The sequence below is a fragment of the Chlorogloeopsis sp. ULAP01 genome (assembly GCF_030381805.1).
GTDB lineage: Bacteria > Cyanobacteriota > Cyanobacteriia > Cyanobacteriales > Nostocaceae > Chlorogloeopsis.
This window is the reverse complement of the sequence record NZ_JAUDRH010000001.1, coordinates 172,644-287,986: the sequence shown is the minus strand read 5'-3', so window position 1 is coordinate 287,986 and position 115,343 is coordinate 172,644. Positions and strand designations below refer to the sequence as shown.

Annotated in this window: 106 protein-coding genes and 6 pseudogenes (1 of these 112 only partly in view); 50 read left to right on the top strand and 62 right to left on the bottom strand. The window is 41.1% G+C overall.

Features of this window, described 5'->3' with window-relative positions; genetic code table 11:
* Positions 1 to 385: 385 nt before the first annotated feature.
* From QUB80_RS01425 to QUB80_RS01415, 3 genes are all read right to left on the bottom strand, one after another.
* The gene (locus QUB80_RS01425; protein ID WP_289787709.1) at positions 386 to 1,033 is read right to left on the bottom strand and encodes a hypothetical protein; all 648 of its coding nucleotides are present in this window, start codon (positions 1,031 to 1,033) and stop codon (positions 386 to 388) included.
* A 185-nt stretch (positions 1,034 to 1,218) separates the two neighbouring features.
* Positions 1,219 to 2,355, bottom strand: coding sequence for a D-alanine--D-alanine ligase family protein (locus QUB80_RS01420; RefSeq protein WP_289787708.1), 1,137 nt, complete (start codon positions 2,353 to 2,355; stop codon positions 1,219 to 1,221).
* Positions 2,356 to 2,538: 183 nt separating this feature from the next.
* Positions 2,539 to 3,087 carry a pentapeptide repeat-containing protein gene (locus QUB80_RS01415; protein ID WP_289787707.1) on the bottom strand — a complete coding sequence of 183 codons (549 nt, stop codon included), beginning with the start codon at positions 3,085 to 3,087 and terminating at the stop codon, positions 2,539 to 2,541.
* 376 nt (positions 3,088 to 3,463) lie between these two features.
* On the opposite strand from QUB80_RS01415, the gene QUB80_RS01410 reads away from it, so the two are divergent.
* The 5 genes and pseudogenes from QUB80_RS01410 to QUB80_RS01395 form a co-directional block, all read left to right on the top strand.
* Entirely contained in the window at positions 3,464 to 4,411 is a 948-nt protein-coding gene (locus QUB80_RS01410) for a branched-chain amino acid ABC transporter permease (RefSeq protein WP_289787706.1), read from the top strand.
* A gap of 165 nt (positions 4,412 to 4,576) precedes the next feature.
* On the top strand, positions 4,577 to 5,368 hold the full coding sequence (locus QUB80_RS01405; RefSeq protein ID WP_289787705.1) for an ABC transporter ATP-binding protein: 792 nt from the start codon (positions 4,577 to 4,579) through the stop codon (positions 5,366 to 5,368).
* A gap of 72 nt (positions 5,369 to 5,440) precedes the next feature.
* On the top strand, positions 5,441 to 5,668 hold the full coding sequence (locus tag QUB80_RS35165; RefSeq protein WP_502875268.1) for a DUF6888 family protein: 228 nt from the start codon (positions 5,441 to 5,443) through the stop codon (positions 5,666 to 5,668).
* Positions 5,665 to 5,871, top strand: coding sequence for a DUF6887 family protein (locus tag QUB80_RS01400; RefSeq protein ID WP_502875267.1), 207 nt, complete (start codon positions 5,665 to 5,667; stop codon positions 5,869 to 5,871). Before QUB80_RS35165 ends, QUB80_RS01400 begins: the two co-directional genes overlap by 4 nt.
* 71 nt (positions 5,872 to 5,942) lie before the next feature.
* Positions 5,943 to 6,131, top strand: a pseudogene (locus QUB80_RS01395) (ABC transporter ATP-binding protein C-terminal domain-containing protein); the annotation flags it as partial.
* A 24-nt stretch (positions 6,132 to 6,155) separates the two neighbouring features.
* Here the strand turns inward: QUB80_RS01395 and QUB80_RS01390 are convergent.
* Together QUB80_RS01390 and QUB80_RS01385 are read right to left on the bottom strand one after the other, a co-directional pair.
* Entirely contained in the window at positions 6,156 to 6,533 is a 378-nt protein-coding gene (locus tag QUB80_RS01390) for a cupin domain-containing protein (RefSeq protein ID WP_289787703.1), read from the bottom strand.
* 1 nt (position 6,534) lies between these two features.
* Positions 6,535 to 6,774 carry a helix-hairpin-helix domain-containing protein gene (locus tag QUB80_RS01385; RefSeq protein WP_289787702.1) on the bottom strand — a complete coding sequence of 80 codons (240 nt, stop codon included), beginning with the start codon at positions 6,772 to 6,774 and terminating at the stop codon, positions 6,535 to 6,537.
* A gap of 90 nt (positions 6,775 to 6,864) precedes the next feature.
* On the opposite strand from QUB80_RS01385, the gene QUB80_RS01380 reads away from it, so the two are divergent.
* Entirely contained in the window at positions 6,865 to 7,260 is a 396-nt protein-coding gene (locus QUB80_RS01380; RefSeq protein ID WP_289787701.1) for a type II toxin-antitoxin system HicB family antitoxin, read from the top strand.
* A gap of 95 nt (positions 7,261 to 7,355) precedes the next feature.
* On the opposite strand, the gene QUB80_RS01375 is transcribed toward QUB80_RS01380, so the two are convergent.
* The 8 genes from QUB80_RS01375 to QUB80_RS01340 form a co-directional block, all read right to left on the bottom strand.
* Positions 7,356 to 7,640, bottom strand: coding sequence for a DUF433 domain-containing protein (locus QUB80_RS01375; RefSeq protein WP_336622301.1), 285 nt, complete (start codon positions 7,638 to 7,640; stop codon positions 7,356 to 7,358).
* A gap of 240 nt (positions 7,641 to 7,880) precedes the next feature.
* Complete coding sequence (locus QUB80_RS01370) at positions 7,881 to 8,930, bottom strand: formylglycine-generating enzyme family protein (protein WP_289787700.1); 1,050 nt, start codon at positions 8,928 to 8,930, stop codon at positions 7,881 to 7,883.
* A 108-nt stretch (positions 8,931 to 9,038) separates the two neighbouring features.
* On the bottom strand, positions 9,039 to 9,680 hold the full coding sequence (locus tag QUB80_RS01365) for a serine/threonine protein kinase (RefSeq protein WP_289787699.1): 642 nt from the start codon (positions 9,678 to 9,680) through the stop codon (positions 9,039 to 9,041).
* 76 nt (positions 9,681 to 9,756) lie between these two features.
* On the bottom strand, positions 9,757 to 9,906 hold the full coding sequence (locus QUB80_RS01360) for a hypothetical protein (protein ID WP_289787698.1): 150 nt from the start codon (positions 9,904 to 9,906) through the stop codon (positions 9,757 to 9,759).
* 122 nt (positions 9,907 to 10,028) lie between these two features.
* Complete coding sequence (locus QUB80_RS01355; protein WP_289787697.1) at positions 10,029 to 11,168, bottom strand: alpha/beta fold hydrolase; 1,140 nt, start codon at positions 11,166 to 11,168, stop codon at positions 10,029 to 10,031.
* The gene (locus QUB80_RS01350; RefSeq protein ID WP_289787696.1) at positions 11,165 to 11,377 is read right to left on the bottom strand and encodes a hypothetical protein; all 213 of its coding nucleotides are present in this window, start codon (positions 11,375 to 11,377) and stop codon (positions 11,165 to 11,167) included. The genes QUB80_RS01355 and QUB80_RS01350 overlap by 4 nt, the downstream gene beginning before the upstream one ends.
* A gap of 427 nt (positions 11,378 to 11,804) precedes the next feature.
* Complete coding sequence (locus tag QUB80_RS01345) at positions 11,805 to 11,933, bottom strand: hypothetical protein (protein ID WP_289787695.1); 129 nt, start codon at positions 11,931 to 11,933, stop codon at positions 11,805 to 11,807.
* 24 nt (positions 11,934 to 11,957) lie between these two features.
* Positions 11,958 to 12,611, bottom strand: coding sequence for a PAP/fibrillin family protein (locus QUB80_RS01340; protein WP_289787694.1), 654 nt, complete (start codon positions 12,609 to 12,611; stop codon positions 11,958 to 11,960).
* A 128-nt stretch (positions 12,612 to 12,739) separates the two neighbouring features.
* On the opposite strand from QUB80_RS01340, the gene QUB80_RS01335 reads away from it, so the two are divergent.
* Positions 12,740 to 12,961, top strand: coding sequence for a hypothetical protein (locus tag QUB80_RS01335; protein WP_289787693.1), 222 nt, complete (start codon positions 12,740 to 12,742; stop codon positions 12,959 to 12,961).
* A 643-nt stretch (positions 12,962 to 13,604) separates the two neighbouring features.
* On the opposite strand, the gene argJ is transcribed toward QUB80_RS01335, so the two are convergent.
* From argJ to QUB80_RS01320, 3 genes are all read right to left on the bottom strand, one after another.
* Positions 13,605 to 14,846 carry a bifunctional ornithine acetyltransferase/N-acetylglutamate synthase gene (gene argJ / locus QUB80_RS01330; RefSeq protein WP_289787692.1) on the bottom strand — a complete coding sequence of 414 codons (1,242 nt, stop codon included), beginning with the start codon at positions 14,844 to 14,846 and terminating at the stop codon, positions 13,605 to 13,607.
* A gap of 864 nt (positions 14,847 to 15,710) precedes the next feature.
* The gene (gatB, locus tag QUB80_RS01325) at positions 15,711 to 17,186 is read right to left on the bottom strand and encodes an Asp-tRNA(Asn)/Glu-tRNA(Gln) amidotransferase subunit GatB (RefSeq protein WP_289787691.1); all 1,476 of its coding nucleotides are present in this window, start codon (positions 17,184 to 17,186) and stop codon (positions 15,711 to 15,713) included.
* Positions 17,187 to 17,423: 237 nt separating this feature from the next.
* Positions 17,424 to 17,963: a WG repeat-containing protein gene (locus tag QUB80_RS01320; RefSeq protein ID WP_289787690.1), complete on the bottom strand. Its 540-nt coding sequence runs from the start codon at positions 17,961 to 17,963 to the stop codon at positions 17,424 to 17,426.
* A gap of 165 nt (positions 17,964 to 18,128) precedes the next feature.
* On the opposite strand from QUB80_RS01320, the gene QUB80_RS35160 reads away from it, so the two are divergent.
* Positions 18,129 to 18,419, top strand: coding sequence for a hypothetical protein (locus QUB80_RS35160; RefSeq protein ID WP_289787689.1), 291 nt, complete (start codon positions 18,129 to 18,131; stop codon positions 18,417 to 18,419).
* A 20-nt stretch (positions 18,420 to 18,439) separates the two neighbouring features.
* On the opposite strand, the pseudogene QUB80_RS35015 reads toward QUB80_RS35160, so the two are convergent.
* Positions 18,440 to 18,646 (bottom strand): annotated as a pseudogene (locus tag QUB80_RS35015) (hypothetical protein); the annotation flags it as partial.
* 248 nt (positions 18,647 to 18,894) lie between these two features.
* On the opposite strand from QUB80_RS35015, the gene hpsL reads away from it, so the two are divergent.
* From hpsL to QUB80_RS01295, 4 genes are all read left to right on the top strand, one after another.
* On the top strand, positions 18,895 to 20,571 hold the full coding sequence (gene hpsL / locus QUB80_RS01310; protein WP_289788118.1) for a hormogonium polysaccharide biosynthesis protein HpsL: 1,677 nt from the start codon (positions 18,895 to 18,897) through the stop codon (positions 20,569 to 20,571).
* A 75-nt stretch (positions 20,572 to 20,646) separates the two neighbouring features.
* Entirely contained in the window at positions 20,647 to 21,657 is a 1,011-nt protein-coding gene (gene hpsN / locus QUB80_RS01305) for a hormogonium polysaccharide biosynthesis glycosyltransferase HpsN (RefSeq protein WP_289788117.1), read from the top strand.
* 243 nt (positions 21,658 to 21,900) lie between these two features.
* Entirely contained in the window at positions 21,901 to 23,073 is a 1,173-nt protein-coding gene (gene hpsO / locus QUB80_RS01300) for a hormogonium polysaccharide biosynthesis glycosyltransferase HpsO (RefSeq protein ID WP_289787688.1), read from the top strand.
* Between the two features lie 475 nt (positions 23,074 to 23,548).
* Positions 23,549 to 25,114, top strand: coding sequence for a mechanosensitive ion channel family protein (locus QUB80_RS01295; protein WP_289787687.1), 1,566 nt, complete (start codon positions 23,549 to 23,551; stop codon positions 25,112 to 25,114).
* A gap of 60 nt (positions 25,115 to 25,174) precedes the next feature.
* Here QUB80_RS01295 and QUB80_RS01290 read toward each other — a convergent pair whose 3' ends face one another.
* The 6 genes and pseudogenes from QUB80_RS01290 to QUB80_RS01265 form a co-directional block, all read right to left on the bottom strand.
* Positions 25,175 to 26,572, bottom strand: a complete 1,398-nt coding sequence (locus QUB80_RS01290) for a hypothetical protein (protein WP_336622300.1) — start codon at positions 26,570 to 26,572, stop codon at positions 25,175 to 25,177.
* A 223-nt stretch (positions 26,573 to 26,795) separates the two neighbouring features.
* Positions 26,796 to 27,446, bottom strand: a complete 651-nt coding sequence (locus QUB80_RS01285; RefSeq protein WP_289787686.1) for a pyroglutamyl-peptidase I — start codon at positions 27,444 to 27,446, stop codon at positions 26,796 to 26,798.
* 177 nt (positions 27,447 to 27,623) lie between these two features.
* Positions 27,624 to 28,001 (bottom strand): helix-turn-helix domain-containing protein, encoded by a 378-nt coding sequence (locus QUB80_RS01280; protein ID WP_289787685.1) that lies wholly within the window; start codon positions 27,999 to 28,001, stop codon positions 27,624 to 27,626.
* A 14-nt stretch (positions 28,002 to 28,015) separates the two neighbouring features.
* Positions 28,016 to 28,308 (bottom strand): annotated as a pseudogene (locus QUB80_RS01275) (type II toxin-antitoxin system HigB family toxin).
* 119 nt (positions 28,309 to 28,427) lie between these two features.
* Complete coding sequence (locus QUB80_RS01270) at positions 28,428 to 28,802, bottom strand: nuclear transport factor 2 family protein (protein ID WP_289787684.1); 375 nt, start codon at positions 28,800 to 28,802, stop codon at positions 28,428 to 28,430.
* A 162-nt stretch (positions 28,803 to 28,964) separates the two neighbouring features.
* A complete protein-coding gene (locus tag QUB80_RS01265; protein ID WP_289787683.1) occupies positions 28,965 to 29,327 on the bottom strand; it encodes a pentapeptide repeat-containing protein in 363 nt (120 codons plus the stop codon).
* 517 nt (positions 29,328 to 29,844) lie between these two features.
* Between QUB80_RS01265 and QUB80_RS01260 the strand changes: the two genes are divergently transcribed.
* Both QUB80_RS01260 and hpsP read left to right on the top strand, forming a co-directional pair.
* Positions 29,845 to 30,807, top strand: a complete 963-nt coding sequence (locus tag QUB80_RS01260) for an integron integrase (protein ID WP_289787682.1) — start codon at positions 29,845 to 29,847, stop codon at positions 30,805 to 30,807.
* Positions 30,808 to 30,957: 150 nt separating this feature from the next.
* Positions 30,958 to 32,139: a hormogonium polysaccharide biosynthesis glycosyltransferase HpsP gene (hpsP, locus tag QUB80_RS01255; RefSeq protein WP_289787681.1), complete on the top strand. Its 1,182-nt coding sequence runs from the start codon at positions 30,958 to 30,960 to the stop codon at positions 32,137 to 32,139.
* Between the two features lie 97 nt (positions 32,140 to 32,236).
* Here the strand turns inward: hpsP and QUB80_RS01250 are convergent, their stop codons facing one another.
* Both QUB80_RS01250 and QUB80_RS01245 read right to left on the bottom strand, forming a co-directional pair.
* The gene (locus QUB80_RS01250; protein WP_289787680.1) at positions 32,237 to 32,575 is read right to left on the bottom strand and encodes a hypothetical protein; all 339 of its coding nucleotides are present in this window, start codon (positions 32,573 to 32,575) and stop codon (positions 32,237 to 32,239) included.
* Positions 32,576 to 32,597: 22 nt separating this feature from the next.
* Positions 32,598 to 32,786, bottom strand: a complete 189-nt coding sequence (locus QUB80_RS01245; RefSeq protein WP_289787679.1) for a hypothetical protein — start codon at positions 32,784 to 32,786, stop codon at positions 32,598 to 32,600.
* 83 nt (positions 32,787 to 32,869) lie between these two features.
* Between QUB80_RS01245 and QUB80_RS01240 the strand changes: the two genes are divergently transcribed.
* Positions 32,870 to 33,508, top strand: coding sequence for a peroxiredoxin (locus QUB80_RS01240; RefSeq protein ID WP_289787678.1), 639 nt, complete (start codon positions 32,870 to 32,872; stop codon positions 33,506 to 33,508).
* Positions 33,509 to 33,606: 98 nt separating this feature from the next.
* A complete protein-coding gene (locus tag QUB80_RS01235) occupies positions 33,607 to 34,191 on the top strand; it encodes a Uma2 family endonuclease (protein ID WP_289787677.1) in 585 nt (194 codons plus the stop codon).
* A gap of 114 nt (positions 34,192 to 34,305) precedes the next feature.
* Here the strand turns inward: QUB80_RS01235 and QUB80_RS01230 are convergent, their stop codons facing one another.
* The 3 genes from QUB80_RS01230 to QUB80_RS01220 all read right to left on the bottom strand — a co-directional run bounded on the left by QUB80_RS01230 (position 34,306) and on the right by QUB80_RS01220 (position 39,271).
* Positions 34,306 to 36,573 (bottom strand): dynamin family protein, encoded by a 2,268-nt coding sequence (locus QUB80_RS01230; RefSeq protein WP_289787676.1) that lies wholly within the window; start codon positions 36,571 to 36,573, stop codon positions 34,306 to 34,308.
* A 273-nt stretch (positions 36,574 to 36,846) separates the two neighbouring features.
* A complete protein-coding gene (locus tag QUB80_RS01225; protein ID WP_289787675.1) occupies positions 36,847 to 38,928 on the bottom strand; it encodes a dynamin family protein in 2,082 nt (693 codons plus the stop codon).
* A gap of 25 nt (positions 38,929 to 38,953) precedes the next feature.
* Positions 38,954 to 39,271, bottom strand: coding sequence for a hypothetical protein (locus QUB80_RS01220; protein ID WP_016875110.1), 318 nt, complete (start codon positions 39,269 to 39,271; stop codon positions 38,954 to 38,956).
* Between the two features lie 645 nt (positions 39,272 to 39,916).
* Here QUB80_RS01220 and QUB80_RS01215 point away from each other — a divergent pair.
* The 3 genes from QUB80_RS01215 to QUB80_RS01205 all read left to right on the top strand — a co-directional run bounded on the left by QUB80_RS01215 (position 39,917) and on the right by QUB80_RS01205 (position 42,141).
* Entirely contained in the window at positions 39,917 to 40,891 is a 975-nt protein-coding gene (locus QUB80_RS01215; RefSeq protein WP_289787674.1) for a cysteine synthase A, read from the top strand.
* Positions 40,892 to 41,002: 111 nt separating this feature from the next.
* Positions 41,003 to 41,329 carry a (2Fe-2S) ferredoxin domain-containing protein gene (locus tag QUB80_RS01210; RefSeq protein ID WP_289787673.1) on the top strand — a complete coding sequence of 109 codons (327 nt, stop codon included), beginning with the start codon at positions 41,003 to 41,005 and terminating at the stop codon, positions 41,327 to 41,329.
* Positions 41,330 to 41,385: 56 nt separating this feature from the next.
* Positions 41,386 to 42,141, top strand: coding sequence for a DUF5331 domain-containing protein (locus QUB80_RS01205; RefSeq protein ID WP_289787672.1), 756 nt, complete (start codon positions 41,386 to 41,388; stop codon positions 42,139 to 42,141).
* 134 nt (positions 42,142 to 42,275) lie between these two features.
* On the opposite strand, the gene ygfZ is transcribed toward QUB80_RS01205, so the two are convergent.
* Positions 42,276 to 43,259: a CAF17-like 4Fe-4S cluster assembly/insertion protein YgfZ gene (gene ygfZ / locus QUB80_RS01200; RefSeq protein ID WP_289787671.1), complete on the bottom strand. Its 984-nt coding sequence runs from the start codon at positions 43,257 to 43,259 to the stop codon at positions 42,276 to 42,278.
* A 73-nt stretch (positions 43,260 to 43,332) separates the two neighbouring features.
* Positions 43,333 to 45,717: an NHL repeat-containing protein gene (locus QUB80_RS01195; protein ID WP_502875273.1), complete on the bottom strand. Its 2,385-nt coding sequence runs from the start codon at positions 45,715 to 45,717 to the stop codon at positions 43,333 to 43,335.
* Positions 45,718 to 46,577: 860 nt separating this feature from the next.
* Between QUB80_RS01195 and QUB80_RS01190 the strand changes: the two genes are divergently transcribed.
* From QUB80_RS01190 to QUB80_RS01180, 3 genes are all read left to right on the top strand, one after another.
* The gene (locus tag QUB80_RS01190; protein WP_289787669.1) at positions 46,578 to 47,753 is read left to right on the top strand and encodes a glycosyltransferase family 4 protein; all 1,176 of its coding nucleotides are present in this window, start codon (positions 46,578 to 46,580) and stop codon (positions 47,751 to 47,753) included.
* A 278-nt stretch (positions 47,754 to 48,031) separates the two neighbouring features.
* Positions 48,032 to 48,892: a glycosyltransferase gene (locus tag QUB80_RS01185; RefSeq protein WP_289787668.1), complete on the top strand. Its 861-nt coding sequence runs from the start codon at positions 48,032 to 48,034 to the stop codon at positions 48,890 to 48,892.
* Between the two features lie 304 nt (positions 48,893 to 49,196).
* Positions 49,197 to 50,345, top strand: coding sequence for a glycosyltransferase family 4 protein (locus QUB80_RS01180; RefSeq protein ID WP_289787667.1), 1,149 nt, complete (start codon positions 49,197 to 49,199; stop codon positions 50,343 to 50,345).
* A gap of 47 nt (positions 50,346 to 50,392) precedes the next feature.
* On the opposite strand, the gene QUB80_RS01175 is transcribed toward QUB80_RS01180, so the two are convergent.
* Positions 50,393 to 51,253 (bottom strand): cyanophycinase, encoded by an 861-nt coding sequence (locus QUB80_RS01175; RefSeq protein ID WP_289787666.1) that lies wholly within the window; start codon positions 51,251 to 51,253, stop codon positions 50,393 to 50,395.
* Positions 51,254 to 52,000: 747 nt separating this feature from the next.
* The gene (locus QUB80_RS01170) at positions 52,001 to 52,204 is read right to left on the bottom strand and encodes a hypothetical protein (RefSeq protein WP_289787665.1); all 204 of its coding nucleotides are present in this window, start codon (positions 52,202 to 52,204) and stop codon (positions 52,001 to 52,003) included.
* 434 nt (positions 52,205 to 52,638) lie between these two features.
* Here QUB80_RS01170 and QUB80_RS01165 point away from each other — a divergent pair, with 434 nt between their 5' ends.
* From QUB80_RS01165 to QUB80_RS01150, 4 genes are all read left to right on the top strand, one after another.
* Positions 52,639 to 54,549, top strand: a complete 1,911-nt coding sequence (locus tag QUB80_RS01165) for an ATP-binding protein (protein WP_289787664.1) — start codon at positions 52,639 to 52,641, stop codon at positions 54,547 to 54,549.
* Between the two features lie 174 nt (positions 54,550 to 54,723).
* Positions 54,724 to 55,896, top strand: coding sequence for a homospermidine biosynthesis protein (locus QUB80_RS01160; protein WP_289787663.1), 1,173 nt, complete (start codon positions 54,724 to 54,726; stop codon positions 55,894 to 55,896).
* 609 nt (positions 55,897 to 56,505) lie between these two features.
* Positions 56,506 to 57,171 carry a phosphoribosyltransferase gene (locus QUB80_RS01155; protein WP_289787662.1) on the top strand — a complete coding sequence of 222 codons (666 nt, stop codon included), beginning with the start codon at positions 56,506 to 56,508 and terminating at the stop codon, positions 57,169 to 57,171.
* Positions 57,172 to 57,401: 230 nt separating this feature from the next.
* Positions 57,402 to 57,989, top strand: a complete 588-nt coding sequence (locus QUB80_RS01150; protein ID WP_289787661.1) for a Crp/Fnr family transcriptional regulator — start codon at positions 57,402 to 57,404, stop codon at positions 57,987 to 57,989.
* A 60-nt stretch (positions 57,990 to 58,049) separates the two neighbouring features.
* Here the strand turns inward: QUB80_RS01150 and QUB80_RS01145 are convergent, their stop codons facing one another.
* From QUB80_RS01145 to QUB80_RS01130, 4 genes are all read right to left on the bottom strand, one after another.
* Positions 58,050 to 58,346, bottom strand: a complete 297-nt coding sequence (locus tag QUB80_RS01145) for an NIL domain-containing protein (protein WP_289787660.1) — start codon at positions 58,344 to 58,346, stop codon at positions 58,050 to 58,052.
* 115 nt (positions 58,347 to 58,461) lie between these two features.
* Positions 58,462 to 59,064, bottom strand: coding sequence for an NIL domain-containing protein (locus QUB80_RS01140; RefSeq protein WP_289787659.1), 603 nt, complete (start codon positions 59,062 to 59,064; stop codon positions 58,462 to 58,464).
* Positions 59,065 to 59,190: 126 nt separating this feature from the next.
* Complete coding sequence (locus tag QUB80_RS01135; RefSeq protein WP_289788115.1) at positions 59,191 to 59,454, bottom strand: NIL domain-containing protein; 264 nt, start codon at positions 59,452 to 59,454, stop codon at positions 59,191 to 59,193.
* Positions 59,455 to 60,293: 839 nt separating this feature from the next.
* A complete protein-coding gene (locus QUB80_RS01130) occupies positions 60,294 to 60,554 on the bottom strand; it encodes a MoaD/ThiS family protein (protein ID WP_289787658.1) in 261 nt (86 codons plus the stop codon).
* Positions 60,555 to 61,094: 540 nt separating this feature from the next.
* Here QUB80_RS01130 and QUB80_RS01125 point away from each other — a divergent pair.
* Positions 61,095 to 61,367 carry a ferredoxin-thioredoxin reductase variable chain gene (locus tag QUB80_RS01125; RefSeq protein WP_289787657.1) on the top strand — a complete coding sequence of 91 codons (273 nt, stop codon included), beginning with the start codon at positions 61,095 to 61,097 and terminating at the stop codon, positions 61,365 to 61,367.
* 5 nt (positions 61,368 to 61,372) lie between these two features.
* Here QUB80_RS01125 and QUB80_RS01120 read toward each other — a convergent pair whose 3' ends face one another.
* From QUB80_RS01120 to QUB80_RS01100, 5 genes are all read right to left on the bottom strand, one after another.
* Entirely contained in the window at positions 61,373 to 61,597 is a 225-nt protein-coding gene (locus tag QUB80_RS01120; RefSeq protein WP_289787656.1) for a hypothetical protein, read from the bottom strand.
* Positions 61,598 to 61,671: 74 nt separating this feature from the next.
* On the bottom strand, positions 61,672 to 62,466 hold the full coding sequence (locus tag QUB80_RS01115; RefSeq protein ID WP_289787655.1) for a YdcF family protein: 795 nt from the start codon (positions 62,464 to 62,466) through the stop codon (positions 61,672 to 61,674).
* 674 nt (positions 62,467 to 63,140) lie between these two features.
* Positions 63,141 to 64,718, bottom strand: coding sequence for an SWIM zinc finger family protein (locus QUB80_RS01110; RefSeq protein ID WP_289787654.1), 1,578 nt, complete (start codon positions 64,716 to 64,718; stop codon positions 63,141 to 63,143).
* Between the two features lie 114 nt (positions 64,719 to 64,832).
* On the bottom strand, positions 64,833 to 65,051 hold the full coding sequence (locus tag QUB80_RS01105; protein ID WP_276753215.1) for a type II toxin-antitoxin system HicB family antitoxin: 219 nt from the start codon (positions 65,049 to 65,051) through the stop codon (positions 64,833 to 64,835).
* A gap of 282 nt (positions 65,052 to 65,333) precedes the next feature.
* Positions 65,334 to 68,534: a WGR domain-containing protein gene (locus tag QUB80_RS01100; RefSeq protein ID WP_502875266.1), complete on the bottom strand. Its 3,201-nt coding sequence runs from the start codon at positions 68,532 to 68,534 to the stop codon at positions 65,334 to 65,336.
* A gap of 393 nt (positions 68,535 to 68,927) precedes the next feature.
* On the opposite strand from QUB80_RS01100, the gene QUB80_RS01095 reads away from it, so the two are divergent.
* Complete coding sequence (locus tag QUB80_RS01095) at positions 68,928 to 69,518, top strand: ParA family protein (RefSeq protein ID WP_289787652.1); 591 nt, start codon at positions 68,928 to 68,930, stop codon at positions 69,516 to 69,518.
* On the top strand, positions 69,515 to 69,781 hold the full coding sequence (locus QUB80_RS01090; protein WP_289787651.1) for a CopG family transcriptional regulator: 267 nt from the start codon (positions 69,515 to 69,517) through the stop codon (positions 69,779 to 69,781). Before QUB80_RS01095 ends, QUB80_RS01090 begins: the two co-directional genes overlap by 4 nt.
* A gap of 172 nt (positions 69,782 to 69,953) precedes the next feature.
* Here QUB80_RS01090 and QUB80_RS01085 read toward each other — a convergent pair whose 3' ends face one another.
* Positions 69,954 to 70,625, bottom strand: a complete 672-nt coding sequence (locus tag QUB80_RS01085) for a GerMN domain-containing protein (protein ID WP_289787650.1) — start codon at positions 70,623 to 70,625, stop codon at positions 69,954 to 69,956.
* A 190-nt stretch (positions 70,626 to 70,815) separates the two neighbouring features.
* Between QUB80_RS01085 and QUB80_RS01080 the strand changes: the two genes are divergently transcribed.
* On the top strand, positions 70,816 to 72,285 hold the full coding sequence (locus tag QUB80_RS01080; RefSeq protein ID WP_289787649.1) for an integrase: 1,470 nt from the start codon (positions 70,816 to 70,818) through the stop codon (positions 72,283 to 72,285).
* Between the two features lie 368 nt (positions 72,286 to 72,653).
* On the opposite strand, the gene QUB80_RS01075 is transcribed toward QUB80_RS01080, so the two are convergent.
* Together QUB80_RS01075 and QUB80_RS01070 are read right to left on the bottom strand one after the other, a co-directional pair.
* The gene (locus tag QUB80_RS01075; RefSeq protein ID WP_289787648.1) at positions 72,654 to 72,836 is read right to left on the bottom strand and encodes a hypothetical protein; all 183 of its coding nucleotides are present in this window, start codon (positions 72,834 to 72,836) and stop codon (positions 72,654 to 72,656) included.
* 408 nt (positions 72,837 to 73,244) lie between these two features.
* Positions 73,245 to 73,602, bottom strand: a pseudogene (locus QUB80_RS01070) (protein kinase domain-containing protein); the annotation flags it as partial.
* A gap of 449 nt (positions 73,603 to 74,051) precedes the next feature.
* Between QUB80_RS01070 and rsmA the strand changes: the two are divergent.
* Genes rsmA through QUB80_RS01055 form a run of 3 tightly spaced genes read left to right on the top strand, consistent with a single transcriptional unit; the run spans position 74,052 to position 76,207 of the window.
* Entirely contained in the window at positions 74,052 to 74,885 is an 834-nt protein-coding gene (gene rsmA / locus QUB80_RS01065; protein WP_289787647.1) for a 16S rRNA (adenine(1518)-N(6)/adenine(1519)-N(6))-dimethyltransferase RsmA, read from the top strand.
* A 22-nt stretch (positions 74,886 to 74,907) separates the two neighbouring features.
* A complete protein-coding gene (gene ispE / locus QUB80_RS01060) occupies positions 74,908 to 75,861 on the top strand; it encodes a 4-(cytidine 5'-diphospho)-2-C-methyl-D-erythritol kinase (protein ID WP_289787646.1) in 954 nt (317 codons plus the stop codon).
* A gap of 25 nt (positions 75,862 to 75,886) precedes the next feature.
* Complete coding sequence (locus tag QUB80_RS01055; protein ID WP_289787645.1) at positions 75,887 to 76,207, top strand: DUF3082 domain-containing protein; 321 nt, start codon at positions 75,887 to 75,889, stop codon at positions 76,205 to 76,207.
* Positions 76,208 to 76,336: 129 nt separating this feature from the next.
* On the opposite strand, the gene QUB80_RS01050 is transcribed toward QUB80_RS01055, so the two are convergent.
* Positions 76,337 to 76,771: a pentapeptide repeat-containing protein gene (locus tag QUB80_RS01050; protein WP_289787644.1), complete on the bottom strand. Its 435-nt coding sequence runs from the start codon at positions 76,769 to 76,771 to the stop codon at positions 76,337 to 76,339.
* Between the two features lie 199 nt (positions 76,772 to 76,970).
* Between QUB80_RS01050 and QUB80_RS01045 the strand changes: the two genes are divergently transcribed.
* The gene (locus QUB80_RS01045; RefSeq protein ID WP_289787643.1) at positions 76,971 to 77,153 is read left to right on the top strand and encodes a DUF4278 domain-containing protein; all 183 of its coding nucleotides are present in this window, start codon (positions 76,971 to 76,973) and stop codon (positions 77,151 to 77,153) included.
* A 90-nt stretch (positions 77,154 to 77,243) separates the two neighbouring features.
* On the opposite strand, the gene QUB80_RS01040 is transcribed toward QUB80_RS01045, so the two are convergent.
* A complete protein-coding gene (locus tag QUB80_RS01040; protein ID WP_289788114.1) occupies positions 77,244 to 77,495 on the bottom strand; it encodes a Uma2 family endonuclease in 252 nt (83 codons plus the stop codon).
* Here QUB80_RS01040 and QUB80_RS01035 point away from each other — a divergent pair.
* Both QUB80_RS01035 and QUB80_RS01030 read left to right on the top strand, forming a co-directional pair.
* Positions 77,455 to 77,589, top strand: coding sequence for a hypothetical protein (locus tag QUB80_RS01035; RefSeq protein WP_289787642.1), 135 nt, complete (start codon positions 77,455 to 77,457; stop codon positions 77,587 to 77,589). The two genes, QUB80_RS01040 and QUB80_RS01035, sit on opposite strands and share 41 nt — an antisense overlap.
* Positions 77,590 to 77,709: 120 nt before the next feature.
* Entirely contained in the window at positions 77,710 to 78,933 is a 1,224-nt protein-coding gene (locus QUB80_RS01030) for a flavin monoamine oxidase family protein (protein WP_289787641.1), read from the top strand.
* 154 nt (positions 78,934 to 79,087) lie between these two features.
* Here QUB80_RS01030 and QUB80_RS01025 read toward each other — a convergent pair whose 3' ends face one another.
* The gene (locus QUB80_RS01025; RefSeq protein WP_289787640.1) at positions 79,088 to 81,166 is read right to left on the bottom strand and encodes a potassium channel family protein; all 2,079 of its coding nucleotides are present in this window, start codon (positions 81,164 to 81,166) and stop codon (positions 79,088 to 79,090) included.
* Positions 81,167 to 81,358: 192 nt separating this feature from the next.
* Here QUB80_RS01025 and QUB80_RS01020 point away from each other — a divergent pair, with 192 nt between their 5' ends.
* The 3 genes from QUB80_RS01020 (at position 81,359) to QUB80_RS01010 (ending at position 83,707) form a co-directional block, all read left to right on the top strand.
* Positions 81,359 to 81,757, top strand: a complete 399-nt coding sequence (locus QUB80_RS01020) for a nuclear transport factor 2 family protein (RefSeq protein WP_289787639.1) — start codon at positions 81,359 to 81,361, stop codon at positions 81,755 to 81,757.
* Between the two features lie 74 nt (positions 81,758 to 81,831).
* Positions 81,832 to 82,380 carry a TRAP transporter small permease subunit gene (locus QUB80_RS01015; protein ID WP_289787638.1) on the top strand — a complete coding sequence of 183 codons (549 nt, stop codon included), beginning with the start codon at positions 81,832 to 81,834 and terminating at the stop codon, positions 82,378 to 82,380.
* On the top strand, positions 82,370 to 83,707 hold the full coding sequence (locus QUB80_RS01010) for a TRAP transporter large permease (RefSeq protein WP_289787637.1): 1,338 nt from the start codon (positions 82,370 to 82,372) through the stop codon (positions 83,705 to 83,707). Before QUB80_RS01015 ends, QUB80_RS01010 begins: the two co-directional genes overlap by 11 nt.
* Here the strand turns inward: QUB80_RS01010 and QUB80_RS01005 are convergent.
* On the bottom strand, positions 83,704 to 84,411 hold the full coding sequence (locus QUB80_RS01005) for a DJ-1/PfpI family protein (protein WP_289787636.1): 708 nt from the start codon (positions 84,409 to 84,411) through the stop codon (positions 83,704 to 83,706). The genes QUB80_RS01010 and QUB80_RS01005 overlap by 4 nt on opposite strands.
* Before the next feature lie 88 nt (positions 84,412 to 84,499).
* Here QUB80_RS01005 and QUB80_RS01000 point away from each other — a divergent pair, with 88 nt between their 5' ends.
* The 4 genes from QUB80_RS01000 to QUB80_RS00985 all read left to right on the top strand — a co-directional run bounded on the left by QUB80_RS01000 (position 84,500) and on the right by QUB80_RS00985 (position 88,644).
* Positions 84,500 to 85,213: a LuxR C-terminal-related transcriptional regulator gene (locus QUB80_RS01000; RefSeq protein WP_289787635.1), complete on the top strand. Its 714-nt coding sequence runs from the start codon at positions 84,500 to 84,502 to the stop codon at positions 85,211 to 85,213.
* A 482-nt stretch (positions 85,214 to 85,695) separates the two neighbouring features.
* A complete protein-coding gene (locus QUB80_RS00995) occupies positions 85,696 to 86,211 on the top strand; it encodes a hypothetical protein (protein WP_289787634.1) in 516 nt (171 codons plus the stop codon).
* A 202-nt stretch (positions 86,212 to 86,413) separates the two neighbouring features.
* Positions 86,414 to 88,102, top strand: coding sequence for an NAD(P)H-quinone oxidoreductase subunit 4 (locus tag QUB80_RS00990; protein ID WP_289787633.1), 1,689 nt, complete (start codon positions 86,414 to 86,416; stop codon positions 88,100 to 88,102).
* Between the two features lie 128 nt (positions 88,103 to 88,230).
* Positions 88,231 to 88,644, top strand: coding sequence for a MerC domain-containing protein (locus tag QUB80_RS00985; RefSeq protein ID WP_289787632.1), 414 nt, complete (start codon positions 88,231 to 88,233; stop codon positions 88,642 to 88,644).
* A 434-nt stretch (positions 88,645 to 89,078) separates the two neighbouring features.
* Here QUB80_RS00985 and QUB80_RS00980 read toward each other — a convergent pair whose 3' ends face one another.
* Positions 89,079 to 90,182, bottom strand: a complete 1,104-nt coding sequence (locus tag QUB80_RS00980) for a TRAP transporter substrate-binding protein (RefSeq protein ID WP_289787631.1) — start codon at positions 90,180 to 90,182, stop codon at positions 89,079 to 89,081.
* A gap of 132 nt (positions 90,183 to 90,314) precedes the next feature.
* Here QUB80_RS00980 and ccmP point away from each other — a divergent pair, with 132 nt between their 5' ends.
* From ccmP to QUB80_RS00960, 4 genes are all read left to right on the top strand, one after another.
* Positions 90,315 to 90,956 (top strand): beta-carboxysome protein CcmP, encoded by a 642-nt coding sequence (ccmP, locus tag QUB80_RS00975; RefSeq protein WP_289787630.1) that lies wholly within the window; start codon positions 90,315 to 90,317, stop codon positions 90,954 to 90,956.
* A 10-nt stretch (positions 90,957 to 90,966) separates the two neighbouring features.
* Positions 90,967 to 91,758: a pentapeptide repeat-containing protein gene (locus QUB80_RS00970; protein WP_289787629.1), complete on the top strand. Its 792-nt coding sequence runs from the start codon at positions 90,967 to 90,969 to the stop codon at positions 91,756 to 91,758.
* A 252-nt stretch (positions 91,759 to 92,010) separates the two neighbouring features.
* Complete coding sequence (smc, locus tag QUB80_RS00965; protein ID WP_289787628.1) at positions 92,011 to 95,682, top strand: chromosome segregation protein SMC; 3,672 nt, start codon at positions 92,011 to 92,013, stop codon at positions 95,680 to 95,682.
* A gap of 58 nt (positions 95,683 to 95,740) precedes the next feature.
* The gene (locus QUB80_RS00960; protein WP_289787627.1) at positions 95,741 to 96,727 is read left to right on the top strand and encodes a PRC-barrel domain-containing protein; all 987 of its coding nucleotides are present in this window, start codon (positions 95,741 to 95,743) and stop codon (positions 96,725 to 96,727) included.
* Between the two features lie 69 nt (positions 96,728 to 96,796).
* Here QUB80_RS00960 and QUB80_RS00955 read toward each other — a convergent pair whose 3' ends face one another.
* From QUB80_RS00955 to QUB80_RS00925, 8 genes and pseudogenes are all read right to left on the bottom strand, one after another.
* Positions 96,797 to 101,026, bottom strand: a complete 4,230-nt coding sequence (locus QUB80_RS00955) for an ATP-binding protein (RefSeq protein WP_289787626.1) — start codon at positions 101,024 to 101,026, stop codon at positions 96,797 to 96,799.
* On the bottom strand, positions 101,016 to 101,261 hold the full coding sequence (locus tag QUB80_RS00950; protein WP_289787625.1) for a helix-turn-helix domain-containing protein: 246 nt from the start codon (positions 101,259 to 101,261) through the stop codon (positions 101,016 to 101,018). Before QUB80_RS00950 ends, QUB80_RS00955 begins: the two co-directional genes overlap by 11 nt.
* Positions 101,262 to 101,626: 365 nt before the next feature.
* Positions 101,627 to 102,775, bottom strand: a complete 1,149-nt coding sequence (locus QUB80_RS00945; protein WP_289787624.1) for a glycosyltransferase family 4 protein — start codon at positions 102,773 to 102,775, stop codon at positions 101,627 to 101,629.
* A gap of 374 nt (positions 102,776 to 103,149) precedes the next feature.
* On the bottom strand, positions 103,150 to 104,754 hold the full coding sequence (locus QUB80_RS00940; RefSeq protein ID WP_289788113.1) for an MFS transporter: 1,605 nt from the start codon (positions 104,752 to 104,754) through the stop codon (positions 103,150 to 103,152).
* Positions 104,741 to 104,977, bottom strand: a pseudogene (locus tag QUB80_RS35155) (DNA repair protein RecO); the annotation flags it as partial. The pseudogene QUB80_RS35155 and the gene QUB80_RS00940, both read right to left, overlap by 14 nt.
* Positions 104,978 to 105,133: 156 nt before the next feature.
* A pseudogene (recO, locus tag QUB80_RS35150) lies at positions 105,134 to 105,727 on the bottom strand (DNA repair protein RecO); the annotation flags it as partial.
* An 86-nt stretch (positions 105,728 to 105,813) separates the two neighbouring features.
* Entirely contained in the window at positions 105,814 to 106,494 is a 681-nt protein-coding gene (gene deoC / locus QUB80_RS00930) for a deoxyribose-phosphate aldolase (protein WP_016873819.1), read from the bottom strand.
* A gap of 203 nt (positions 106,495 to 106,697) precedes the next feature.
* On the bottom strand, positions 106,698 to 107,843 hold the full coding sequence (locus QUB80_RS00925) for a DNA cytosine methyltransferase (RefSeq protein WP_289788112.1): 1,146 nt from the start codon (positions 107,841 to 107,843) through the stop codon (positions 106,698 to 106,700).
* 82 nt (positions 107,844 to 107,925) lie between these two features.
* Between QUB80_RS00925 and QUB80_RS00920 the strand changes: the two genes are divergently transcribed.
* Positions 107,926 to 109,002: a PDDEXK nuclease domain-containing protein gene (locus QUB80_RS00920; RefSeq protein WP_289787622.1), complete on the top strand. Its 1,077-nt coding sequence runs from the start codon at positions 107,926 to 107,928 to the stop codon at positions 109,000 to 109,002.
* Positions 109,003 to 109,034: 32 nt separating this feature from the next.
* Here the strand turns inward: QUB80_RS00920 and QUB80_RS00915 are convergent, their stop codons facing one another.
* Together QUB80_RS00915 and QUB80_RS00910 are read right to left on the bottom strand one after the other, a co-directional pair.
* Entirely contained in the window at positions 109,035 to 109,694 is a 660-nt protein-coding gene (locus QUB80_RS00915) for an alpha-ketoglutarate-dependent dioxygenase AlkB family protein (protein ID WP_289787621.1), read from the bottom strand.
* Positions 109,695 to 109,813: 119 nt separating this feature from the next.
* Entirely contained in the window at positions 109,814 to 111,274 is a 1,461-nt protein-coding gene (locus tag QUB80_RS00910) for a YcjF family protein (protein ID WP_289787620.1), read from the bottom strand.
* A 459-nt stretch (positions 111,275 to 111,733) separates the two neighbouring features.
* On the opposite strand from QUB80_RS00910, the gene QUB80_RS00905 reads away from it, so the two are divergent.
* Together QUB80_RS00905 and QUB80_RS00900 are read left to right on the top strand one after the other, a co-directional pair.
* Entirely contained in the window at positions 111,734 to 112,057 is a 324-nt protein-coding gene (locus tag QUB80_RS00905) for a phasin family protein (protein WP_289787619.1), read from the top strand.
* A 155-nt stretch (positions 112,058 to 112,212) separates the two neighbouring features.
* Positions 112,213 to 112,743 (top strand): FKBP-type peptidyl-prolyl cis-trans isomerase, encoded by a 531-nt coding sequence (locus tag QUB80_RS00900; RefSeq protein WP_289787618.1) that lies wholly within the window; start codon positions 112,213 to 112,215, stop codon positions 112,741 to 112,743.
* Positions 112,744 to 113,011: 268 nt separating this feature from the next.
* On the opposite strand, the gene dnaB is transcribed toward QUB80_RS00900, so the two are convergent.
* From dnaB to rplI, 3 genes are all read right to left on the bottom strand, one after another.
* Positions 113,012 to 114,367 (bottom strand): replicative DNA helicase, encoded by a 1,356-nt coding sequence (gene dnaB, locus QUB80_RS00895; RefSeq protein WP_289787617.1) that lies wholly within the window; start codon positions 114,365 to 114,367, stop codon positions 113,012 to 113,014.
* 289 nt (positions 114,368 to 114,656) lie between these two features.
* A complete protein-coding gene (locus QUB80_RS00890) occupies positions 114,657 to 114,806 on the bottom strand; it encodes a hypothetical protein (RefSeq protein WP_289787616.1) in 150 nt (49 codons plus the stop codon).
* A gap of 144 nt (positions 114,807 to 114,950) precedes the next feature.
* Positions 114,951 to 115,343, bottom strand: the 3' portion of a protein-coding gene (gene rplI / locus QUB80_RS00885; RefSeq protein WP_289787615.1) for a 50S ribosomal protein L9. The gene runs 66 nt beyond the window's last position; 393 of the gene's 459 nt are visible here — the last part of the coding sequence; its start codon lies off the right edge, out of view — the gene reads right to left on this strand; the stop codon is at positions 114,951 to 114,953.

Genomic DNA, 115,343 nt, shown 5'->3' with positions numbered 1-115,343 from the left:
CCAGAACTGCCACAGCCATATAAACTAAACCAAACCTGCGGGCTAATTAAGCTCAGTAAGGTGCGATCGCGAACTTATTAACAATTTATAAAGAAAATCTTAAATAGTAATATACTGATTCTCGCTCTCTTAAACTCTCAATTTCTTACATAGTGACATAATGGTAGTAAACTGAGAATCCATCACTATTTTGTTACTTTCAGCAGAGAATAATCTCTAAACCTTTTTATTGGATAGTTTCTCAAAAAAATAAATAATTCTAATGCAAAATATAAGATAAAAAAATAATACGTGGAACAGCTAAATTAAATGTAGAATTTATACTAAAGTCCCCAAACTTCTTTAAGAAGTCGGGGATGTGTATTTTTTAGAGGATATCAAATTACTACTTGCGTAAAAGGGTAGATAAAGAAGTTTGTTTACGAATATCTAGGCTTCCGGCTAGAGATTCTTCGTGATTCTGGTTAAAATTTTCTTCTGGTGGTAGAACTGTTACCACTGGACTTTTTTCGTCTGGCATTGTAAATGTTTTACGTGCTGATCGCGGTACAAATACTGGTAAATTTTTAGTAGGAGGCGGTTCCAGTTTTGGGAAGGGGCGCTGTGTAGAGCGTGATTGAGAGCGCCTATTATTTCTGTGGATTTTTCGTTGTTTAATTGGATGATTTAGTAAGCGGAAAATTATCAAGCATCCGCTTGCACAACTCAGAGCGATCGCAGCTATCATCCATAAGGGTAGAGGATTATTAGATGCATTGGCAGTTTGAGCATATGCAGTGGCTGCTGATTCTAGCTCAAATTCTTGTAGCGCGGCTGTGTCTTCTGAAGTTTGCGGCTCTATATGTCCTACATAACCAAGACTGTACAGAGCTACAGCAGCACTAGACAAAAAAGTCACCAGTGTACCACCCAACAATAGCCAAGGATATTGCGTAAGTAGATTGATCAGAGAAATCTGTCTAGTGTTTCTTATTTTTTCGGGTGCAGGTGTTTGTACTGCCAGTGGCTCCTGTACACTCTGAGTGTTTTTCATGACTACTTGTGAGACTTCCCTCTTGTTTTTTGATTGTACCGAAGGGCAAGCTATCACGTATCCGTAACAAAACATCAAATTAAAGTAGCCTTTTTATAAGAATTAGACTAGATAATTTGATGTTTTTTGTCAGAAAATAGTATTTTTTGCTACTGTTTGCTCTTTGAATGGCAAAATCTGTACTTTTATTCTCTGTCCTTTGAAACAGAGTGTCTTTCTATAGCTAGTTGAATTAATCGATCAACTAATTCTGGAAAGGAAACACCACTGTGTTCCCACAGTAAGGGATACATACTTGTTGCTGTAAAGCCTGGTAAAGTATTTACTTCGTTAATGAGAACTTCGCCTGTGGCTTCTACGTAAAAAAAGTCAACTCTTGCCAATCCAGCAGCGTCAATGGCTACAAAGGCTTGCAAAGCCATTTCCTGAATTTGACGAGTCACTGCATCTGATACTTTAGCGGGTATTACTAAATCTGCCTTACCTTGTGTATATTTAGTTTCATAATCATAGAAGTCACTACTATAAGTAATTTCACCTACGACAGAAGCTTTAGGTTGATCGTTTCCTAAAACAGCACACTCTAATTCTCTGGCTATGACTCCAGCTTCGACAATAATCCGGCGATCATAACTGGCGGCATTATCCAATGCTGTCTCTAATTCTTGGCGCGATCGCACTTTAGCAATTCCCACTGATGAACCTAAATTTGCAGGCTTGACAAAGCAGGGATAACCCAAATCTAATTCGATTTGATCACACAGTTTGGGGAAAACACAAGGATTAGACCAAATTTGAGAACGATTAACCGCCAGATATTTTACTTGCGGTAATCCAGCTTGGGCAAAGGCCATTTTCATGACTATTTTATCCATGCCCATTGCCGATCCCAATACCCCAGAGCCAACAAAAGGCACTTGCATCAATGTGAGTAAACCTTGAATGGTGCCATCTTCGCCATTCGGCCCGTGTAGAATGGGAAACCAAACATCAACTTCTGCAACTTGAGAAGGAGATTGCCAACGACTCAAAGACAGGCGATCGGCGGTTGATAATTGCGAACTATCACTTTCTAATTGATTTTCTTGAGGCTCAGGCGTAGAGCCAGGCAGTTGTAATGGCTTTCCTGATTCTAAGACTTGATGCGATACATTTCCTGCCAACCAACGTCCATCTTTTTGAATGTAGAAAGGCAGAATTTCGTATTTACTGGCATTTTGCTCTGTACTCAAAGCTTTGGCGATCGCCCTTGCTGAATTAATTGATACCTCATGTTCGCCCGAACAACCGCCAAACAGCAATCCTACCCGCAGCTTAGTCATTTGAAATACCTTATATCACTCCGCAATTGCAGATAGCCTATCACAATTAGGATGGGGACTGGGGATTAGGGATTAGAGGAGGAAATAGGGAAGATGGAGAAGATAGGGGAGATGGGGGAGAATTTACTCTTATTACTTCCTCACCTCCCTCACCTCCTTATCCCCTTGTCTTCTTCCCGATCCTCAGCTACCACCAGCCCAAGTTACCCATTTGTGAGATAAGCCAGTATGCAAGATTGTTCCACTCATCTCTTTGTCAGTGAGGATTGCTCCTGTTAAATCTACACCATTAAGTTCAGCTTCAGCTAAGTGTGTTTCAATCAAATTTGTTTGACTGAGATTGGCTCCAGATAAATCAGCGCCACTCAATTCTGCTTCACTTAGGTTTGCCCTGATTAAATTTGCTCTAATTAGATTGGCACCCCGCAAATCTGCACGACTTAAGTTTGTTTCTTCTAAATTGACATTAATTAAATCTGCTCCGATGAAGTTAGTTTCGCTTAGGTTTGCACCATTCAGATTTGCCCCTGTTAAATCTGCATCAGTCAGATTTGCTCGACTGAAGTTGCATCTACTCAAATCCGCTCGACTCAAATCCGCTCCGCTCAAGTCAGCTCCACAGAAATTTGCACCACTTAAATCAGCTTCACCAAGATTTGCTTTATGCAGGTTTGCACCATTAAAATCTCTTTCTCCTGCTGCGTATCGATTTAGGAGTATATTAACGTCCATAATTATCTCCCTCGCAATTATTACAAATCAGCAAGTTTAGTAATGAGTTTTACTCTACTCAAACCACACCAAATATTGAGTTGTCAGCAATTGGTATTTCTTTTGCTAAAACTTTGTAATATTATTCTGCTAGAGTTTTGGAAATATGGAACGCTTACTTAATGGAAATATGCATAATTTAGGAAAGTCTTGACAAGTTTCCTGTTAATAATTCAAAAAACTATTTTATTTGAATTTTTATTAATATTTCTTATCGAATAGTTATAATTCCTAAACTAATGAAACTTTGTACAATTAGTGACGAAAACCAGACTTGGTGATTTGTTTAAACTATTTATTCACTAATATGGGACACTATACTATAACTTAGTCAAAAATGGCTGAATTTTTTGCTACTTACGGTTCTTTAATTGTCTCTATGGTGCTGGGGGCGCTGCTTGGGCTATCGCTGTATCTACCGCTCATGGCAGGACAGTTATCTTTGGCAAGTCCCGGCTTTTATGCTTTGGGTGGATACATAGCAGCAATTCTATCTACAAAAGCTTTTACCTCGACCAGTGATTTATTCCCAATTCCACTACTATTATTGGAAATGTTAATTGCTGGTGTAGTTTCTGGTTTGTTGGGAGTTTTGGTGGGAGTTCCGGCATTACGGTTGCGGGGAATTTATTTAGCGATCGCCACTATTGCTTTTGTAGAAGTATTGCGTGTAATTTCTCTCAATTTAGAGATTACGGGCGGTGCGGTGGGAATTTTTGCCATTCCTCAACCTTTCCAAACTCCAATCGAGTATTTGTGGATTGCCTTACCGTTACTAATAATTAGTATGGTGTTAATTTATCGTCTGGAACGCATCCGTGCCGGTAGAGCTTTCACCGCAATTCGTGAGGATGAGTTAGCAGCAAGTGCAATGGGAATCAACTCAACTTACTATAAAGTTTTAGCTTTCACATTAGGAGCTATTTTAGCTGGAGTAGTTGGTGCAATTAGCGCTCACTTTCTAAATACATGGAATGCCCGTCAAGGTACATTTGATGCCAGTATTATTTATCTAACTTTTGTCTTAATCGGTGGTTCCAGAACTTTTTTGGGAGCTGTGTTAGGAGGAATGCTATTTACAGCCCTGCCAGAAGTTTTAAGAAGTATAGCTGATACAGGTGGTTTACCAGATTGGTTAGCACAATTTTTACGAGATGGTAGATTAATTATTTTTGGTTTATTAATAGTGTTAGGAACAATATTTTTCCCTCAAGGGCTTGTCACTCCAGATATATTTAAAAAACGCAAGCCGAGAAATAAGCATAGTAGTAAATTATCAAGTTGAATGAATTTTTATTAGTTATCAATGAGAGATGATTTATAAGGGAAAAGAGCCAGAGGCTCTATTTCTCGTTACCAGGTTCAACCTGGTAACAAGGTTTTGTGGGCTGCTGCCTCCAGGCTGTTTAATAATATATTTAAAACCTATGAATTAATAACGCCAAAAACAATGTCATACGAAATTTTAGAATCGAATAATACTATTATCTTAGATGCAAAATCCCTCACTCGTAGGTTTGGGGGATTAGTAGCAGTGAATAATGTATCTTTTACAGTCAATAAGCATGAAATTTTTGGACTGATTGGCCCTAACGGCGCTGGTAAGACAACACTGTTTAATTTAATTACAGGCCTAATTCCACCTTCTAGCGGACAATTAATATATCAAAACAAAGAAATTTCTAAACGTCGTCCCCATGAAATTGCTAGTTTAGGTATTGCTCGAACCTTTCAGAATATTCGTCTTTTTGGTGAACTTTCAGCGCTAGAAAATGTAATTATTGCACGCCATTTGCATACTCATAGCAATATGCTCACAGGTGTTCTAGGAATACCGCCAGCACCTAAAGAAGAACGTAAAAATCAGCAGATGGCTCTAGAGTTATTAGAATTAGTTGGATTAAATAAACGCGCAGACGAAAAAGCCAAAAACTTTGCTTATGGCGATCAGCGTCGATTGGAAATTGCTCGCGCTTTAGCCCTAGAACCGCAAATCTTACTTCTTGATGAACCAGCAGCCGGAATGAACCCCAACGAGAAACAATTACTCAGTGAGTTTATTGGCAACTTACGCGATCGCTTCAACTTAACGATAATTCTAATTGAGCATCACGTCCCCTTAGTGATGGGATTGTGCGATCGCATTGCCGTTTTAGATTTTGGGCAATTAATTGCTTTGGGTGAACCAGCAGTAGTTAGAAATAATCCGGCTGTGATTGAGGCGTATTTAGGAAATGAATAAACTTTACTTAAATAGTGCATTAAACAATTATTTGTCAGTTTGAAACAATTGATATCCAAGATTGAATTAGGTATGCTGTGGTCTGGTTACTTTCCATGTACTATCGTATATTTTAGGGAGATAGTAATGCCTACCACAGCACAGGTGCTGAAATGTTTTCAAATATGTTGTGACCTTACCAGTAAGTATTGTTCTATCGACTTGATAACTTTGGATAAGCGTACTAGAAATGTGGTTATCCTTGCAAAAGAGGAGATTAATATTGAGATTGAACCTAGTGGAGAGTGGAGATTTGTATGAGTATAAAACCAAATTTTGATACTATGACCACAAGCGAACTGAGAGCTTATGTTTTAGAACATCGGGATGATGAAGAAGCCTTGTATGCCTATCTTGACAAGCTGCATGCTGAGAATCCAAATTCACGAGTATATAAACCGGAAGATAGTGTAACTGAAGCAGTAACAGAATATTTGCAGGATAAAAGACAAAAGGGAGTCTAGACAGATCTGCCAAAGCTTGCCTTGTACGCTTACTTCCACAGACACACAGCTAAAAGACTAATTATAACTGCGAGTTTATTGGCAACTTGCCCGATCGCTTCAACTTAACGATAATTATGATTGAGCATCACGTCCCCTTAGTAATGGGATTGTGCGATCGCATAGCAGTTTTAGATTTTGGGCAATTAATTGCTTTAGGTGAACCAGCGGTAGTTAGAAATAATCCGGCAGTAATAGAGGCGTATTTGGGAAATGATTGAAGAAAAAGCCAGAATTCAAGCTGCTTAAGGTGAAGTATCAAGCGACATAGTTTCAATCGCAACAAGTTCATATCCAGCATCGGCTGGTGACACAACTGAAATAAAAACCAATGGCTCGTCATCGTGATTGAACACTCCATGCACGCAACCATTATGAGCAACTACCACATCCCCTGCAAAAATCGGCTTTGTAGTGCCAGCTTGATCCAAATAATATTTTCCCTTCCCGCTCAGAATAGTCCAGGTATCTTGCCCATGAGGGTGAATGTGTGGGGCGATTTCCTGCCCCGGTTTGATGTACCAGGCTACAACAACAGCATCCTTGGATTCTGTAACAACCGAACGAATAGGTTCCCCATCTGTTGGCTGAAGAAATTTAGAACTGTTGAATATTCTAGTCATGTCAAGATTTCTGAGCATTAGCTAGGTTGATAATTGCTTGTATGGAAGCCCGCGCTTGTAGGCTGTTACGCCAACAAGTTGACTGAAGCATTTGAGAGATTTGCATCGTGACATCATCGACATTGGCTGATTGCAGCTCCTTTAAAGAGGAAAAACCAGCTTGTTCGAGTCGCTGAATAACTTTTTCTCCTACTCCTTTGAGTCTCAGCATCGATTGCTTTTCGCGATCGGGGAAAGGCATTGTGTTTAAACTCCGGCAAGAGAAGAATATGTCAAGACTATCTAGACAGTAAGGGAAGAGATTTCTAAAGTAAAGTAGCTACAAAGTAAAATGATGAAAAATAAACAAACACAGGCGGAACGTAAATCGTTGGATTATTACCTAAACTTGAATTATCCAATCACTTTGTATCCTGATACTGAAGAAGGTGGATACGTTGCCGAAATAAAAGATTTATCGGGATGCTTAACTCAAGGTGAAACATTGGAAGAAATAATTGATAATATCGCTGAAGCACGCGAATTGTGGATTGAAACTGTCTATGAAAATGGAGATGAAATTCCTTTACCTAGCACAGAAATCAATGATAGTTTTGATTTACAAATGCGGATACCCAAAGCATTGCACCATAGCTTATCAGTATTAGCCCAAAGGGAAGGAATGAGTTTGGACAAATATATTTTGTCTGTATTGGCTGAGGTGAATGATAAAATATTGGCAAGATAATGAAACTAAAATAATATTAGATGTTAAGTATTATTCTTGGTATTGTTCAACCTGTTTAGCAGCCTATTTTTGTGCTTTAAATTCAAGAAGTTTAGCTAAAAAAGGAGATGAATTTTTATCATACTCTGCTCTGCTTCGGCTTGCTTGCAGTAGTCTAACCAATTTTCTACATACTTACTTACAGTTTTCAGGTTTGCTAGATAGTACAAAATTGTGGCATAAACTTGTTCTAGGGTTAGTGTGTGGAATTTTTTGGCTATTTCTTCTGCTGTTTTAGCTTTATAAATGTACTCATAAAGGATATTTTCAATTCCTGCACGTGTGCCTTTTAATCGTATATCTTCTGGAGATAAAAACTCAAAATAATTTTCTAGTTGCATTGTGATTAATCCTTATAGTTATACTTTCATAGTACAAGGTAATACCAATTAAAAAAATTGTACGTTCTGTAAGATCCTCGACTTTTCCAAGAAGTGGGGAATCTGTGTTGTACGATTATTTATGTTGACTTACTTAAATTAATTTTATAAACTTAACTCTTGAAAAAAAATTCAGATCGCTTCGCTCGCAAAGGGTAAAGAAAAAAAGGTAGAGATTAAAAGAGAATAAAGTGTCAAAGGCTAAGAAGTCCTCGACGTAAGAATACCGCACACTACCCGAAATCCGACGTTTTTCTCGGCGTCGGTGATTTTAGCCCAACCGCGGTTAGCAGAACGGCAGAAATGAGGAGCGTAGGGCCATGAACCACCGCGCATCAGGCGAATAGAAGATGTATCAATCCACGCCCTACCATTAACAGGCGCTCCTTTATAGCTGTCATGCCAAGTATCTTGACACCACTCCCAAACATTGCCGTGCATATCGTATAAACCAAAAGCGTTGGGTGGAAAACTCCCTACATCTGTTGTTTGTTTTCTATATTGACCTTTTGGTGCAGAGGCGTAAGTGTAGTTTCCGTCGTAGTTTACTAAATCGGTGGTAATTGTTTCGCCAAAGTAAAAGGGTGTAGTTGTGCCAGCACGACAAGCATATTCCCATTCGGCTTCGCCAGGTAGTCTATAGGTGCGTCCCGTTTTCTGGCTTAGGCGTTTGCAGAATTCTACAGCATCATTCCAAGACACTTGTTCTACAGGTTGTTTTCTCCCTTTGAAATAGGAAGGGTTACTATCCATGATTGCCTGATACTGTGCTTGGGTGACTTCATACTTGCCCACGAAAAAACTAGGAACTGTAACTTGATGTTGTGGCCCTTCGTTCAGCTCTCTTTCTTTTTCCCCTGCTGGTGAACCCATGAGAAATGTACCACCTGGTATCTGTATCATCTCTAAAGTGACACCATTTCCTAAGTCTTCTACGAAGTATTTTGCTTGGCGGTTTTGACGGTTGGTGATATTCCCCCGCGCATCAATGGTGACAGTTTCAAATTTAAAAGTTTTTAGGGAAGATGAAAGATTTGGAAAAATTTTTGCAAATACATAAGCTAGAAATTTTACAAAAGGTTTAATACCCATCAACACAGCAACACCAGCAACAATTTTAATTAATTTACGGCGTGGCCATGGTGATTTAACAGTTGGTGGGAGGGAAGTATAATTCCGACTGGGAGGGTTTTTCAGCAACTCCAACCATTCTTTCATGGTTTGGGGGCGGTCTTGTGGTTCTAGTTCCATCCCCTTGAGAATTGCCTGATTTAAGTCATTACTGACACTAGGGATGTGTTGCTGTGGTGGAACTAAGGTGGCACTGTATAACTTGCGGTCAAGGGAAGTCGCAGGGCGTTAACCTGTGACGGAATAATATAAAGAAGCAGCCAAAGAGTAAACATCGACACGTGGCTCTCGACCGCCGCTCCTTTGCTCGTAAGGCATAAAAGCTTCATTACCAAAAAACTTTGAACTGACTGTGGTGGGTACAATTTCGCCAGCAATGCCAAAGTCAATCAGTACTGCTTTACCATCTTGCTGCACCATAATGTTACCAGGGTGAGCATCGCGATGTACTAACCCTGCTTGGTGTACTACCTTCAATGCTTCGCCGATTTGGCGTATATATTGAACAGCTTCGTCGGTAGGTAATGCTCCCCGTTGCTGCACTAGATTAAATAAATTCTCTCCTTGGAGAAAATCCATTACTAGACAGTATGTGTCGCCCTCACAAAAAAAATCCCTGACGCGTACAATATTGGGATGTTTGGTTTCTTCATAAAGCTTTTCTAGTCGCTGCCCTTCTTCAATGAATCGCTTGACGTATTTAGGATATTCTGGATCGTGTTGCAGGCTTTCGTTAGGCGTTTTAATCACCACAAGGTTATTCAGGAATTTGTGTCGTGCTTTATAAGTAATCCCGAATCCTCCTTGCCCCAGGACTTGTTCGATAATGTACTTATCGCCCTGCAACTTGTGTCCAGCTGCCCAAACCATTGGTTATGACTTTAATACTGTAAGGTTGATTATGCCACAACCAAATTTTGTAATCTAGCGATCGCACTTAGTTTTCTCACGCTCTTAACCGACAAAACACCCTACAACTTAACGATCGCTCGTGTATAGTTTTAGGATTTGTATCAATTCTTTCCCTTCTGCCATCTGCCTCTGGGCAGTCGCACTCGACGCGCTTAACCCGCAAGGGCGCACTGCTCTCTGCCATCTGACTTGAAAGTCACCGTACCCCGTCCTATCGGACACCCCTCTCCTTACAAAGGAGAGGGGCAAGGGGTGAGGTTTTTCATGCCTGGTGGTGAAACTTGTTTCATAGGGACTGCCTTCTACCTACAAAGCTTTCAATACCTCTGCTTGAATCCACAAAAGCAATTCCCGGTTTACTTGTTCGGGATGCTCGTCGTGGGCGCAATGCCCGGCATTTTCCACCTCTATTAATTGCAGTGCCGGGTTGTAATTTAAAAAGCGCTTCGAGAGAGTAGGGGGAATCATGCGATCGCCTTTACCCCATAACAACAACGAGGGAATTTGGAGATTACTCAAACTAGACTTAATGCAAGGATAAAATTGCGGACTGAGCATTGCTTTGATAATGGCACAAAATGCTCTCGCAGAATAGCGCTCGCGAGCAGGTGCGCTGAGAATTTCAATCAGTTCTTCGGTAATTGCTTCTTTGCGAGCATACGCCATTCCCAGCCAATGTCTGAGAATGCAAGGATAACGTAATAAGTAAAACAGTGGTTGCAGTAGCAAAGGTGAGGAGCAAACTCTCTTCAGGCGATTTATGAATGGGCGTATAGGTTTTGGGATTGATTCTTCCGTATGAGATGTATCCGGTAAACTAATCATGGCTACACCCCGCACCATTTCTGGATGCGCTGCTGCCGTTGCCAAGCAAGTTACAGAGCCAATAGAGTTACCTACTAGTACGGCGGGTTCTTTGACAAAGGTTTGCCAAAACTCATAAACTTGCTCTACCCACAGTCCTACGGAATAGGAAACATCTGGCTTAGTAGAAGCTCCAAAACCCAATAAGTCTAATGCATAAACATTGTAATACTTTGCTAGCTCTGGTATGTTCTGTCGCCAATGACCGATAGATGCACCAAAACCGTGCAGTAAAATCACTGATAACTGACTTTTAGGGTTAGATACGAAAGTGTAACGAACCTTCCAGCCTCGCCACTGCCAGTCTTTATGGTTACCACGCTGCTTTATTGCAGAAATACTACTTTTCTGTACAGTTTTTTTGACAGACTGTAATGCCGCATTTTCTCTATTTAAAGTTGCAATAAATGGTAAACCAACAATAATACAGGCTGTATAAACGTAGATATAGAAGCTAATGATATCTGATTGATTAATAGCAAAAGTGATCAGAAATATTGAGAAAGGGAATGCCGACAACAATACAATTAAATAGCTAGGTATACCAAATTCAGGATAATAGAACTGAGTAGAAGTATTCATGAACTCATTACACCATTAATTTCCGTTTCATACAATAGAATCGTTGTTTCAGCACCTAACCTACCGACTTCTGGGGGTTCTCCCATTTCTAATTCAATGGCGTAAGTCCATGTGCCAGAAGTGGGCTGTAAACATAAAACTTTGCCTACACCACCGATAAAGGAAACCTTCTGATTAGGACTATATCTGGGTGAACGTATAGTTATCATTTTTGTACTCCCAATCTGATTGTAATTGTTTAATTAAATTAATGGACTTATATTGCCGATTCTTAGTTTCAAGTCACAACTACTAATAACTATTAATTAACATTTTTTAACCATAAACCAATAATTAACTATCTTATTTGTTTATGTTTATTTACGCCCGTTTGTTTATAAACATGGCGTCGTATTTCGATAATATTTCCCGTCATTACTTAAAAGCCCTATCAATAGGCTTAAAGCTCACATACTCTAAAGGATGATATTGGTAGTAATTTAAATTGAATAGTGCTATACAAATAAAAACTATAGGGGCAGAGGTTTAGTAGATAAATTATTGGTTGCTAGTCACGCCCAGAACTTAAGTTCTGGACTAATTGCATAAGTCCACTTCAGTGGACTGAAATATGTAGCGAGTCTATTTAAGTAGACTTTAGCTATTAGGTATGAGAATTGATTCTCTGGCAGGATAGCAACAAAGTGGAGATTTATAAAGATTGTCTTCCACATGGGCGATCGCTCTTTTTAGGTGCGCCACAGTCAGAAAAACGTACTCTCGCACTGTCTAGTAGTGGGGCGATCGCCTTCAGATTGAGCTTATGTTGTCAGGTAAATCATTGGATTTAGTAAGAATGAATAAACTTCCATCCCCTCCACGTCCAATTCTTAAGGTTTCATCCAGGTAAGTAATGTCGAGGGTGGCAATTCTGCCAGTAGGATTATTAGCTGGAACAACTTTAAATGGGTTGAGTTGGGGGGTGTCAATGCCGATAATTTTCTCAATCGATAGGTAGCGTTTGTCAAAATAGACGTTGAGGCGTTTGTTTGGTAGAGACGATAAATCTTCTTTGGTAGGCTCAAAGCTAGCTGTCACTTTGACATACCCCGATAGTAACCCAAGAGAATGTTTAACTTTAGCCAAATTGAAAAACAATTTATTTGCAGTATCAATCACTTGATAGACTTTACCTACTTTTAATCCCAACGGGAGGGAAGCTAAAGAACGGATTTCTCTAGCAGTGGAATATTGCAGTTGCCAAGCTCCTTCCAGTAAAGAAGTAGCATACAATAGAGGACTAGGATTAGGATTAAAGCTTTCGAGTTCCGTAGTCAATTGCTCAATTTCTGTGGCGATAACTTTATCTAGCTTCAAATTAGTAACAGGAGAACCATCGCTGTTGGCTTGGAGCTCCTTAAGTTTCGCTTGTAATTTTTCCTTCAATAGGACTCGATTGTTCAAGGGTTGAATATTTTCCTTTCTATAGCGTATAGCTTTTATTAACCCCTATCTTGTTGCTTTTTAGGAGTTAACTTTATTTATTGTCACCCCTTTAAGCATCTGAGCTTTATGCTTGAAAACTTGGATCTATGTCAAACTCAATCGACGCTCAACCATTGCCACGTGAAACTATCTGTAATGAATGTGCCTTTCATGTGTTGGTGGAGGGCGTTGTGCAATGTATTCACCCTGATGAAACGGGTGTTAACTGTGCTAATGTAAATTTCTGCAATTCATTCCAACCGATGCAGGTAGTGGATAGTCCTTGTGTGACATATGGTGAAGATGAAGTTGGAACGGTTTCTGGTTAGATGTGTCATGAAGTGCGATCGCGTTCCTGTATGGATTTGAATAAACTGGGTAAATTCAATGTCTCGCTGGGGCAGTTGGCTTTGTGATAGATTATGATGCTCCCGTGCGATCGCTTAAATAAAACTGCTGACTTTTCATTCAGGGAAAATACGGTATTATTCGTTATCCCTCTTGTGTACAATTTCGTAACTTGGTACAGTCAGAGCGACAACAATTAGTCTAGCTCTGTTATGTTACCCAGATGATACAACTCCTGGTACAATTTCAAACGCATGCAACAATTCATACAGTGCCAGATTGGTTGAGAAACCTCTCTGGTTTTTTATTTATATTGTGATCAGATGATTAACCATACTCTCTACAAGGTCTTTTGTCCAGGAGGTGACAATGCTTTTTGGGCGTTATATCATGTCCAGTTAATCAAACCGAATACAAATGTTTGCTCGTAGTGAGGACTTTAGCCCTCAAGCCAAGACTGAAGTCTTTACTACAAAATGTTTATTATGGGTGATTTGGCGGACATCATATTACATAATTACTGGACTTTAAGACTATCACTATGTAGAGATGGTATATATCGCGTCTCTACATAGGTTTTGACATTACATAAAATTACTTCACACATGAAATCAGCAATGCCAATCAAGTAGTGTACTCAGCGTTAATCTTTACGTAATCGTAACTCAAGTCACAACCCCAAGCTGTACCTGTACCATGACCATTACCAATACTAACGGAGATTAACACTGTATCCTCTTTTAAATATGCACCTGATGCTGCTTGTTTCAAATATTCATTTGCTGCTTTGCGATCAAAAAGCAAAGGTTGCCCATTCTCCATCATTACAAAATCGCCTAGTTGAATTCTCAAATTTTCTTGCTCAAATGGTACACTAGCACGTCCAGCGGCAGCAGCGATACGCCCCCAGTTAGGATCGCGTCCAAAGATTGCAGATTTCACTAAAGAAGAACCTGCTATGGTTTTAGCAATTTGACGGGCTGCTTGTTCATCGTGAGCACCTGTAACTTGCACTTCAATCAAGCAGGTTGCACCTTCACCGTCACGAGCGATCGCTTTTGCTAAATGCTGGCAAACTGCTGTCAACATTGCTTCTAATTTTTCCGCTTCATGTCCCATTTCTATAATTGCAGGAGTGCGAGATTGACCATTAGCAAGGGCAATTAAGCTATCGTTGGTACTTGTATCGCCATCAACGGTAATCGAATTGAAGCTTCTATCGGCAGCCCGAATCAACATCTCTTGCCAAAGGTGCGGTGAAACCGCAGCATCGCAGGTGACAAATGCTAGCATCGTTGCCATATTCGGATGAATCATCCCAGAACCCTTAGCAATACCTCCCATCCGCACCGGGCGATCGCCTATTGTTGTCTCTAGGGCAATAGATTTTGTGACTAAATCTGTGGTGATAATTGCGCCTGCGGCAGCATCGGAACCAGTTTCTGAGAGTGATGCTACTAGTTGGGGAATTCCTGCTTTGAGCTTATCCATTGGCATTCGCTGCCCAATTACTCCTGTGGAAGCAAGTAGCACAGATTCACTAGGAATGTTTAATGCTTGGGCTACTGCCATAGCTGATTCTAAGGCATCTAACCAGCCTTGGCTGCCTGTTGCGGCGTTTGCTTGTCCGGCATTGCAAAGGATGGCACGAGCACCATGTTTAGCTTGCAAGCGTTGGCGACAATAATCGACACACGCTGCTCTCACGTGACTGGTGGTGAATACTCCGGCAGCGATCGCTTCTACATCCGATAAGATGAGTGCTAAATCTGGTAGCCCAGAAGGCTTCAATCCAGCTTTAATTCCACTTGCCCGATAACCTCTAGGCGCTGTTACACCACCAGTAATTTCCTGCCAATCTGCCATTACTCTAACCCCACAGCTATTGCTCGGCTGACTGGCGATTATATCAAGTATTAGTGCTGACTCGAAAATTGCTGAATTAAAAATCTATACTTTCGTTTGTTTGCCGATATATAAACGCAATGAATTACGTGCTAAAGAAGACAAGGGGACAAGGGGATAAGGAGACAAGGGGAGTAATAAACCTAACTACTAACCACTGTACGGGCGGGTTTAGAAGATAAATTCTCGGTTGAACAGCAAAATTATCAGCAAAACCCGCAGGCAGTTGCTACAACGCGCTTAACCCGACGCCAGGTGCTTTATGCCGGGGAACCCGTCCACCGCACTGGCTCCGCAAGGATGCGCTGCCTCCCCTACTAACTACCTTAATTAGTTAACTTTTATTTTTACCGATCTACATTAATGTTATGACTCTATTACTAAAAAGAAAAAAGAGAGCCACTTGGGCAGCTCTCCAGATCATCAGGGTGCATCTACGTAGCACATTATATCATTTTAGGGATGTGGGGCAATACCCCTTGCTTAGTTTTTTCTAAAAGTATTATTAAAGAATATCCGTAAAATCACGATGAGGAGTAATTGCACATTTGATTGTAACTTTAATTTCTAAAATATACCTAATTAATAATACTAGTAGCAATTAATTACAGAAAAAAACAGAGTTTTGAAAAAGACTCTCAATTATTAAGCTGAGGTGGATTACCAAATTATACTCATTTATGAGTGATGGGCAAGACTCCATATTAATTAAGTATTCATAACATAACAATCAAAACGCAGAATAGTCTATTCTGCGTTCTGTCTTTTACCTTTTCACTATTGCGTAGACGTATTTTTCTAAAACCCATCTGCACAATAGCAGCACTAGCTATTCAGCTTTTGATCTACGAGTTCGTTAGTTAGCTTTGGATCGGCACGCCCACCTGTTTTTTTCAGAACCTGTCCGACAAAGAAGCCTTTGACATTGGTTTTGCCACTGCGATACTTTTCTACTTCTTTGGGATTTGCGGCTATGACTTCATCAACAATCGGTTCAAGCACGCTTGGATCGGAAATTGGTTCTTCGCCTTTAAATAATTCGTCAGGAGAAGTTCCTGCCAATAAATCCGCCAACTTCTGTTTGGCTTTGGCGTTAGTGATTTTACCTTTTTCAATTCGTACAATCACATCAGCGAGATTAGCAGGAGTTAAGGCAAGTTCGGTGATGTTAAGTTTGTTTTTGTTAAGGTAGGCAGCAATATCCTGAGTAATCCAGTTAGCAGCTGCTTTGGGGTTGGCACCAGCTGCAATTGTTGCTTCAAAATATTCGGCAGTAGCTCGTTCCTCTGTCAACACTCGCGCATCATATGCTGAAAGCCCTAGTTCACCTTCATAGCGATGGCGTTTGGAGGCTGGCAGTTCTGGCAATTGAGTGCGCCACTCTTCTAGCTGTGCATCTGACACCTCAATCGGTGCTAAATCTGGTTCCGGGAAGTAGCGGTAATCGCTAGAGCCTTCCTTGCTGCGCATACTGATTGTACGTTGCGAACCTTCTTCCCAGAGACGAGTTTCTTGAAAAATACGTTCACCAGCTTCTACAGCTGCAATTTGCCGCTCGATTTCGTATTCAATCGCCTTTTGGATGGCGTTGAAAGAGTTCATATTTTTAATTTCTACCTTCGTGCCGAACTCTTTTTGTCCAACCGGGCGCACGGAAATATTAACATCACAGCGCAGGGAACCTTCTTGCATATTCCCATCACTAACACCGAGATAACGCATAATCCGGCGTAATTCTTGGACGTATTCAGCAGCTTCTTGCCCAGAACGCAAATCTGGTTCTGAAACAATTTCCACTAGCGGCACACCAGCTCGATTGTAGTCTACCAGAGAATAGGCAGAACCCGACAGGCGATCGCTACCTGCGTGTACCAGCTTGCCTGCATCCTCCTCCATGTGCAGACGAGTGATCCCAATCTTCTTGCGAATAGGATTGCCATCTTTATCGACTAACTCAATTTCCAAGAAGCCGTGTTCGGCTATGGGCAAATCGTACTGCGAAATTTGATAATTTTTAGGGAGATCGGGATAAAAATACTGCTTGCGATCAAACTTACTATATCTGGCGATTTGACAATTTAGGGCTAAACCGGCTTTCACGGCATATTCTAAAACCTTTTCGTTCAGTACGGGCAACACCCCAGGCAAACCCATACACACCGGATCGATGTTAGTATTGGGGTCAGCCCCGAACTCTGTAGAGCTAGTAGAGAAAATTTTAGTTTTAGTACTTAGCTGACAATGGGTTTCTAAACCAATAATTGCTTCGTACTCAGTTTTTACAGTCGTAGCAGAAGTCATAAAATCACAAGTTTTAGCTAATCCTCGATTAGGCTACTATTGTAGACTGCTATGGACTTTGGCTGAATACGGTTATTTGGGTGATTGAAGAGGACACGGAGACTGACTGATGAGATATGCGATCACACTAACTATAATTAGCTACCTCAGAGGAGCGATCGCATTTGCGCGAACAGCGAATGCAATTAATTCAAGTATAATTAGTTACTAATATTGGGTGGTAGATTTGCGATCGCACTAAAACTTAATTGCAGATAACCACACAATTTTTCCTGTTCGGTCAATATAACCAGATTTATTATTTAACATTACCTTTGCCAAACCGTTGATAAAAGAATAAGCCTCATCAAACTGTGGTTCGATAACCATCTTTCCCGATGTATTTATGTAGCCAAATTTACTATTTTCTTCTATTTTGACTGGTGCTAATTCTTCCGAGAAGTCACGTGCTTTATAGAACTTTGGTTCAATTAATATCTGACCATTTTTATCTATATATCCATACTTTTTATTTAATTGGACAAGAGCAACTCCATTAACAAAAGAGTTGATATAATTATACTTTAGTTCAATTACCATCTTTCCAGAGGTATTGATTACGCCAGTCTTACCTTTAATCCAAACAGTAGTTAAACATTCAGAAAAAGGTATAACACTATCATATTTCATTGGGATAGTTAGCTTGCCTCTTGTATCCATGAAACCCCATTTTTTAGGTTGTTCTCCAAAGAAAATCTCTCCAAGTAGCGAAAAATTATCGTCAATATATACAGGCACTAATCCATTTTTAAACCGCGCTCTTTCAAAGTCTATATTGACATTTTTTGTCTCAAGTATGAGTTGACCATTGAGGTCAATAAAGCCTTGCTCGTATTGGTCTTGGCTTTTGAAAATGACGGCTGCTAGTCCCTCAGAATAATTCTCAACATAATTGAACTCTTTTTGAGTGATAAACTTTCCATTCAGGTCAATAAACCGCCATTTATCAGCACGACTAACAGCGGCTCACCCCTCAAAAAATCGAGAAGCCTTTTCAAAATGAGGCTCAATTATGAAATTGCCATGAGTGTCAATAAAACCCCATTTGTCTTCAATCTGCACAGCCGATCGCTGTTCATAAAAACTATCAACCTTATCAAACTTTGGTTGAATAGCAACTTTGCCATTGGGGTCAATAAAGCCCCATTTGCCGTTACTAGCTTTGAAGGCTGCTCTTTCTTCAAAAAATCATGAGCATAATTAAATTGTGGTTTAATTACTATTTTTCCCCTTTGGTCGATAAAACTCCACTTACGATTTTTGACAATAACAAATAGCGATGGTTTCAAATATCTCCAAAAGGCTCGATTATTCGTAGATGTACAATTTTGAGTTATGATTTGCTTCTTTTCTTTTGTACAAGCAAAAAGACTATTACAAAATAATAAATATATTAAAATTAACTGAAAATAAAATTTCATAATGGCTCTCAAAGAGAATATACTACCATCCAGGTAAGTCTTACCAATTGAGGTTTAAGTAAATTAAATACTATGAAAGGTTGAATGACTATAGGATAGGTATAAATTGTTGAGTAAATTCTTCCATACTTGACTAAAGTCCCGTCAATCATGCTCCTTTGCTGCCTATCTGTAGACTTGTCTCGGAGAATTGGTATAAAAATGTGAAGTATAATGAGCTACTCAAACAGCTTGTTAACAGCGTTGCCATGCCGAAAACCAAATCGAAATCTCACAAAAGTAAAAAAACAAAAAAGCAACAGAGTCAGGAAACTCCTACCCTTAGCCTGAAAGAACGTCTAGCCCAGAAACGCAAATCTGCACAGGCACGTAAAGAATTTACCAGTCTCCTCACTACTGCCGTTGGTGGCAGTTTATTCCTTGGCTTTCTGATTTTTTTAGTAGCTGGAATTAAGGCAGCAGTTCCAGTAGTGATGGGAATTATCGTGATGTCTTTTTCCTACAAATATCCCCGACAAGCTCTGTTTGCTTTCATCATTTATGTACCAATTGGGGGAACAATCACTTACTACATCGGTAATAGTCCGATATTGCAATTAGCTAAAGACTCCTTCTACATTCCCGCACTAGTAAGTATTTGGCAGACTTGCTGCAAAAAGGGACAGCCGTTATTGATTCCCCAAAATATTAAAACCCCCCTATATATTTTATTAGGCTTATGTATGCTCACACTGCTGTTTGTGAATGGTTCGCAGCAGTTCAATCCGCCTCCTCCTGGGCTATTTAAAAATGCACCTAAAGAATTTCCGCTCGGCATGGGAATTCTGGGTTTAAAAGTATTTTTAGGCTATTTACCTTTAATTAGTTGTACTTACTATTTGATTCGTAATAAGCGTGATTTTTTATTAATTTCACGCTTGCAGGTAGTGCTGATACTTGTTTGCTGTATTCTAGGATTTATTCAATATCTGCTGTTGCTAACTGGGATCTGTCAAGGTACTAGAGATGCTGTCGGAGCAGATTTATTTAGAGCCTCAATCGAAGCGCGGTGCTTTTTTGGTGGTTCACTCGTTTATAGTCCTAGCCAGGGAATGATTCGGTTACCAGGAACTTTTGTTGCTCCTTGGCAATGGGCATGGTTCTTAATTTCCAGCACTTTTTTTACTTTTGCTACAGCTTTTAGTGACCCATCTATAATTTGGCGGATTGTCAGTTTAGTTTCAACAGCATTAGTATTTGTTAATGCAGTTATTTCTGGACAGAGAATAGCATTAGCTTTAGTACCGACTTGCTTTGTACTATTGCTATTATTGACAGGACAAATTCGCAATTTCAAACGATTTATTCCAATATTTGTCGGACTTGCTCTGATTCTGGGAATAGCGATTGTAACTAACCCCACTGTTGTTCAAGAAAGAACCGACAGTTTTATTGCTCGTTGGAATGCTTCGCCTCCTTACGACTTTATCCTCCAGCAATTTGAGGAAAATTGGAAAAACGTAGATGGAATTTTAGGAAGTGGGTTAGGACGTGCGACAAATTCTGCTCGTTCTATGGGTCAAACTAAGTTAGTGGAAACTTACTATCCTAAGGTTCTGTATGAAGTAGGAATATTTGGATTACTGGGATTTTTAGGTTTGGTAACTACCTTAACAGCTATTTGCTACCGCACATATCGTCCCATAAAAAACCGTAATTTCCGCAGTTACGGCGCTGCTATGTGGGTGTTTATACTTTTTATTAGTTACAACACTTACTACTATCCTCTCGATGTCGATCCGGTGGCTGTCTATTATTGGTTTGCTGCTGGAGTGCTTTTAAAGTTACCAGCCATAGACAAAATGGAAAGATTGCAACAGAAGGAGGAGGGGGAGAAGGAGACACGGAGACACGGAGACGCGGAGAGTGGGAGACAAGGGGAGTAATAAACATTATCCCCCAACCCTATTCCCTATTCCCTTTTAGTAATGACTAATGACAAATAACTAATGACAATTAATATGAATTTTCCTTTATTGTCGGTAATTATTCCGACTTATGGTCGTGAAGAAGCATTGCGAGATAGTCTGATAGATGTACTGAAGCAAGACTATCCAAATTTTGAAGTTTTAGTAGTAGATCAAACTCCAAAACATCAGCCAGAAATTGAAGTTTTTTTGCTAGAACAAACAACAGCAGGCAAAATAAAATGGTTCCGCCTCAATTGGGCAAGTTTACCAGGAGCGCGGAATTATGCGGTGCGACGGGCAAAGGGTGAGATAATTTTATTTCTTGACGATGATATTAAGTTAAATCCGGGGTTTTTAGCAGCTCATGCCAAAAATTATTTAGAAAAACCAGAGATAGGAGCGATCGCCGGACGAGTTTTTGACAGAATGAAAATGGCTGATGCTGCCCAGGGTAAAACGCAGTCAGATGTAGCCTCTAATACTATCGAATATCTGCCTCCCCAAGCAATGGATCCTGGAATTGCTTGGTACTACATTGATTTTGTACATACTGTAAAACCCCAGGAAGTTCTGACAGCAAGGGGTTGCAATATGTCGTTTCGCCGTGAAGTATTTACTAAGTACGGGCTGCGGTTTGATGAAAGATTTCGTGGTAGTGCAGTGCGAGAAGAGTCTGATTTTTGTTTGCGGCTGCGGCAAACCGGATATAAGATTTGGTACGATCCTGAGGCTTATTTGGTGCATTTAGGAGAAGAAACGGGGGGTTGCCATGATATTGATATGCGATCGCTCCAATATCAACTTACCTTCTACCACAATCATTTTTTAATGGGGTTGAAAAACCTTACTACTAGCCAAGTTTTACGCCTCTACGCCCGTTTATTTGATTGTCATGTTCTCGGACGCCCCCCTTGCCACAAAAGCGGTTCTCCAATCAAAATCTTTATGCGCGCTATTTTCTACATTTTGGGCTTTCTCAAAGCTTTAAGTACTGTCATCCAGTCACCCTGGAATGATGGACAAATATACACTCGCATTGATAAGCAAATTGAATCAGTTTAAACCAAACACAAACAGATAAGATTCATATTTGATTTTTGAAAAACTCTTTACATCTCAAAGAGCCTTCTTTTCTGTCTTTGTGTACTTTGAGTCCTACCCTGCGGGTAGACACGTAGACGGACGTAGTCCGGCTTCTCATAGAGTAGTGGCTTCTGTAGACGGGCTTTGCCCGGCTTCCCGTAGGGTAAATAGCCGCTTGCGCGTCTATGTGGTTCGTTTCAAAAAAAATTACAATCAATGCCGATGAAAATACTAGTAGCAAGTCATACTTATATTGTAGATTTAAACTGTGAAAAATTACGTGCTTTATCTCAATTAGAATCTGACATTGAAGTAACGGTTGTAGTACCAAAACGCTGGCAGCCAGGAGGCGTACAAAATAGAAAAATTGAAACACAGTATCGTGATGAAGGAGAATTTCGTATTGTACCCATTTCTAATTTCAGCCAAAATCACCAAGGATTATTATCATTCGGTTTTGAATTGATATCTTTAATGCGCCAGTTTCGTCCCCAAATTATTCAAGTCGAACAAGGTTCTAGAAGCATTGCCTATGCTCAAATGATTACTCTGAATAAATTATTAGGACTAAAAGCTAAAAATATATTTTTTACTTGGTGGAATCTTCCATACGAACTAAATTTTCCTATTGATTTACTAGAAAAATACAATCTACAAAATAGCCACGGTATTATTTCGGGTAATCAAGATGGCGCGGAAATATTAAGGCAAAGAGGATTTCAAGGTTCGATCACAGTAATGCCACAATTGGGAGTTGATGAAAGTGTATTTAAACCTCAATCGCGACCAGAGTTAGCGAAAGAATTAGGCATTCAATTAGATGAGTTTGTTGTAGGATTTGTCGGAAGATTTGTACAAGAAAAGGGATTATTAACACTTTTAGATGCTTTAGAACTTTTACCAGATAAACCTTGGAAATTACTACTGTTGGGACGTGGTGTATTAAAATCAGAATTAATCAATAAGGCTACAGAAAAAAAGATTAAAGACAAAATAATTTTCAGAGAAAGTGTTCCCCATGAGCAAGTTGCTCAATATATCAATGTTATGAACACCTTGATATTACCATCAGAAACAACATACCAATTTAAGACTATAAGTTCCGTTGGTTGGAAAGAACAATTTGGCCATGTTCTAATTGAGGCAATGGCTTGCCAAGTTCCTGTAATTGGATCTAATTCTGGTGAAATTCCCTATGTAATTGAAAATGCTGGTTTGGTATTTCCAGAAGGGGATGCTAAAGCGCTTGCAGATTGTATAGTTCAATTAATAGAAAAGCCTGATTTAGCTCAGAATTTAGGTCAAATGGGTTATCAAAAAGTCATGGCACAGTATACAAATAAAGCGTTGGCAAAACAGCAATTAGAGTTTTATCAAAAATTAGTTAATGGTTAGTAAAGACGCGAAATTTCGCGTCTCTACACCTAAATATTTTGAAAATTAGGGCTGAGGCGATCGCTGCTGTAGTTATAGGTTTCATAAATCACCTGAGTAAATAGCCAAACTTCATTTCAAATCAGTGGCGGCAGATAACCTTAACCTTGGCAATCCTACAAGCAATAGCTTTTTCAACGCCTCAGGTTTCATAAAATTCCCGCTCCTTAAGTGTTGCTTTCTGAACTGAGATAATCCGAATGATACAGTGGCAAGCAATTTCTGCGGCTCTTCTGGGTTTATGGTTGAACTGTATAGCAAGTCACAAAATACCCTTGCCAGACTGGGCATAAATCCTGCTGCTCACCCAATACTCAGAAGAGCCATTTCTGCCACTTGCAAGCAAATTAAAAAACTTCTTCTGCTAAAATTTGATGTCCCCTCTCGTTTTAGATCGAGGGAAAGCTGAGTTTTTGGAAATTGTGAATTTATTGCTGTGAACATAGTTTTTACCCTTGCGGGAATTGCCGGGATTATTGCCAGCTTTGTATTGCTGAACGGCTTGGTTCAGTTCAGCACCAAGGTTCTGGCAGCAACCTGGTTCCGGCATCACGCCTCGAAGATTACCAATGTTCGGCAAAATGCCACTGTGGTGTTGTTAGTCGCCTGCATTGCCCTGTGTGTGTTGGTGACTGGGGTGAACGGAGTACTGATTTTTCAGGGTAAAAGCGTCTCGGCTTTGTATTTGAATCTGCTAGGCAGCATTCCCCGCCAGTTTTGGATTCAGCTTGCAATCGCACTCTTCAAGTGCATTAGCTTACTGCTACTGGTCAAGTTCAGCCTGCCCTATCTGCTTAAAGCGCTAGATCGGGCCTGTGTACTGGCTCAAAATTCAGACCAAATCACCGCTAACGACGAAAGCGTTCAGGTATTTTTCAGCACCCTTAAGAAGGTTTCAGCAAATGGAATCTGGCTGCTGGCATTGCTTTTTTGCGTTGATTTTCTACAGTTACCCGATATTGTCATTAAATTTCTCAGAGTTGGCCTCAAAGCTTATCTGGCGGTTTCCCTGGGGCGGTTGATTATCAAACTGCTGTCGGTAATGATCGATACTCTAGATGCCTTAAGTCTACGATTTTCCAGTTCTGAAAATGTGTTGCGTCACTATGAGCGCTTTCGTCACTTAGTGCCAGCCTTAAAAAAGGCGCTGGAATATATTTTGTATGTTGCGATCGCCACCCTAGTAATTCAGGATATCGACTCTATCGCCTGGATTACGACCTACTCTGATGAAATTGTTCAAATTATTGGTCTGTATTTTTTATGTGGCGTGTTCATAGAAATCTCCAATATTATCCTTGAAGATTTAGTCCTTAAAACCGATCACCTTACAGATTTACAGCGACAGCGACGCCTGACCATCATTCCCCTCTTCAAAAGCGTCTTAAAATACGTGACCTATTTTACGGGTGGAATTATTGTACTCAATCTGGTCGGCATTAATCCGGCTCCCATTCTGGCTGGGGCTGGCATTGTTGGCCTGGCGGTAGGATTTGGGGCACAAAACTTGATTAACGACATTGTTTGCGGATTCTTTATTTTGTTTGAAAACTACTATCTGGTAGGAGATTACATCGAGGCCGGTAAAGAAGAAGAACGAGTTGTAGAAGGGGAAGTCGAGGCCATCGAACTCCGAACGACTCACATTCGTCATCCCGATGGACAATTGCAGATTATTCGCAATGGCGACATTGGCTCAATCGTGAACTACTCTAAACACTATACCTACGCCAAGGTCGATGTTCCAGTTCCTCCAGGACTTGAATTAGAGCAGGTTTATCAACTGATAACCAGGGTCGGCGAGCACCTTAATAATGAATGTTTAGATGTCTTGGAAGCGACTCAAATTGAGGGGCTTGAAAGCTTTGACGCGGAGAATTTAGTGATTCGCACCGTGACCCGAGTAAAACCCGGTAAGCACCTCCGTATTCAAAGGCTGTTGCGTAGCAAGCTCAAAACTGCCTTTGATCAACAGCTTGCCAAAAAAATCCGACCAGGTTAGAAACCGTGCCAGAGTGAATCCCAGTTAACGCAGGCCGAACACAGGGTTGCGACCAGAACGCTACTCTTGCATGCCAGCATAGAGTAGACGGGCAAACAATCGGGCTCCATCGTCTTGCTTGAGCTGCTGGTAGGAGGGCGGCTGGCGCTGACCAATGACCCGCAAGTCTGCCAGCAGTTCGGGATGAAACTGGCAGGTAAACGAGCGACGAATCTTTTTGCTTTCGAAGTCTTTGTAAATAATGCAGGTGGCGGAGCATTCGGTTACCACTTCGCCATTGTCCAGGGCAGTAGAACAGAGAATTTCTATCGCATAGGGTAACTGCATCAGCCAGGAGAGGGGACTGCTAGCCAGCACGACCCGATGGGGAATGATGGTGTCGTGGAGCAGCCGATAGGCCCAGTTAGCCAGCAAAATCGCCTCTTCGTTCACCTCGTCGGAGTGAAACATGGCGATGTTAAGTTCATGCTCGTACTCGATGGCGGTGTCAATGACTCCTTCAAACTCATCGGCGGTGACCTCATGGGCAGTTATCAACGCCTGGGGGATGGCGGAAGTCAGGTCATCGGGGGATTGGTAATGGAGCAATTGCCGGTGGCCTACTTCCTTGTACTCATTCGGCCCTACAGCAAACTCTGGATGGTGCCAGGTGTCGGCGATGCGGTGGCCGGTTTTCTTCTCCACTGGCAATGATTCGCCCACCTGCTGAATCTGACGACAGACAGTTTTGAGGGCACAGAGGGCTTTGCCGTTCTTGTCCCGTTCCAGGGTGTCCATCCCCAGTACCTGGTCAACGGCCTGCTGAATCAACCGGATGTGTGACTGGGCTGCCAGTTGATGCCCCAGGCAAATGAAAATCGCCGGAGCACTGGTGGGGGAGCGGGACAGCAGCAGTTCTTCGGTAAAACGGTGGAGATCTGCCAGGGATGCCTGACCAGCAGCAAACGTGGTGGCATCCCGCACAGAGGGATCTCCCCCTTCCACCACGACGGCGATACCGGAAGAAAGGATGGGGATTAGCTGATCTAAATTCAGCAGCCCGGAAGACCAGAGCGGGAACAGCAGGGAATCGCAGTCAGCTACTTTTTGGGCGATGTAGGCCACATTGCCGGAAGCGCGGACGTGTTCCCCCAGGGGGTTATAGCCGACATGTTCCCAGGGTTCAATGATGGCGATGGCTTCCCGGAAGAGGCGGGGTTGCAGCATCAGTTTTTCCAGGTCGGCCTGAGAGTTGATCACCTTCTCCAGGGGTCTGCCCTGCCCCCACTGAAACTGAGGATTCTCATCTAACAGAGACTGATCTGGTAGTGGATTGGGAGAATGTTGATCTGCTAGGAAGCGTCCTAACAGCACATGGACGGATTCAAAATTAGAGCCGCCTTCTGCGAGATAGCCGGGTTGCGATCGCCACTTTAGCGCATGGTCTACATATTTTGAGAGTTCAGCAGATGACATCATAACCCTCTTGATAGTTTTCCAAAAACTTTGCAATTCAGGGTGCCGTTGGCTGTCAGTATCCTATGCCATCTTTGCCGATAACACAAACATCCTACCTGCTGCTGAAAACTGTCAGGCATTGCTCTAGCCGATGGCTTACCTCTGCATAACGGCTAAGTTGAGCGGTTGCAGACAAACCTCGCTACGCCACAAGCGTAACCATCAATCCGCTGCAACAGCGTTGTTAGACAGCGTATGGACTTGAAGTAACAGACTGAATTTGCTGATCGATGATTAGCGATAGAGCTTTACGGGTCATCTCCATCGGCATAAATGCTGACTCCGCCCAGTACTTAATAACTTGCTCAGGCAATATTGGAATGTGAACAAAACCAACCTTCATATCAAGTTTATAAGTCTCCTTCCAGTGGAGAAAGTGATAAAAAACTTGATTGCACAAATGAGTTCCACAATCATTTGAAACTTTGGCTGGGATATTGTGGCTCTCCAGCAGTGTAACTAAATTATCTTGCTCTAGCAAAGAATGCCAGTAGGCTACAGGAGCATTGGAAACAATTGGTTCTCCCTTGGGTGCATTACCTGCCTTATCTAAGGTCACGAAGTATCTTAAATTCTTTGCCATTCGCTCAAGAGCAATTCTGTTATATCCTCGTGCTTGACCAACCCCAATGCAAATATCGGGTGCAACTGCTTTGAGGGTTTCATCTACTACCTGCCCAAGGATGTTGGTATTACCAGGCATAATTTTGAAGTCAATGTCATCAATGTACTGACTAAGCTCTTGAGTAGGATTATCACACAGCGAAAGGACAACCAATTCTGACGCATTCAAACCATCATCATTCGGCTCAAAGCCCGTTATTAACGCTCTCATCTCAAAGCACCATCTCAGCAGCAGTCTTAAAACTGACTCAATTTTAAACACTCACAGATAGCTTTTAGACAACTGTCATCACCGAGGTCTAGCGGTCTAACGTTGCCCATCACCCGCCGCAGATAACTTCAAACACTCAACAAATTGACTCTCGGTTGGTCGGGTGCATGGGCGTTGTTAGGCAGAGACCTGTACTGGCTCATAGGGCTGAATAAGAATTTCAGCCGGGATCCTTAATTCTTGATTCAACTTCCGAATCATTTCCAACGTCAAGGTACGTTTGCGAGACAAGATCTCAGACACTCTTGCTCGACTGCCCAGACATGTCTCCAAATCACGACGAGACCAACTACGAGCATCCATGTAGTACTGAATTGCCTCGATCGGATCAGGTAGTTCAATCGGAAAATGTGTTTTCTCGTAAGCTTCTGTGAGGGTACTAAGGATGTCTAGCCGATCGTACTCAGGCGTATTCTCAGCAGCATCAAACAGCGACTCAATCTCTCGAAGAGCTTCTTGATAGTCAGTTTGAGTTCTAATTGGGCGTATTTCCATACATCAACCTCAGTTCAAATCGTTTCTGCATCAACTTTGTCATACTCGGCATGAGTACCAATAAATCGAATAAACATGATGCCAATGTCATAACGAATTGCCCAATCAACCGATAGGTATTGCCTTTGATGTTGAAAACGACACGATTGTTCGCAATGATACTGGCATTGCCATGAGCGGACTTAACATCGACTGGACTCTGCCAATCGGCGTGAGACGCTTCGTGGTACCAAGTTTTCAATGCTTCTTCGGCATCTGGATGAGATTCCCAAAAATCTCGTAAGGTGCTCCGGGATAAGATACGCATGAGTTTATCATAACTTGCTCCCAAGATGGGAGCAAGAAGTATTGGAAGAGGCTCTAATTTTTTTCACAAAGCAGCGAATCCCTGCCCTGTCCATCTTCCTTGACTTCATGCTGCCTCTGTTATGGCTGGTATGGTGTGCCTTGATGAAAGCGCATGACCCAACCACTCTCCGTGCGTGACCAGATAGAGCTTCGTCTTGCGTACTCTATGATGCCATCGTATTCAACCTGACTGTTATAGGTAACATGCGCTGTATTCTTGTCAAGCAGGCGAATGGCAAGATTCGGCAGAGGAAGCACTGCGTGGATTGGCTGCGGGTCTAGGCGAATGATCTGATCGCGGGTGTAAACTCGTCCCGATCGACCGAACTCAAAAAAATCGGCAGCGAACCGTTGTTCCTGAAAGGTTTGATCAAAGCGTGTGACCTCCCGCCACATATCTTCTTCGAGGCGAGTCAGAATCGTGCGGTCTTCTTTAGAGAGTGTGAAAGACATGATTGGGAGGGAGTGTGATATGGCTGCCTAACGGTTGCGGTCAGCGGTTGCAGTAACTTCAACTAAGCACTAGCAGCTTCCTTCAATCCGCTGCACTGCAATTGTTATACAGCGATCGCCAACAATTATCTACCTAACGTGTGCTGATCTAAATAGCATTTATTATTCATACTCGTTTGGGTCAGTTATGAGTTCACCATCTGGCATGACAGTATTGCAAAAATAAGCTCCATATTTTTCTGCATTGCGCCAATCAGCGTCTATTAGATTAGCATTTTCAAAATTGGCTTCCTCCATACGAGTAACTCTTAGGTCTGCCCCCCTCAAATCTGCACCACTGAAATTTACCTCTCTTAAATCTGCACCATATAACTTCGCCTTACAAAGGATTGCAGCACTTAAGTCAGATCCACGTAGATTGATGCATGACAGGTCTACCTCGCTCAAAATTGCCCCACTTAGATCAATTTGCGAGAAATCAGTATCACCAGCCTCTAAGCGGCTTAAAAATTCTTCAGCATCCATATTCCACTTTGCAGGAAAGTACCAGTAGGAAGTATGCCCTAAAAATCTAAGTGGTGTAACTTCCAAATGCTAAAACAGGCTCAGGCAGCGAAAACAATCTCCAACTGTAGCTGTATAACGGCGGAGTTGAACCGCACCTCCGGCTAATCGCCTTCGGGCGATTAACGAGGTGTTGGTTCCAACGAAGTGTTGTTGTGACGACTCTTCGCAGATCTTAGCATATAATGTCAAGCTTTATACTGCGTCGGCAGAAAAAATATTTATTATACGGAAATTTTCCATATAATCTTTTTCTCAATCCTGATATATAAAGCATTATAACCAACTCCTGTCTGAATATACGGAAAACTTCTTTTTTACATCCCTATTCGGATACTATACCGAATTGTTCCGTATAACTATCCTTTACAGGAGGATTATATAGAATTTTTCCGTATATCTCTTGGTGTTATAAAGATTTTTTCCGCATAACATCCTTATTTAGAGTATTAAACGGAATTTTTCTGTATAAAACCCGATGGAACAACGTCCCAATAAACTGCTAGAACAAGTACAAGACGTTATCCGTCTTAAGCATTATTCTTACCAAACAGAGAAGACTTATATTTACTGGATTAGACGTTATATTCTTTTTCATGATAAGCGTCATCCTAAAGATATGGGAAGTGCAGAAATCGAAGCATTTTTAACGCATCTTGCGGTTAATGAAAATGTGGCTGCATCAACTCAAAATCAAGCGCTTCATGCTGTTCTATTTCTTTACAAAGAAGTATTAAAACAAGATTTAGATTTAAATATAGATGCGGTACGTGCAAAGAAACCTAAATATTTACCAACAGTTTTAACAAAAGATGAAGTTTTTTCGATTATTAAACAAATGTTTGGAGTACATCAACTTTTAATTAAGTTACTTTACGGTACAGGTTTACGTTTAAGTGAAGGCTTAAACTTGCGTGTTAAAGATGTTGATTTTGCTCAAGAACAAATTATTGTCCGTGATACAAAGGGAAATGAAAGTCGGGTGACTATGTTACCTGAAAGTATCGCTGAAGAATTAAAAATTCATTTACAAAGTGTAAAAATTCTCCATCAACAAGATTTACAAAAAGGTTATGGTTCGGTTTATTTACCTTTTGCATTAGAGAGAAAATATTCCAGAGCCAAGTATGAGTGGATTTGGCAATTTGTTTTTCCTTCTGGTAGCATTTCCAAAGATCCCCGCAGTGGAGAAGTTAGTCGCCATCACCTTCATGAAAGTAGTTTACAAAAAGCGTTAAAACAAGCGGTTCGTCAAGCTGGTATTCAAAAAAAGGTGGGTTGTCATACGTTTCGCCACACTTTTGCTACCCATTTATTACAAAACGGCTATGATATCCGCACGGTGCAGGAATTACTGGGACACAAGGATGTAAAAACAACGATGATTTATACCCGTGTTCTTAACCGGGGTGGTAAGGCTGTTCGCAGTCCGCTTGATTAATCAGGGTTTTGTATTTAATGGATGTATGAGCGAGCAAGTTATTTTTGACACTATCTCTTATAGTCATTTTCTTTGGTATGTCAAGTTTGCTGTATACCAAATTAGATGAGCTTACCCTGATACCTAACTATCCACTTCATATTAAAAAATATGCGAATTTTACAAATAGTTCCTTCTATTTCCTTAATCTATGGCGGCCCTAGTCAAATGATACTAGGATTAGCTCCTGCTTTAGCACAAGAGGGTGTAGAAATTACTATTCTTACAACTAATAGTAATGGCGATCGCGCTCAAAAACCTTTGGATGTTCCCCTAAATACTCCTATCAAACAAGATGGCTATGAAATAATATATTTTCGTTCCGCTCCATTTCGTCGTTATAAATTTTCTCTAGATTTACTTAAGTGGTTAAACTTTCATGCCCACAAGTTTGATTTAGCTCATATTCATGCTTTATTTTCCCCTATCAGTAGTGTTGCTGCCGCGATTTGTCGTCGTCAAAAGCTTCCTTACATTTTGCGTCCTTTGGGTACTCTAGATCCGGCTGATTTAAGCAAGAAAAGACAATTAAAACAGCTCTATGCCTTGATATTAGAAGGTAAAAATATAGCTGGTGCGGCGGCTATGCACTTTACCAGTGTTCAGGAAGCGAAAATTTCAGAAAGATTTGGAGTCACGACACGTGATTTGGTAATTCCCTTGGGTGTTATTCCGCCTCAAGAAGAGGGGGAGAGGGGAAATATGGTACGTAGTCAGTTCGCCATTCCTGCTAATGTACCGTTGGTTTTGTTTATGTCACGAATCGATCCAAAAAAGGGTTTAAATCTACTAATTCCAGCTTTGGAGAAGCTTGTAGCGGAAGGATTAAATTTTCACTTTGTCTTAGCTGGCACAAATCCCCAAGATCCAGGTTATGAAGAGAAAATCAAATCACAGATATATAATTCTTGTTTGCGATCGCACACTACCATAACTGGCTTTGTCACGGGAGAATTAAAATCTGCCCTCTTGCAAGCTGCCGATATTTTCGTCTTACCTTCGTACTATGAAAACTTTGGTATTGCTGTAGCTGAAGCAATGGCAGCAGGAACGCCTGTCATCATTTCCGATCAGGTACACATTTGTCAAGATGTGCAGCAGAGTGAGTCGGGGTGGGTGAGTAAACTAGAAATGCCAGCACTCACTGAGTTACTTCGCATTGCTTTGCAAAATCCTTGCGAATGTCAACGCCGGGGTTTACGCGCTCAAGAGTATGCATTGCAGCATTACAGTTGGGATGTGATCGCCCGTCAAATGATTGAAGCCTATAAAAATATACTTGTAAGTAGGTAGGCATAAATAAACCCAACTATGTAAAGAAAAATGAATCAGCTTAAAACCCTCTTCCCTTCTGCCTCCAGCATAGCTGCCTTCTACTTACTTATGAATTTTAATCATGAAATTTTTGGCGTTCTGTTTTAGTTACAATTCCTGCGCGATCAAAATATATTACAAATCTAAACCAGGCAAAATCTCCGAAAGGAGCCGCACCATCGTTACCATAAGCCCAAGAATCATCATTCGATAAATATTCAGGTGGCGGCAAAATTTTTAAAACTTCAGCTTGTGTCATTCCCGGTTTAATGCTTTCAAACTTAGTTTGGGTAAATCCCGAAGGTAACTGAGTATCTATTAAAGGGTTAAGAAGAAACTCACTTTCAGTAAAACACTGCAAGTATACAGCAATTGCAACCATACAAACAAAAGCAAGCAATCCACCTGTATTCATGTTTTCACAGCTATGAATTAATTTATTTACATAGACGTTGAACTTTATCTACAGTTTCGGTATTCGGAAGTGGTAAAGTGTGTAATGGCTGGACTGCAACACCGAACATATTCTTCCTGTAAGGACTACAAAAGCCGACAACTCTGATCACTGTAAATTCGGTTTTGGGCTGAATTTGAATTTCAGAACCTAAAATTTTGTTGCGAACCACAATAGTCCTATCGGAGAATCGGTGTTTTGTGTCATCATGCAAATTAGAACACCCATATCTTGACTTATTTACAGGGAAGTAACATGGCTCTCCATCTCGGTGATACAGTACCGAATTTTACTCAAGCCTCCACAGATGGCGATATCAACTTTTACGATTGGGCAGGCGACAGCTGGGTAGTGCTGTTCTCCCACCCCGCAGACTACACTCCAGTTTGCACCACTGAATTAGGCACCGTTGCTAAACTCAAGCCAGAATTTGACAAGCGCAATGTGAAAGTAATCGCCCTCAGCGTTGATGATGTTGAATCCCACACAGGATGGGTAGGCGATATTGAGGAAACCCAGAGTACCAAACTTAACTACCCGATTTTGGCAGATCCGGATCGTAAGGTTTCCGATCTTTACGACATGATTCACCCCAATGCCAACGCCAGTGTTACAGTGCGGACTGTGTTTATTATCGATCCCAGTAAGAAACTGCGTCTTACCTTAACTTATCCTCCCAGCACTGGACGCAACTTTGATGAAATTTTGCGCGTAATCGATTCGCTGCAACTAACTGATAACTACAGCGTGGCAACACCAGCCGACTGGAAAGATGGTGATGACTGCGTAATTGTTCCTTCACTCAAAGATCCAGAAGTATTGAAGGAGAAGTTCCCTAAAGGGTATCAGGAAGTCAAGCCCTACTTGCGGATGACTCCTCAACCCAACAAATAAATCTTGAAAATATTTCACGCCAAGCAGTAGGGTGGGCATTGCCCACCTTTTCGCATCTGTAGGTAAGAATAGAAAGAAAAGTCAGTTGTGTAGATATTATGCTTTCGTCTCCTATTGTTTTGCGAATTCCGCCATCAATGCAAATGACAGACGAAGAATTTTTTGAGTTCTGTCAGATTAACCGCGACTTACGCATTGAGAGGAATAAATATGGAGAAATATCAATTATGCCACCCACTGGTTCAGAAACAGGTAATCGTAACTTTAACGTTGCTTTACAGCTAGGAATTTGGGCAGAACAAGATGGCACAGGTATCTGTTTTGACTCCAGCACGGGATTTACACTATCAACGGGTGCAGAACGTTCTCCCGATGCTTCCTGGATTAGACTAGAACGGTGGAATGCTCTTTCACGAGAACAGCAGGAACGATTTGCCCCTATTTGTCCAGATTTTTTGATAGAACTGCGATCGCCTACTGATAACCTCAAGCCCTTACAAGAAAAAATGGACGAATATGTGAGGGAGCCAGGAATTCACTTAGGATGGTTGATTGATAGGAAAAATCGCCAAGTTTATATTTATCGTCCGGGAATGTCAGAGGAATGTTTAGATAATCCTGATAGTGTCAGTGGCGATCCAGTTTTGCCTGGTTTTGTTCTGAATATGGGTAAGATTTGGTAATTTAGTGAATATTTTTAAATATGCGATCGCAATTTTATTAATTTTATAATATTGTTTATCTTTTATTTTAGATAAGCTCTGTAAAATCCCCGACTTTTCTAAGAAGTCGGGGATCTATGTTTTTATTAGTATCGTGTAAGCTTCATTAATTAGTCGCATTTTTTCTTGTGCTTGTTGTAGCAGTTGGGGCTTATCCACAAATAAATCTGGATGCCATTTTTTCACCAAATTTTTATAAGCTTGTTTAATCTCAGCTAATGAAGCACCCGATTGCAAACCTAAGATAGTGTAGGCGTGAGCAATTTTGTCTTTTTCCGCTTGGGTTTTAGCTTGATTAGGTGCTTGCTGGCTTTGATTCGTATTTTGCTGCTTACCAGTTTGAAACTCAGGTGAACGCATTTGTGCTTTCATTTGCGCTATTTCTTCATCAAGTTCCCAAGCACGAAATTTTGCCTCTAAATCTTCTTTTCTAGGAGGAGGAGGTGAAGACGCGGAAATGCGGGGAGGTTGAGACGCAAAGAAATTACTTTTCTCTGCTTTTCTCTCCGTCTGCTTGTCCTCTTTTACTGTATCTCTTGTTGCTGTATTACTGTGTTCCTTCGCTGGTGCATCCTCTTGTCGGCGCATCCCCAAATCTTCTTTTACTCCTTTGCCTGAAAAACGATACACAGACTGAGGTGGTTCTTTTTCTATGTTCAATTCATCAGGAATAGAAATGCCTAAAGTTTTTTCTAACTCTCGATTTAATTGATTTAAAAGATTCTGCCACTGTTGTAATTCTTCACGTTTTTTAGTAACTTCTAGTGGTTCATTAATTACTGTAAATTTAATAACTTTTTCCGCCTTTTTCTCATATTCAGCTAATATTGATAATCCTTGACTACTAAAGATGTTTAAATAATCATCAATGGCATCTACACAAATTTTTGCTACTTGTTGATGATACAAATCTTGAGTTACTTTTTCATCTTGTTTTTGTAAATTATTGTTGACTAAATAAGCAATACTTCCAACAACAGCAGCCCCAACCGGGCCACCTAATAACCAACCAATACCACCACCAACTGCAATAGAACTAGGATCGCTTAAATCGTCAGAATCACTTGGTTTGGGTGGTAAGTTAACTTGTGGCTTTTTGGGAAAGGGAATTAATAAATCTTCTGGTCTTGCTTCTTGAAAAAAATTATATGCTTGTTCTAACCATTTTAAAATAGCAGCTTTTAATTCAGTAAAATCTTTGTTAAAAGTATTTATCTCCCAATTTTTAAAATTATTTGTTGCTAAGGCAATAGCAGCGTCAGCTTGATATTTATCTCGTAAATTTGTTATATTCAGCCAATCACGCAACTTGACAACACTAGTGTTAAATCCTTGTTTGATTAGCTCTACAGCACGTTGCTTAATTTCATTTTTGGCATGATTCTTTTCTTCAAACGTTTTAATTTCACTCCGCAAAGGAGCAATTTTTGCCTTTAATGATGTTTGTATTTGGGATGCGATCGCTTGCACTCTCGGCAAACGCAAATCTTTTCGATTTTGTTGGAGAATTTCGACGATATTCTGTAAAGCTGTTTCAAAAGCCACTAAACCGCTAGTACTCGCTGCTGCCACATCACCTTTAAGTCTAGCTCTTAGAGCAGGTAAAGCATCAACACGATATAAGTTACTAAAACCTGGTGGTAAGTCAGCTCGAAAACTTTCAGCAACAAACCGCAGACGATTTTGAACTTCTTTTTGCTCTTCTGGTTCAAGTAAATTCAAGAAATTAACAACAAAAATAACCGTTTTAATACCACGATCCAAAAGCCAATCTCGTAAGTTTTCCCGTTCACCTAAAGTCATTAACTTACGTGCATCCAACAACTGCACTACTAAGTCAGCACCTAACAGTTGTTCTCTGACTAAATTATCTTGTTCTTCTCTATCATTAGTTCCGGGTAAATCGAGAAATTCTACACCCCTATCTAAAAAAGGGTGGGGACAGAAAACTTCTACAGAAGCAACATCACTTCGCATCTTCCTGTCGCCATCTAAAATTGCAAATTCCTTTAAAATTTCTGTGCCACTGCGGTAAATTTCCGTATTATCTACTAAAGTAATTCTCGTGCGTAAATCAGTGCCATGCTTAACAGTAATAGCAGCACCTGTAGTAGGAATTAAATCAATTGGTAATGTGCGATTTCCCAAGATGGCGTTAAGTAAGGTTGACTTACCATGATTAAAGGGGCCAAATACTGCAATCCGAAAGTAGGGATTTGTGAGATAATTACAAATGGTAATAATATCTCTGTACAGCGCCGATTTTGAATCTATATTTAGTAATGCAGATACAGATTTAAGAGTATCTGCAAGCTGCTTGTAATTTTGATTCTCTTGCTGCATATTTTCTAGATTTATTTTCTTTCTCAGTAAAATATCTATAAGGTGGATACTGTCTAAAATGTAAAAATAAGGGTTTGAGGAAAGTTAGGCATACCCATCCTACAAAAATTGCTGTTGTTCGCCAAGAAATTTTATTTCTTGGCTTAAAGCTAAAGTCTGCTCAAGCAGACTAGGCTAGTTATCAGTTTTAACAAACTTGATCCATCTAAGAGCGAGATGCAAGATTTGAGTTCACTACCAAGACACCAAGTAAAATACTTTCAAAGTATAAAACTAACTGTAGTAAGCGAATAAATTGCTATATGCAGATTCAACTTTTTGTAATTTTGTCACAACATCTTCTTCGAGAATCTTCAATCGCTTTAATTCAGTATCGCGATTAATCTCGCGAGTTTCTTTTTGCTGGAGCAAATTATTTAATTCAGATTTGCGAGCAGCAATATCTTCGTTAATTCTCTTGCTAACTTCTCTTTCGTAAGAGTCAAAGCACTCTTTAACTGCATTATATACAGTATGCCATTGCTCGTTTGCTACTTGTGGTAAATATTTTACTAACTCTTTCTTTGCCTTTTTCACTAATTCTTTTCGCGCTTGATCTGCTTGTAAAAATCCTACACCTAAACCTAGTAGAGCAAATCCAATTGGCCCAAGAAAAACACCTGTGATTGCTGTAATTATTCCGCCGATACCAATGACAGTGAAGTAATTTAACAGAATATTTTTCCAATCGAATCCTACCCCAGCCATTGCAAAACCAGCTAAATTTCCTCCTGTGAATGATAACAAACCCATTGCCCATTTTGCCCACCCTGGAGAGTTATCTTCTTCTGTAGTAGTGGCGGGATTGACTTTGATTTTTTCTCCTGTTAATTTTTCTGTAATGCGGTCTGTTACTTGACTGTAAGAAGCACCATATTGTGCAGCACTTCTTGATAGTTGGACAAATGCTGCACTGATTTCTTTTTCGGCGGTTAAAGTCCAATCAGCTAATTTATCGGCAATATATTGTTCAAAAGCTTTTTGCAGGGCGGCGTTAAATGCTTCTCGTTTACCACTGCTGAGAAAATCAAATAAATTTAATTCCGGTTGATAGCGGAGAAAATCACTTTCAAAAGTATTGCCCAAGTTTAAAATATAAGTTTTGAATGAGTCAGCGATCGCTTTTGCTTGAGTATCCCTAGTGTTTCTGATTTCTTGTTGGAATTGCTCGTGGATACCTCTGAGTTTGGTAAATTCTGGCTCTACAGAATTAATACGTTCTCGCAATTGGTTAACATCTTCCTCAAGTAATGGTATCCGTCTTTGAATCGCTTCACGAGTGCGATCGCACGCTTGTCTTGCTAATGTTCGTACTTGTCGCAATTCGGCGATCGCTCTTTCTCTGGTAAGAAAGGTATTGAGTGCTTTCATAAATCCAGGAAAGCCAGTTCCCTCTAGGGAAGCTTGAGCATCTTTCAAGCGTCGCCGTAACGCTTGAATGGAAGAGATTTCAAACACGCGCTCATCGTAAATATCTTGTCCGTCTACAATACAATATTCAGCTAAGTTCGCTTGAAAAACTTGCCGCAGTCTTTCTTCCGCTTCTTTTAGCTCTTCTTCATCATCCGGATCGATTAAGGCTTCGCGTACCTGATCCCAAGCGTTGATTAAGAAGAAAACCGACAGCCCCCTACCTCTAATATAATTTTCCAGATAACGCCGCTCGCCCAATGTGCAAGGCTGAGAGGCTCTCAGCACAAATAGAATTGCGTGACAATTATTGATATAACCCAAGGATAATTCGTTACGCGCCTCTGTATCATTTAATCCAGGACTATCGACAATTTCAATTCCTTTTTCCAGTAACGGTAAAGGATATTCGACTACAGCATGACTGACATCAGGAAATGCCTGCTTATTCTGTTGCTCTAGTTTCTTTGCCTCTGCTGGATCAATTGTATATTTATGTTTAAATTCATCAAAATCTAAATTCTGCGGACTTTTGCCATCATTAAAATGTACTGTAACTTTTTTCTCAACACCGTAACGTAAAACTGTTAATACCGCAGTACAAGGATTAACATCACTCGGTAAGATTTTTTCACCGATTAAAGCATTGAGAAATGTACTTTTACCCCGTTTCATATCTCCTAAAACTAGTAGACGAAAGACGCCTTGGCGGAGATTTTTGCTGACTACCTTAATATCTTCAATATCACGCTCTAAACTTAATTTACCGGAAGCAAACTCTCCAGCTAATTCCGCTTGATCAATTGTTTGTGCAATTTCTTCTAGTGCGATCGCTACTTCTTGTCTTACTTTAACAACTCGTTCCAAGTCGTTAATAAAAACATCTGTTTTTGTTTGATAATCCATGTTAATTGCTTTTTTTCAAAAATTATTATTTTTTCTCGGTGAAAAAGAGTTTATAGGCAACAAAACCAATCGTGCCTACGATGATTACTCCTGCCAAAACTGACGCTATTTTCACCGCTGCTATTGTTACAATTGCAAACGCAAATAATTTAAGTCCCAGAATTACTTGCGTCTGTCTAAGTTTTCCTGAAGCTTCAGGTTTATCTTTAATAGGTTTATAGACATTTATATCTTTAGCATGAATTTCCGCTTCCAATTCCTGAAGTCGCTGTTCTGTCTCTTTTTGTCGCAGTTGATGCTCTATACGTTGGAGGTGTTTGTATTTATCTTCTTCAGATTCCACCCTAGTTCATCCCATCCAAGACAATGAAAGAATATCAGCACTAAGTAGTGCCTTATATGTAAATTAAATTACAGATACTTATACTGCCATCAGTGCAATTATCGTATCTATATAATATTAATTTGAAACAATAAATTTAAGTATATTCCCTGGATTGAACTAGATTTTTAGAGGCGCTCCAAGGGCAGCGCACTCAAGCTCGTACTGGCTTGCCTAGCCCGCCAAGAAATAACTTTCTTGGCTTATAGCCCAAGTCCACTTAAGTAGACTGTAACCACCAATAATACTAAATTTGCACGCGAGAGTTTTGTTTCAAGATTCTGGAGTAGCCTATTAATCAATGGTTTTCATCCAAAATCTAAAATCCAAAACTTGTACTGAGCTTATCGAAGTATCCATAATTGGTATAAATGGTTAGGCAAAATTAAAGTTACGGGTAGAGGCAAGGGAACAGGGAATAGGGCGATCAGATATATTAAACTTGAAAGGTAGAATGCTCTCTCTTTACAACAGCAGCAAAGGTTTGCCCTATTTGTCATGATTTTTTAATGGAACTGCGATCGCTAGGCAATAATCTCAAGCTTCATTCAATCCCAGTGCCACTATAAGTAAGAATTTTTATAGTAAAACATAGGTTAATTCAAAATGGATATTAAGAACGGCTTTGTAGGCACCGTTGGCAACACACCCCTGATTCGCTTAAATAGCTTCAGTGAAGAGACTGGTTGCGAAATTCTCGCTAAGGCAGAATTTCTCAATCCTGGAGGTTCTGTGAAAGATCGTGCTGCACTTTATATCATTGAAGATGCGGAAAAAAAAGGCTTAATTAAACCTGGTGGTACAGTAGTAGAAGGAACTGCGGGAAATACTGGCATTGGATTGGCTCATATCTGCAATGCCAAAGGCTATAAATGCTTGATTATTATTCCTAATACCCAGTCGCAAGAAAAGATGGATGCTTTAAGGGCATTAGGTGCAGAAGTTCGTCCGGTTCCTGCTGTGCCTTACAAAGATCCTAACAACTACGTTAAGCTATCTGGCAGAATTGCCGCTGAGATGGAAAACGCCATCTGGGCAAATCAGTTTGATAATTTAGCTAACCGTCACGCCCACTACGAAACTACAGGCCCCGAAATTTGGAAGCAAACAGATGGTACAGTAGACGCTTGGGTTGCATCCACCGGAACTGGCGGCACATATGCGGGTGTGTCCATGTTCTTGAAAGAAAAAAATCCGGAAATCAAATGCGTAGTTGCCGATCCAATGGGTAGCGGTCTTTATAGCTATATTAAAACTGGTGATATCCACATAGAAGGCAATTCAATTACTGAGGGCATCGGAAATAGCCGTATCACTGCGAACATGGAAGGCGCACCAGCAGATGATGCTATTCAGATTGATGATCAGGAAGCTATACGGGTAGTTTATCAACTGTTGCAGAAAGATGGCTTATTTATGGGTGGTTCTACTGGTATCAATGTTGCTGCCGCTGTTGCCCTTGCCAAGCAAATGGGGCCAGGACACACTATTGTTACCATCTTGTGTGATAGCGGTTCCCGTTACCAGTCACGCATCTTTAACCGTGAATGGTTACAATCAAAAGGGTTATTAACAGAATAGTCATTAGTCATTAGTTATTGGTCAATAGCAAGGAACTCTGGACTTTTGACTTTTGTACAGACGCGATTAATCGCGTCTCTAGTATTGACATCTACTCTTGCTTATTGACAAATGACTAGCACTCAACCATCAAACTCTCCTGCAACACCTCCTGTTTCTAATCGATGTGTACGTATCTGCCAAAATCGCACCTGCCGCAAACAAGGTGCTGCTAAAGTATTAGCAGCTTTTGAGGCTATGTCCATCCCTGAGGTAACGGTAATGGGTAGCAGCTGTTTAGGACAATGTGGTAATGGGCCTATGGTGCTGGTGTTACCAGATATGATCTGGTATAGTGGCGTCCGTCCAGATGAAGTGCCTTTGGTAGTCGAACAGCATTTGTTAGGCAATCAAAAAGTGACAAAGATGCTTTATTATCGGTTTCATTCCCAGGAATAAGGACTATTATTAGCCGATAGAAGTCTGCACTTTTGTTGACTGAATCGAGATATCTCATGAATATTGAGCAGCTACGTGAATCTTTAAAAATAAAATGGGTAAAGTACTATTATAAAAATCGTCCCTGGTTGATAAAAATGCGTATCTGGGGCACTTATAATGGTCACCGTCGTCCTTCCTCTGATTTTATTTTGGCGACTTTGTCAGTTTTGGAGCCACAGTTGGATGAAGTTCTGCCTTTTTTGTTGGAATTAAATAGGAATCCCGATCGCATCGTTGCAGCTTTAAATCTCAATTTTAATCCGGAAGAGCATTTGCATTTAATTGAAGAAGAAAATGCAGATGAACACCAAGATGCTGATGATTCTGCTGTGATGAGTATACTTCCTGAAAAGTCTAGCCATAGAAATTTAGGCGATCGCAAGCTATATCCTTTGCCTTCATTAACAATGATCGCAAAAGGTGACAACAACAAACCTGCTCCATTACTGAGATTAATTAGCAGGAGGGAAAGTCACGCTGAAGCCGTTTCATCGATAGTACTTACCAGCTACTTTGAGGAAAGTAACTGCACAGCCTTGCCATCAGTCGCCGTTGCTAACGAAGTAGAAAGCGAATTTGAATCTTTACCTGCAATTATTGTCAGCGAGGTGGAAAGTAAAGATAAGCTTGTGAAAATGCCACTGAGAGAATTTCAGGATAATGTTAACTCATTTTCGATTCAGAAAATTTTTAATTTTGCTGCTTGGATAGATGATTTTTGTCAGGGTGTGGGATGGGATAGAGAAGAAGCTATTTTTATTCCATTTTAAGAGGGACTAGGAAGAGGAGTGGGAAAGGAACAGATGAGGGAGATAGGGAAGATGGGAAAGATGGGGAAGAATTTACTCTTATCACTTCCCCAACTCCGTATCCTCGTGTCCCCTTGTCCTCTTCCCAATCCCCATCATTCCGGATACTCATGAGAAACAAAGGGAATTTCTACTATTTCACCCGCAACTTCTCCAACTTGCACTTGCAAACCCGCTCCACCTGCTTTGCTGCGAATGTATCCTAAACCACGATAACCTTCCGCAGTTTCCGTAATACTAGTTAGCTTGCCTACTTTTTCATCCCCGGCTGTAATTGTTGTTCCTGGTTCAACACCAGCATTTAAGTGTATACCCCAGAGGTGCTGTTTTACACCTTTATAAGTATTTAAACGAGCGATAGTTTCTTGTCCGATGTAGCAACCTTTATTAAACGAAATTGTCTGCCATAAACCCGCTTCTAAGGGATTATAATCATCAGTTAGTTCGTGTTCTGGCGCAGGGCGTCCTTGAGTAATTCGCAATTCTTCCCAAGCGCGCTCGCTCATTGGTACTGCACCCAACTCAACAATTTTGTTCCAAACTGTTTCTTTTAAAGCAACTGGCAAAATCAAAGTGTATCCAAAAGAAGCCAAGCCACTACCAACAGCTACACATATCCCATCGACACTTAGGTGATTTCCATAAGCTTGACCGATAATTGCCTCACCACCAAGCTTTTCTACAATTTCATCACTTTTCGGCCCCATCAAGCTAAAAGTAGCGGTTTCATCGGTAACATCGGTTAACTGTACTTTGTCAGCGAAGAAAATGTAGCGATCTAGCCATTGCATCAAAAAATCACGCCGATTTGGCGAAACCAATAGTAGCACAGCATCTTCTATTACATAGGCTGTTACTAAGTCAATTGTGCGGGCGGTGGATGTCACGAAAACTGTATCGCAACCTTGATTTGGTTTTAGTGTTTGAAAATCATTAGTGCTTTGATTGTGCAAAAAGCGGAGGCGATCGTCATCAGAAACTTTAATGCGCCCCCAATGAGAGCGATCGCATATAGCAACTCCTTTTTGTGCTGCTTGGATAGCCGCTGTGTCTTGACTGTTAGTGGCAGATGTGGACATGGCGATGAGGTTACAGGTTATAGATTATAGGTTACAGGAATATTTTACTGATCTGTCCCCTGTCCCCTATCGCCTAAGCCGATACCCGATACATCAGCACTTTCGCTTTAGAATTTTCTTCCACAAATACTAAGTACTCACCGTTTGAGCGACGAAAAGCGCGGATGCCATAAGGTATGTCAATCCAGCCACTTTCGCCAAAAACTTCCGGGCCGGGTTTTAATTGTATTACTGGCGCTCCTGTCTTCGCATCATAAACAAAAACTTCTGCGGTTTTACTACTAACGGCAAAAACTCTGTCGCCAGTTATATCAATCGCTTTCATGTGCAATTTCGGATCGCGATGGGGTTCATAAGGCAAAGGTATTCGCCAGCGCACATTTCTGTTTTTGCTCCAGTTGTCGTAGCGGATTATTTCTGTACCTGCCAATCCCCAATCACCATCTACGTTGGGGCGATCGCCTGTATAGCCCGACAAGTACATCACATCTTGTTCGGGAATATACTTGATCCTAGTTGGGGTTTTCAAAGGTGCTGGCATGGGAATTTTTTCTACCGCAGTGCGGCTGTAAACAGGGCAACCATGAGAATTCAATCCTTGTGAACGATAGTGTTTGATATAGCCAGCTTCTGCTGCTTGCCAAACATCTCCTTTGCTATCAATTTCCCAACCCCAAACAGAACTATCGTCCTCACCCAGGCTTTGATATTCATTAGCCTGCATCGAACCATCACCGTTCATATCCTGCCATAGCCAACTACCTTTAATTGACTGATTAGTCGGCCAATCACTGCTAATTTTAGAAAAAATACCGCACGGAACAGCTATTTCTCCATCAAAACGATAGGCTAACAACCGTTCTGCCATCATATCCGCAGACATATACAAAAGACGTTTTCCTTGAATGCGACGAACAAAAGCGGCTGAAGGCGTCATGTGTAGTCTTGGATCGTTCGGATAGCGGAATTTATCTAATGTGTATCCTTTGTAACGCCAGTCTTTACCGCTACCTTGACGGTAGTCCATCGTGAAATGTTCTTCTTTAGTATATACATCTACCGCATCAGTACCAGGATCGGCATCAGCACTATCTACAAATTCTAGACCAAGTAATTGCCACTTTAATTTTCCTGCTGGAGTAAATGCCCGCAAATCTGTACCTGAGCCATTGTAACCAAAAGCAACATTACTAATGTAGATATTTCCTGCTGCATCTGTACCGACTCCGCTAATACCGTAAAGTTTTAAATCTCCAATTTCACCGCGATTGCCTGCATAAATACCACCTTTAATACCAAAAGTGCCAACCTGTTTTGGCTTATTTGTAATGTCATAAAATAGGATTTGCTGACGCGGCCCGTTGTCTGCTACTAATAGTCTACCTTGATTATCAATGGCGATCGCTGATGGTTCAACTATATCTGCAATTCCTACAGGTAACTGCTTTCCTGTTGGAGAATAGTGGAGAAGTTTGACAGGGGTTTTGTCATTTTTGTGTTGAATTTTGTGTTGCAGAATCCACAAATTTCCTTTTTTATCAATCTTTATCTTGCCTGGATTTGGAACTGCAAAGTTACGTATTTCCTTCATCGTAGCCTTATTGTAAACGCGGACACGATTGGCTAATTTGTCGCTTGCGTACAAGAGATCATTTGCAATTGCCAACCCAGTCACTTCGCCTTTTTTGGCAGTACTGACGATTAACATACTTTTATCCCAGCCACGCCCACCCGGAAAAGGCGCAGGCTCTCCTGATAAGTTATAGCGTCGAATACAATGCCACTCAGTTCCTTTGGGAGGATAATCTTCTCCTGGTTTACCTTCAGGATACTGGTGCATCGCCACATACATATATTTTGTATCTACAGCGATCGCGACTCCGCCTATTCTTCCCCATCCATGAGTTTGATCGGCTTTGCCTATAACATCTCCATTTTTGTAAATTCCAACTTCTCGTCCTGCTTCATCCCACGTCGTATTAGTATAGACAGTACCATCAGGAGTAACATATATATCATGTACGTTTATTTGTACCCACTTTTGACCACCGCTAAAAGAATTACCAATCCAAGAAGTTTTGTAAGTGTTAGCAGCAGCTGCAATCTGCGTAGTTAAATTTTCAGCCATAACTTCCGCAGTTATACTTTCAGGTGTAGCTTCAGCAATCACACTTTCAGGCGTAACTTCAGTAGTCAAGTTTTCAGGTGTAGCTTCAGCAATCACACTTTCAGGCGTAACTTCAGTAGTCAAGTTTTCCGGTATAGCTTCGGCAGTCACCTTTGCAAGTGTTGTTTTTGCTGTTACATTTTTAGGTGTAACATCCGCAGTTACGTACATTGCAACTACAATTGCAGTTGTGATTCCAAGAATTAGACTAAGGAAAAACTTGAAATTTTGATGAGATCGGAAATTCCTAGCCCAAACCAAATTCTTGATTTGCCGAGAGATAAATTGCATTCTGCTGAGTTGCTTTCGGCTGAATTTGCTGAGAGAACGTAGCAATTTATTGTTCATATCTAGTTAATTACAAAACAATATCTGCAAATAAAAAATCATCACAACTAGAATTTAATAACTTTTCAATAGTATTTATTGATTTTATTTTATGATTCTTAGTTGCTGATTATACCTAATAAATCTATACTGAAATTATATTCTTGTCGTTACTAACAGTATTGATAATTAGCATCTTTAATCATATTCTTATACAAAATATCCAACATTCCGGAGCGTAAATGTTAGTTTACATAAACTTTATAAAAAATACATTATTTTTTTATTTTAAATTTATCTGATTTCAAAAAAAACATACTGAAGTCTTTTATTTTCTCGGTATATTTGTATAAGTAATTTGACGATCACATTCTCTTCATAATTAAGTTTTAAACTATGGATGACATAATAGTGGTAATTTTAAATTGGATATAATATAGATTATTCAATTAAACACAATTTATGTTTTTTCGAGTTTTTACTTTTATTCAGAGAGAATAGATTTGTATGTTGCTATAATTTAGGACGATGAAGAAAATATTCTGAAGCCAATCTTCGGAATTTTCATTCACTATTAATAGTAGAATATAGAAAAGATATAGATTCCAGTGTATTTTTAGGAAAAAATCATCTGTAATTAGATAGAAATTATTCTAAAAATCTATCTATGGTTTTACTGTTTTAATTACTGAGAATATCTACAATCAGAGAATATCAGTAGAGTCACCACCCAAGCCTTGCAATTTTCAAAAAAGGTGGTAAAAATCAGTAAAAACAAATATAAAGACAAGCAGTGGATCATTGGGATCATTGGAGAACAAGAGGTGAAAAGTAACCAAGAAAACGATGCTTTAGTCTCTGCATATATTCTTTGTGTGGGATCTGGTTGGTTTCCCAAAACACCCGGAGGGTTAGAAAGATATGTTTATGAGCTAACTCAGAAATTAGCTGCAAATCAAGATCGTGTTGAAGTGTGTGGAGTTGGTTTACCGGAAGCTGAACCAAATTCGCTGATTAAATTAACTAACCTGGCTTCACCAGATGCTCCTATTTTGCAAAGACTCTGGTCTATTCACAATAACTTCAAAAAAACAAGGATGAGCAAGCCAGATGCAATTAATTTACATTTTGCATTATATAGCTTTCCGATTTTAAATTTGTTGCCTCAAGGAGTACCAATTACCTATAATTTTCATGGCCCTTGGGCATATGAGAGCAAGCAAGAGGTTGTTCATCAACAAGCAAGTGTGTTGCTAAAACATTGGCTAATAGAAAAAAGAACTTATCATCGCTGCGATCGCTTTATCGTCCTTAGCAAAGCATTTGGGCAAATATTACACCAAAAATATCAAGTTCCCTGGCACAAAATTCAGATCATTCCTGGTGGTGTTGATATCAATCGATTTCAGATGAATTTATCACGACAAGATGCCCGTGCTAAATTAAACTGGCCACAAGATCGCCCGATTATTTTTACAACCCGTCGCTTGGTGTGCCGAGTCGGAATAGATAAATTACTGGAAGCTCTTGCCAAACTTAAGCCAAGAATTCCTGATTTTTGGTTGGCGATCGCCGGTCGCGGTCATATGCAACAATCACTACAGGAGCTAGCAACAGAACTAGGACTGAACAACCATGTCAAATTTTTAGGGTTTTTACCCGATGAGCAATTACCAATAGCTTATCAAGCGGCTGATCTAACTGTAATGCCCAGTCAGTCTTTTGAGGGTTTTGGATTGGCGATAGTAGAATCCCTGGCATGTGGTACTCCCGTCGTGTGTACTCCCGTGGGTGGAATGCCAGAAATTGTAGAGCCATTTTCACCTCAGTTAATTACATCTTCTACTGATGCCTCAGCTATTGCAGAAAGATTAGAACAAGTACTATTGACAAAAGTACCAATACCTTCAAGAGAAGATTGCTATCAATATGCAGTTGCTAATTTTGATTGGCATAAAATAGCTCAATCAGTCCGGAAAGTTATATTAGCATCACCATAAAATTGACACATAGTATTTTTTGATTACTCGTGATTTTTGATGCTTATTATACTTAAGTATAAACAAAAATGAGAAATGAGTGAATGTTAATTAACATTCAGAATTAATTTCTAATTAATTTTGTCCTGCCAATGAAAAATATTTGTGTATGGTAAAAGTGAATCGCAAATAATATTGTGAAAGTAAGGTTGTTATAAACAATATAGCTTTACTAATCAAGAAAATTAACGCGAAAATTTTGACCAAACTCAGAATTTTGGTTAGGAATGTAATTAGTTATGAAATTAAGCGTGATCGTACCTTGTTTCAATGCAGAGAAAACGCTTGCCGTACAACTTGAAGCGCTAGCAAAACAGGAATATTCTGAAGCTTGGGAAGTAATTATTGCCGATAATGGTTCTTGCGATCGCACGTTAGAAATCGCTCATGAGTATCTAGCAAAATTACCAAACCTGCAAATTGTCGATGCTTCTGATAAACCTGGAGCTGCACACGCTCGCAACATCAGTGCGCTTGTTGCCAAGGGAGAATATTTAGCATTTTGTGACGCTGATGACGAGGTTGCTCCTGGTTGGGTAGCAGCAATGGGTGAGGCTCTATCTAAGTATGACCTGGTTGGAGGTCGAGATGAACACTGGAAGTTAAATGAGCCTTGGATAGTGAAAGTTTTTGGATGCGAGGAAGGTAGTGGAATATATAATCATCCCTATTTGCCAATGCTGAGTGGTAATAATTTGGGTGTTAGACGTTCATTACACAAAGCGATCGGTGGCTTTGATGAAACTCTATTACAACTCCAAGATGTTGACTATTGCTGGAGACTGCAACAAGCTGGAGCAAAACCATATGAAGCCACAGACGCACTTGTTCATTTTCGCCTTCGTAGCGACACTATAAGTATATGCCGTCGTGCATGGAAGACGGGTTGTCAAGAGGCTTTGTTGTATAAAAAGCATCGCTCAATGGGAATGCCTCAGTTGATATCATGGAAAAGCCTACTTAAAACAGCAGTAATGTTACCGATGCGCCTGCTACTGCAAGTCCGTGACAAAGTTAGCTTAGTTCAATGTTTAATGGAGTTAGCATGGCGGGGTGGGCAGTTGCGGGGTTGTATTAAATATGGTTATCTACCGTTTTAGATTTATAGGTGTAAAACATTAAGTAGGTGGGCAAGAATAAAAGTAACTAGATTACAGGGATTGCCAAAAAATAAATTATTCAATAAATGTAGGGTGGTTTACGCTTCGCTAACCTACCATTTTTGGGAGGGTTGATGGTGCGTTACGAACTATCGTCCTAACACACTCTACTACAAATTGGAGTTTTTTTAATTGGAAGTCCCTAAGGAATGCAAAATGGTTTAAGTTCTTATTCAATGACAAATCACTAATAACGACCTTAACTAGTTAACTTTATTTTTACCAACTAACGCAATTAACCCCAATGAAAATTCTGTTTTTAGATCAAAGTGGTAAACCAGGTGGTGCAGAACTGTGCCTAATAGACATTGCCAAACCTTATCAAGATACTTGTTTAGTTGGTTTATTTGCTGATGGTTCGTTTAGAAGATTGCTAGAGGAAAATCATATTCCAGTTCAGGTTTTAACAACTCAAGTTATCCAAGTTCGTAAGGAAAGCTCCTTGATCACAGGTTTAGGAAGTATCGGACAACTTTTACCTTTAATTGTTAAAGTTACAAAAATAGCTCGTAAATATGATTGCATCTATGCTAATACACAAAAAGCATTAGTTGTTGGGACAGTAGCTAGTTTTTTCAGTCGTCGTCCTCTAGTTTATCATTTACATGATATTCTTTCATCAGAGCATTTTAGTCAAACTAATCGTCGCATTGCCGTCACGGCTGCAAATCGTTTTGCATCATTAGTAATTGCCAATTCCCAAGCTAGTAAAATAGCTTTTTTGGAAGCGGGAGGACGGGCAGATATTACTGAAATTGTTTATAACGGTTTTAACCCAAAAAATTATCAAACCGATAAGTTTGCAGTTAATCAAATCCGAGCAAAACTAGAACTTAATGGGAAATTTGTAGTTGGACATTTTAGCCGTCTTGCACCTTGGAAGGGACAGCATATACTACTTGAAGCACTTGCTCAATGTCCTGAACAAGTAACAGCTATTTTAGTCGGCGATGCTTTATTTGGGGAACAAGATTACGTCCAGCAGTTACGCCAACTAGTTGCCACCTTAAAACTCGAAAACCGAGTTAAATTTTTAGGATTTCGTTCAGATATTCCTCAATTAATGACAGCTTGTGACTTAGTGGCACATACTTCTATAGCTCCAGAACCTTTTGGTAGGGTAATTGTTGAAGCTATGCTCTGTGGCAAACCTGTAGTAGCGGCTGCATCTGGTGGTGCAATGGAATTAATAGAACACGGTATTAATGGTTTTTTAGCCGCTCCAGGAAAACCCCAAGAACTTGCACAAGTCATTACTGCTTGTCTTAATAATTCTCATGAAACTGCGGCGATCGCCAACCGTGGACAGACAGTTGCCTCTCAACGTTTTGACGTGGACAAAATTAATAAGCAAATTGCCCAACTACTATCAAGATTGGGTACCAAGGCTTAGGATCAGTTATCAGTTATTCTTCACTGTTTACTGATAACTGATAACTGTTAAGCACTTACTGATTGAGCAGGTACAGAAGCATTTGGTACAGACTGCTGCTGCCCATTCAGGATCGGTTTACGGGTTTTCAAGTCAAATTTATAGCCATGAGGCAAAATATGAAGTCTAGCTCCGCATATTGCCAAAGCTTCATCTCTCAAAATCTCCTCAACATTGCTATGTATTGCCTCTGATTCATCCACAATTGTGACAGAGCCTTCTCCGATCACTTCAATCTGATTATCAGTGACCACCATAGCAGTATTTTCATCAATACCAAATCCTAACACGGCAGGCTGCTGTGCTAAAGCAGAAATCAGGCGTCCCAAGCGTCCACGTTGGGAAAAATGTTGGTCAATTACCACTCCAGGCAGAAAAGCCATACCTGGGCCCATATCTACAATTTCTATTCGAGGGTTGGTTTCAGAATCGCCTTCTACAATCATCACGTCTGGCATTACCGCAGCTCCCGCGCTTGTGCCTCCGATCACTGCACCTTCTGAAAAGCGTTTGTGAATAGCCTCGTCAAGGTCGGTATCCTTAAGGATACTAGTAATGCGAGCTTGGTCACCACCAGTGAAAAATATTCCAGTTGCCTTACTCACTGCTTCTAGAGCAGTAGATGAAGAAGCATCCTCACGGGTTTCTGTATCAATTATGCGAGCATCCTCTGCCCCCAAGCGCTCGAAAACTCTAATATAATTTTCTCCCACTTCTCTAGGTAGCTCTGTTGCTGCCGTCATAATCACAATTCGCGCCTTTGTACCTCCAGCCCGACGCACAAACTCCCGTAGAATTTGGCAATCTCCCTCTTTATCTTCTGCTCCCCCAATAATTACTAACTGCCGTTTGCTTCCATCCTCTGCCATAGCGCCTCCAATGGTAAATTAATATTAGGAAAACATGACATTTAAATGTATAAAAACATCGACTTTGGTGTAAAACCAATTGTGATGATTTTTACAGTACTTAAAAAGAAAAACCAAGTTAATTACTTACCCAATCAGCCTTTTGCTATAGATAGGTAAGAATTCAGATCAATGGTATTCGATGATAATTCTCAAAGTCTCTAGAGACTTTGTAGTAATTGACTGTCGAAAATAAAGGAATATTCATTAATTATTAACATCAATATTCCTCTAGATTTTCTGCGCCAAATGATTGTCCTTATTTATCTTTTTACGGTTGTCGTAATAGAGTTATTTACACCTTCGCAAAATATCAACAACCGTAACTACAATTAATACTCCTAATTTTTAAACGATTGGAATGTCTATTCCTTATACTCATAGAAGTATTGTTGTTTCTGCATCACTCTGATGATATATTTATAGTATTACTTTTGATATTTAATCTGCATGACTTAAAATTAAGCACATAATCTAACTATTAAAATATCTCTAATTTACTATAGATTTTTTTCTCAAATTATGTATTGACTAGAATTTGACCCAAATCCAAGATTCCGATTACTCAAAGAAGTTGCGTATCTGTGCTTTCTTTGATCACAAAAATACTCCCGCTTTAAAACCAAAGTAAGCGAGAGTACAATTTGATAAAGTTTTATTCAACTGTGATTTTTAAATCATATTTCAAAGTAAAAATAAAATTTTTTTCTAATTAGGTTGGTTGTTGAAAAGCAAGTTTACTAAGAAAGAGTGTGCTTCTTCCAATGGAAAATGTCTGGGTTTACCTTGAAATACGATTTGAAACTCGTTTTTATCTGGGCCATCTCCATAACCAGAAATGAGTTTACGGTGAAACGCTTCCTCTGCAAGGTGGCGAACTTCATTTCTGAGAGCAGCCTGGGTAATATGCATACTTTGCTGTCTCCTAAAAATTTTGCGTATTTTTATTTATATAAACTTTGGCATCATATTGCACCATTCAAAAGTTATATATTCTAGGGCTGATATTTAATTTTTATCAATATATGTAAGTCAGGTGTCTCATGAGCCAGGAGTCAGAATAATTCATTGATTCTGTATTCTGAGTTCTTTTTTACTTAAGTACCAGTACTCAGGCTTATTAGTTGAGGAAGATTCTATACAGATTGAATATACCCTTAGATAGCTAAAAATTTCTATCAAGAGGATTAAACTGATACAGACAAATAATGATTTAATGCCCAAGTAAACAGCAAACAATTGTTTATAGCCGTATACTGACTTTCAAAAATTTATATACAGTAAATTTGGAGAAACGTAAACCAACATACTGATACCAGGGTGTTTAGTTAAAGGTATATATTCTAATGGTTCAACAGAAAAGCACTGATACAGTCCGGGTTAATGCCAGAAAAACTGATGCTTTTGATATTTTCAACTTTAAGCATTACATTGGGCCAAACCCATACTTAGATACAGGAGCATTAGTATTTGATTTTAATTTGACTGAGAATTGGCGACCTCTGCCCATAGAAGATTATGTATCAATTATTAGCGATCGCCACCCACAACTAAGCCAACAAACCTATGAGTCTTACGCCCAGCTATTTGCCCGTACGGTAGCGGAAGTAGGAAAGCTGGATATGGATTTGCACCTAGATCGCTGGAGCATTAAACCAAACGGGAAGTATGTCAAAATTGCTGTGCAATCGCTACACGAACCTACAACACGAGCTGTAGTTTACTTTGTTTGGGACTGGTTTGAAGCGATTACTCAAAAAGAAGATGTTGTCTTTGAACAACAATTACGAGTGCTGCAAAGAAGATTTCGCCAGTCTGTGTATGGCGGGCCGACAATTTACGCCTTATTGCGAACTGCTCACCAAAAAGGTATTCCCACCTTTTATCTGTGGGAAGAAGGATTAATGCAGTACGGTTATGGGAAAAAACAAGTTCGTGGCATAGCGACAACATTTGATAGCGATAGTCATTTAGATTCTGACTTTACCACTCGTAAAGATGACTGCAAAGCATTTTTGGGAAGTTTGGGTTTTCCGGTACCCAAGGGTGATATTGTTGTTTCTGAAAAAGAAGCTCTAGTTGTCGCAAAAAAAATAGGCTATCCTGTTGCAGTCAAACCTGTAATCGGTCATAAGGGAATCGGTGTTACTGCCGATGTCCAAGACGAAGATGAGCTAAAATCTGCTTATAACAGAGCATTTGAGGCAATCCCAGAGAACGAACGGATTCGGATTATTGTCGAAAAAAGTATTCGCGGTAAAGATTACCGCTTATTGTGCGTCAACGGTAAATTTGTTGCGGCTACCGAACGTCGTCCCGCCTCAATTGTCGGTGATGGATACTCAACAATTGACGAGCTAATCGAACGGGAAAATCGAAAACCTGCTCGCTTAGATACACCTACCTCGCCCATGAGTAGAATTCAGCGTGATGAGGCGATGGAACTTTACCTTGAAGAGCAGGGTTTGTCATTGGACAGCGTTATTGAAAGAGATCGTACTGTTTATCTTCGCAAAGTCGCTAATCTCTCGGCAGGCGGTGTGAGCATTGACGCAACACGTACTCTTCATCCTGACAATATTGTCTTAGCGCAAGACGTTGCCCAACACTTCCGATTAGTTTGCTTGGGAATTGATGTTATTGCTGAAAATCTTGCTCAATCCTGGAAAGAAAGTAGCTTTGCAATTTTGGAAATCAATGCAGCTCCTGGTGTTTTGATGCATCTAAATCCTGCTGTCGGTGAAAGCGTAGATGTACCTTCCCATATTTTGGAAACCTTTTTTGAGGCAGGTGCTGATGCCAGGATACCAATTATTACCTTTAATCAAATCTCTGTTCACGAACTTCAAGAAACTATTGACCATATTTTGTCATTGCATCCAGACTGGACAATAGGTGCTATTTGTCGTGATGGAGTTTTTATTAATCGGTCAAAAAAATTTTTGCATGAGGATTACAATAGCAATGTCCAAACTTTGCTACGTAATCCCAAGCTAGACTTGCTAATCGCTGAGTATGAGCAAGACACTTTGGAAGAAGAAGGTATGTTTTACTACGGTAGTAATATGGTAGTTCTAAATAATCCCACTGAAATCGAGATGATGCTGGTGCGGGATGTCATTGATGGCTCAACTGTAGTAATTAAAAAAGAAGATAATATTTTCATTCAGCGCCAAGGTTTGATAGAAGAATACACACTCGGAGAAGATGAACCGTTTACAAGGGTGTATCTCAAGGAAATTAATACGGTTTTGTGAGCGAGAACAGAGTGTGGGGGAAGCCTCCCCTGCACCCTGATTCTTGACGTGAAGTTGCTTGTCTTGCAAACTTGGTTTGCGTAGCTACAGGTTTTAGCCCACGGGAAGCACTCTGAGGGTGTCTGTTGCCTATTGGCAATTATTTATTCACGATCAACTTGAGGACTAGCAAAAATGTCAAAACAGCTGGGCAAGAAAATCATACCCACACCCATACCAAAAGAAATCGGGGTAGTTGATTTGATTGATAATTACTTCACTGCCTACAACTCGGCAAGATTACGGGAAGTATGCCAGCTACTGAGTCAAGACGTACTCAAAGAAGGCGTGACGGTGGGAGTTAGCCTTTCTGGTGCAATGACACCAGCAGGATTTGGAGTTTCGGCGATCGCACCATTGATTCGTAATGGTTTTATTGACTGGATGATTAGTACTGGTGCCAATCTTTATCATGATATGCATTATGGGTTGGGTTTTGAAGTATTTGCTGGCAATCCATTTTTAAACGATGTCAAGCTGCGTCAAGAAAGTACCATCCGTATTTATGACATTATTTTTGGCTACGATGTATTATTAGAAACTGATGCATTTATTCGGAAGATTTTGCAAGCGGAACCTTTTCAGAAGCGGATGGGAACTGCTGAATTTCACTATCTACTGGGTAAGTATGTTCGGGAGGTAGAAAAACAGCTAGGAATTGAGCATTCTTGCTTGTTGGCAACTGCTTACGAATATGGAGTGCCAATTTACACATCTTCGCCTGGCGATAGCTCCATTGGCATGAATGTTGCTGCCTTGGCGCTAGAAGGTTCCCAGTTAATGTTAGATCCAGCCATTGACGTGAATGAAACCGCAGCGATCGCCTACCATGCCCGCGAAGCAGCAGGCAGGAGTGCAGCAGTCATTATTGGTGGTGGCAGCCCCAAAAACTTTCTGCTCCAAACTCAACCGCAAATTCATGAAGTATTGGGGTTAGAAGAGCGAGGACACGATTATTTTGTCCAATTTACTGATGCTCGTCCAGATACTGGCGGTTTATCGGGGGCTACACCTTCAGAAGCAGTCAGCTGGGGGAAAATTGATCCAGATGAATTACCCAGCACGATTGTTTGTTACACTGACAGCACGATCGCATTGCCCCTAGTAACTGCATACGTCATCAATCAATGTCAACCCCGTACTTTAAAGCGGCTGTATGACAAGCGCCAAGAAATGTTAGACAGATTGCAGGCAGATTATTTAGCAGCGAAAACCCAAGCAACAGAGAAAGTTCCTGCTGCGGTGGCAGATAGTGCAGAAGAAGTTGCTACTTATCCCTGTGGTAGATTGATTCACAATACTCTTTAGGAATTGTTAGTGGTCTAGGTAGAATAACTAAATTGCACCTTGTAAGATCCTCAACTTTCTTCGAGAAGTCGGGGATCTGTGAAGGACAGTCTATAATTTCAAATTGGCACAACTCTTTCATTCAGCAGATCCTGAAATTTAGAATCACCTGCCATTAGTCAGAGGCAAAAAATTTTTCAATTTTATTAGGATTGATTCAGAAGAAATAGAACTTACGCATAATTCACGGAAGAATCAAACCGCTCCAAGCATGGAGTCTACCAAGGAATAAGAGTTAGAGAGGTATGTTGCTTAAGTCCTGACAATAACAAACATCCCAATTCAACATGATCAGATTTGTAGACAAATTCAAAATTGTGCTCGTCGTTATATCTTGCACCTATTTTTCGACCGCTAGAAATAAATTTCTTGGCTAAAAAAAGCGAAAGTAAGCTTTAGCTTACTAGGCATATCTTTTAGTCCGTTTCAACGGATTTTGGCTATAAGACTTGTACTAAAGTACAAGGGTGTTCTTTGAATAGAAAGTTTAAATGACCTCACCCACTGGCATATTTAGTGGTGAATAAATTTTTTAGATCAATAAGAAACTTTTTTAGGAGCGTGGACACTGTGCTATATAAAGACAGAACAGCAGCAGGTCAATTTTTGGCTAAGGAGTTAGCTGCCTATGCTAACTGTTCAGATGTACTAGTGTTAGCGCTGCCCAGGGGAGGTGTACCTGTAGCCTTTGAAGTTGCCAAAGCGCTTAATGCTCCCTTAGACGTTTTTGTGGTACGCAAATTAGGTGTACCCGATCAGCCAGAGCTAGCAATGGGAGCAATAGCTAGTGGTGGCGTGCGAGTTATGAATCAGGATATAGTGCGATCGCTTCGTTTAACAGAGACAGAAATTAGTCAAGAAGAGGTAAGACAAAGACAGGAACTTGAGCGACGAGAACGCCTTTATCGGGGAAACCGTCCCTTTCCAGTGATTTGTGGACGTACCGTCATAGTAATAGATGATGGTTTAGCGACAGGTGCTACCATGCGGGCGGCGATTATGGCATTAGGAACACAACAACCAGCGCGACTCGTGATTGCTGTGCCTGTTGCTGCGCCTCAAACCTGCCAAGAGCTTGAATCACAAGTAGATGAAGTCATCTGCACCGTCACACCCACCCCTTTCTACAGCGTTGGTTTATGGTACGAGAATTTTCCTCAAACCTCCGATCAAGAAGTCCGAAGTTTGTTAGTAAAAGCAGCAAAGCGAGATCGGGAATCAGCTATGTATGCTTAGGAGAGTAGCAATTCGAGAATAGGTTAGAGAAACTCTGCAAACTAACAAACATCATTCTCTATAACTGTAAGGTGTACACTGTCTACGACATAAAAAAGTGCTAACCAGCAAAACTAACAAGTATAATCGCACTTTGGTATATAGTGTCCCAAAGAGCTTATCAAAGAGCAAGATTTATTGATATAGTTTATAACTACGGTTACTTTATCGATAAATAGGGCTTAATCATAATGTTTGCCTCTTCCCCTACAAAAAATCATGCGAATAAAAGCATTAGCCGACATTTTCAACCACGCTCGTTTATTCCGCTTCAGCCAAATATTCTTTGGAAGCTAGAAAAAGGAATAGTGCGAAATGTGACATGGCATGAAGACGGAACGCTTGTAACTTTGGGAGTATGGGGGCCAGGAGATATTATTGGTAGAGATTTTTCAAAAATTGAGCCATATGAAATTGAATGTTTAACCAAAGTAGAAGTAAGTATTGTTCCCGCCAATCAATGTTATTTGCTAACAGAAGTACTGCTAGCCCACATTCAACAGGCGGAAGAATTGATGGTTATTCGCAGCTATAAAACTGTAGAAACCATGCTGATAAAACTACTAGGTTGGCTAGCTAAAAAATTTGGTCGTGAAGTCGAAAATGGTCATTTAATTGATTTACGGCTCACACATCAAGACATCGCAGAAATGCTGAACTCAACTCGCGTTACTATCACTCGTATTCTCTCAAATCTAGAGGAGCGAGGATTTATAGACCGTTTACCTTTGCACCAAATTGTCCTGAAAGAAGAACAGATTTGGCATTATGAGATTTAGTTAATAATTAATAGTTAATTGCTAATAATATTGAACGATTAATTATTAACCACTAATCTGCTAACAATACCAGCTATCTCCGTCGGTATTGGGTTTTCCTTTGATTATGATATTGAGAGATTCTAAATAAACAAGAGCAAGAGAGATTTGTGATAATGCTCCCTTAATATCAACATCAAAATATCCCTCTCCGCCTGTATGTTTTCCCAACTTTGCTCCAGTAATATTCACAATTAAATTATATCTGGAAATCAGCTGACAAATAACAGGTTGATGCTGATAAATTGATGGAATATAAAGGCGCAGACGAACTTGAGTTTTATTGTTTATTTCTGATGTAGATGGTACCAAAGACATTTTGGTTTTGTCTAATCTTACTAATAATATTGTTACTTTAGAAATAAATTTGTAAATAAAAAACTTGAGAAAAATTAAGCGCTGCTTTTACTCATCTCTATTCATCTATTAAAACTTATAAAAATTTTTGTAGGTAATTCCAGCTAGAAAAAAGTTGCTCCGATCTACCCCACAGTTCTATGTCAAACCATCCGTCATCTGGGACATCTGGCTTTAATAGCGCACCTGTAATATTAACTGTGACTCCATAGCTAGAAACTAATTCAGAAATCACAGGTTTTTGGTAGTGGTTTTTCGAGATGCACAGTTGCAAACGTATTCGATTGGTTTGAGTGTTAGAAATTTGGGGGTAGATTTGAGTTTCCCATCCGCTTATCAATGCTTTCGGTTCACCCGTAGCGAAACTGCTGCCTGAAATGGGAAAGGGGTGTGAGTCTTGATCTGGCTGGATGTTACCTGCGATCGCTACTTGCATCAAATCTACACCTAATCCTTGCAGGTAAGAAAGACTATTTACCACTTGTTCTGGCTTACCCTGAAGTTCTAAGTCAAACCAACCACAGTTGTTATCATCTGCGATGAGAGATGCTGCTTTGATATTGACAGTTAGGTTATAGCGAGATATCAATCGAGAAATTACTGGTTGTCTGTGATAGTGCTGAGGCACTCGAATGCGGGTATGGATTGGAGCTATTTTCGCAGATTTAAAGTTAGTCATAGCACCGATTATTTTTCGGATGAAATAGACTACTAGCTTGTACAGTAGCTAGTAATTGCTACTAACTACTGACAATCACAACGCAAAAAACGTGTATTTCTACTGAATTTTGTTAAATAACTAGCTTTACCAGCTGCCGACGTTGGTTTCATCCCAAGTTTCTAATTTCAAGTCTTTAAAGTAAGTTAGTCCATTTTGAATTTGTTCTTTGGTTCCCTGTAGATCTAGGTCAAACCAACCATCACCAACTGCATTAGCGCCGAGAATAGCAGCTGCGATGTTAACAGTCAAACCAAAGTCGGAAACTAAACGAGAAATCACTGGTTCTTGATGATAGTCTCTCGGAATTCTGATGCGAACTCGCTTATGAGCGAGCTGATTTATAGCCATGTCTGAACCAACTCCTTCATTACTAGTTTGCTGTTTCACTACTTCAACACCGATGTCACTATTTCTAGAGACTGCCGAAACCGCACCAAAGTTATAAGCAAGCCTTAGAGAAAACCCTAACGGATATTCAGTAAGCTAACACCACCCTTACCCTATTGGTGATTTGCCAAATACTTTGTTTCGATTCTGTTACAACACGCTGCCACGGATTCATTCAATTTGTCTCAGCATCTACAAAATGTCGGTCGATATTTTGTTGTTTGTTATTATTCTGTTATTTTACATGGTAATCATTTAAAATGCAATATATTAACTCCCCTTACTCGGTCGACAATATGTTTTTTCATGAAAATTACTTATAAAATTCAAGTGAGTGAGCCAATTCGCAGAGAAAAAAGTTCAAAAGTTTTTGTTTTTCTAATTGAATAGTATTCATTTGTACAGAGTTAAAGTTATGGATAGCAGATATTTTATACAAAGGTTTGAGACAAATTTAATGAAAGTCATACTAAGAACTTGTGCAAGCTATTGTTCTAGTTCTAATGAATTCTGTCTTGCCAAAAAGAGCAAGCTAACTTGATGCGATTACTTCGCTGGCATCGTAGTAATCTCATTACCAAACTAGACTAGTAAGTTAGTGTAATTTATACAGTTATTAAGTCTATGTATGTGGTGATGGATAGGAGTAGGTGTTTACTTTTTGATAGTCACAACACCAACATACCAGTGACAAACTCTTGTCATAAATCTATAGTAAAAATTTATTAGTTACTACTACATGACGAATCTATATCCCGAATTGAAGCTCTCACTCATGGGAGCTTTTTTGTTGGAAGTGACTAACCGCCACTAACTGGTGGGATTAAGACTACTTCGTCACCGTCCTTTAGGATTGTATCTCCTTCAACAAATGTTAAGTTAACCCCAAAACGGGTGACATCGCTCCATTGCTTGAGTTCGGGGTGTTCAGTAATTAGGCGATCGCGTACAGCAGCAACTGGTGATTCCGGTGGCAATTCCAATACTAGTTCCGGCACTTGATAAGCCTCTTGATAGGCAGCGAATAATTTGACGGTAACTGTAATTGCAGATTGAGACATAGAACGAAGTGAGAATGGCTTTAGGTTTGAAAATTGATAGAGACAAGGCAACTAGCTATCATGTAGTGTCAATTTATAATAAATTCCATAAAATAATCTCATCCAATTCCTCTGCTTAAACCTAATGTGACGTTTTCCTTAGTCAAATCGCACTACTTAGGGGTTAAACCACCTTAGCCTGATAGAAATTTTGACGCATCAGTGTCAGGAATTTTCTCTTTGCGCTAGCTGGTTTGCTTGATTTTATATTGAGAGAGTTGGCGAAAGAGTTGACCAAGGGAACAACTAGAGTGAAGATAAGAAAGTTAGACATCTTGCCAAAGTACTGGGCAACTCTGAGATTACCTCGTCTGTTTCGTCTCTATTTTTGAGTTCAAAATAACAGATGAGGATTTGAGGAAGAAGGTATATGAAAGCCTGCATGGGCAGGCTTTATTTGTCTGGCAGGTGCGCAGGCATAAACTATGTCCTGATACCACCTAGAAGCCAACAGCGACTTTTGCAAGCAGTCTATTTTTTATGAAGCAAGTTCAGTGAGGGATGGCTGTGGAGACACTTGTGGAAAAGCAGAAGCTAGGTGTAAATGTAGTTATGAAAAAAGGCGATCGCGTCCGCGTTAAAGAATCCGTAGTAGTTTACCATCATCCTGAGCATCGTGGTAATGCTTTTGACCTCAAAGGTACAGAGGGGGAAGTGGTGGATATTGTGACTCAATGGCATGATAGACCTGTTAGTGCAAACTTGCCAGTTTTGGTTCAGTTTAGTAAAAAATTTAAAGCTCACTTCCGTGAAAATGAGTTAGAAATCATCTAAATCCCTCATTGGCGGCGAAGAAAAAACTGCATAATATTCAATTCGCCGCGCATCCTTTTTAGTTCTTGACGATGCCGTTCTGCTGTTGTGTGGTACCATTCACAAAATTGTTGATGCTCTGAGCGCACTTGAACTTCCTGATAAAATTGGTGAGTGGTTTGGTAGGCGGCAAAACTTTCTTCAACTTGGGGTTGAGGCGAAGGGATAATAAGCGGTAAGTCTTTTGACATAACCAAGTCGCAAGTTAGGAATAAAAAAGTTAGGAGTCACAGTCTAACTCCTCATCTATTATTACAACTATTGTTTATAACCAGCCCCGTAAGCGATACACAAAAATACCAACGTACTCTTTGAGAGCAGCTGTAAAATTTTGTAGGTTATTGCTATCTGGGAACAAATTTAGGAGTGCGGCTTTGGGAGTGCTGGCAAGCCCGGCAAATTCTTTGTAGGTAATAGTATAGTCTGTGGGTGCAGGAATAGCGTCAATCCCCTGACGCTTAAAGATAAGAATTGAGCGCGGCATATGCATGGCTGAAGTTACCAATAAAATGCGGCGAATACCACGAGATTCAAGTATTTTTCTCACATTGACTGCATTTTGATAAGTGTTCAGAGATTCTGATTCTTCAATGATTGCTGCTGGGGGTATGCCAATTGATGTGAGGATTGCAGCCATATCCTGTGATTCTGAGGCGTTGATACTGTCCTGCCAATCGATGCGACCACCACTGAGAATAATAATAGGTGCTTTCTGTTGCCGATAAAGTTGAGCGGCATAAATTACGCGATCGCCACGATCGTTTAAGTCTACACCAGGTCGTGGCGGTAGAGCCGATTTTGTTGCTCCACCTAATACAACAATTGCTTCTGCATTTGGTATTTCCGCGAGTGGAAGGTATTGCCACTCTAGCGATCGTACCAGTAAGCTTGCTATCCAGACATTACTGCTAAGTAATAAAACAGTTAGCGCCAGCCCAATTGCAACCGCAGCTATGCGGGGACGTTTCCACAACATGAATAGTGCTACCAGCAAACACAAACAAGCTAGCCCTAATGGATAAAAAAATAGCGGCAGCAACTTAGAGAGATACAAAAACATGGGAGTTAAGTAGAAGGCAGAAGGCAGGAGGCAGAAGGCAGAAGGTAAAAAGCTTATTATATCTAGTTTTTGGCGATAAGCATTTTACGTTTAATTATGTCCACTTACTTATATCGAGTTCGATTGAATACTCTTAGTTGAGGTTGACGCGGAGAGGAGGAGGAATATAGTAGGGAGCTATTAATATCAATTCTCTTGAAAAATGCACTAAATATTAAAAAACTAACCACAAAGGACACAAAGGACACAAAGGAAGAAGTTGGTACTCATTAAGTGCAAGTTCATAGAGAAATGGTGTAACAGCTTTGAAATTCTTGTGGTGTCCGGATTGTATCATCAGTTAATGTTCTATGCTACCTGGCAACTGCTATATTAATGACAATCGACAGTCCGACTTGATGGGAATTACTTAAGTATAAATAATTGACAATAAAAAATCACGCACTTTGAAGTGTTAGTTACCCTTCGTAAATCCCTCAGGACTAGATCGCTCAACTCAAGCGGGCACGGGTACTGTAGGATCATTCACTTCACGGGAGTCAAACCGGAATACCTACAGTACCCGTAAGACCGCACAGTCAAGAGCGGGCTAGTGATGCGCGGTGAGACTGAACGCAAGGACGGCGATCGCACCGTCCGAATTGCAAGGTTATTTACCAACTCAAAGCACGTGATTATCTATACTGACGGGCGTGCTGCATTCGCAGTGCCAGAATATGCTCGCAAGGGCCTTTGTACAGCTTATTTTGCTGATGCCAATTGCAAGTACATTCTGCGTTGATTATACGCTCGTCTCTATCAATCGTCAAAGCAGGATTGTAGGTTTTTGCTTTGTCTTGAATGCTACCTTGCACGGTTAAAGCACCATCTTTCTCGCTGACTGCTGTCACCTGTACCGCATTTTGACTCAAAAATCTGGTTGCGCTTTCTTCTCGTTCGTTGGCAAAGCGTAATCTCTCCATTGGTAACGGTTCGCGGCTGAGTTCTCGCACCCGATACACTTCTTTGTTTAAGTCATAAATCACACGCCCTGCTTGAGTGTAAGCACTTAAAGCTCCCAGCACTGCCGTGCGGCTCAAATTCAAGCGCTGTGACAAACTATCCGCAGTTTCTAACCAATTCTCCCGCAGCCCATCAAAAATAATTTTCTGCGTCCATTCATCGACATCGGCACGGGGTGCCATTAAGTCAAAGTTACCAGCACCAGCCCAATCGTTGGCAGTCCATCCCGATAAGCCAAGGGTGAAAGACATATCACCTAAATCGGCGACATAGAAGGAAGGCATACCCGTACCTAGCAGGTAAACGGTAAATTTTTTGGCAACGGCAATAAGACGTTCGAGAATGTGGAGGCGGCGACGCCCCCAAACGCGAATGCTTTGTTCTTGGCAACCAGTGTAGGGCGATCGCGGACAAACTACTTCAATATCCCAGGGTTCAAACACCACCCGCACAGGTTCACCTGGTTTGAGATGATAGCGCATACTGCGCGGCCCTTTTTTCTCTTTGTGGCGACGCAGTACAAAACAGATATTGTGAATATCCATTGGGTGTAAATCAAATCGGGTTGCGGGTAAACACATCGCCGAACTTACTTGTAAAAATCCTCTTACCCAGCTATCTGGTAAATCTATTTTTACTTCTTTATAAGCTTCTTCGTTAGTAGTTTTAACTTCAAAACCAGAAGGATCTACTTGCAATTGAGTCGTCTTATAACTGCGGATCTTTTGAAACTCATCATAAAGCGCTGCTGAATAATCAACATTTGTAGTACCGCAGGCAAATTCACTAATATTTTTGAATACTTCGTAACTTGCTCCTAAACGTCCGTAAGTTGATTCATCTACACTAAAGCACTCAAAAAATACTTCATCAGGATGAACTGTAATGACTGGATCAAATACAAAGTAAAAGTCTAGTTGTTTTTGCCAAACAAAACGGCGAAATTCTTCTCTGGCTTGATAATAAGGGCGCAAGCGTTCATAACTGCGCTGATTTAATTGATTTAATTCTGCTTGCAGTGCCTTAATTTTAATAGTGACATCCTGTCGCATTGCCATGACTAAATCCCAGTTAATTTCTTCTTGCTTGGCACGCCATTCTTTGTAAGCTGTTTTATCTTTGGGTTTAAATCGTAAATCGGAAACGACAACATCATGTAAAGCGCTGATGGCTTCGCGAAATGCCACGTTTTGCCGCAGTTCACCAATAAAGTATGTAGGCGGGCGCTTTGTGTCTGGGGAGAATGACATCTGCGTGTTTCCGCTTTGTTCTACTACTGATGTGTTCCCTTTGTATGTGTAGTTAAATTCCATAATTCTTGTTATTAATTATTGATTATTTTTGACAAGTATTTTTGCTTAAAATTAGCTAAATTGATAAATTATTGGTCGATATCTAGGCTGAGGAATAACTTTACCCTCAGTACTGGCAGCTTCCAGCCAAGCAGCTTTAGCAATCATTACCTCACGCAGTGCTTCCTCTGGTGTTTCACCCCAAGCAGAACAGAATTTTAAGTCAGGTATATCAGCAATGTAGCCTTCATCTTCTTCACTGTAGAAAATATTAATGTGATAATCTTTCATTCTTCATCTCCTAAATTTAAAATGTACTATTGATACGTAGCAAACTAATATCAACTCTATATAAAATTGCACTTAATTAGACCAATTTACTCCTTTGTGTTCTACCCTTACGGGAAGCCGCTCCGCGTCTAATGTGTCCTTTGTGGTTATTTTTTTAATATTAATTGCATCCTCAAAGGAGATTGGTATAAACTCAAAGGCTTCAATCAGCGTGACCATAGTTCATCAAACTGAATATTTTTAGAGCTAGACAGAGTTTTTTCATTTACAGTGATATGAAAACTAATTTCTAACATCCACAACTGGTTTCACCTGAATCGGTAAATTCAATTGCGGATAATTTTTGTGAATCTTCAACATAATTTGTATCGCCGTTGCTTTATCTCCAATAGCCATTGTTGCCGACTGTCGAATCATAATTTCTGCCACAACTTTTGCAGCTGCTTCGCTTTTTTGTGCCTCCATTTCTAAAAAAGCAAAAATCCTCTTTTTGGCAACGCTACCACGATTGACGCGAGATAATACACTGATGAAAAATGGTGTCAACTCCCGCAAGCGTTCTGGATTATCTACAGCATAATTTTCTAAATAATTAGTGGTAAATAACTGCATATCTGCTGATGGATGTTCGCTAAATTTCAACAGATATTCTTCTCCATCTGCTGCTTGGAAGTTACGAGTTAATAAATCACGCCCAAGTCTTCGTGCTTCTTCTCGAACGCTATCACAAATACTGACTAAAACTTCTGGGGTGAATTCGCGATCGCTGAACTCTGTTGTCAATATCTTAAAGGCAAATTCTCGTGAATCTTCCCACTTTGCCTCTAACATCCGCACTGCCACTAACATCTCTTGTGGATCTGTACGCAAGCGATTTAAAATTTGTCCAAACATCTGCCGTGCAGCTTCTCGCACTGATAAAATTTCGTGACTGGCAAGTTTAACGATTTCGTAAGTAGTAAATTCTGACAGCCAATTTTGGTAATTTGCACCCAGCAACAAACCACCTAATTCTTGTACAGCCGAGGATTGTACCTGGAGTAAGTTTAAAGTAGTTTCTTTGTTGATGCTTGGCATCCATCCCTGCAAGTCTTCTCGTAGCAAACGCACCAAATAGCTGTGAACTCCTTCGTGTTTTTCTGGTGTGAGCAGAATTTCAATCAAATCAGATGCTATCTGAACGGTAAAAGCTGGGTAAGATGCTCCTAATCGACAAATAATTGGTTTGATGGCATTGCGGATATCTTCAACTGCATTCACCGCCATTGCCAAAATCAAATCACTCTCTTCTCCTATTAGTTTCTCATCAGGCAATTGACCAAACAGTCTGATACCTAGAACTCGCAAGGATTCGTGAGATGATGCCAGAAGGGATTCGATTATCTGTGGTGGCAAGTTTTCGGCAGTTGTTGCGTGATTGAGGAGAATACGAGCGCCTAATTCTTGAATTTCCAAGATGGGATGTGCTAAAAGGTCATTGACTACGCTCAAGCTTAAATTTCGTAACTGAAGTGGAAAGCATACCACTAGTGTTTCGGAAATTTCTTTTGCTAACTCTGGGGAGACTTCTGGTGTAAATGCGATCAATTCGGCAATGATGCGCCCAATGAGTATTTTAGATGTGCTGTCGCTTAAAATTGACGCTCCCAACAGTCTGCGTGCAAAGCTGCGAGTATCGCTTTGTTGGCTGACAACTAAAGCAGTGATGAAGTTGCTGTCTTCTAAAAAGAACTCGCGTTGTTGCTCTATCCATTGACAAGCTTGAGTACGAGCACGTTCAGATAGACAATTAATTAAAGCAAGAATTAATTCTTTGTTTGGTGAGGCGGGATTGTAGTTAAGTAGCGCTAGTTCAAAACCAAATTGCGCTGTAACTTCGTAAGGTTTGTTAACCAGTTTAATAATCGCATCTATATTAATAGAAGCACAAAAGCGGTGACACGCTCGTAAGGCTTTGACAGCAAAACAAGGAACGGGTTGACAATCGCTTTCTAATAGCAGTTGCAGCAGTGCTTCTGGATGTTGTTCCCAAAGTTCGGGAAACGCCTCTTCTCGTGTTGGTGGTTCTGGATCGCCTGGTTTATAACCTTCTCGACACCGCCATGCTTTGGAATTGTACTTTAACTCATAACGGGGACTGTTTTCGTAGAGGATATGGTTAAAAGTTAAATAACCAGCATATGCATCCCAATTTCGTTTAAACTCAACACGAGTCCAGTTGGAACGTTCCCAGCGATAGAAAGTTGACTTCCAAACTTTTTCTGCATCCGCATCAGAATACTGAAGCAGAATTCCCACGGCCATTTTTACATACTCAGCATCTCCCTCTTCACCTAATTGTTTCAAGGTACGCCACACTCGTCGGAGCAAATATTCACGAGTGTTGCTACTGTATGCAATTTGTGATTTAGAACGCTTCAATTCTTCCTGAATTTGACTATCGGTGGTTCCGTATTCATAGCGTCCTGTGTTAGGGTCGTAGCACCAGCAACTATTGCTTAGGTGTCTACCATCTGTAAGCCTCACAGTGTAGCTTTCACTGCTAAACATTGCCCTCTCTGTCTCCAAGCGATAGGCAAGAATACCAAATACTTCGCTATCATGGCGATATTCAGCCATCTTGAAAATGTGACGCAGGCGCTGGAAGTAGTTGGGTTTGAAAGGTGCTTTGCATAAAATATCAATTAGTGCTGGGCGCACATACTGATTATCAATTTGATAAATTTTGTCTAAAACCGCAAAACCTTTGTAGTTGCTGCGTTCAAGATAGGTGCGAAGTTCTACTTTAAACCCTTCTGTGGAACCATTTCGCGCCAGTCTTTGCAATTCTGGCGGCAAAAACTCTATGATCTCTGCTTGCAAAGCAGCTTTTGTTTCTGCATCTGAAAGCTTGAGGAGTGCTTCAAAGGCAATACGACTTATAAATTCTGGACTGGAAGCATTTTGATATAGTTTGATGAGTGCGGGAATGGCACCTGTACCCCCACACCAACCTAATGCCCAGGCAATGCAGTAATCTCTTAAAGGTTCACCAGTGCCGATCAGTTTTAATAGCAAAGGTGTGGCTTCAGTAATTTTAAGTTCTCCCGCCCGCCAAATCGCTCGTTCTAATTTCCATGTGCTGGGTTGATTGTTAGCAAGGCGCTTGAGAATTGCTTGTTTTCTTGGATTCTCATCTAAAACAGTTTTCTCCTCAACAGGTTTATCGACTGGCGTTACACTACCCTTTGTGTTGGCAACATCACGATATCCCTTTTTTGTTTTCTCCTCTACCAGCTTGTTAAATACTCGCTGCGCTTCTTGTAAAGGTACTGCCTGAGTAGTTTTTGTTCCTTCTTTTAATTTACTCCCACGACGCCCATAGCGAAAATTTACTACATAACGCCCTTCACTTACCTGGCACAAATCTACTTCATAAACTTTGTCAGAACTTCCTTCCTGAAAATGCAGCGTAGTTCTTTTCTCTAGTTTCATGGCACCCATCCCACCACGCAGTCATGACTCTCTATTGTGGCTTGATTTACCGCGAGTTGCCAGATGTGGTTAGGCGAACAGCTTAATTTTGTTTGGGTACTTAATCAAAAATTTCAAAAAAATTTAATTCAAAAATGGTTATTTAAGTAAATAGATGTATTCTTATCATTTTATATATGTATTTAGCTATATAGTTTTTTTGCTTGTAAAACTAAGCATCTGAATTTTTAAACATTCAAATTTTTAAATGTTTAAATAATTGAATACTACTAATACTACTAGTTGCTTTAGTGGTTTATTAATTAAAACATTTAGATGTTTAAACATATGAAATATGTCTAAGCATTTAAACATCTATACACTTGCAGTAGAATCTTGGCATTAGATTTGCTATTACGAAAAATGATTATCACAGTAGCGGCTTTTAAAGGCGGGGTGGGCAAGTCTACAACTGCGTTACACCTAGCTACATATCTTCAAAGTAAAGCTGACACCCTATTAGTAGACGGAGATTTAAACCGCAGTGCTTTAGACTGGTCAAATCGAGGTAGATTACCGTTTAAGGTGGCAGATGAAAAGCAGGGGGTGAATTTAGCGAGATTGTACGAGCATATAGTAATTGATACCCCAGCTAGACCTGATGCGGATGAGTTAAAAACCATTGCTAAGGGGTGTGACTTACTTGTTATACCCACAACTCCTGATGCGATCGCTTTAGCTGCAACGCTGCAAATGGTTGATGTGCTCCAGAAACTGAAGACAAATTATCGAATTTTGCTGACTATTATTCCTCCCAATCCCAACAAAGCTGGGGAAGATGCTAAAACAGCCTTAGAAGGGGCACAACTGCCTGTATTTAAGTCTAAAATTCGACGACTGGCTGTATTTCAACGGGCAGCTTTAGAAGGGGTGCCAGTCAATGCAGTGAAAGATCCTTACGCACGTATTGCATGGCGATGTTATGCCGAGGTTGGAGAGGAGATATTACCATGAGTAGCAAGAAAAAAGGTAGCCGTTTCGACGAGTTAATTGATGCTGCCCGCAGTCGTCAACAAAGGGATCAGCCTCAGCCAAGCGCTGAAAATAGTTCTCGCACGACTAAAAGTACCGATCCAGATTATACCCGTACAACTGTTTATCTGCCCAAGCAATTGCATCGTCAGCTTAAGGCAGCAGCAGCTTCTCAAGAGCGACAAATGAGCGACATCTTGATAGAGTTGCTTGAGCAGTGGCTCAATTCTCAGAGCGGCAAGTAGGAAAGTTAGTAGGTTAGGCAAAATTAAAGTTACGGGTGGAGGCAAGGGAGCAGGGTTCGGGAAACGGGGAATAGGAACATAGAAAATGTTTAACCCTTCTGCCTTCTGCCCCTCCGAAGTTTGGATCGGAGGAAGCCTCCGCTCCAACTTCTCTCTGCCTTCTGCCTTTTTCTTAAAGCACAATTTCCTCGCCTTTTTCAGTAAAGCGAACTTCTTTAATTCCCCATTGAGAATTACTAGTGAGAGTTTTGCGGAGACTACCAAACAGAGCAAACTGCTCGCAACTAGATAGAGAAGCTATCTGCCGTTGGGACTTGGAGGATACTCGTAAATCTACTGTGGCAACACCATTTCTGATGTTAACATCATATCCAGATAATCTAAAGTCTGCACTATCCCGTTGTTCTAAGATTTTACCCACTGTACCTGTAACAGGTTCTGCTGCGGATACTTCTATTTTTTGCGGAATCAGATCTTGGCATTGAGCATCACTCGTGTATAAAGTCACATCTACCCTTTTAGTGGCAGCAGCGCTCTGAGAAGAAGTTTTGTTTTGAGTAGGGGTTTCTTCAGGCAAGGGCGGCTTATTGCTCGATTGCGTGTTGAGATTAGCTGTGGTTGGGGTTTGGGATGGTGTGGGTGATATGGATGCTGTAGGGATGGGAGATGGTGTAACAGCTGTAGGAGTCTCACTGTTTGGTGTTGGTAATGTTGTAGTGTTGGCAGCTTGACTGTCAACATTACTAGAGTTAGGACTAGAATTACAACTACTGAGACTGGCAAATATTGCCACTAGCATAATAGGGAAAATATACTTTGTGCTGGTGTTGATAATTTTGTTCATAATTTTTCGCCCCCTGGTATTATGAAATTCGCTCTTGTCATTAACAAATCAGCATAAATTTGCTAGAAAGCTGGCAAAATCTCTAGTTTGAAAGAGCTTTACCCATCCTTACAACCAATATAGGACTTACACTTTAAAATCAGAGTCAGTTGAGGCTACACCATTCAATTAAGAAATAATTAAAATTGCTATGTCTGGCAACCAATCCAGTAGCTACGATCCTCGCAAAGCCGAATGGGATGGTGTTCCAATCGATAAATGGGAACCATCGAAATGGAGGCAGTGGAAACCTAAATATGCCGCCACAGATGAGTTTGTAAAGATGGAGCGTGAGTATTTGAGAATTAAGCACACTGTTGGGCAAGCTAACACTGCTTTAAGTTTAGATAGGGTAAAAATAAAACTGAAGCTTACTAGTGCTAAGTCTATTGGTTTGCAAGGCTCTTTTCCCTGTAAAGCTGGTGATGTAGGTAAAAATGGTAGCCCTCATAAACAGTACACTCTGTCATTAGGTTTTGTTGCCAATGATATTGGTGTGAAAGCAGCGATCGCTAAAGCACGAGAATTAGATTTATTGTTAATTACTAAACAATTTAAGTGGACACCAGAACTTTTGGGTAAGCAAGCACAAAAACTAGCACCACTAAATGAAGGGAAAAATGTAAAACTCATCAGTGAATTAATTCAAGAATACGAGCAGGAATTTTGGAAAACTCACGAACAAAACAGACAAGGAATTCGGACTTGGGAAAGCCATTACATTAGGCATTTAAAAAAGCTTCCACAAGATTGTCCCCTGTCACAAGAAAGCCTAGAAATTGCACTGCAAAAAACTAAGCCAAATACACCATCTCGATTTTATTTGGCTTGGCAACTCAAGAAGTTTTGTGATTTTTGTGGATTTGATGGCATTAAAATTATTAATTCTTACGCAACTCCCCTACCCAATCCTACAATTCGGAAAATTCCTAGCGATGACGAAATTATTCAAGGTTTTAACAAAATTGGAGTACCATTATCACCATATGCTAGTAAGGAGAATATTACCTTACCCAAACAATGGCAGTGGGCATATGGAATGTTAGCAACTTATGGTTTAAGACCTCATGAACTATTTGCTGTAGATTTAGAAGCTTTTACTAACCCAACTAATACTTTTCATTTAGTTACTCTTAATCCCAGTTTAACGGCAGGTACTAAGACTGGTGAACGCAATTGTGGTATTCCACCACTATATCCTCATTGGGTAGAATTATTTGATTTGAAAAATATCAAACTTCCTTTTAATGGTGGAAAATTGAGTAATAAAACAGCGAAACTTTACATCAAGTTTAGAACCAGTGGTATAGGTTTTAGACCTTATGATTTACGTCATGCTTATGCTATTCGCGGTCATCGTTTACAAGTCCCGATTAAGACAATGGCAGATTATATGGGACATACAGTACAAGAGCATACCAAATCTTATCAAAGGTGGATGAATGAAGATACTAATTTAGAAATATACAAAGAAGTTGTTATTCACAGACAAGGTACAACTAAAGAAGCGCTGAAGGAAAGAATTAGAGAATTAGAAGCAGAAAATCTGGCTTTAAAAGCAGAGAATGAGACTTTAAAGAGGATATTAATTCAGCATCAATTGGGTGAATTGCTGAGTTGAAAATAGGGGCTAGGGGTTAGGAATTTTAGATTTTAGATTGAATTTCAGTCCAAAATCGCATTGCAGAGTTTTTCTATAGAGAATTCACTACCAAATTTGTGAGACGCTTTACTAAGCATAAGCGAAGGGGTAATTCACTCCCAGACTATTGCTAAATCTAGCTGTCTGATAATTAAACATAAAGTTTAGGGTACGTTAACGCTAGCCTAACGCACCCTACCCGACTTGGTAATTTATAGTACATTTGTATATTTTGGAGCGATCGCTTCTTTGCTTAAAGGCAGGAGGCAGAAGGAAGAAAGTTTTTCATCCGTTCTGGGTACGCAGTTGATGACGGCTACTAAATTACTAAACCACAAGAAGCAATTTTATTTCATTTCCAACAACTTTTTCATCATCTCAACAGCTATATCAACAAGCGGGTGACTCAATGTTGCTCTCACTGCTTCCATTCCTCCGGCTATCAGAATTGCTAACAATCTGGATTTGAGTGTTGGCACTTGTTGTGTTGTAGATTCGGTTGGGGTTAACTGATAAATAAGTTGCTTCATCTGTCTCAAGTCAGTTCCTTTGAGGTTATAAATTATGCTTGATTTTTGCTTGTACCATGCATTTACACCTCGCCTGAGTTAAGCAAGATGCTCCCTACGCCCTTGTTTTTAGAATAAGGCAACATTCTATTTGTAAGCTGCAACAAAACTATCAAAAACTAAACAATCAGACTGTTATACAAAAACCAAAGGTATTGAGCAAAAGACTAACTACTAGTATTTTTATCAACAATATTAATCGGATATTTACTTAACTTTAAAATGTGAGGAGTTATGAAAAAACACGCTTATACATAACATCTTGTATGAGCAGATAAAATTTTTGACTAATTTTATACAGCCAAAAGCGAAGCTTTTGCAAAATTCTACAGGTCGTTTTTCGCCTTTAAAAAGGGAAGGATTACTACCCATAATTGCTTGATACTGTTCACTCACATTAGCCCAGTTCCGCCAATTACTTCGCCTGTTTTTGGGTCTTCTGGTAGTTGCTGGGGTGGTATTCCTGTTATGGTATGGCTTGAATACCCAGCATCCCCACGGCATATACATCACTAAATAATCTTGGCTTACCATTAGCTTGTTCATTAGGCATATAACCAGGAGTACCAATCATAACTGTGGAAGTTACTTGACCCTGGTTCATAGTCAAGCCTTTAATTTCCTTAACTGCACCAAAATCAATTAATATAATCTTCCCATCCTGACGGCAGCGTATAATATTTTGCGGCTTGATATCCCGATGAATAATGTTCTGTCGGTGAACAACTGTATTCTAGATAGGAACAACAATTCCAATAAATATCTTTAAAGAGTCCTTTGGCTTTAAGTTTAACCAGGTACAAGATTTTGTAATTAAAACATAGTGTTTTTAAACGCAGAGGGGCGCAGAGTTAGCGCTGAGGAACGCGGAGTTTTTGATAGAGAATTTGCTACGAATTCATGAAATGCTGTGCCAAGTAAATCTTGAAATGTAATGTCTAAATTTTTAATTAATTCCTATTTTCATAGACAATATTTAAAGTTTAACTGAGCCAGTCCCATTTTCTGGATTAGCTCTGCGAGCCAAACAGCAAGCATAATCAATATCATGCAAAATTTATCCTGTCAATAGGAAAATGGGCAAAATATGCTAAAAATGGGCAGACAAAAGTAAGAAAAAAGTAAGAAATGGATTTTTGGGAGAAAGATGAAAACAATACTGGGAGACAGGCATAGATGATACGACCGCGCAGGGTCTTTGCTCAACATTGGCTCAAAAGTGAAAAGGCTCTCACTGAGATTTTAAGAGCCGCTGAATTAAAAGAGGGTGAACGCATTCTGGAAATCGGCCCAGGTACGGGGATTCTGACTCGTCGTTTATTACCTTTGGTAGAATCTTTAGTGGCAGTAGAAATTGACCGCAATTTGTGCGAACACTTAGTCAAAGAATTTAGAAAGGCAGAAAATTTTTTGCTTTTACAAGGAGATTTTCTTGAGTTAGATTTACCATCTCTATTAGAAGGGAATTCAGCTTTCCAAAATCCTAAGAAAGTTGTTGCTAATATTCCTTACAATATCACTGGGCCGATAATCGAAAAACTTTTGGGTACAATTGCTAAACCTAATCCAGAACCTTATGAATTAATCGTTTTATTAATACAAAAAGAAGTAGCAGAAAGATTAGTAGCAAAACCAAGTTCAAGAGCCTTTGGCGCTTTATCAGTGCGGGTACAATATTTGGCAGAGTGTGAGTTAATTAGCATAGTGCCAGCAGGAGCTTTTTACCCACCGCCGAAAGTAGATTCAGCAGTGGTGCGACTAATACCCCGCAAGATAGAACCAACTGCCCAGGAGCCGCAAAAATTAGAGACTTTGGTGAAATTGGGGTTTGCAGCCAAGCGGAAAATGCTACGAAATAATTTGCAATCACTAGTAGAACGCGATCGCTTGACTCAATTACTGGAACAATTAGAAATAAATCCCCAAGCTCGCGCTGAAGATCTCAGTGTCACGCAATGGGTTGCTTTAAGTAATCAGTTAACAGCGAAAAAACTGATAACTGATAACTGATAACTGATAACTGATAACTTTTATGCGTTCCTACAGTCTCATCGCCCCTGCTAAAATCAACTTATATTTAGAAATTATTGGCGATCGCCCCGATGGCTTTCATGAGTTAGCAATGATACTCCAAAGTATCGGGCTTGCCGATCAGATTAATGTACAAGTAGGGGGTACAGAATCCATTCGCGTTCGTTGCAACCATCCCCAAGTACCGACAAATAAAAGCAATTTAGCATACCGCGCCGCAGAATTGATGGCGACAGAATTTCCTGATGCCTACGCCAAATATGGTGGTGTAGATATTGCGATCGCCAAACACATTCCTGTGGCTGCTGGGTTGGCAGGTGGTTCGACAAATGCAGCAGCAGTTTTGGTGGGGATAGACTTGCTGTGGAAGTTGGGATTGACTCAGTCGGAATTAGAAGAATTGGGAGCAACTTTGGGTTCTGATGTCCCATTTTGCATTGCTGGTGGAACTGCTATTGCTACAGGCAGAGGTGAGCAACTTTCTCCTCTACCTAGCTTGGATAACATATATGTAGTATTGGCGAAATATCGCAGTCTCGAAGTTTCCACGGCTTGGGCATACAAAACTTATCGTGCCTCTTTCGGCAATTCGTATATAAAAGATACAGAAGATTTGGCTGCTCGTGCTTCGGCAGTGCATTCCGGAGCAATGGTGAAAGCTATTCTGCACAAGGATGCAACAGAAATCGCGTCAAAGCTGCACAATGATTTGGAGAAAGTCGTATTGCCAGCTTACCCCCAGGTGTTGGAACTACGAGAGACATTTGCTAAACAAGAAGGTGTTTTGGGAACAATGATGTCTGGTTCTGGGCCAAGTGTGTTTGCAATATGCGAATCTAAAGAGCAGGCAGAAAAAGTTAAATTAAATGTCACAACAGCAATACCTGATGAAGATTTGGAATTGTTCGTGACTCAGCTAGTTACACACGGCATTAAAGTAGCATCATCCGTTTAAACATTATTAATTAATCTCAAATTTTATGAGTGAACCCAATGCAACACAACAAACAGATACTCAAACGCAAGCTCAAGTAACTCCCTTACGCTGTGTCATCGGAGCTGTGATGTCAGGAGGATTGGCATTTGCAGCATACTCCCTCATGATTGCGATCGCTACAACATTTGCCAATAAACCAATTCATTCTGATAATCCCATCGTATTGAATATCGCCTCTGCTGTTCGTACCTTAGTTGTAGGCATAACTGCTTTGGCATCTGGAGTTTTTGGAATAGTTGCTGTTGGTTTGCTCGCTTTAGGTATTCAACTTCTATTTCAGCAACTTTCTAAACGTCAATCATAGTTCATATCTCTATGGTTATATAACCATAGAGAAGTAAAAAGTATTAACCTAATTTGAAGCTCCTTTGAGGAAGAGAAGTAAGGCACGACGAACAGACATATGTATTGAGCCGAGACTTCTTCTCCTTTTTTAGATGTTATCGGTGCGAATGCTACCGTCTGGCATAATGGTATTACAAAAGATGCTTCGCTTCATGTCAGCACCTTCCAAGTCAGCTCCAGTTAAGTTAGTCTCAACCATGTCGGCACCAGAGAGATAGGCATTAACCAGCTTGGCATTAGTCAAATCAGCACCAGACAAATGGGCAAAACCCAAGTTAGCAGCACTCAAGTCAGCATCTCTGAGGATACACCGGATTAAACCAGCCTGACCAATACGACTGCTACGGAAATTAGCTCCGGTGAAGTTAATATCTTCCATGTAAATTTCCCCCAAGTCGGAATCACTCAGATCGATTCCACTCAAATTAACTTCAGACATTTCAACACCATCAATTTGAATCCCAGTGAAATCTCTCTCCCCAGCAGCATATCTCTGCAACAACTCCTCAACAGTTATCCTCATTTACACACCTGAACATTAACCAACACATATAAAGATAATCACTCAATTTCTGGCGATCGCTCTTCGACTCTACCTTTAACATTAATCTCCAAAGGGTTGTAAAGTTATGTAAAGAGCTTGCGAAAACTTTTGGTGTAAATTTGATTTTAACTTCAGGTAATTAACCAACTTCAAAAAAAACTACCAGGAGTTTTAAATCATGAAACTGAATTATCGCGGTTTATCTTATGAAGCTAATTCTCAAAATATTGAAATAGTCCAAACAGAGATTAACGGCAAGTTTCGTGGAGTAAATTATCACATTTCTCGCCCAGTCCACTCAGCAAGTTCTTCAGTAGGAGTAACTCTGAAATTTCGTGGAGCTAGTTACTCGAAAATCTAAACTATCTGGCTCTTCAAAAACTAGGAGTAGGTTTCTACATTCGCCTCACGCAGAAAATTATCATAGAGTGCTTCAGTCATAATAAAAAGTTCAGTTCCGTCGTGCTGCCAAAACTTGTTCGGCAGTCAAATCCAACTGTGGGAAAGTGGAAGAGATGATAGATTCTTGTCCTCGGAATGCAACAGCATCATAAAACCCTTCTACTAGAGTGCATACCGTTACTATCTCTTGAATAGGATCAACAATCCAGTATTCCAGAATTTCGAGAACAGCATATTCAGAACGTTTGCTGCGGTAATCTGTGGTTTCTGTAGATTCGCTGACGACTTCTACTACTAGTATGGGGGGAGTTTCGTCGAGTTCAATGACAGCTTCTCGATTAGAAAATGCTTCCCATTCACTCAGAGTGCGATCGCTTTTACTTAGCTTCGTGTAAGTTTTTTAACAATATGATCTCTATCATCAATCAAACATGAGGCAGAACTAAAACCCTTGGCAACAAAAGCTTGAGAAGTAACTCAACCTGCTATCCTTCCCCAATCACTAATCCACCTCTATGTTCAACCTGAATCGTCGTCAGTTTTTATGGCTGAGTACTCTCGCCGTCGGCGCAACTGTAGCCTATGATCGAGTACAAGCCCAAAAACCAACTTCCCCCGGCGCTTTACCCAAAGGATTGCCGCGTCGAAAAGTACTCATTGTCGGTGCGGGTATTTCCGGTTTAGTGGCAGCGTATGAATTAACAGCAGTTGGTCATGATGTCACCATTTTAGAAGCAAGGAAACATATCGGCGGTAGAGTGTTAACCCTGCGGGGAGCCTTTCAAGGCAAAGATTTAGTAGAACTTGGAGCGGCTAGAATCCCACCAAATCATCATTTAACCCTTGGTTACATCAAACATTTTGGTTTAAGACTTTCACCGTTTGCACCAGCAGCTGGGAAATATCTCACGATGAAGGGCGGAAAACGTCTATTAGTCGCAGCGAAAGAACTATTTCAGAATCAACCACAAATCCGTACCCAAGAGATTCAAAAACTGACGGATGGATGTGATCTACTTCCCCAAGCATTCGCCCAAGCATTGACAGAAAAAATTAAACTTGATGATTCTGTGACTCGGATTGTACAAACATCTAATGGTGTTGAAGTGTCGTGCTTATCAGGGCAACGATATCTTGCTGATTGTGTGTTGTGTACTGTCCCGTTAACCGTTTTAAATCAGATTGCTTTTTCACCTGACTTATCTCCGGCAAAAAAACAGGCGGCGGCAGGAGGATATAACTATCGAGCAGCAACCCGTTGCTTTGTTCAATTCCCTAATCGGTTCTGGGAAAAGGATAACTTAAATGGATGGGGATTTTTCGACGATGAAGAACTCTGGCATACTACTTGGGATAGTCCCGAAAAAACAGGTATTCTTCATGCTTATTTAAAAGGAGAAAAAGCTCTTGAGATGGATGCTTTTAAAGGCAAAGCTCAACAGACAAAATTACTCCAGCATTGGGAGAAGATTCTGCCTGGGGTAACTAATTACTCTGTTCAATCGCACTTTTATTCATGGACAAAAGATGTCTGGGCAAAAGGAGGCTGGGCTTATCCGACAGATGAACAGGAGAAGAAACTATTTTCAGAATTAGGGAAGTCACAAGGACAGATTTACTTCGCTGGAGAGCATACTTCCAAGACGAGAGGCTGGCTTCAAGGAGCATTAGAATCTGGACTCAACGCTGCTCAAGAAATTCACTTTGCTGGCTCTTCCGTTCCCTTGATGAAAAAGTGATACCATTTCATAAAAATTATGACACAAATGCATTCGCGTCTCTACAAAATTTATGGGTATCGTGTTGAACATTAAATGGTATGACACCTCAGTTCAACTGTATCTATTCAGAAGGATAAGACAAAAGACTTTCAGTTCGTCCAAATTCAATTAATTAACAACTTGGGTGACTTGAATTTTCTGTACTGCTATCAACAGGTAACAAGTACGCGATCGCTCTTAATTTATTGAGCTTAAATACTAAACGCTGGGCTTGCTGTCTATATAATGGTTGCGGTAGTCGCCCAGGCAAGTTTCTCATCAAATCCCTAGCAGTGCCGATACTACACCCGGAAATAATGCTGATTTCATTGGCACCATCAAAAATAGCATCGCTAGTTAAAGCTTTCTCAACCTGTACGTACCAATTTCGAGGAGATAATTCACCTCGTTCAATTCGTTGCAGACTATTACTAGTTGCCAGAACAATCATGCGATCGCCAACAGCAAGCCGTGTTTCGTAAGCAGGCATTAACTTCGCAGGTGATTTTGATGTCTTTTGGTAAAGAATTGGTACAGCGCCGTAACCATAGGCGATATCGTATAACATCAATCCATTCAGTGTATCGCCATCCTCAACCATATACTCTACCACCTGAATCGTTTGATTATTCAAGTGAAATAAGCCAAGAACATTTTCTCCAAAGGCGGCAGCAGCAAAAACTTCTGCCGATAAAGCAGAAGTACACAACACTTGTGCATAAGAAAACAACTGCGCTACCTTATCACTAAATTGGCGATTGTAGGTGCGAATCACCAAGCCACTGTTGGCAGCCTGAGAGTGAGCCATCAAACCAATTTCTAGATTCTCCATTTCATCTTCAGTAATAACAACAACACTTTTAGCATCAGTAATATTTGCAGTAGCTAAAGCGTTGGTAAAGTTATCAACAATTACTGGTAATTGAAGTGAAAAATTTGGTTCAACGGCTGTACTAGTAATTCCAACTATGGGTTGCTTGAGTTCCTGTAGGAGTGTCGCAACTTGCCGCCCGACTCGATTTAATCCAATCAGCACCACATGATCTTGCTGAGGGATCAACAAACGCGGGCTAGTAAAGAAAAATTGAAATCTTGAACTCAGAAGCTTATCAGTTAACAGTGCATACAACACCCCCACAAAAGCCGTACCTGCCAATGTTAGCCCCAAGCTAAATAACCGCAACCATCCTGGCATTTGTTGCTCAAATTCAACACCTCCGAAAACATCACCATATCCTCCCAACAGTAAGACTGCTGTAGCGTAAAAAGCCTCTGCGATATTGATGCCGGGATAATGCCAGCGATAGAGAATTGTTCCCCAAAAAGACAGAAAGATGACTGTAATACTACAGATAATTGCAACTCGTACAGTGCGATCGCGATCGCCTGATTGCCAAACTTGCATCAGCTTTTGTTTGAGATTATTCCATGACATAGCCAAGAAAATTTTCTGCCATAACTGTTGTGCTTCTGGCTTTGTTTTCGTTGCCGCTTGCTGTGCCAAGGGAAACAGATCTGCAATTTCGATATAAACGATAGTATCTCCTGAACGCAACACTGTCTCTGGCTCCCACTCATAAAAATGATTGGGCAGTTCAGATGAATTACTAGCGTGATTTAAAATCCGCCGAAAAGAAGTGTTTAGTTGATGTACCTGCCATTTATTACACCAGAGATCATTAGGTTGAATTTGATACTTTGCCACTCTCAGCTTGCGCCCCGCAAGGTTAAAATATCCAAGATTCTCATCACCAAGAGCTGCAAAAGCAAAAGCAGAAGCAGTCAGTTGATTTGGCTCAAAGGCAATAAAATTACCAAGATTTTCACTTAAAAGTTGATTTAAATTTTGTTTTTCAGAGCGTACAACCAAGCGAGCCTGAGGATTTAAAAGTCGTGCTGCAAAGGCAGCTTCTATATTGACTCGCTCATCACTTGTCACCAAAAGCACAGTTCGACATTGACGAATATGCGCCTGTTCTAAAATACTTGCCTGGCGGCAGTCTCCAATCAATAAATCCTCTAATAAATTCTCTAAATTTGATACATCCCAGTTCTTTGGTTGTACTAGATCAATTGCGCTAACAGTCGCACCATACTCTTTGAGGACTACAACACAATGCTGACCTAAACTTCCCAATCCACAAACTAAAAACCGATCTAGTTTTGTTTGAGTACTGTTAATAGATTGATAGGTATTTTCTGAAAATGACACATCTTATACCACATATAATATATGTTTTTTGCATAGTTGCTGCATATGTTACGATTATACTTTTTGGTATAGTTTTTAGAACATAACAAGCTTAGATAAGTAATGCGTCGAGTGCGATCGCTTTGGGAAAGCAAATTTAAAAATCAAACAGAATAGGTAAAAAATGTTAAGTTCGCTTGAGGATGGGTGGCAATGGTACAAAATTCAGAACATACTTTAAAAGTTGCCCAGCAAGCCTTTGAACATTTCAGGCATGGTATGGAAACAGGTGAATGGAACCAATTTTTAGACATACTCACTGAAGACTTCAGCTTTTGGTTTCCAATGGGAAAATTTCACGGATTGAATGTGGGCAAAGAAAGAGCACAAGAATTTTTTCAATACGTTACTCAAACTTTTAGTTCAGGTTTACAACTGACATCCTTAGACCGTATTACTAGTAGTGAAACAACAGTTGTATTTGAATTTCGAGACGAAGGACTTTTATTCGGGCAACCTTACAAAAATCGGGTTGCGGTTTCCTTTGATGTGCGTGGAGATAAAATATGTGCATATCGGGAGTATTTTGGTAGCGACGGCAAATCTAATTGATGACACATCCAACAACCTCTACTCTTGAACTGTCGTAAACTACATTTACGACAGTTCAAGAGGTAATAAGTGCATTGGAAAAACTATTAAAAATATCAAGAATTATTGACACCTGTAATGAACGCATCGGTCGATATACCAGTTGGTTGGTGCTAGTAATGGTAATACTCGGCGTGTGGAATGTGATCGGACGATGGTTGGGACGTTTTAGCGGCAGCAGCCTAACTTCTAACGCTTACATAGAAGCACAATGGTATATTTTTGATTTGGTGTTCTTGCTGGGAGCAGCTTATGCACTCAAACACAACGAACACGTCCGAGTTGATGTTTTTTATAGTAATTGGCAGCACAAGCGCAAAGCATTAGCAGACTTTGTAGGTACAGTATTTTTTCTGATACCTTTCTGCATTATGGTAATTGTTTTTTCTTGGGATGCCATTGTTGCTTCATGGCGAATTTGGGAAGCATCGCCCGATCCTGGTGGATTGCCACGCTATCCAATTAAAGCAATGATTATTGTCGGTTTTGTGTTGCTAATTTTTCAAGGAATTTCTGAGGCTATCAAAAACTTAGCGATTCTTGCAGGCAAACTCGAATCCCAGGAGGAACGCCATGACATTTGATTATGAATGGCTTGGCCCTACAATGTTTGTGGGTGCTTTAGTACTCCTGTCATTAGGTTATCCAGTCGCCTTTTCGCTAGGTGGAGTGGCGATTTTATTTGCTGCCATTGGTATTGCACTAGATGTATTCGATCCCCTATTTCTCACTGCCATGCCCCAACGCATTTTTGGCATCATGGCAAACTACACCCTACTTGCTATCCCTTACTTTATCTTTATGGGTGCAATGCTCGAAAAGTCTGGGATTGCAGAACGCTTATTAGAAACGATGGGGATTTTGTTAGGGCGCTTGCGTGGTGGGCTGGCGCTCGCTGTAGTATTGGTAGGGGCGCTTTTGGCAGCGACTACGGGTGTAGTAGCGGCAACAGTGGTAGCGATGGGTTTGATTTCTCTGCCAATTATGTTGCGCTATGGTTACAACAAACAATTAGCCACTGGCGTCATTGCCGCATCAGGAACATTGGGACAAATTATTCCACCGAGTGTGGTGTTGGTGGTACTGGGGGATCAGTTGGGTGTATCGGTAGGCGATTTGTTTATCGGTTCGGTGATTCCCGGTTTGATGATGGCGAGTGCCTATGCAATTCATGTCTTAGTTGTAGCGTTTTTGAAGCCAGAGGTAGCACCTGCTTTACCTGCGCAAGTGCGAGATATTGGTGGTAAAGCCTTAGGAGGGCGAGTAATTCAGGTAATGCTGCCACCTTTAGTATTGATTTTGCTGGTGTTGGGTAGTATCTTTTTTGGTTTTGCGACGCCAACAGAAGCAGGTGCGGTGGGTTGTGCAGGAGCGATCGCATTAGCTGCTGTTTACCGTCAACTAACTTTAGAATCGTTGCGTCAAGTTTGCGATTCTACCCTGCGTATTACCAGCATGGTGGTTTTTATCTTGCTTGGTTCCACAGCCTTCAGTTTAGTCTTTCGGGGATTAAATGGCGATCAATTTATGTTCGATGTGCTTGCCAATCTTCCTGGCGGCACAATCGGCTTTTTGATTGTCAGCATGGCAGTAGTATTTATTCTTGGCTTTTTTATCGACTTTTTTGAGATTGCCTTCATTGTTGTGCCTTTATTTGTGCCAGTTGCCCAAAAGTTAGGCATCGACTTGGTTTGGTTTGGTGTAGTTTTGGGAGCAAATCTGCAAACTTCTTTCCTCACACCTCCCTTTGGTTTTGCTTTGTTCTATTTGCGGGGTGTCGTACCTAAAGAAGTTACTACAACTGATATTTATCGCGGTGCCGTACCGTTTGTTCTGCTTCAGTTATTGGTGCTAGTGCTAATTATTGCTTTTCCGGGGATTGTTGGTTTGTTGCCTTCTTTGGCACGCTAAGAGTTCGCCAAAGATAACCTAGAAGCCACTCGTTTACTGGCTGCATCGGATGCGTTTATCAATGAGGCTCCAACTTGTTTTACAGTTTGTACCAGTTCAACACCCGCTTTTTCTGGTGAGCCTACCCCGAATGGAGGTGAAGGATTATACTCCAGCATCAATTCAATGAATTTACCAATCTCCTTACCACAAAGTATTCCTGCGATTGTCAGGGCAAAATCAATTCCTGCTGTTATGCCCCCACCAGTAATTCGGTTGCCATCTACAACTACTCTTTCTGTACTGACTTGTACCCCCATTAGCTCTAGTTGCTCTCGAAATGCCCAATGAGAAGCTGCTCGATACCCTTGTAACAATCCGGCTGCTGCCAAAATTAAGGAGCCTGTACAAACGGCAGTAACATACTTAGCTGTCTTCCCATGTGCCTGCAAAAATGCCAATACTTCTTCATCTTCCATGATTTGGACGGTACCAAAAACTCCACCCGGTACACATAACACATCAAGTTGAGGACATTCAGCAAAAGTGGTGGTGGGTAAAATTGTTAAACCGCCATTGCTCACCACAGGTTCAAGGGACTTCCACAATAATAAAACACGGGTATTAGGAATTGAAGAAAAGACTTGGTGTGGCCCTGTAATATCTAATTGGGTCATATCTGGGTAAATTACTAAACCAATAGTGTGTTGGTGCTGATGATTCATACAGGTAATTGCAAATGTTGTGGTTAACACAGTTATCCTAAAGCTAACTACCTGAACTGCAAATTACCCAGTTGAGTACTTTTTCGCCATGTCTGAAAGCTTTCGTGCATTAATTCACAAGATAGCGATCGCTCGCGATGAACTCCAACTACGCCTACATTATATGGATGCAGCAGGAGAGTTATTTGCTTGCCAACACTGGAGTATTTATTTGCATGACAGCCAAGGACAACGCACTACCATTGATATTAAAGGCTTACCAGATAGCTTTATCGATTACTACCAAAGTATTGGTGCAGCAATCGATCCGATCATGCAGTATGTGAGCGAAAATCATGCACCTGCTCACGAGCAAATTATTTTTACCGAAGCAGATTGGAAGCACAGCCAACTATATCAAAGTGGTTGTGGTAAAAAATATGACCATGAACATATTATGACAGGGCCGATTGTTGGGCAAGGAAAACTAATTGGTACAGTACATTTTGCCCGAACTAGTGGAACACCAGCCTTTAATACAGTGGATTTAATGCATTTGAGTGGGCTTTGTGCTCATATTTCTGCCCAACTAGCATTTTTGAGAACAGAACAAGAATTCAGGCGATCGCAAAAAGTGACTTGCTTAACTCCACGCGAGTTGCAGATTGCCTCCTTAGTAGCAAATGGTTTAACTAATGCAGAAATCGCATCTGAACTTTGGATTAGTCAAAACACAGTTAAGCAGACATTGAAAAAAATATTTCGGAAGCTCAATGTCACTGCACGAGCAGAGATGGTGGCAAAATTGCAATTGATTTGCTGATGTTAGCGGATAATTTTCCCATCAGAAGCTCTGCTGCCAATATTTAAGAATCTATACAAACTAACACCAATTTAAAAAATGATTGCCACAAATATATCTCCTAAACCTAGACATAGAAGGCAATTTTCAATCCAAAATCCAAAATGGTATAACTTTACCTCGTAATAACCCGGTAATAACTTGATTAATAGTATTTAAATAGACATATAAAGTAGTTGTATTTTACATAAGTAATTGATACGATTCTGGATATTAAGCCTCTAATTTGAACTTAACAAGGGAATATAAGCCTTTTTCACCAGGATATTAATATTTATTCCTTTTATCGCGGTTTGCTATGGATTATTGAAGCTGCCGTGAAATGAAAGGTAGTAGTAACTTATACGCTGGCGAAGGCTGAGTGAGAATCGTCTGGGTAAAAGTTTTATCCATGATGCGGAGTGGCTAAGTAAGGAACAACACAAAGACAAAGGATATAAAGAATGCGTCTGAGAAAGCTAGTCAGCTATGGGATTCTTGTCATAGTATTTATCATCGGTTTCAGTTTCACAGCAATCGCCCGTGGCTCTAACAATCCACCCCCCAGTCAAAATATAGAGTTTGCCCAACAGACGAGCGATTTGATGCTCAACACCTTGTTTGCAGCACTCACACAGGAGTTCGACGAAACTACACCAGATAATGTGGAGCAGGGTAAACAGTCTATCTCGCTGATATTTAACGATAAAAACAGGGATATGCGGCTAGTCGGCACCCTTAACCCACTCCAGGAAAGCGATCGCCCCCGCGACAACTTCGAGCGTCAAGCACACGCACTGGCATTGGCGGGGGAGGCATACACATCCGTCCAGCGCGTAGACAATCAGTGGTACTATCGACGCTCGATCCCCCTCAGCAATTTTAGAGCGGAGTGTGCGCTCTGCCACGCCAATTTCCCAACTGGCCCGACATCGGATTGGGTAGGTGCGCTCATGCTCAGGGTGCCAATCAGGGAGTAAGAAACTTCCAAAAAAAGCTAAAAGTCAATGTTGTCATCGGCAGCATTGACTTTCTGTTTTGGGTTCTTTTGCGAAAAGTAGCGATCGCCCATCGTAAGTAGAAATTTATCTATACCTAACGAAGTAAATATTTATTCACAACTCTTTACAAACTCTAGTAGAATGATTCTATTAACAAAAGTAAGTATTTTTTCTCATTGACATGATAGCGGAGCAATTCCCCTGGCTTACCGCGATTGTCCTACTTCCATTAGTTGCTTCACTGCTCATCCCTGTGCTGCCTGATAAAAATGGTAAGCGCGTGCGGTGGTATGCCTTGGGTGTAGGTATCGCAGACTTTGTCTTGATGTGCTATGCCTTTTGGAAGCATTACGATCCGAGCAGTGCTAGTTTTCAACTCGTGGAAAATTATGCCTGGCTACCTCAGTTAGGTCTAAACTGGGCATTATCAGTCGATGGGCTGTCAGTTCCGCTTGTGCTCCTAGCAGGATTTGTGACGACACTCTCGATGTTTTCGGCATGGCAAGTTGATCGTAGACCTCGCCTATTTTACTTTCTGATGCTCGTGCTTTATGCCGCACAGATAGGGGTATTCGTTGCCAAAGACTTGCTGCTGTTTTTCATCATGTGGGAAGTCGAACTGATTCCTGTCTACCTACTCGTTTGTATTTGGGGTGGGCAGAAGCGTCGCTATGCGGCAACAAAATTTTTACTATACACAGCAGCGGCTTCTATATTTATTTTAGTAGCGGCACTGGCTATGGCGCTCTACGGTGGCGGCACCATGACCTTTGATATAGTAAGTCTGGGCATGAAGGAGTACCCACTTGCTCTGGAACTGCTGCTTTATGCGGGATTGTTGATTGCATTTGGCGTCAAACTGGCTGTGTTTCCCATGCATACCTGGTTGCCTGATGCCCACGGTGAAGCATCGGCTCCGGTGTCAATGATTTTGGCAGGCGTGCTTCTGAAAATGGGTGGTTACGGATTAATACGCCTAAACCTTGAGCTTCTTAGCGATGCACATATTTACTTCGCACCTGTTTTAGCAATTCTGGGCATTGTTAACATTATCTATGGCGCGTTGAACTCCTTTGCCCAATCAAACATGAAGCGCCGCCTAGCGTATTCATCGATTTCCCACATGGGGTTTGTATTGCTTGGTATAGCGTCGTTTACTGATTTGGGAATCAACGGTGCGATGTTACAGATGATTTCCCACGGCTTAATTGCATCGGTGCTATTCTTCTTAGCAGGGGTAACTTATGACCGCACCCACACGATGGCGATGGAAAGTATGGGTGGTATCGGACAAGCCATGCCCAAAGTATTTGCCCTGTTCACCATTGGTTCAATGGCTTCCTTGGCTCTCCCTGGGATGAGCGGCTTTGCTGGCGAACTCTCGGTTTTTCTTGGTGTGACAACCAGTGATATCTACAGTTCAACCTTCTGCACTGTAACAGTTTTCCTTGCAGCCGTAGGAGTGATCCTCACACCGATTTATTTACTGTCCATGCTGCGACAAGTATTTTATGGCACTGGTGCAGAACTAAAATGCAGCCTTACAGACGTAGGTTTGCAGAATCAGGAGGCTGAAGAAGCGGTTTGTTTTGGCACAGATTGTGTTTTGCCTAATGAGGCAATATATAGAGATGCCAGCCCACGCGAAGTGTTTATCGCTGCCTGCTTCTTGGTAATAATTATCGGTATTGGATTATATCCTAAGATGGCAATGCAGATGTACGATGTCAAGACAGTTGCGGTAAACGCTCAAGTCCGTCAATCATACACCATCATTTCGCAAGAGCATCCTGGTGTCTATGCTCATGGAGTGTTGATTCCTGAAATTGCAAAGGCTGAGGTAACTCCTGTTTTAGCAAATTTGAAGTAAGATTTTTGATGTCTTGCACCCCGATTGCAAGAGCCAGAGGCTTTATTTCTCGTTACCAGGTTGAACCTGGTAACGAGTATTTAACAAGAGTAAGTCACAAAATGATCAAAGAATAAGGAGTAGAACTTGTGCATAGCGGAAGAATGCAGATGTTGATGGATAGGACTGCGATCGCACTTTCTACCGCCTGCGCAATCCATTGTTTATTCCTACCTGTTTTCATCGTTTTGCTTCCCGCACTAGCTACGACTTCTCTTGGTAACGAAAGCTTTCACCGTTTTCTGCTCTGGTTTGTCTTTCCCATCAGTGCATTGGCTCTGACGCAGGGGTGCCGTCGTCACAAAGATAGAATAGTACTCGCCTTTGGCATCTTGGGCTTGGGGCTTTTAATGGCAACCGCAATTGTTGGGCATGAAGTCGTAGGTGAAGAAGGTGAACGCTTGGCTACAGTTTCAGGAGCAATGCTTTGGCATTTGGGCATATTCGTAACTATAGGCTATGCCGCAAGAATAAGTGCAGATTCTAACAAAAACCACAGCTGATTGATATGGAGAAGTGATCGCTCAAACCTAATTACGAATTAAATGCAAAATTTCCTCCGGCTACTCTTCGACTTTCAAATAAATGAAACCCGTTCGCGGGATTGAAACTATCTTCCAGTTTTATGTAAAAGCGGAATATTTGCCTTTTAAATAAATGAAATCGTTTCCGCTTACATCGAAATTACTCAATATATGAGTCCAAAAGCTCTGCGTTCCTCCGTGCTCACCTTTGCGTTCCTCTGCGTTAAAAAATATTAGGCATTAGGTAGCAGTAATGAAAAACGAACCACAAAGAACACAAAGAGCACAAAGAAATAAGAGTTTTAGAGAGTTTTTGCGTAAGTCCTGAATATATTATTTCGATGCCAACAGATTTGATATCAATCCCGTTTGCGGGATAGAAACTAAAACAACAAGCAATGAGCAATTTTTCATTATCTTTGACTAGATGTCACAAAATTAGCAAAGCTCAATTCATTGACTCGATTCCAGTTATAAATCTGCTCTCTAAAACCTTTCCACTGTTCGTAAACTTGTTTAAAATTCGCATCTTTACTGGCATTTTCTGCAAATATCTCAAAAGAGATTTTCTCAGCCGCTTGCAGAATATCTTGGCTGTAGGGAACTAACTTTGTACCACCAGCAACCAACTTTGAAAGTACCTGCCCATTCAAGGCATCGTACTGAGTGAGCATATTGACGTTAGCTTCATAAGTTGCCGCTTTCAATACTTCTTGATATTCTTTGGGTAAGCGGTTCCAGGCATTCAAATTAACTAATACATCTAAGGTGGGGCCGGGTTCCCACCAACCGGGATAATAATAGAACTGCGCAGCTTTATTCAAACCCAGCTTTTCATCATCATAAGGGCCAACCCACTCAGCCGCATCAATAGCACCCCGATCCAATGCCAAGAAAATTTCGCCCCCTGGTAAAACTTGCACATTCACTCCCAAGCGAGACATAACTTGTCCTCCCAATCCAGGAATCCGCATTTTTAATCCCTTGAGATCCGCAACAGACTTAATTTCTCTTTTAAACCATCCCCCCATCTGCGCCCCAGTACTACCCGCAGGAAAGTTAATGACATTAAAGCTGGTATAAATTTTCTGTATAGCTTCTAAGCCACCACCGTGATAAAGCCACGCATTTTGCTGTTGGACATTTAAACCGAAGGGTACGGATGTAGCAAAAGCTAATGCCAGACTTTTACCGATGTAATAATAGCTGGATGTGTGTCCGCATTCCACTGTTCCCCCTTGCACGGCATCTAATACTTGCAATCCCGGCACTAATTCGCCCGCAGCAAAGGGTGTAATTCGGAAACGTCCATTAGTCATTTCCTTTACCCGTTGGGATACAGTTTCCGCACCAATAAAAGTACCTAGAGATTTCGGCCAACTTGTCGCCATCCGCCACCGGACATTTGGCAGCCCAGTTGTCACACCAGGAGATTTACCAGGTCTGCTACAAGATGCTAGGGTAGCAGTAGTGACTGTAGCGATCGCAGTATTTTGAATAACTTGTCTACGTTTCATAAAGTTTTGTAAATTAAAATATAGTCAATTCTCAGGCTACTGGAATTGAATAATAGTAATGTCTAGCAGTAAAAAGTTAGACTCATATATTGCAATTGTTAACTTTTAACCTCATGACTGGAGAGCAAAACCTTGGGAATAGAACTACGTAGTTTCGTATTTCTCGACAGCTTGCAACCTCAACACGCAGCATATATAGGAACAGTAGCTCAAGGTTTCTTGCCATTGCCAGGCGATACATCGCTGTGGATTGAAATCTCTCCTGGAATTGAAATTAATAAAATTACAGATGTAGCACTCAAAGCTGCCTCTGTACGTCCTGGAGTACAGGTAGTAGAAAGACTTTACGGTTTACTAGAAGTTCATTCTAGCTCTCAAGGTGAAACACGAGCTGCTGGTCAAGCCATTTTGGCAATGTTAGGAGTCAAAAAACAGGAATGTATTAAACCGCGTGTCGTTTCTAGCCAAATTATCCGCAACATTGATGCTTACCAAGCACAATTGATCAATCGCACAAGAAGGGGACAGCTACTACTAGCGGGACAAACGCTGTATGTGTTAGAAGTGGAGCCTGCTGCTTACGCCGCACTAGCTGCCAATGAAGCAGAGAAAGCGGCAGCGATTAACATCCTTGAGGTGCAAGCTGTAGGCAGCTTTGGAAGACTGTACTTAGGTGGGCAAGAACGGGATATTCTTGCAGGTGCAGAGGGAGCACGAACAGCGATTGAAAGCGTAGCTGGTAGGACAAATCCCCAGGGTGGGCGTCAGGAATAAAGGAGAGAAGATGACAAATCTTGAGCATCTGGCTTTACTCAAAGCAGGTGCAGTCACCTGGATTGACTGGAGAAGGCAAAATCCCCTAATTAAACCAGACTTAAGTGCTGCTAACCTATCTGGAGATAACCTCAGAGGTGCCAACCTCCAGGGGGCAAACTTGAGCAAAGTGGATTTAGAGCATGCTTTACTAGTGCGAGCCAACCTCAGTGGAGCCGATCTCAGTAGTGCGAACCTCCACGGAGCAATTTTGATTGAAGCTGACTTGAGTGCGGCTAACTTGAGCGTTGCTAAATTGAGCAGTGCTACACTTACACAAGCAAATCTGACTCATGCCAATCTAATTGGTTCTGATTTGAGTGAGGCAAATCTCAAAGGCGCTTGGCTCGCTGATACTAACTTAATTGGAACTGAGTTGAAGGGCGCTAACTTCAAAGAAGCCGATTTGGGTGCAGCAAAGCTAATCCGGGCTAATCTCTGTTTTGCCAACTTAATTGCAGCTAACTTAATTGCAGCAGATCTGGGTGAGGCAAATCTGTATGAGGCGGAATTGATCGGGGCGTACCTTTACAAAACTAACTTGTACAAAGCTAATCTCAACAAGGCTCACCTGAGTGGTGCGTACTTGGTGCGGGCTAATTTAAGTGAAGCAGATTTGAGCAAAGCTGACTTGCGATGGACTAATCTCAAAGGAGCAAACTTGGCAGGAGCAAATCTCACAGGAGCAAACCTCATAGGAGCAAATCTTACAGGGGCTAACTTGAGTGGCGTGAATTTTGACGAGATTATTATGCCTGAGTGAGGAGCGATCGCTGGTGATGTGATTTAGTTGACGCGGAGAATAATGTTGTATAAAACGATTTTGGAGAATTGATATTAAATCTTGACGATTAATATAGCGATTCTCGATTATGTCCATTACGCTGTAGAAGCACAAAGCCTTCTATGAAATTCTATGCTTAACCAAATCTAAAACCGTTATAATCTTGATTTTCTTATCGCTTAATATCTTTATTGGTACACTTGAACTCATTAGCCCAGAAAAACAGCGCCTATGGTACATATAAAGCGCGTTGAACTCACAAATTTCAAATCCTTCGGCGGTACAACCTCTGTGCCACTACTGCCGGGGTTTACTGTCGTCTCTGGGCCAAATGGTTCGGGCAAATCGAATATTCTAGACTCGTTACTATTTTGTTTGGGGCTTGCTAGCTCTAAGGGAATGCGAGCCGATCGCTTACCTGACTTGGTTAACACTACTCAAACTAGTAAATCCCGCGCCACTGTTGAAGCTAGTGTGACGGTGACGTTTGATTTATCAGATCATGAGCCAGATGAACTTTTAGACAGCGAACCGATTGTCTCTACTGTAGAGATTGATACCCCTGAAGTAGAAACAGAAGAAGAACAGCAACAGACGGAAGACGAAAAAAATCGCCGCGAGAAAATCCGCGCTACACCTGGTAATGACTGGTGTGTTACTAGAAAGCTGCGAGTGACTCCCCAAGGTACTTACACATCAAATTATTCTATTAACGGTGTTTCTTGTACGCTAAGTGAGTTACATGGAGAACTAGAGCGTCTGCGTGTTTACCCTGAAGGATACAACGTTGTTCTCCAAGGGGACGTCACCAGCATTATTTCCATGAATCAGCGCGAGAGGCGAGAAATTATTGATGAATTGGCAGGAGTAGCAGCATTTGACCGTAAAATTAACCAAGCGAAAGAAACTTTAGAAGAAGTTAAAGAAAAAGAAGATAGCTGCCGAATTATTGAGACAGAATTAACCGCCCAGTGCGATCGCCTCTCTCAAGACAAAACTAAAGCCGAAAAATACCAAAAACTCCGCACTGAATTTCTGGAAAAACAAAAGTGGGAAGCTGTTTTGTCGTGGCGTACCCTGCAAAATCAACAAGAAAATTTAGCTACCCAAATTCAAGCAGGCGATCGCACTTCCACAGAACTTACAGAACAACTCACATCCCTAAATACAGAAATTACTCAAAAAACTGCTGAACTAGATCAACTTAATGCCCGTGTCAAAGCATTGGGAGAAGATGAACTTTTAGCGGTACAATCTGCTCTTGCGAATCAAGAAGCAGAACGCAAACAACTCCAGCGTCAGCAATCGGAACTAGAAACTACTTCTCAAGAAACAGTCAAGCGTCTGGCTCAAACTCAGCAAGAAATCCAACAGTATCAGCAAACTATAGAACAACTGGCACAACAACAACAGCAGCAGACGCAAAATGTCGCTTCTTACCAACAACAACGGGATCAAGCCCAACAAGTCTTAGAAAGTTCTCGCCAAGCAGCTGCGGAAATTGCTTCTGCTTCCGAGGCTTGGGTACAACAACAAACTGCACTCAACCGCCAAATCGAAGCTTTACTACAAACACTCGAACCCCAGCGCACAGAACAAGCCCAACTACGGGAACGCGATCGCCAACTACAGGAGCAAATTCAAGAACAAACTCGACTCATACAAACTTTAGAACCGCAATTAGCCCAAAAACAAGCTGAGTGTACTCGCTTAGAAACGGAATTTAATGCTGCCACTGAACCTATCCAGAATTTAGCGCAAGATTTAGCTGCTACAGAACAAGAATTGCAAATCCAACAAGATACTCAAAAACGCTTGTTGCAAGAACAGCGAGAGAAACAACGCCAGTTGGATAAATTAGAAGCGCAAGCCCAAGCACAGCAAGAAGTGCAAGGAACTGGTGCCAGCAAAGTCATCCTGCAAGCGGGAATATCTGGTATTTGTGGGTTAGTTGTTCAGTTGGGAAGGGTGGAACCCCGCTATCAATTGGCGTTGGAAATTGCTGCTGGTGCGCGGTTGGGGCATATTGTTGTGGAAGATGATTCAATTGCCGCTGCCGGAATTGAACTGCTTAAACAAAAACGGGCGGGGAGAGCGACTTTTTTACCGTTAAATAAGATTCATGCCCCGAAAATTAATCAAGATTTTACGCTGCGTTATGCTAAGGGTTTCGTAGATTATGCTGTTAACTTAGTTGATTGCGATCGCCGCTATAAAGACGTGTTCAATTACGTTTTTGGTAACACAGTCGTATTTGCCAATCTGGAACAAGCACGTAGCAATCTGGGCTTATATCGGATTGTGACTTTGGATGGAGAATTGCTAGAAACTAGCGGCGCCATGACTGGTGGTAGCATTACCCAGCGTTCGGCGTTGCGATTTGGCAGTGTGGAAGCGGCGGAATCTGAAGAAGTAGGGGCGCTGAAAAAGCGGTTGATAGATATTGAGAGAGTTTTAGAGCGTTGTACCGAGGCGATCGCATCTCTTTCGACTAGAGCAAAAGAATTATCGCAAGAGGTGACAGAAGCACGAGGCAAACGACGGGAACAGCAATTGCTGCTGGAACAGTTGCAAAAAGAAGTTAAAACTTTGACATCTCAATTAGAAACAACGGGATCACAACTTGCTCAAAACAGCGAGAAATTTGCCACTGCCCAATCTCGCCTCGAAGTTTTAGACCGGGAATTACCGACTCAAGAGCAGCAATTGCAACAATTACGCCACACCTTGGCAGAATTGGAAGCTTCCCAAACTCCCCAAGAATGGCAACAAATCCAAGCGACAATTAAAACTCAAGAGCAACAATTGCAACAGCAAGAGCAAGCTTTACGAGAGGCAGAACAACACCTCAAAAACCTGGAAAATCAACAACAAAGATTGCAAGAGAAAATTCAAGAAGCCGAACAGCGAATCGCAGAATATCAAACGCAGCAAACATCTTGTAGAGACACGATTGCTCGCGTCTGTGGTGAAATAAATAAAATTGACGAGCAAATTATCCAAACCCGCGCTGCCTTGGCGCAGATGGAACAGAATTTGGGAGAAGAAAAACAAAAACGCGATCGCACAGAAGCTGAATTACGCTCCAACTTGCTGCGTCAGCAACAATTAGAGTGGGAACTGCAAAAACTACAAGAAACTCAGCTAACAAGACGAGAAGAACTAGCCAACGTGCAAGCACAATTGCAAACAGTCGCGGCAGACTTGCCATCTCCCTTGCCAGAGGTGCCAGATAAAGTAGATTTAGAAGAATTGCAAAAAGAATTGCGATCGCTTTCCAAACGCTTGCAAGCGATGGAACCAGTTAATATGCTGGCGTTAGAACAATATGAACGCACCCAAAAACGGTTAGAAGAACTCAGTCAAAAATTACAGACACTAGAAGCAGAAAGAACAGAATTATTGTTGCGAATTGAGAATTTTACGACTTTACGACAACGCGCTTTTCAAGAAGCTTTTGACGCTGTAAATGAAAACTTTAAATCAATTTTTGCAACTCTTTCTGAAGGTGACGGTTATTTACAACTCGACAATCCAGAAGATCCGTTTAATAGCGGACTTAACTTAGTTGCACACCCTAAAGGCAAACCAGTACAACGCCTGGCTTCCATGTCTGGAGGAGAAAAATCTTTAACAGCTTTAAGCTTTATTTTTGCCCTGCAAAGATATCGTCCATCACCATTTTATGCGTTTGACGAAGTAGATATGTTTCTGGATGGGGCAAATGTGGAACGATTAGCTAAAATGATTAAACAACAGGCGCAACAAGCACAATTTATAGTTGTGAGTTTGCGCCGCCCGATGATAGAATCAGCCGAACGCACAATTGGCGTTACTCAAGCGAGAGGAGCTTTTACTCAAGTTTTGGGTATCAAGTTACAATCCTCCAATACATCTGCTTGAATTTTTGTTAATAATAGTGTATAGATAAACCGGATTCGAGATCAGGACTCCGTATAGAATGACCTCTGAACAAGTAATTAGGCGTTCCGATATTTTAAATACTCAGGTAATCACCCGTGACAATGGCAAGCGACTGGGAATAGTCAATCAAGTCTGGGTAGATGTAGATCAGCGAGAGGTTGTGGCTCTTGGTTTGCGAGATAGCCTGATCTCCGTCTCTGGCATACCGCGCTATATGTACCTGAGCAACATCAACCAGATCGGGGATGTAATTCTGGTTGATAACGAGGATGTCATCGAAGATATTGAAGTTGAAGCCTACAGTAACCTGATCAACTGGGAAGTTATTACCGAAACAGGTGAAGTATTAGGTAGAGTCCGAGGTTTCAAATTTAATGGAGAAACAGGTAAGATTTACTCCATTGTCGTTGCATCTTTGGGAGTGCCGCAAATTCCTGACTCTTTCTTGAGTACCTACGAGTTATCAGTAGATGAGATTGTCAGTACAGGTCCCAACAGGTTAATTGTATTTGAAGGAGCCGAAGAGCGTGTCGTCCAATTGACTGTTGGTATACTAGAGCGTCTTGGTATCGGCAGAGCGCCGTGGGAGCGGGAAGAAGCTGAAGGATACGACTATGCTCCCCGTGCAATTGCACCACCAAATCAACTACCAAGTGGAGTACCAATCGAGCCAATTAAGCCAAAAGTTCGCGCACCCGAACCCGTCGCCCAAGAATGGGACGAAGATTATTATGAAGAAGAACGCCCTCCTCAACGGCGAGTCATGGAAGCGAGAGCCTACGAGTCGATTCGCTACGAAGAGGAAGAAGAAGACAATTGGAGTGAGGCAACAGGTAAAGATAGATACCAGGCACAACCCTACGAACCTCCGGCTTACAACAATAAGTCATACGCCGAAGATTACGACGACTACGACGACGATCTCAATCGCGACGCTTGGGATGATGAACCGCCAAAACCGATAAACATCCCGAAGAAAGTTAAAGAGAGACAGCCAGAATACGAAGAAGAAGGCGGCTATTAAAGTTACTCCTGTAGCTTAACTGCCGTAAGCCCAGCGCCATATCCCTTCAAGGTATGACGCTGTTATATTTCAAATATTGCCACGTTCTTTTTGCTCATCCATTCTTTCAATCAATGCCACGATCGCCTGAGCTAATTCCTCTGGTTCAATAGGTTTTGCTAGATGTTGTTGAAAACCTGCTTGCAGAGCTTGCTTTTGATCGTATTCTGCGGCGTAGGCAGTCAGCGCGATCGCCCCAATTAATCCTCCTTGTTTGGGCGATCGCTTCCTAATTTCTTGCATCAGCATATAGCCGTCGATATCGGGCATTCCAATGTCGCTAATCAATATGTCAGGCTGGAAGCACTCCAGCAGAGTCAAAGCCTCAGTTGCTGATGCGGCAACACTCACCCGCGCCCCATACTGTTCCAAAATGGTGAGTACCAAGTCTCGCATATCGGCTTCATCATCAACGATAAGAATTTGCAGTTGACTAAAATCAAAGGTGCTGATAGAGGTGAGATTATCTTGATTTTTCTCTTCAACAACCTTCATTAACGGTAATTTCACCCTAAATATCGCACCCATTCCCTCACCCTGACTTTCTACCTTAACTGTTCCTCCATGCAACTCACTCAGGTGACGGACAATTGCTAATCCCAATCCCAAACCCCCAAATTTTCGAGTGGTTTTACCATCTTCCTGACGAAAATATTCAAAAACATAAGGCAAAAATTTTGAACTAATGCCCTTGCCGGTATCCTTAATCGTAATCAGAGCAAATGAATCAATACACTCTAGCCAAATCTCGACTCTTCCCCCTGAGGGAGTAAACTTAATGGCATTTGAGAGTAAATTCCAGACAATTTGCTGGAGACGAGCAGAATCCCCAGACACAATTACTACATCGGTGGCAAAGTTTTTGTGAATTTGAATACCTTTGGCTTGGGCTGCCAAGCGTACCGTTTCTAGAGCAGCCTCAATAGTAGTTGCCAAGTTCACCTGAGATATTACCATCTTGCCCTGGAGAATGCGGGAGACATCGAGTAAATCTTCAATTAATTGGGTTTGTAATTTAGCATTACGTTCGATTGTCTCTAAAGCACGACGAGTTGCTATCTCATCCAGCTTGCCAGCTAGGAGTAGTTTTGCCCAGCCCAAAATCGGATTTAGGGGCGATCGCAACTCATGGGACAATACTGCCAAAAATTCATCCTTGATCCGATTCGCTACCTCGGCTTCTTCCCGTGCGGCTTGTTCTCGTTGCAGAATGCGATCGCGCTGCTGTTGCAATTGTTTTTGTTCTTCAATATCAGTTGCTGTGCCGAACCATTTGATAATTTGCCCTTGCTCATCTTTTAGCGGCACAGCTTGGTGTAAATGCCATCGGTACACACCATCTGCCCGCCGCATCCGCCCTTCGGCTCGATAGTTTGTACCTGTTTGTTGCGCTGCTGTCCAATTCTGGCTGAGAGTTGGTATATCATCAGAATGGATAATCACTTGCCAACCTGCGGTTTTTGCTTGGGCAAGCGTTAAACCAGTGAAATCCAACCAGCGTTGATTGACATCTAGCAACACTCCTTCTGGGCTGGCTGTCCACACCAATTGCGGAATTAACTCAGCCAAACACCGATAGCGTTCTTCGCTTGCCTTTAAAGCTGCCTCTGCTTGTTTGCGATCGGAAATATCACGAAAATACACCGCAACTCCATCCGCAGAAGGGTAAGCGTTGACTTCCAACCAGCGCCCAATCGGTTCACCAAACTCCTCCCACCAGACAGGAATTTGTTCTGCCACTGCTCGGTGCAGTTCCCGGTATGCCAGCCCCCCAACTTCTGTCTGAAATACCTCCTGCCACACTTGTTTGCCAATCAATTCTTGTGGCGATTGCCCTAACAGTTGGGCAGCAGCCTGATTCACATAGGTATAACGCCATTGGCTATCAAACGCCACAAACGCATCAGTAATGCTTTCTAAGATATTATGAACTTGATCGCGAGCCGTTTCAGCTTCAGTGCGTAAAACCTGCTCTCGCTGGGCTGCCTCCCGACGCAGTTGAGCCATTTCTAGATGAGCACGAACACGAGCCAATAATTCTTTAGCACTAAAAGGCTTAATCAAATAATCGTCCGCACCAGCTTCTAATCCTTCAATTTGTGCCTCTTCTCCAGCTCTTGCTGAAAGTAGGATGATGGGTAACTCGCGAGTGCGAGCGTCACTCCGCAGCGCCTTCAACAAGCCAAAGCCATCTAAGCCGGGCATCATCACATCGCTGAGAACTAAATCTGGCAGGCAATCAGCGATCGCCTGCAAGGCTGCCATGCCATCACCTACTGCCTCAACCTGATAACTACTACTCAACAACCGCTTGACATAATCCTGCATATCAGCATTATCGTCAACGAGGAGAATACGGGCAGAGTCAGAGGACACGGGGAGGTGGGGACGCGGGGACACGGAGATATGTTCACTATCTCCCGCCTCTTCTGGCAACCATCTTAAGGCTTCTTCGACGTAGGGAGCCGCGCCAAGTGCAGATGAGACAGGAGTTAAGTTAGTTTGGACACGATTGGATGTAGAATCGGGCGGTAAATGAGCAGTACCAGTAGGAATTATGACCGTAAATGTAGATCCTTCTCCTTCAATACTTTCAACCTGCACCCTCCCACCATGTAAGCGAGCTAGCTCTTGTACTAAAGCCAGTCCAATTCCTGAACCCTCGTATGTCCTCGCTCTTGCTCCTTGGACGCGATGAAAACGCTCAAACAGATGCGGCAACTCAGCAGCAGGAATTCCCGTACCCGTATCTCGCACAATTAGTTCAACACTATTATCTAAATTACGCAACAGCACCGTAATTCCACCCTCAAAGGTGAACTTGAAGGCGTTCGAGAGCAAGTTGAGTACAATTTTCTCCCACATATCTCGATCAACATAAACAGGTTCATGGAGCGGTTCACACTCCACATTTAAACGCAAACCTGCCCGCTCGATCGCAGAACGAAATACGCTCGATAACTCCGTAGTCAATGTAGCCAAATCAGTAGGTTTATAGCTCGCTTGAATCCTACCTGCTTCAATCCGCGAAAAATCTAACAGGGTATTGACAAGCTTGAGCAAGCGGAGGCTATTACGATGTACTAGTTCTAGCTGTTGTCGGTGTTCGTTCGACAATTCCCCATGTGCAGCTAAAATATCCTCCAAAGGGCCTAGCATTAAAGTTAACGGGGTACGAAATTCATGAGAAACGTTGCTGAAGAAGACAGTTTTCGCCCGATCAATTTCTGCTAGTGCCTCTGCCCGTTTACGTTCTTCTTCATAGGCTTGAGCATTAGCTATGCTAGCCGCGATTTGAGCTGAAATTAGCTCAACAAATCTTTGATAATTATCGTCAAAGAGCCTGAACGGGTTTAGCCCGACAACTAATATTCCCATTCGCCCTTTTTGACCTGATGATGCTATCGGCACAGCTATTGCCTGATGAGGTTGCCGCTTCCAAGCACCTGTGGGTAGGTTAGTAAAATATGATCCTAAATCAAAAACTAAACATGGTTTATTCTTCTTGAGAACTTCTGCAAAGGGCCAAACTGCATCGGCATCAACAGCGACAGTTTCAGGCACTGCTGGATGTTCCCGTCCGATACCGCAAGTAGCAGCTAGATTGACGCGCTGCTGATCTGGATCGGCCAGATAAATCATCGCGAAGGGGAGGTCGTAGGGGTTTGTTTCTAGACAACTCGCACTCAGTGTACAAGCTTGCTCAAACGTGCGTGCATCTGCCATCATAGCTGCCAATTCCCGCAGCAGTACCAACTGGCGCTCACCAATGATACGTTGTGTGTCATCTGTATTGGCGCAAATGATGCCACCTGTACCACCTTCGTCGTTAGGAACCGGGCTATAGGAGAACGTGTAATAAGTTTCCTCCGGATAGCCGTTCCGCTCCATGATCAGTAGCAGCGATTCGTCGTAAGTGCCTTCATTTGTGAGCATCGCCGATTCGGCACGAGGCCCAACCTGATCCCAAATTTCACGCCACACGTAGGAAGCCGGTTGCCCCAACACTTGTGGATGTTTGCCGCCAACGATCGCTTTGTAGGCGTCATTGTAAAGGTTAATTAGTTCCTCGCCCCACCAGACAAACATGGCTTGGCGAGAGGTTAACATAATGCGTACAGCAGTTTTCAGACTTTGCGGCCAGTTTTCAACACAACCAAGGGACGTTTGCGACCAATCGTGCGATCGCATCAACGTTCCCATCTCTCCACCACCTATAAATAAATCTTCAGGAACAGTTGCTTTGACATCAGGGTTCACAGTTTTTAACTCCTTGTCCCTGAAAGTATTTTTCTAGCAGATCTTTGGCGTGATCGTCCATTGGATGCACTAGCACTTCAATTTGTTTTAAAGCCAACGATAAAAGCTTTGTCCGCCCCTTCTCCCATCGGTTAACGCTTTGAAACAAAGATACAAATTCAAATTGCGAGAGTTCAAGACGCGCTCTTGTCTGTCGAATCAACTCTGCAAACTTTGGCTGTTCTATTGCAGGCATGAGTGCGTATACCTTTTGATTTCTACTGGCGGTTGGACTACACCGCATGAGATCCTAATTTTTGGAATATACCACGTGGCATAGTCCTTACCACCTCTACCCCAAGATGCAGAATCTAAAAGTAGGGGTGCTTGAAGAGGAAGGGGACAGTAGTAGGTGTATTACGGCTATGTAATGATTTGAGAGTTTAATAGTAACGCACCACATGATTATTGGTGCGGCAAGGCTAAAATGTTGCATTATTGACTAGCAAAAAATTTAATCGCACTAATCAGAATCATGCCAGATACTGTGATGCGATCGCTCGTCTCAAACTTTTTGGAAAAACTACTATACTAGAAATGACACTACTGATGCCGTCTCATTTACGCACCCCAAGTAAATTGTACGCTTCGCTGCCGGATCACTTCTTTATAAAGTATTTCTAATTCAGCCACATTATTACTGAGGGTATAGCGTTCTAATACTCGTTTTCTTGCTTTTTGTCCGAGCAGAGTTGTTAACTCAGGATGATCTTGAAATAGTGGCAGGAGGGTTCTCAGTTGAGGTCGCACTGTTTTAGGATTGAGAATTACACCTGCTCCCTTTTCTAATACTTCTCCATCTGCACCCACATCTGTAGCTATACACGCTATTCCACAAGCCATTGCTTCTAAAAGGGAGAGTGATAAACCTTCTACCAATGAAGGTAAAATAAATACATCTGCACCTCTTAAGATATCGATGCGTCGGTTTTCATCGGCAACAAATCCTAACCAAATAATCCCGTATTCGGGGCCATAAAACGGTTCTAAAGAAGATTTTAGGGGGCCGTCGCCAACTATAAGTAATTTGCTTTCTGGAGCCATTTCCGCTTGTTTCCAAGCGCGGAGGAGGGCTTCAACGTTCTTTTCTGGAGCTAATCGCCCTTGATAAACAAATAAGCGATCGGCGTCAAAGTCGGCTTTAATTTCAGATGAACCGGGCGAATATTTAGTTATATCTACGCCGTTGGGTATTACCGCAATCTTGTCTGGCGGCACACCCATCCGCGCTAATAATTCGCGTTGAATTTGGGAAAATACAATTACGCGATCGTAATTACCCAAAAAAGGCGCATAGAGTTGATAAGCCAAAAGTTGAGTTCCCGATACCAGTTTTGCCCCTTTACCTGCAAAGGGTGTGTGAAAAGTCGCGATTAAGGGCAAATTCAATTCTTCACAAATTTCTGGTAAAACAAAGTCCAAGGGAGATAGGGTGAGGGAAGCATGGACTATGTCTGGCTTGATGCTCTTTAAAGACTGGGTTAAGACTTTAGTTGCTTTAAAAGTGGGGATAGTGTAAACCTGGGACTTGTAAATGAAAGGCAGAGGAACTTCTTGAAATTTCGGCCAGTTGTCTGGTTCAGATTCTTCTTGGGCAAAATGCAGAAAGCTAACTTGGTGTCCCAGTTCTAGTAAGGCATTTGTAATTTCTCGACTGTAGGTTACATTACCGCAAAAGGGTGATTTTTTTCCAATCCAAGCTATGTGCATTCTTTAGATTAACTATTTACAAAAGCGGGTTTAGTGTATCAGTTTTTATTCTTTGTACTGTTTTGCTCTTTGTACTTCGTGGCTTATTGCTAATCATAAAATACAGCCAGTACCCACTTCAAACAATTTTTTTTATGTTGTATTCACTAAGTCGATTATAGATTTATTTGTTTTATTTATAAGTTGTTATTGGACTGTGTCAATATCAAAAAGCAACAACGAGCCAGAAGCTATTTCTAGCTAAAATTAGGATTTATCCCTAATATTAATAATTATGGGATTTTGTTATTTTTTTAAGTTTACCATGAAAGCAAATACTTTTGATAATAATTGATTGTGCAAAGGGAATAGGTAAAATCCCTTTGAACAGGTGTTTACTCTTGAGAAGTACACAAAGTCAAGAATCCACCTAAAAAGACAATCGCTCCTAATCCCAAAAAGACTGCCTGCAATCCCATAAAGGTTTCTGCTACACCTGCTAATGCTAAAGGTAAGGTAAGAGCAATATTAATCACATTGTTTTGCAAACCAAAAACTTTACCACGCATTTCTGGGGGTGTTTCTGTTTGGATTGCTGTTTGCATGGGTATACCAATTAATGCACCAAAGATACCTAAAAACATTACCAACAACAGGATGATAAATAGCTGCTGTGTGAATATAGATAAACCAATCAAAGATGCGACCATGCCTGCACAGCCAAATAAACTTAACTGTGTATAAGAGAAGCGTTGTCCAAACTGTCCTAGTATTGTTGCTCCAACAGCGATGCCGACGCCGCCAGCTGCTAGTAAAAATCCGAACTGCTCGGCTTTTAGGTTAGGAATTACTTCTGCCATGCGAACGGCAAGAACAGTTAATGCTGCAAACACAGAAAATAAGACAATTAGTTGAATCAGGGCATTACGAAGCCGAGGATTATCTTTGAGATAACGCAAACCATCCTGTACGTCAGCAAAGATATGTGGATATTCTGTTTTAGGTGAGTAATGTTTTTCGTTAGTTCCCAGTAGTAATAAGATTATGCCGGCGATCGCATAACTGCCGCCAACAATAATTTCTTTACCTAACCCCTCACTGCCACCAACTACAAGCCAAAGGCGATCGGCAGCCGCTAAAAGTGGTTCACCGATGGCAAACCCAATAATTACCGACGCCATCATCGTCGTAGTGTAAAGAGAGTTAGCTGAGAGTAGATGCTGTTCTTTAACTACTAAAGGAATTGCTGCCTGTTCTGCTGGTGCAAAAAACTGTGTCAGGGTGGAAACTAAAAAAGTGACTCCCAAAATGATGGCAAAACCTACAGGTAAGACTCCTATCGGTTGCCAATCATGGGTGAGCCAAAGTAAGAAGGGGATTACCAAAACCAAGATACCCCGCCAAATGTTTGTTCCTACTAGTACCATCTTTTTCGACCAGCGATCTACAAATACACCAGCCAAGGAACCGAATAAGACGGCGGGAATGGTAAAAGCCATCATTAATGCTGACACCCAAGTGCTAATGGTGCGATCGCCTATTTGAAAATGAGTATTAATTAGGGCTATCATCAACACCAAATACACTTTATCTGCCAACTGACAGAAAACTTGTCCTCCCCAAAGTGCTAAAAAATTGGGATTTCTCAGAACTGGCAAAAATCCATGTTCTTTAGCATCATCAGGCTTGTTTTGGTTTGATTTTTCAGGTACAGCACCATTTACTAATGGCACAATTTGACCGTTAGGTTCATTTTTAGTATTTACTTCTGTGTTAGTTGATTGATGATTAGAGTTTTTTTCAGGTAGTGATTTTGATGTCCATTGCTCATTTTGAGAAAGATTTTTGGCAGGTTTTTCTTGAGCATGGGCTGAATCAGGTGTAGTTTTTGGAACAGCACTGAGGTGACTAGGTGCTTTAGCCACTGATGCCCTCTTCTGCTTTTTGATATGACTTGGTGACAGTGGCAGGATTTTGTGATCCAGATCAGAGTGATGCATCATGGTTTGCAGCAAAATAAGAATCAATCAAGGCAGCGGAGCGAATAGGGCGACCAAAGTGATACTGGGCATACTGACGCAAAACTTGCTCCACAGATAACCAGCTACAATCTTGGGTCGTATCTTGCATTATCTCTGATTGCGACAGATGTTGGAGTATAGTCAATTCCCTTGCGTTCAAACGTTTGGAAAGTGCTGGCATTTCTTGCCTGTGGAATATAGTTTCGTAATCAAGGTTACGAGTAGATGGTGAGGGAGACGCGGTTTGAGAAGACGCGGAGAGGGGGTGACGCGGTGACGCGGAGAATCTTTTATTCATATTCCCCGTGTCCTCTTCATTCCCCTTCCCCGTGTCTGGGTGTCCCCGTGTCCCCGTGTCCTCTTTCCTCAGGCGTTCCCAAGCTGTCAAGCAAACGATACCACCAGCGTTAATACTAAATCCTACTTGCCAATTAGGGTCTGTAAAATCTGGTATGAGAGGACGCTGAGTCAAACAACACATATGTACTTCTGGCGTAAATCCTGCCAAAGCTAATAGTTGAAACAAACCATGAGCTAAAAGAGCCATGACACTGGGTGTTTTTTGGCTGGATAATACTTCTAACCGCCTCAGATGTTCATTTATTAATTCATATAGTTCTTCTTGAGGTTGTTCGCTTAAACCTTGACATAGCACTACCTCTGCTAAATACTGGCTGGCTGCTAGCCTTCCCAAATCTTTCGCAAGTCCTGAGTAAGATTTTACAGTTTGGGCTTGCGTAATTTTATCTAGCGATCGCCCTTTAGCAATCAGTAAATCATTAACCACAAACATTGCACTCCTGCCACCTAAGCTGGAATTATGCTTGCGTGCTCCTGGGGCGATCGCTCGAATCAGTCCATATTCTTTTGTCAAAATCGTAACAATTTTATCTGACTCGCCAAAAACTTGGGTTCTAAGATTAATTCCAGTTGCTTTATAAGTTTTACTCATTAGTTATTAGTCATTGGTCATTAGTCATGAGTCATTGATCGTTAGTCCTTACAGAGGACAAAGGACAAGTGACAAATCACAAATGACTACTCTCTTTTCTCCAGCGTATCGCGCTGTCGCAACAAATCGACACCACGAGATGTGCCTAATCGTGTGGCACCCGCCAAAATTAAGTCAAGAGCTTGGTCAATACTGCGAATACCACCTGATGCTTTAATTCCCACCGCTTCTTTAGCAACTTCCTTCAAAAGTCGCACATCTGCCACTGTTGCACCCCCATTCCAACCTGTACTAGTTTTGAGAAAAGCTGCCCCTGCATCCATACATATTTCCGCAGCCAGTCGTTTCTCAGCATCCGTCAGTAGGTTGGTTTCTAAAATTACCTTTACTGTTTGCCCAGTTTCTTCACAAATTTCTGCGATTTCCCTGTGCACCTCATCAGTTTTACCAGCTTTTAACCAACCCAAATTAATTACCACATCTAACTCAGTAGCGCCATTTTCCACTGCTTCTTGAGCTTCATACAATTTCACTGCTGAAGTTGTGGCTCCAGTAGGAAAGCCAATCACCGTACAGACTTTTGGCTTTTTACCGTAGAGGTATTCTGCTGCAAAGCGCACGTGAGCAGGATACACGCAAACCGCTGCAAAGTGAAATCTATCTGCTTGTTCACACCATTGTTCCACCTGCTCGGTTGTAGCTGTTGGAATCAGTAAGGAGTGATCTATATATGGCGCAATATCAATATCTGGATAATCTGCTGCCATCGCTTCTTCTATATAGTGATTGATTATTTATCTTTATATAAACTTAAGACTATTTTAATAAATAACTCCACTATATATTTAGGATTTTTCCTGAAACTTAGCTGATTTGCTTAGTTTAAGTTGTAATCTCTATGTAATATCAAATTATTCTTGTTAAGTGTTTTGGTTAAAAAATTGTTATTTTAAGGTATAGATTATAGCATTTATCTTTTGTCACCTGCAAGAAAATCCAAGATAGTGTGAGCTAATCCTTTAGATGCTAAATAAGGCACACCATTACCGATGGTTTTAAACATATTAGTTAGTGACATATTCTCTGGCAAAACGAATTTTGTAGGTAAAGATTGGATTGCCAGAGCTTCAGCTACAGAAATTCTCCGTACTTTGTAGGGATGTAAATGTACTTCGTTATTGCCATAGCAAGCTGTAGGAGAGTAACGCCATCTGTGCAGACGTTTGTAAGATTTTCTGGAATCGTCTCCTTCATCAATGGTGGCGAATTTTTGAATACCTGCCCTTGGTTGAAAATAGTGTTTGGCATTGGGGTGGTGGAGCACATCATTTTTTCTAAACCAGTATTCAACGGTTAGCTCCACAGGAATATCTTGAGGGCAAGGCAAAATAGAATCTTCTTGAAAAGGTGAACTTTTACTCCAAGGATAAGTAAATACTTTTTCTTTGTTAAATGATACGTATTTTTCCCAAGGAAAAATTTCTCTAGGAAATTGATTATAATTTAATATTTTTATCCCTAAATCTTTAATTAAAGAGATTTTGAATCCCAATAAGATAATTCTATCTCTATCTTGAGGCACGCCATACTCAATAGCATTAATTAAACGCTCTGTTAATAAATAACCAGCTTGAATTAACTGCCGTTTTTTTGCTTCAAAAAACAATCGATGTTTTTTTGTCTTCCACAAACCTTTAACATTCTCAAATAAAAAGAAATCGGGTTGTTGTTGACAAATTAAGTCAATGTAAGCATTTGATAGTTTGCCATTATCTCCCAAGTATCCTCTATTTTTACCACCAATTGAAAAGTCAGGGCAGGGAGGGCCGCCAATAAATCCAATAATATTATTAAATTGGCGGCAGTCTTGTACTAATTCTTGTAAGTAGATTGCTTGTAATTTTTCAGTGAGTTTAGTAACATCTGCTTCTTCTCCGAAATGGTATCCGTATGCTGGTAACGGTAGATTTAAATTAGCTCGACAATAGCGGTATGCTTCCATAAATGAGGAAGAAATCTCATTCACATAAACAATATTAAAACCACTGGTTTCAAAGCCTAAATCTAGAAATCCCGAACCAGCAAAAAAGGAGAAAATACTGGGGCGATCGCTCATTGTTAAATTCGACAAGCGGCAAGCAGAATTGTGTGTTTTAAACTAATGTATATTAGCGCCTTTTTCCGCTGCTTGTAGTTGCATGATGCCAAAAAACGATAAAAGCAATCTATCAAAAGCTCGTGCCTCTGATATTCTTGGTTATGACGACTTTCTACTAGAACTAAAAACAAGAATTTCTCACGCTCAACTTCGAGCAGCGTTAGCAGTCAATAAAGAGCTAGTATTGCTCTACTGGCAAATTGGACGAGATATTCTCCAGCGACAACAACAGCAAGGCTGGGGAGCAAAGGTTATTACTCGTCTGGCAGCAGACTTGCAGCAAGCTTTTCCAGAGATGAAGGGTTTTTCACGTACTAATCTAATGTACATGAGAGCCTTTGCTGAAGCTTACCCAGACGAGCAATTTGTCCAACAGATTGTTGGACAAATTCCTTGGGGTCATAATATCCGTATTCTGGATGCTGTTAAAGATCCAATAGAACGTTTGTGGTATGCACAACAAGCCATACAATATGGCTGGAGTCGGAATGTGTTAGTCCATCAGATTGAAAGTCAGTTGTTTCACCGTCAGGGTAAGGCTGTCACTAATTTTGACCGTACTCTTCCCCAACCGCAATCAGAATTGGCAAAGCAACTATTGAAAGATCCTTACTCCTTTGATTTTCTGAATTTGCGGGAAGAGGTTCAAGAACGTGATTTAGAACAAGCTCTAATCAAACACATTCGTGATTTTTTATTAGAGTTAGGGGTTGGATTTGCTTTTGTCGGCAGCCAGTACCATCTTGAGGTTGGCGGTGAAGATTTTTATATAGATTTATTGTTTTATCACTTGCGTTTGCGCTGCTATGTAGTGATTGAACTTAAAATTGAAGAGTTTAAACCAGAGTTTTCTGGGAAGATGAATTTCTATGTAAGTGCGGTAGATGATTCATTAAGACACCCAGAGGATCGGCCAACTATTGGGATAATTTTGTGCAAGAGCAAAAATCGGGTAGTTGTTGAATATTCTTTGCGGGATATGAATAAGCCTATTGGTGTTTCAGTTTATCAGTTAAGGAATACTTTGCCGGAATCACTACAAGGAAAGTTACCAACAATTGAGCAGTTAGAAGCCGAGTTGGAAAATTTAGAAGTTGAAATAAAAACGCCAGAATAATCGTAAAAATATAATTTAGTATTCAAGTACTATTAAGGGGAATGAGCAATAACTCTGAAAGTTAAATTAATTCTTGGTTGAACATTTTTCGATGTTTTTGGAATTTGATGCTGCCAAAAATGCTGCGTTGTGCCTGCCATAAGTAGGAAGCTACCATGTGTTAACTCAATTTCTGCTTTCAATTCCTTATTGTACTTATGTCTAAACATAAATCTTCTTGTTCCACCAAAGCTAACAGAACCAATTACAGGATTTTTACCTAATTCTGTTTCAGCATCAGTATGCCAGGAAATTCCATCATTTCCATCTCGGTAAAGATTTAGCAAGACGCTATTAAACTGAACTTTTGCTATTTTCTCTAATTTCTCTTTTACTTGTAGTAGTCTAGGTGTCCAAGGCTCTGGCTGAAGATGAATACCTGAGAATGTATATGACTTGTTTTTATCTCCATACCAAGCAGTTTTTCTCGGTAAGTTTACTTCCTTACCGTAAATTTTCATCTTATCTTGTCGCCATTTGATTTCGTTAAATAAGGTTTGAAAAAGCTCATCGCTCTCTTGCTGATTATAAAAATTGCGATAGAAAATCACATCAGCGTCTGGCATAGATAGAACTTCTTTCTCATCACTCTTCGGTGACTCATCTATCACAGAGTCAAACCCAGAGAGTAAGTTTCCCTGAATTGCATTCATAGCACAGCTATTTTTCATACAAATGACACTCAGTTAATAGATGTAGCAAATAAGTTATCTGTGGAAAAAGATTACCCATCTGCTACATCTATTACCAAACATCATTAACAAATTTTGCGTTATCCCACCGCCTTCTCTGCACCAATCATTTCACCCTCAGCAACTTCTGGCAACAAACGCTTCACGCCTTGCTTGACAAACCCTTGCAGGAATGAAATCTGCTGGTTCTGTTGAAATACCTTTTGTAGAGTTTGCCCCAATTTCTCCACATTAAATCCAGTGGTAGAATTTACAGTTACTTCCTGCTGTTGGAAATATTCTACTAAGCTAAGTCCAGCCAAGCGCGTCAGATAAGCTGCACTTACACCCTGCACTGCACCACCAGCAACAAAGGTGATAGCGTGACTCTTGAGAACTGTACCGATCGCCTTACTAGAAAGTTCTACTAAACCCAGCTTCAGCATTAAACCTCCCATTTCGCCAGCTACGGTTTTCGCCTGTTCTATGGAAAATTTTTGCTGGTAAATATTACCCAAATCCATTACCATCTGAGCGTTGATTGCCGCAGTTGCCAAAATATCTAGTGCTGGTACTGGGTTGGCAAAGGCAGCAGCAGCAGCTATCCACTGATATTGTTCAATCACTGGGTTAGCGCGATCGCGTCTGATTCCATTCAAGTAATTTTTCGCCTCGGCTTTGAGCGACAGCGTCTTTCTCATCACGGTTGCCCACACTAATTGCTGTGCTTGCTGTGCCAAAATCTCACCCAACTGCTGTGTTAACTGCTGGATGTCTGGTGTTGGTTGTTCCATCCATTCTTGCACCGAACCATCTTCACCATGCTTGCGAACTTTGACAGGCAGGGGAGAAACAGCAGTTGCCACTACGTTTCCCAGCATCCGTTGTTTTAGTGACAGCAAGACGTTAGCGCGTTCATCTGGCAAATATTGGTCTTGTTTGTTGAAAACCAGCATTAATTGCTGATACTCTGCTCTTAGTTGCTGTATTGTTTGAAATTCTGTATCTGTCAAATCGCCGTTTGTGAGGAACAAGACAAAATCAGCTGTCTTTGCTGGTGCTAATGCAGTGGCATCTGAGTTTTCTTCGGCTTGTGCAAACAAAGGCGGTGTCTCTTGCAAGCTGACTGTTTGCCGGATCTGTGGATGCCAGTTAGACTCTAAAACCTGAATCAAAGTGGTTTTACCCACTGACTTGCCACCAGTAACAGCCACAAGAATGTCTTCTCTGTCTAACTCCAAGTACAGCTGGGGTATTCTTTCTCGCAATGTTACTAAAGCTTGGTGATTGTCTGCTTCACTTGCTAGTTGGCTCACCACAACTTCGGCTTTAGCGATCGCATTTTCAACAGTTGCGCGATCTACAGGCATTTCTAGCATTTGCGAATCGTTTTTAGGGCGATTTTGCTTCAATAACCACAAACCGCCACCAACTAGCAACAAACTCATGACACTAAATTCACCTAGCTGCACCATAGAATGATGCAAACTTTGTAACATCCAGAGAGTAAATGTTAGTCCCAGTCCTCCCACTAAGATCGGTCGTTGCAACTTCACAACCATGATTCACCGCGCTTTTTGGATTATTTCTACTTTAGAATAGATCAAAAGCTTACTTCTGGTGGCTTATACAAGCGATACAGCATAACTTTCTTTATATAAATTTGCTTTGCCTTACCAGAGGACTTGCGATCGCAAGTCTGATGATGGACGGTTATTACTACAAAATTGGTAAAAAATAGAAGACATAAAACTGAAAGTAAGATAGGCAGACATAATTAAACTTAAACTACTAACCTTGAAAATACATTCAGCAAGAGGATTTTCCCATCTGCCATCTGCCCTCTGCCATCTGCCTTATCTTCCATCCTCAAGTTCGATAATCACACCTTATTATTTCCTGTATACGTCTGTCAGAATAGAGCTGTAATCTAGAGTAATTAACCTTTCAGCATTGGTGTATTGCCTTAGATTTCAAAATCAGGTTCGTCTGGTTTATAGATTAAGTGATAGGAATGCAGTATGGACAGTAACAACTGGATGCAGCAGTTATTGATGCTCGGTATTGGTACAACTTCTATGGTGGCAGACAAAATACGGGAAGCAAGCGAGCAGATGGTGAAGGATGGCAAGCTTGATCCTGAGCAAGCCAAGGCAGTGATGGATGATATGGTCAAACAGTTAAAATCGGAACAGGGCAACTGGGAAGGCAATATGCAACGGCAGATGCGAAATATGCTGCAAGATTTAGGGGTTGCACGCCAGTCAGAAGTTGATGAACTGCGAGGTAGAATTGACAGGTTGGAGCGTCAAGTGCGTGATTTAGAAAATAAGCTTTGGCGCTAAAAATTTATAATTAATGTTCACCTAACTTAAAATCTCCAATCTAAAATCTAAAATTCAAATTTTCCATAAGGATACGCTTTCTGATTTAAACTAAGTTTTGTCCTACAGGTCATTCTATATATATATCCAGACAACCTAAGTAGGGAGGACTAATTTTGAAAGCGATTTTACTCAGCGTGGGATTCATGCTGGTTTGTGTTGTAGTTTTGGTATTAACGCAAGTTGGCGGTGGCAAACAAGAATCTGCGATCGCTGCCCAGATTACCGAAACGACACAAGCTCCCACTTCTATAACCGAAAATAAAACTCTCATTACAAACATTGCCATGTTCTCATCAGATGAAAATGTCGTGACTACCCCTTCTGGGTTAAAATACGTCGATCTAGTTGAGGGAGATGGGGCGACTCCTAAACCAGGGCAAAAGGTTACGGTTCACTACACTGGTACTCTAGAGGATGGTACTAAGTTTGATAGTTCACGCGATCGCAATCGTCCCTTCGATTTCAAAGTTGGCGTTGGGCAAGTGATCAAAGGCTGGGATGAGGGACTTAGTACTATGAAAGTAGGCGGGCGTCGTCAGTTAATTATCCCCCCAGAGTTAGGTTACGGTGCTCGTGGTGCTGGTGGTGTGATTCCCCCCAACGCGACGCTGATTTTTGATGTGGAGTTGTTGAAAGCTGGTTAGGTATAGCCCTACAGACTGGAAGTCTGGGGCTACACCAGCAAAGCCCACCTCTGTGGGCTAAAATCCTTAGAGACTGCGAAGGCAGTCTTCGTTTGTATAGCCCTACAGACTGGAAGTCTGGGGCTACACCAGCAAAGCCCACCTCCGTGGGCTAAAATCCTTAGAGACTGCGAAGGCAGTCTTCGTTTGTATAGCCCTACTCTTCTAGGGTGAGGGCATTTTGGCTATTAACTACTACCTACTACCTACTAACTACTAACTACTTTCATTAATAATTACTTGGTTTAGCTAAATTTTTAAACTTCGTAAATTGCGGATCGAATAAAAGTTTAACAGTTCCTGTTGGGCCGTTACGATGTTTAGCAATGACTACTTCTGCAATACCTCTTTCAGGAGTATCAGGATTATAATATTCGTCTCTGTAGAGCATTATTACTAAATCCGCATCTTGCTCAATTGATCCTGATTCTCGCAAATCAGATAACATTGGACGCTTGTTAGTACGTGCTTCTACACCTCTACTCAACTGAGATAGGGCAATCACCGGCACAGATAATTCACGCGCTAAACCTTTAATTTTGCGGGTAATTCTAGATAATTCTTGCACGCGATTGTCACCTGCTCCCTCCATTAATTGCAAGTAATCAATCACAATTAGCCCCAAGTTCGTTCCAACTTCTGCTTGCAAACGTCGTGCTTGACTCCGCATTTCTGTAACTGTAATATTCGGTGTATCGTCAATAAAAATTGGCATTTCCGAGAGCATACCAATCGCACGGCTTAAAGGTTCCCACTGAGATTGACTGATACGTCCACTGCGCAAATAACCAGATTCAATTTCTGCTTCGCTTGCTAATAAACGCTGTACCAATTGTTCTTTGGACATTTCCAAACTAAAAATCGCAACTGGTAATTTATATAAAGCGGCAACGTTATAAGCTAAATTCAAGCAGAAGGCAGTTTTCCCCATTGACGGTCTGCCAGCAACAATGATTAAATCAGAAGGCTGGAAGCCACTTGTCATCGCATCTAGATCGTAAAATCCACAAGGGATACCCGGTAAAGCTACACCTTGGTGACGTGTCTCTATTTCTTGGAAAGTATTTACCAAGGTATCAGCAATATGAATTAAACCTGACTGAGGACGTTCTTGGGCGATCGCAAAAACTTTTTGTTCTGCTTGATCGAGGATTTGTGGTAACTCATCTTCTGTTTGATAACCCAACTGAACAATTTCATTACCAGTTTTAATTAACTGACGCCGCAGGTATTTTTCCATCACCAGCATTGCCAAAGCGTCGATGTTAACTGCCGAAACTGTTCTGTCTACAAGGGAAGCTAATTTATTTCTACCACCAACACGAGCAAGCAGATCGTGGTCATTTAACCAACTTGTCACCGCAAGCAAGTCTGTAGGTTTGCCTTGACTGTAAAGACGCAGTGCCGCTTGATAGATATCTTTATGAGCGCTAATGTAAAAAGCTTCTGGTACTAAGCGATCGCTGACTCTGCTAATTGCCTCTGGATCGAGCAATATACCTCCCAGTATTGCTTCTTCTGCTTCGATATTTTGGGGAGGTAGGCGATCGCTGCCTAGCCCTTGAAAATTTAGTTCTTCAGACATATAAAAATTTTAGATTAGAGTAATAATTTATTACTCCTATAGTGCATAATACCAAATTGGCACGCGGGAGTCTGGTTTCAAAATTCTGGAATAGTCTATTCATCATGGTTTTAATCCAAAATCCGTCTTGAAAAGCTTTGAGCCTCCTTGTGGAGGAGCAACGCTTTCGGAGGAAACCTCCCTCCGGGTACTCTAACGAGAACCCGCTTCGCGTGTACGAAGTCGCCACAAGTCGGGGAACCCGCCCAAGGCGCTGCTCACCGCACCCTTACGGGAAGCCACTCCGCGTCTACAAACTTTTCGCAAAATCACGCCACGTGACGCCAGGTGCTACCCTGCGGGAAGCCGCCCGGAGGGCGTCTACACCGCACTGGCTCCGCACCGCACTGGCTCCTTTATGCCGGGAAACCCGTAAAGGCGCAGTGGCTCCAAAATCCACGCATTGGTATTACTTTCACTTCCAATATATAAAGACGTTGCAGTGCAACGTCTCTACAAACCAGAGATATTTTTTGTAAAGAACTAAAAATTGAAAAAACACAGAAGATTGATTCTGTGTTCTCAACTCCACAAAAGTAGATTTTTAGCTGGCTACAACTTGAATGTTGACTGTAGCTGTTACTTCTGAATGTAGCTTAATCTCTGCTTCGTAAGTTCCCAGAATGCCAATATCAGGTATGGTGATACCGCGCCGATCCACTTCAATCCCAGTGGTTTGTTGAATCACATCAGCTACGTCTTGGGTGGTAACTGTACCAAAAATGGCTTCTTTTTCACCAGCTTGCTTGGCAATATTGAAGGTGCCAGCTTTCTCTAAAGCTGCTTTTTGTTCTTGAGCTTGTTGTTTAAGTTCTAGTTGTCTCTGACGTTCTAACTCTCGGCGACGTTCTACTTGCTTGAGAATACCAGGAGTAGCAAAAGTTGCCATACTCTTGGGAATTAAATAATTACGAGCATAGCCGGGTGCTACTTCTAC

Bases quoted from the DNA above. Each gene is read 5' to 3' on its own strand.
- QUB80_RS01425 (WP_289787709.1), bottom strand. From the start codon at position 1,033: ATGAAAAACACTCAGAGTGTACAGGAGCCACTGGCAGTACAAACACCT.
- QUB80_RS01420 (WP_289787708.1), bottom strand. From the start codon at position 2,355: ATGACTAAGCTGCGGGTAGGATTGCTGTTTGGCGGTTGTTCGGGCGAA.
- QUB80_RS01415 (WP_289787707.1), bottom strand. From the start codon at position 3,087: ATGGACGTTAATATACTCCTAAATCGATACGCAGCAGGAGAAAGAGAT.
- QUB80_RS01410 (WP_289787706.1), top strand. From the start codon at position 3,464: ATGGCTGAATTTTTTGCTACTTACGGTTCTTTAATTGTCTCTATGGTG.
- QUB80_RS01405 (WP_289787705.1), top strand. From the start codon at position 4,577: ATGTCATACGAAATTTTAGAATCGAATAATACTATTATCTTAGATGCA.
- QUB80_RS35165 (WP_502875268.1), top strand. From the start codon at position 5,441: ATGCTGTGGTCTGGTTACTTTCCATGTACTATCGTATATTTTAGGGAG.
- QUB80_RS01400 (WP_502875267.1), top strand. From the start codon at position 5,665: ATGAGTATAAAACCAAATTTTGATACTATGACCACAAGCGAACTGAGA.
- QUB80_RS01390 (WP_289787703.1), bottom strand. From the start codon at position 6,533: ATGACTAGAATATTCAACAGTTCTAAATTTCTTCAGCCAACAGATGGG.
- QUB80_RS01385 (WP_289787702.1), bottom strand. From the start codon at position 6,774: ATGCCTTTCCCCGATCGCGAAAAGCAATCGATGCTGAGACTCAAAGGA.
- QUB80_RS01380 (WP_289787701.1), top strand. From the start codon at position 6,865: ATGATGAAAAATAAACAAACACAGGCGGAACGTAAATCGTTGGATTAT.
- QUB80_RS01375 (WP_336622301.1), bottom strand. From the start codon at position 7,640: ATGCAACTAGAAAATTATTTTGAGTTTTTATCTCCAGAAGATATACGA.
- QUB80_RS01370 (WP_289787700.1), bottom strand. From the start codon at position 8,930: ATGGAACTAGAACCACAAGACCGCCCCCAAACCATGAAAGAATGGTTG.
- QUB80_RS01365 (WP_289787699.1), bottom strand. From the start codon at position 9,680: ATGGTTTGGGCAGCTGGACACAAGTTGCAGGGCGATAAGTACATTATC.
- QUB80_RS01360 (WP_289787698.1), bottom strand. From the start codon at position 9,906: ATGGCAGAGAGCAGTGCGCCCTTGCGGGTTAAGCGCGTCGAGTGCGAC.
- QUB80_RS01355 (WP_289787697.1), bottom strand. From the start codon at position 11,168: ATGAATACTTCTACTCAGTTCTATTATCCTGAATTTGGTATACCTAGC.
- QUB80_RS01350 (WP_289787696.1), bottom strand. From the start codon at position 11,377: ATGATAACTATACGTTCACCCAGATATAGTCCTAATCAGAAGGTTTCC.
- QUB80_RS01335 (WP_289787693.1), top strand. From the start codon at position 12,740: ATGTCAAACTCAATCGACGCTCAACCATTGCCACGTGAAACTATCTGT.
- argJ (WP_289787692.1), bottom strand. From the start codon at position 14,846: ATGGCAGATTGGCAGGAAATTACTGGTGGTGTAACAGCGCCTAGAGGT.
- gatB (WP_289787691.1), bottom strand. From the start codon at position 17,186: ATGACTTCTGCTACGACTGTAAAAACTGAGTACGAAGCAATTATTGGT.
- hpsL (WP_289788118.1), top strand. From the start codon at position 18,895: ATGCCGAAAACCAAATCGAAATCTCACAAAAGTAAAAAAACAAAAAAG.
- hpsN (WP_289788117.1), top strand. From the start codon at position 20,647: ATGAATTTTCCTTTATTGTCGGTAATTATTCCGACTTATGGTCGTGAA.
- hpsO (WP_289787688.1), top strand. From the start codon at position 21,901: ATGAAAATACTAGTAGCAAGTCATACTTATATTGTAGATTTAAACTGT.
- QUB80_RS01290 (WP_336622300.1), bottom strand. From the start codon at position 26,572: ATGATGTCATCTGCTGAACTCTCAAAATATGTAGACCATGCGCTAAAG.
- QUB80_RS01285 (WP_289787686.1), bottom strand. From the start codon at position 27,446: ATGAGAGCGTTAATAACGGGCTTTGAGCCGAATGATGATGGTTTGAAT.
- QUB80_RS01280 (WP_289787685.1), bottom strand. From the start codon at position 28,001: ATGGAAATACGCCCAATTAGAACTCAAACTGACTATCAAGAAGCTCTT.
- QUB80_RS01270 (WP_289787684.1), bottom strand. From the start codon at position 28,802: ATGTCTTTCACACTCTCTAAAGAAGACCGCACGATTCTGACTCGCCTC.
- QUB80_RS01265 (WP_289787683.1), bottom strand. From the start codon at position 29,327: ATGGATGCTGAAGAATTTTTAAGCCGCTTAGAGGCTGGTGATACTGAT.
- QUB80_RS01260 (WP_289787682.1), top strand. From the start codon at position 29,845: ATGGAACAACGTCCCAATAAACTGCTAGAACAAGTACAAGACGTTATC.
- hpsP (WP_289787681.1), top strand. From the start codon at position 30,958: ATGCGAATTTTACAAATAGTTCCTTCTATTTCCTTAATCTATGGCGGC.
- QUB80_RS01250 (WP_289787680.1), bottom strand. From the start codon at position 32,575: ATGAATACAGGTGGATTGCTTGCTTTTGTTTGTATGGTTGCAATTGCT.
- QUB80_RS01240 (WP_289787678.1), top strand. From the start codon at position 32,870: ATGGCTCTCCATCTCGGTGATACAGTACCGAATTTTACTCAAGCCTCC.
- QUB80_RS01235 (WP_289787677.1), top strand. From the start codon at position 33,607: ATGCTTTCGTCTCCTATTGTTTTGCGAATTCCGCCATCAATGCAAATG.
- QUB80_RS01230 (WP_289787676.1), bottom strand. From the start codon at position 36,573: ATGCAGCAAGAGAATCAAAATTACAAGCAGCTTGCAGATACTCTTAAA.
- QUB80_RS01225 (WP_289787675.1), bottom strand. From the start codon at position 38,928: ATGGATTATCAAACAAAAACAGATGTTTTTATTAACGACTTGGAACGA.
- QUB80_RS01215 (WP_289787674.1), top strand. From the start codon at position 39,917: ATGGATATTAAGAACGGCTTTGTAGGCACCGTTGGCAACACACCCCTG.
- QUB80_RS01210 (WP_289787673.1), top strand. From the start codon at position 41,003: ATGACTAGCACTCAACCATCAAACTCTCCTGCAACACCTCCTGTTTCT.
- QUB80_RS01205 (WP_289787672.1), top strand. From the start codon at position 41,386: ATGAATATTGAGCAGCTACGTGAATCTTTAAAAATAAAATGGGTAAAG.
- ygfZ (WP_289787671.1), bottom strand. From the start codon at position 43,259: ATGTCCACATCTGCCACTAACAGTCAAGACACAGCGGCTATCCAAGCA.
- QUB80_RS01195 (WP_502875273.1), bottom strand. From the start codon at position 45,717: ATGCAATTTATCTCTCGGCAAATCAAGAATTTGGTTTGGGCTAGGAAT.
- QUB80_RS01185 (WP_289787668.1), top strand. From the start codon at position 48,032: ATGAAATTAAGCGTGATCGTACCTTGTTTCAATGCAGAGAAAACGCTT.
- QUB80_RS01180 (WP_289787667.1), top strand. From the start codon at position 49,197: ATGAAAATTCTGTTTTTAGATCAAAGTGGTAAACCAGGTGGTGCAGAA.
- QUB80_RS01175 (WP_289787666.1), bottom strand. From the start codon at position 51,253: ATGGCAGAGGATGGAAGCAAACGGCAGTTAGTAATTATTGGGGGAGCA.
- QUB80_RS01170 (WP_289787665.1), bottom strand. From the start codon at position 52,204: ATGCATATTACCCAGGCTGCTCTCAGAAATGAAGTTCGCCACCTTGCA.
- QUB80_RS01165 (WP_289787664.1), top strand. From the start codon at position 52,639: ATGGTTCAACAGAAAAGCACTGATACAGTCCGGGTTAATGCCAGAAAA.
- QUB80_RS01160 (WP_289787663.1), top strand. From the start codon at position 54,724: ATGTCAAAACAGCTGGGCAAGAAAATCATACCCACACCCATACCAAAA.
- QUB80_RS01150 (WP_289787661.1), top strand. From the start codon at position 57,402: ATGTTTGCCTCTTCCCCTACAAAAAATCATGCGAATAAAAGCATTAGC.
- QUB80_RS01145 (WP_289787660.1), bottom strand. From the start codon at position 58,346: ATGTCTTTGGTACCATCTACATCAGAAATAAACAATAAAACTCAAGTT.
- QUB80_RS01140 (WP_289787659.1), bottom strand. From the start codon at position 59,064: ATGACTAACTTTAAATCTGCGAAAATAGCTCCAATCCATACCCGCATT.
- QUB80_RS01135 (WP_289788115.1), bottom strand. From the start codon at position 59,454: ATGGCTATAAATCAGCTCGCTCATAAGCGAGTTCGCATCAGAATTCCG.
- QUB80_RS01130 (WP_289787658.1), bottom strand. From the start codon at position 60,554: ATGTCTCAATCTGCAATTACAGTTACCGTCAAATTATTCGCTGCCTAT.
- QUB80_RS01125 (WP_289787657.1), top strand. From the start codon at position 61,095: ATGGCTGTGGAGACACTTGTGGAAAAGCAGAAGCTAGGTGTAAATGTA.
- QUB80_RS01120 (WP_289787656.1), bottom strand. From the start codon at position 61,597: ATGTCAAAAGACTTACCGCTTATTATCCCTTCGCCTCAACCCCAAGTT.
- QUB80_RS01115 (WP_289787655.1), bottom strand. From the start codon at position 62,466: ATGTTTTTGTATCTCTCTAAGTTGCTGCCGCTATTTTTTTATCCATTA.
- QUB80_RS01110 (WP_289787654.1), bottom strand. From the start codon at position 64,718: ATGTCATTCTCCCCAGACACAAAGCGCCCGCCTACATACTTTATTGGT.
- QUB80_RS01105 (WP_276753215.1), bottom strand. From the start codon at position 65,051: ATGAAAGATTATCACATTAATATTTTCTACAGTGAAGAAGATGAAGGC.
- QUB80_RS01100 (WP_502875266.1), bottom strand. From the start codon at position 68,534: ATGGGTGCCATGAAACTAGAGAAAAGAACTACGCTGCATTTTCAGGAA.
- QUB80_RS01095 (WP_289787652.1), top strand. From the start codon at position 68,928: ATGATTATCACAGTAGCGGCTTTTAAAGGCGGGGTGGGCAAGTCTACA.
- QUB80_RS01090 (WP_289787651.1), top strand. From the start codon at position 69,515: ATGAGTAGCAAGAAAAAAGGTAGCCGTTTCGACGAGTTAATTGATGCT.
- QUB80_RS01085 (WP_289787650.1), bottom strand. From the start codon at position 70,625: ATGAACAAAATTATCAACACCAGCACAAAGTATATTTTCCCTATTATG.
- QUB80_RS01080 (WP_289787649.1), top strand. From the start codon at position 70,816: ATGTCTGGCAACCAATCCAGTAGCTACGATCCTCGCAAAGCCGAATGG.
- QUB80_RS01075 (WP_289787648.1), bottom strand. From the start codon at position 72,836: ATGAAGCAACTTATTTATCAGTTAACCCCAACCGAATCTACAACACAA.
- rsmA (WP_289787647.1), top strand. From the start codon at position 74,052: ATGATACGACCGCGCAGGGTCTTTGCTCAACATTGGCTCAAAAGTGAA.
- ispE (WP_289787646.1), top strand. From the start codon at position 74,908: ATGCGTTCCTACAGTCTCATCGCCCCTGCTAAAATCAACTTATATTTA.
- QUB80_RS01055 (WP_289787645.1), top strand. From the start codon at position 75,887: ATGAGTGAACCCAATGCAACACAACAAACAGATACTCAAACGCAAGCT.
- QUB80_RS01050 (WP_289787644.1), bottom strand. From the start codon at position 76,771: ATGAGGATAACTGTTGAGGAGTTGTTGCAGAGATATGCTGCTGGGGAG.
- QUB80_RS01045 (WP_289787643.1), top strand. From the start codon at position 76,971: ATGAAACTGAATTATCGCGGTTTATCTTATGAAGCTAATTCTCAAAAT.
- QUB80_RS01030 (WP_289787641.1), top strand. From the start codon at position 77,710: ATGTTCAACCTGAATCGTCGTCAGTTTTTATGGCTGAGTACTCTCGCC.
- QUB80_RS01020 (WP_289787639.1), top strand. From the start codon at position 81,359: ATGGTACAAAATTCAGAACATACTTTAAAAGTTGCCCAGCAAGCCTTT.
- QUB80_RS01010 (WP_289787637.1), top strand. From the start codon at position 82,370: ATGACATTTGATTATGAATGGCTTGGCCCTACAATGTTTGTGGGTGCT.
- QUB80_RS01005 (WP_289787636.1), bottom strand. From the start codon at position 84,411: ATGAATCATCAGCACCAACACACTATTGGTTTAGTAATTTACCCAGAT.
- QUB80_RS01000 (WP_289787635.1), top strand. From the start codon at position 84,500: ATGTCTGAAAGCTTTCGTGCATTAATTCACAAGATAGCGATCGCTCGC.
- QUB80_RS00995 (WP_289787634.1), top strand. From the start codon at position 85,696: ATGCGTCTGAGAAAGCTAGTCAGCTATGGGATTCTTGTCATAGTATTT.
- QUB80_RS00990 (WP_289787633.1), top strand. From the start codon at position 86,414: ATGATAGCGGAGCAATTCCCCTGGCTTACCGCGATTGTCCTACTTCCA.
- QUB80_RS00980 (WP_289787631.1), bottom strand. From the start codon at position 90,182: ATGAAACGTAGACAAGTTATTCAAAATACTGCGATCGCTACAGTCACT.
- QUB80_RS00970 (WP_289787629.1), top strand. From the start codon at position 90,967: ATGACAAATCTTGAGCATCTGGCTTTACTCAAAGCAGGTGCAGTCACC.
- smc (WP_289787628.1), top strand. From the start codon at position 92,011: ATGGTACATATAAAGCGCGTTGAACTCACAAATTTCAAATCCTTCGGC.
- QUB80_RS00960 (WP_289787627.1), top strand. From the start codon at position 95,741: ATGACCTCTGAACAAGTAATTAGGCGTTCCGATATTTTAAATACTCAG.
- QUB80_RS00950 (WP_289787625.1), bottom strand. From the start codon at position 101,261: ATGCCTGCAATAGAACAGCCAAAGTTTGCAGAGTTGATTCGACAGACA.
- QUB80_RS00945 (WP_289787624.1), bottom strand. From the start codon at position 102,775: ATGCACATAGCTTGGATTGGAAAAAAATCACCCTTTTGCGGTAATGTA.
- QUB80_RS00940 (WP_289788113.1), bottom strand. From the start codon at position 104,754: ATGCATCACTCTGATCTGGATCACAAAATCCTGCCACTGTCACCAAGT.
- deoC (WP_016873819.1), bottom strand. From the start codon at position 106,494: ATGGCAGCAGATTATCCAGATATTGATATTGCGCCATATATAGATCAC.
- QUB80_RS00925 (WP_289788112.1), bottom strand. From the start codon at position 107,843: ATGAGCGATCGCCCCAGTATTTTCTCCTTTTTTGCTGGTTCGGGATTT.
- QUB80_RS00920 (WP_289787622.1), top strand. From the start codon at position 107,926: ATGATGCCAAAAAACGATAAAAGCAATCTATCAAAAGCTCGTGCCTCT.
- QUB80_RS00915 (WP_289787621.1), bottom strand. From the start codon at position 109,694: ATGAATGCAATTCAGGGAAACTTACTCTCTGGGTTTGACTCTGTGATA.
- QUB80_RS00910 (WP_289787620.1), bottom strand. From the start codon at position 111,274: ATGGTTGTGAAGTTGCAACGACCGATCTTAGTGGGAGGACTGGGACTA.
- QUB80_RS00905 (WP_289787619.1), top strand. From the start codon at position 111,734: ATGGACAGTAACAACTGGATGCAGCAGTTATTGATGCTCGGTATTGGT.
- dnaB (WP_289787617.1), bottom strand. From the start codon at position 114,367: ATGTCTGAAGAACTAAATTTTCAAGGGCTAGGCAGCGATCGCCTACCT.